Here is a 111,263-nt window from a genome sequence, read left to right on the forward strand (position 1 = left end):
AGAGGGTTGCGGTCTATTCCGGTCAGGGTGGGCTTGCCGAGGCCGGGAACTTTCCCGCCGACCGCTGCCTGCCAATCCCGGACGAACTGGGCTTTGCCGAGGCGGCAGCACTGCAGATCGCCTATGGCACCTCGCATATGGCACTGGACTATAAAGCGCGCTTGCAGCCCGGAGAGCGGCTTGTCGTCACCGGGGCTGCGGGGGGCGTCGGCCTCACGGCGGTGGAACTTGGCAAACTGATGGGCGCAGAGGTCATCGCAATTGCGCGCGGCGCAGACAAGCTCACCACCGCGCGCGCCGCCGGGGCGGATCATCTGATCGACGCCGACAGCCCGGATATTCGCGAACAAATCAAGGCGTTAGGCGGCGCTGATGTGGTCTATGAAGCGGTGGGAGAACCGCTTTACGAGGCTTGTTTCCGCGCCACAAACCCGGATGGGCGCATCCTGTTGATCGGATTTGCCGGAGGCGAACTCCCAAAAATGAAACCCAACCACATGCTGGTGAAGAACATCACCGCCATCGGGTTCTATTGGGGCGCTTATCTCAATTTCAATCCGACCCCGCTGCGCAGCTCGCTGGCAACGCTTTTTGACTGGGCCGCAGAAGGTCTGATCAAACCGCATATTTCCCATCGTCTGCCACTCGATCAGTTCGCAACAGCCCTCGATCTGATCCGCACACGACAGGCCACCGGCAAGGTCATTCTGGAGCCCTGAGCATCCCGAAAAGCACTGTCGGCAAAGCGTCGGCTTTGTGTCGGACTTTTGTCGGGCACTTGGCTGCGACTGACATCAGGCAAACCTCGCCTCAAAGCATATCGGACAGCCCGTCCTTCAGCGCCTCGCCCATGCCGTGTTTTTCCATATGCAGCCGGAGCCGCTGATTGTATCCGCCCGGCGTGTTCAGCGCTTCGATCAAGGGGGCACATTCAGAGGCCGAGAGGCTGGACGCGACAAGCGCGCGTAGAAACCTTTCGCCCTGCGCCTTGTCCGCCACATGTTCACCGAGCCAATCGGCAGCATCCGCGACCATCCGCGCGACCGGGGACAGCACCGCTTGCGCGCTCAGATAGGCTGCCATCTCAGCCGCGTTCTGCACCGGGAAGACACTGTTTCGTGCGCCGAAGATCTCGGTCACAAGTTCGATGTCCCCATACATCATGATCGGCGTTCCGCCCTGCATGATCGGCGTTCCGCCCTGCGCGATGCCGGGAAACGGCATCATGATCGCCACAGCTTGGGCCGGACGCACCAAAGCATCCACCTCCTCAAGCGAGAGACCGGCGATGAAGGTGATCACCCTCTGCCCCTCGCGAAAGCTCAGCGTGCCCAGCACATCGCGAGCCACTTCGGCCATGAGGCCGAGGAACAGGACGTCGCTGCGGTCCACAACGGTCTGATTGTCGGTCACGCGCACATTGTCATAGGCTTTCGCCAGCACATCGGTATAGCGGGCGCTTCGCTTGGAGACGGTGATCTCGTGCCCGTCGCCCGCGATGCCATGCACCGCCGCGCTGGCAATTGTCCCACACCCAATGACCCCGATACGCATGCGCTGCCCTCCGTTTTCCGTCTTGTCGCCGCATCTTATCACGTCTCACGCATCAGGCGAGGCGCGATGAATGTCTCACTGCGCCGCCAGACGCGCGCTGCCGTGGTTGCGATAGGCCTGACGGATCAGCTCACGAAGACGGTCCGTCGCTTCGCTGCGCTTTTGCTCTGACATGTAGAGGTTGATCTTCTTCCTCGCGAGTTCCGGCAGGGCTCCGCCATGCTGGATCGGCTCGGAATAGGGCGGCGCGGTATTCTCAAGCATCACATGCACAGCCAAATCCGCCGAGACCGAGGCCTCGATGGTGCGGGACTGATCGCTTTCGATTGAGACTTCCCAAGGAATGCCCGCGCGGTCGAGCGCCTCCTGCACGCCTTTGCGGAAGATACAGCGATGCTCGAACGCCAGCCGCAACGGGCGTTGTCGCCAAGCCGTCCCGTTCGGCGCGCCGATCCAGACCAGCGGCAGCTCAACCAGCGTCTCACCGCCCGCATCGAGATCATCCTCTGTCGTCAAAATCATATCGCATTCACCGCGGGAGAATTTCTCTTTGAGCTGCGTGGTGAAGGAAGACTCCAGATTGACGCGCATCCGCGGGTAATCGGCGTGGAAATGTTGCAGCACCAGAGGGATCGACGGGTAGACGATGTCATGCGGCACGCCGAGCACAATCTCGCCTTCGAACTCGGTGGCGGTCAGACGGCTGTAGACCTCGTCATTGAGCTCCAACATCCGCCGCGCGTAGGACAAAAGCTGCTCGCCCGGCGCGGTGAGCGCAATTTTACGGGCGCTGCGATCCAGAAGCTTGACGTCGAGGCTTTCTTCCAGACGTTTGAGCTGCATCGAAACGGCGGATTGCGTCAGGTTGAGCGCGCCCGCCGCGCGGGTCACCCCACCGCAATCGGCAACGGTCACGAAAGACCGCAGGGCGGTCAGATCAAGATTGCGCGGCATATCATGCTCCGTGATGCTTTAATCAACAATCATTCATTTCACTTATTGAACACGATCAGCAATACACATCAAGGGAAATGATTGACTCCCGCCAACCATTCAACTTTTGTTAAGGACGACACGATGCCTACCCTGAGCCTCCTCCGCTACTTTAGCGCGCGTCGCGCGCCCTCCTTCTTCTCCGGCTTTATGAAAGCCCGCGAGATCGCGCGCCAGCGCCGCCAGCTTGCCGCGCTCGATGATGCACGTCTCGAAGACATCGGCCTGACCCGCACTGAGGCGCTTATCGAAGGCCAGCGCGCCGTTTGGGATGCCCCGTCTCACTGGATGAAATGACCCCATGCGACAGCTTGTCTCGGTCGCCGCCCTCAAGTCCCCCAAGGCAACCCTTTAACCGCGATGTTCCCTGGCATCGCGGTTTTTCATGCCTTTTCGGCCACATGAGCGGATTTTCCCGCCTCACATCATCACGATAAAAACACATCGTTCCCGCATCTTCACGGGTTGAAATCCGCCCCCGGACTGCCAATATCGGACAGGACACCTTCGCATGTCGCGGAGGGACAGGGATTTCGACGCACAGGAGAATACAATCAATGGCTGACTACAGAACGATCCACGCGGGTGTGGGCGCACGCTCGGCTGAGATCGACGCTGGCCTTCGCGCCCATATGAATAAGGTCTACGGCACCATGTCCGTGGGTCTGTTGGTGACTGCGCTCGCCGCATGGGCGCTCTCCAACCTCGCCGTAACCTCGACCCCGACCGAATATCAGGTCGGCATCGGTGAATATCTGTCAAGCTTCGGCTACGCGCTTTACGTGTCCCCGCTCAAATGGGTGATCATGTTCGCACCGCTGGCGATGGTCTTCGGCTTTGGTGCCGTGATCGGCCGCCTCTCCGCAGCTGCCGCCCAGACCTACTTCTACGCCTATGCGGCGCTGATGGGCCTGTCGCTCAGCTCGATCTTCCTGGTGTTCACCGGGGTCTCCATCACGCAGACCTTCTTCGTGACCGCAGGTGCCTTCGCTGGCCTGTCGCTCTGGGGCTACACCACGAAGAAAGACATCTCCGGCTGGGGCTCTTTCCTGATCATGGGGGTGATTGGCATCCTGATCGCCTCCGTCGTCAACATCTTCCTCAAGTCCACCGGTCTTGAGTTTGCGATCTCCGCCATCGGCGTGCTGCTCTTCGCGGGCCTGACCGCCTATGACACGCAGCGCATCAAAACCGACTACATTGCCCACGCACATGCGATGGACGGTGAATGGCTGGCGAAATCGGCGATCATGGGGGCCCTGAACCTCTACCTCGATTTCATCAACCTCTTCATGTTCCTGCTGCAGTTCCTCGGCAATCGTGATTGATCCCACAGGATCTGACTGACAGAATGACAAAGGGCCGGTTTCGACCGGCCCTTTTTTCATGCTTTCGCGGGAGATACGTATGACCGACAACTGGCAATTCTGGGCCCTGCTCTCCGCCCTCTTCGCCGCTCTGACGGCAATCACCGCCAAGATCGGCGTATCCGAGATCAACTCCAACTTCGCGACCTTCCTGCGCACCGGCGTCGTGTTCCTCGCCTCCGGGCTGTTCGCATGGTCTCTCGGGGACATTGAGCCGCTGTCGAAACTCAGCCCGAAAGGCGCAGGCTTTCTGGCAATCTCCGGACTGATGACCGGCGCCTCATGGGTGTGCTATTTCCGCGCCCTGCAGATCGGCAAGGCGTCACAGGTCGCCCCGGTCGACAAGCTCTCCGTGGTCTTCGTGGCGGTCCTCGCTGCGCTTGTGCTGGGCGAGGAGCTGAGCTTTCTGGGATGGGTCGGCGTCGGTCTGATCTCGACCGGCGCCGTGCTTATGGCGATTGCCTGAGACCTCAGATCACAGGACCAGATCGCGGGCCATCTGGATCGCAGGCAGGTAGACACCGGGTTTCAGCGCCAGATCGACATCGCCGGAGGCCTCGAACCCGTGCGCCTCGTAGAACTCCCGTGCAGAGAGCGTCGAGAGGCAACACATGCGCTCAACGCCCGTCAGACGCGCGTTGTCGAGGATATGATCGAGCAGAACCGAGCCGATACCACGCCGGACGTGATCTGGATGCACCGCAACACGGCGCATGTGGCCGATCTCACGCGGACCGACACCGCCGAAAGGCGTGGCCTGCGTCCAGCCACCTGCCGCGATGACCTCGCCTCCGCCCGTCTCGGCCACGAAAAACGTGCCGGAGTTCAACAGGCGCGGTGCCGTATGCAAAAGCGCGGGCAGCGCGGCGTCCAGAATCGCGGCGGAATAATGCTGTTTCAGGAGCTGACCGTAGGAGGCACGAAAAAGCGTGTCGATCTCCGCGGTATCGGCCGGCATGGCGGCTCGCACGGTGAAGGGCACGCTTTTGCGAATCTCCTGCGCGCCTACCGCCAAAGCCTCACTCAGGCTGGATGGCATCGAGCAGGAGCAATCAGGCCGCTCCGGCTCCCTGAAATCATCATCATAACATCCCAACATCTCTTCTCTCCTTTGTTGGCGGGTTTGGAAACTTGTGGACCGCTGGCTTGGGAGGGAGAGCTGGCAAAGAAAAACCGCGCTTCCCTCTCGGGTCGCGCGGCTTTGTCTATCTTGGTATTTAAGAAGGTCTTACTTGATCTTGCCTTCTTTATACTCGACGTGCTTGCGCGCAACCGGGTCGTATTTTTTTACGACCATCTTTTCGGTCATGGTGCGGGCGTTCTTTTTGGTCACGTAGAAGTGGCCCGTGTCCGCGGTCGAGTTGAGACGGATTTTGATCGTCGTCGGCTTCGCCATTTTTCGTTACTCCAGTTATCTCGTGCGACGGGTGGTCGGGCCAACCCGTGGAATCCTTGAAACCCGGCTTTTAAGCCTTTGGGCCTCCGAGTCAATGGGCTTTTCTCAGAAATTGACGGAAGACGCCAGTCAAAAGCCTGCACAGTCACCCTGCAAGACTGAGTGATTGCGTCCGGGGCGTTCACTTTCTAAATAGGTCATGCGGCCAATCAGGCCGTGAAACCTCTCAGGGCGGGGCGAAATTCCCCACCGGCGGTGTTTCGGGGCGACTTTTCAAAGCCTCCCCGATCAGCCCGCGAGCGCCATGCGCGTCTTATCAGACACGCTGGGACAGCAGATCCGGTGCGACCCCGGAGCCGACGGTCATAGTCCGGATGAAAGAGAAAAGGCGAACGAGACACTCCCCTTGGGGAGATGTCCCTTCACCCTCGATGCCTTGAGTTATGTGTGAAGAAAGGACGACACATGACTCTGACACCCAATTTGGCCAAACTCGGCCCGGCCCGCTCCGGCGCGCTTTTGATGATCGCGGCGGGTGTGCTTTTCGCCGTCATCAACCTTCTGACCCAATATGCCACGATGATGCTCAACGTGCCCTCGGCGCGCATGGCCTTCTGGCAATATTTCATTGCCCTCTTGTTTTCCCTGCCTTGGGTGATCCGCCACGGCCTTTCAGCGATGAAAACCGGACAGGTGATATTGCACCTCACCCGTGTCGCCTCCGCCGTCGTCGGGGTTCAGCTCTGGGTCGCAGGTCTCGCGCATGTGCCGATCTGGCAGGCAATCGCCCTCATCATGCTCTCGCCATTCTTTGTGACCTTCGGCGCAGGGCTATTTCTGGGTGAAGAGACCGGCCCGGCCCGCTGGCTCGCCGTCACCGCAGGATTCGTCGGCGGGATGATCATTCTCGCACCGTGGTCTGATGCCTTCTCGCTTTACGCGCTCTATCCGGTCGGTGCGGCCTTCTTCTGGGGGCTGACCTCACTGCTGACCAAGCGCCTGACTCGCAGCGAAAGCCCGGAGAGCCTCACGGTCTACCTCCTGCTGCTTCTGAGCCCCGTGAACTTCGCACTGACGCTTGGTGACGGCGTGGCCTTCAGCGGCGGTCTGACCGCCCTCATCCTGATCGCAGCAGGGCTTCTGACGGCGCTGGCACAATATGCCATCGCCAAGGCCTACACGGTCGCGGATGCCGCCTATTTGCAGCCGTTCGACCACCTCAAACTGCCGCTCAACGTCGGTTTCGGTGTGCTCGCCTTCGGTTTCGTGCCGCCCGGATCGATGTGGCTCGGCGCCGCCCTGATTCTCGCCGCGTCTTTCTACCTGCTCCAACAGGAACGCCGCTCAGAACAGCCCGCATAATGAAAAGGGCGGCCCAGTGGATATACTGGGCCGCCCTTCTCTATTCCTGTGCCGGTCGGATCAAATCACCGGTTTGCCCATCGACATGTGAATCTCCGCCTGTTTCGCGGGATCAAGCATCAGAGATTGCGCGAGACCGGTGAGGAAGGTTTTCTCCGCCTCTGTGTCAACGGAGATCGCCATCAACGCCGCCGCATAGACCTGCGCCGCCGTGGTCGTCCCGGCATCTTTGGCCAGCGCCATCGGATCGACCGCCGCGTCCAGCTCGGCCTGCACAAAGGCGATCTCTTCAGGCGACGCATCGCCCAGCGTGTCGAGGATTTTCGTGCGCTCTTCTGCGTCGATCTCGCCATCGGCCTTCGCGGCCATGATCATCGCACGGATCATAAGCTTCGCATGTTCCTCGGAAGCCGCACCGACAGCCGTGCCTTTGGTCACGGATTCGAACATGTCGGACATCGACGTCATCCCGGTCGCTGCCGCGCCGGACATGGCGGAGAACAGAGAGCCGAGACCGGCTTCGGTCGCCTCAGACATGTCGGCGGCCTGATTGCCCATCTTGCCCATCATGTCGCGCACGGCATCCGCACCGCCGGGGAAGCCGAACTTTTCGGCCATCTGGCCCATCTGATCGGCGACGCTTCCCGGATTGCCGGATTGGCGCATCGCCTCGCGCACGCCCTCCATGCCGCCCATCTTTTTGACTTTCTCAACACCTTTCGCCGCGGCGAAGCCAATGGCGAGCGTGGTCAGGGTCTTCACGAAACTCATGGGAAACTCCCTCTCCTGATAAATTCTCAGGACCATACTGCGATGAAAGCCGCAATCTGCCAACAGGGCAAACCCGCCCAAAGCTCCCCGCGTCTTTTGTCTGAAAATATCCTGGGTGAATTGGACGCGCAGCGGCCAAGAGGGCAAAGCCCTGCCTTCAACCTTTGTGAAATATGACGCGGACGGCCTGTAAGCCGGATTCTGTTCCGGGGCATGCGCCCCTTCGATAACCATTCCTCTAGGCCGGCTGTTACCAGACGGCTCAAGCTGCCAACCCGGGTTCTCAGGCTTGAGCGACCTTGCGGGCGGTATGCTTGCGCACAACAGACCCCGCGTAGAACCCCTATTTGGCATTGCTCCCGGTGGGGCTTGCCGTGCCGCTTCTGTTGCCAGTCGCGCGGTGGGCTCTTACCCCACCGTTTCACCATGACCTCCGTATAGAAGGCCGTCTGTTCTCTGTGGCGCTATCCCTGGGGTTGCCCCCGCCGGGCGTTACCCGGCACCGTTGCTCAAGGGAGTCCGGACTTTCCTCCCCTCCTCATCAAAGAGAAGCGGCGATTATCCGGCCATCCGCGTCGGAGAGCGACTTAGGCGAGCGGCGCGGTCCGGTCAATCGGAAAGCGCGCGGCAAGATCGCAGGCCAGCGCCATATCGCGCCCGTCGAGCGGCCCCTGATGATGGGGGCGAAACCGACTCCGGAAGGCCGGGAGCAGAGCTTCGAGCGGGGTAGCCGGGTAGCCAATGCATTCTAGATCTTGCACAAATCGAACCTCATCGGGCTCGATATTCTCAATCACATCAGAAAAGACAGACAAACCCTGCAAAGCAAGCCGTTTCCAGTCAAAGCGCGGGCCGGGGTCGATTTTGCGCAGGGGGGCCATGTCGGAATGGCCGATCACACGTTCCGGCGGGATCGCGTGGCGTGTCAGAATATCTGCAAGAAGTCCCTCAAACGCGTCCATCTGCGCCGCAGAGAAAGGCGTGGTGCCGGGGTTTGCCAGTTCGATGCCGATGGAGCGCGAATTGACATCCGTCACGTCGCCCCATTGCCCGGCCCCGGCGTGCCATGCGCGCATCTCTTCCTCGACGAGGCGAAACACCTGCCCCTGTTCAGAAATAAGATAATGCGCGGAGACCTCGAACTCAGGATCGCAGAGCCGCGCCAAAGCCTCCTCGGCCGAGGCCATCGCCGTGTAATGGATCACCACGAGATCCGGCCGCGCGCCGTCCCGCCGTTCGCCAAAGTTGGGCGACGGATGCTCATGGATCAGAGGTTTTGACGACATGTCAGCGGTTGGCGGCCAGACGGAAGGGCGCGGGATCCCAGCTACAGGCGAAGCCATCCCCATCGGGATCAAGCCCCTGCGGGTTTTTCTCCGGACCACCGTGCTTGAGGAAATAGTCCTGCGCCAGATCAGGCGAAGCGTATTTCGCACAGTTGCGTGCCGCACGGGATTCGGCTCCGGGGATCAAACGGGAATAAAGCGCCTGACCGACGGTGTTGGTCGTATTGAGCGCAAACTCAACGATCGTCCCGGCGTCAGAGGTGGGGCGCGACGGCAAGGCCGTCGGCTGGATCGTGACATAGGCTTCTTTGTTGGCTTCAACAAAAGCCTTGTCCTGCTCGATGGAACGCTCCGAGGAGACAGCGTCAAAGCTGTTCTCAGCAGAAATCCCCATCGCGTTGGAGACGGCAGAGGGTGTCGCCCCGGTTGCTTGGGTCGTCGCTTGGGTCGTTGCGGCGGTCGTCGTCGAACCGGCTTCCGCTTCGGCAATGCCTTCAAGCGCCTCGTCGGAGATCGCTTGCGTGTCGAGACCGGAAGTCGCGACAGACGCGCTCCCCGCGCCTTCACCATTGGCGATCAACTCGGCCTCGCGATGAGCCTGATAGTCCGAATAGGAGCTGAAGCCGACGCCCGCCCCGCTGTCGGGAACAGCGGTTTGGCAGGCGGCAAGCGCAGCAAAAGAGATCAAAGCGAGTGAGGCACGACGCATTGCGAGGCTCCGTAAGGGTCAGTCAAACTGTCCCTTACCACCATTTTTCAGGCTTGGAAACAAAGCCCGCTGCACCTTCCAGTGAATGCGCGATATTCAGCAGATCGCCCTCTTCCCAAGGTTTACCAATGAGCTGAAGCCCAAGTGGCAGGCCTGTGGAGGAGACGCCGGTCGGTACGGAGATGCCCGGCAGACCCGCGAGATTCACGGTCACGGTGAAGACGTCGTTCAGATACATCTGGATCGGGTCAGAGTCGGACACCTCGCCCAGACCGAAGGCCGGAGACGGGGTGGCGGGCGTAAGGATCGCATCGACGCCAGCGGCAAACGCATCCTCGAAGTCTTTCTTGATCAGCGTCCGAACCTTGCGCGCCTTGTTGTAATAGGCGTCGTAGAACCCGGCGGAGAGCACATAGGTGCCGACCATCACGCGGCGCTGCACCTCTTTGCCGAAGCCTTCTGCACGGGTTTTCTCGTACATGTCATCGATGCCGTCTCCCTCAGAGAGCGCGGCACGGTGGCCGTAGCGCACGCCGTCATACCGCGCGAGGTTGGAGGAGGCCTCAGCGGGCGCGATGACGTAATAGGTCGGCAGCGCGTATTTGGTGTGCGGCAGGGAGATGTCGACGATCTCGGCCCCTGCATCTTTGAGCATGGCGGCACCATCGTCCCAAAGCTTGACGATCTCTTCCGGCGTGCCTTCAAGACGGTATTCTTTCGGGATGCCGATTTTCTTGCCGCGAATGTCGCCGGTGAGCAGGGCTTCGAAATTCGGCACGGGCAGATCGGCGGAGGTGCTGTCTTTCATGTCATGACCGCACATGGTCTCCAGCATGATCGCCGCATCGCGCACGGATTTGGTCATCGGGCCAGCCTGATCGAGAGACGATGCAAAGGCCACGATGCCCCAGCGGGAGCAACGGCCGTAGGTCGGCTTGATGCCAACGATGCCGGTGAAAGCGGCAGGCTGACGGATCGAGCCGCCCGTGTCGGTGCCGGTCGCAGCAAGGCAGAGATCGGCGGAAACGGCGGCGGCGGAGCCACCGGAAGAGCCACCGGGCGTGAGCGCAGCATCGTCATTGCCACGGCGCCACGGGCTGATCGCGTTGCCATAGGTCGAAGTTTCGTTCGAGGAGCCCATGGCGAATTCGTCCATGTTGAGCTTGCCCAGCATGACGGAGCCCGCGTCGAACAGCTTGGTCGTCACGGTCGACTCGTATTCGGGTTTGAACCCTTCGAGGATCGCGGACGCCGCTTGGGTCGGGACGTGTTTGGTCGCGAAGAGATCCTTGATCCCGATCGGCAGACCGCACATCGCGGGAGCGTCGCCAGCGGCAATGCGCGCATCGGCGGCTTTCGCCTGCTCGCGGGCGATCTCCGGCGTGTTGTGGACGAAAGCGTTCAGAGCGCCCGCGCCTTCGATGGCGGAGAGGCAGGCCTCGGTCAGTTCAGCAGAGGTGTAATCGCCATTGCGCAGCCCGTCGCGAGCGGCAGAAAGGGTCAGTTTGTTCAGATCGGTCATGTCACTCACCCTTATTCGACGACTTTCGGCACAGCGAAGAAGCCTTCGCGCGCGTCCGGAGCATTTGCGAGGATTTTGTCCTGCATCTCGCCATCGGTGACACCGTCCTTGCGGCGCTTGAGGCGCTGCGGCGTGACGGAGGTCATCGGCTCGACGCCCTCCACGTCCACTTCGGACAGTTGTTCGATAAAGCCGAGAACGGCGTTGAACTCATCAGCGAGGGCGGGAAGCGCGTCTTCCTCGACCCGGATGCGGGCGAGCTTGGCAACCCGGCGCGCGGTATCGATGTCGATGGACATGTGGCAATGCTCCGTATTCTTGGTCAGTTGAGGCTTTAGCGCCCCTGCGCACGGCCTTCAAGCATATGCGTGATATAAACATGGATCATCCAGCCCAGCATGGCGGCATTCAACACATGCCAGAGGAAATGTGTCCCCATCGGAAAGCTCCCGCAGATCGGCATATCCAGCCAGCGCATCGCGATGGAAAGACAGAGGATCGAAGCTCCAATGGCGAGACCACGGGCGGTTCGGGGCGCGCGCTTCCGCAGTAGGAAAGCGTAGATGAAGATCAGCAGCGGCACGGAAGAATAGGCCGCGCTGGAGCCAAGCCCGAAATGCGAGAATACCAGCGAGCAGACGAAGGCGAAGGGAAAGAACGCAAGACAGGCGAGGATCGCGCGCCCGGTCGCCAAACCGAGAAAATCGCGGGAGGCGGCAAAGAGATAGAACAGGACAAAGATCAGGATCGGGATTGTGTCCGTCATCGCGGCCCAGCGCGTTGCCGTGGTGTGGAAGGCGAAAGAGCCAAGACCAATGACGAAAAGCACCACCGCCAGAGCGCGGGCCATCGGCAAGCCCTTGGTGCGCGGCCAGATGATAATCGCGGCGATCAAAAAGGCGGCATTGGTGAATGCGTTCACCGGCTCCGACCAAAATGTGAAATCCGTGCGCTCACAATAGGCGTCGATCTGGTCTCGATACATGGACGTGCTACGCTCCCGTGCTAGGTTTCTGTCAAAGAAAGATAGGGAGTCTTCTCATGAAAATCACCTGGCTTGGCCATTCCGGCTTTCGGATCGAAATATCGGATCAGGTTCTTCTGATCGACCCTTGGCTTCAGGGCAACCCGGCCTTCCCGGAGGGCCGCGACAACGAGGCCACCAAGGGGGCGACGGCGATTTTCCTCACCCACGGTCACGGCGACCACGCTTCCACCACTTTACCTGTGGCGCAAAGCACGGATGCGATGATCTACTGCATTCACGAGTTGTCCCTGATCCTCGGCGCCGAAGGGGCGCAGGTCACGGGGTTCGGCAAGGGCGGTACGATCACGCTTGGCGAGGGCGACGCGACGGTCACCATCACGATGGTCAATGCCGTGCACAGCTCCTCCATCGATTTCAAAAACGGCGCACCGCAATACGCAGGCGATCCGGCGGGGTTCATGATTTCCGGCGAGGGTCATACGATCTATGTCTCCGGCGACACGGACATCATGGCCGATATGGAATGGTTCGCCGATCTGCACCAACCCGATATCGGGCTGCTTTGTGCGGGCGGGCATTACACGATGGGCATGAAACGGGCCGCTTACGTCTGCCAGAAATTCTTTGATTTCAAGACAGTGATCCCGTGTCACTGGGGCACCTTCCCGCTTTTGGCGCAAAATTGCGATGAGCTGGTCTATGCGCTCAAAGACGGTGTGGTGAAGGTGCCCGAGGTTCTGGTGCCGATTGAGATCTGATCCCTAACCCGATCTCAATCCTGCTCGGCCTGCTCTTCGAGGACGCCGAGCACCATCGACTGCATCTCGTCGAAGGCGGCGATGAACTGAGTGCGGAACTCGGCCATCGCCGCTTCCGTCGCGGCTTTGTCAAAGGCCTCGCCGGTGCTCACAGCAACGACATCGCGCCGGGCCTTGATCGCATCACGCAGGCTGGCTTGCAGCTCTTCATCCTCCTTGAAGCTCTCGCGCAGCGCCTTGCGAATCTCGCTCGGGAAAGTCGGCACGCGCGCCGCGTCCGGCCCTTCATCGCCCATCACGCTCACCCGAACCTGCTGGAACCTCCAGATCACACCAAAGGTGACTGCATTCCCCAACAGGGACAGGCCCAGCACGACGACAAGCGCGATCCGGCCCCAAGAGCGGTGGGGGGCATGTGTGGTTTGAGCAGACATCAGAACCCTCCCAACAGGCCGAAGAAATCGCCGAGCGCGAGCAAGGCGAAGAAGCTGTCGCCGAGAACGCCCGACGACAACAGATAGCCCAGCGCGACACCGATCCCCATCAGCCCGGCAAAGCCCATGGCCCACGGCAAGGGTTCGGACAACACTTCGGCGAGCGGATGGTTCCCCCCGGTCGATGTTTCGGCCAGTTGATTAAGTACGGACCGCGACAGGACGGCGACATCCTCATCGCCGGGCGTTTTCATCAACGCCGCAAGATCGCAGTCGAAAGCCTCATCCTCAGACAGGCTCGGTTGTGTTTTCTGATCCGGCATTGATCAGTCCTCCTTTTCAAGCCGGGCCCGGAGCGCATTGCGCGCCCGCACCAGCAATTGTTCAACCGCCCCCTCACTCGCCCCCATGGCCACAGCGATCTCCGCCCCCGAGAGCTCACCCGCCGCCTTCAACATAAGCGCCTGACGTTGACGTTCCGGCAAAGTGCGGATCACCGCCTGCGTCTGGGCCAGCCGCTGGCGAGCGGCCAATTCGGCCTCCGCCCCCGGCGTGTCGTCTTCCGGCTCCGGCAGGCTGTCGAGCCCCACGAACCGCCGAAATCCCCCTCGCCTGTTGTGGTCGATACAAAGATTGACCGCGATCCGGTAGAGCCAACTCGACACCGCCCCCTTCTGCGGATCGTAACTCGCCGCCTTCGACCATGCCCGGAGGAAAACCTCCTGAGCCACGTCTTCGGCCTCGGACGACACGGTCAGCACCTGTGCCGCATAGCGCCGGATTCCCGGACCATAGAGTGCAATCAGACGGGCCAACGCAGCGCGTTCGCCTTGCACCATCGCGGCCATCGCGGCGGCGGCTTCGGTCTGACGTGACTCCATACCCGTTGTTCCGGTTTCTTTTCGACGGGGACGTTTGCCCTGTCTTATATCAACAAACACACATTTTACCGTTTAAAAGCGGCCCGGATCGTCGAGGGGGGGGGGGAATGGGAACGATCCGGGCCTGACCGCGGTCAGCGGGTTACGATAATGCCACGGTTCCGGGTCTGGCTGCTGCCATCGGGGGCGATCAGGGTCGTTTCGACATCGGTGCCGCTCCCGTCATTGGTGCGCACGACACCGCGCGAAACGCTCTCGCCTGCGGCATTGGTGCCGGTGGTCACAGATTCGCAGGTCACCATGTCATTGCCCTGAATACAGGTGTGTTCCTTGGAAACGCTGCCGCCGTTGTCGGTGGTCACGGTCAGGCCGCGCGCATAAGCCGGCGCGGTGGCCGCAAGCGGTACGATTAGAGCGAGGGCATAGAGAGGTTTGATCACAGTTTTCATCGTTACAGTCCTTGTTACAGGGGTGTTATTGGGGCCTTTGGTCGAAGGCGGGAAGGATGATCCGGCTTTCGGGGGGATCACAGGGAAGGAAGGCAGGAGACGCGGGCCTTAAAAACTGGCCTTCGTCAGAAATTTGTTGATGCGGGCAAGCTCATTTCCAGCCAGCACACCATCTTTGTTGCGATCAGCGCGCTCGAACCCGGGTGCCTGTGTCAGGAATTCCGCTTCGGTCACGGCGCCATCGCCGTTGCCATCACGCGCCATGATCCGTTCGCCGGAGACATTGCGCCCCTGAGCGGCAGGCATGGCTTGCAGTTCAGCCACCGTGACGGAGCCGTTGCCATCGGTGTCGAGGTTTTTGAAGCTGTCTTTTTGCAGCCCTTGGAATTCGGCCAGGGTGATGACCCCGTCGCCGTTGCTGTCATAGCTCAAAACATTCGTTGCCGCGAAAGCTGGCGCGGCCAGCCCGAGTGCGCAGAACGTGACTAGATATCGGATACGCATGTGGTTCCTCCTTTGCGTCGTCGATACCCTTAAATACGGGGGCTCTCGGTCCTCCCTACGCGGCGGTCCAATTTTTTAGAGATTATTTCGGAGGTCAGATGCAGTGCCTGCTGACAGCATGTCACGCCCGGATCAACGCCGGGCCGCGAAGAAATCCTTGAGCAGCGTCTCAGCTTCGACGCCCGCGATGCCGTCATAGACCTCCGGTGCGTGATGGCACTGCGCGTGGCTGAACACTTTCGCCCCATGCGCCACCCCGCCGGATTTGGGATCGCCTGCCCCGTAATAAAGCCTGCGGATACGGGCGTTCGACATGGCGGCGGCGCACATCGGACAGGGCTCCAAGGTCACATAGAGATCATAGCCCATCAGACGTTCAAGCCCGAGCTTTGCGCAGGCCTGCCGCAAAGCGACGATCTCCGCATGTGCGGTGGGATCATTGTCCTCGCGCGTGCGGTTGCCGCCCCGGCCCACAATCTCACCCGAAGGCGAGACCACAACGGCACCAACCGGCACCTCGCCGCGATCGGCGGCGGCGCGGGCCTCTTCGAGGGCGATATCCATATAAGAGCGAAACGACATGCCCTTTCCTGCCGCAATTTTCCGACGGAAAGCAAGCCGCTTCCGCCAAGCGCTCTGCGGCACTTCATGACGCCCCGATGACACAATGACGCAGCCAGACGCGAATTGACCCACATCAAAGTTTTCTTAAAGCCGCGGCGGCAACTGTGCCGCCACGCGCATCAAGGACATGCGCAGACTAAGATATAGGACTTAAACTATGAAAAAGACTTCCGTTTTCGCCGCGACCGTGGCTCTTGCCCTCGCATTGCCGTCTCTTGCCTCGGCACAGGATGCAGGGACGATGTCCCTCGGTTTCGGCCTTGGCGGCGTGATGCCGAAGTCCGACAACGGCAGCATCAACAGCGGCACAACCGGCCTTGATGTCGGTGACAATGTTCGCCCGACCATTACTTTTGAATATTTCATCCGCGACAATCTCGGCATTGAAGTGCTTGGTGCATGGCCGTTCGAACATGACATCAAAGCCGATGGCATGGGCAAAATCGGCACCACGAAGCACCTGCCGCCGGTGATCTCGCTGCAATATCACTTCGACACCAAGTCGGCCTTCGCACCTTTCGTGGGCGCAGGTATCAACTACACCGCGTTCTTTGATGAAACCGCGAAAGGCGACATCGCAGGCAACGATCTCAACCTGACCGACTCCTGGGGCGTCGCGCTGCACGCTGGCTTTGACTACAAGCTGAGCGAACGCGCCGCACTGCGGACCGATGTGCGTTGGATCGATATCAACAGCGACGTCTACCTCAATGGATCCAAAATCGGCGAAGCCGAAATTGATCCTTGGGTCTTCGGCGTCTCCTACGTGATGTCCTTCTGAAATATCGCGCGAATCGCGTAAAAGACCTGTGTTTGCCGGCCCGCAGCCCTGTGGGCCGGTTTTCTTTACTCTTTCCATACGCCTCGGCTCAGAGTATGAGCGCGCCAACGAAAGGCCATTCTCATGACTGACACGCCCAAGACACCGACCCCGTCCGCACCGAAAAAATCGCCTCCGGGCGAACGCATCGCCAAAGTGATGGCGCGCGTGGGCGTTGCTTCGCGCCGCGATGCAGAGGCTATGATCGAAGAGGGACGCGTCACGGTCAACGGGCGCAAGGTCACTTCGCCCGCGTTCAATGTCATGCCGAAAGACAAGATTTTTCTCGACGGCAAAGAGATTGGCGAACCGGAACCGCCGCGCCTTTGGCTCTATCACAAGCCCGCTGGTCTGGTGACCACGGCGAAGGATGAAAAAGGCCGCGAGACGGTGTTTGACAAGCTCCCGAAAGAGCTGCCGCGCGTGATGTCTGTCGGACGTCTCGATTTGAACTCCGAAGGTCTTCTGCTTTTGACCAATGACGGCGAGATCAAGCGGCGTCTGGAACTTCCGGACACCGGCTGGATGCGCAAATACCGCGTTCGCGTCAAAGGCACTGCCACGGAAGCGATGCTGGAGCCGCTGCGCAAGGGCGTGACCATTGACGGCGAGGATTTCCAACCGATGGAAGTCGTATTCGACCGTCAGCAAGGTGCGAACGCATGGCTCACCGTTGGCCTGCGTGAAGGCAAAAACCGCGAAATTCGCCGTGCGATGGAGCATATCGGCCTCACCGTGAACCGGCTGATCCGCATTTCCTATGGCCCTTTCCGCCTGAACACGCTGCAACCGGGTCAGGTCGAAGAAGTCCGTGCCCGCGTGCTGCGCGACCAGCTTGGCATGGAAAGCGAAACCGACAGCAAAGGCTTCCCAAAGCGCACCGTTTCTCGGGACGGCAAACCGGGCGGTCCGCGCAAAGAGGCAATGGCACGCGATGGACGTCCGGATCGCCCCTTCAAAGGCGGCAAGCCCGGGTTCAAAGGCAAATCCGGCGGTTTCAAACGTCATGACGATGCCGAAGGCGGTCGCGGCGGCGAAGGTTTCAAACCGCGCGGCGAGGGCTTCAAAGGCAAGCGCGACGGTGATTTCAAACCGCGTGGCGAAGGCTTCAAGGGCAAACCCGGCGGCAAGCCCGCTGGTCGGCCCTTTGGCGCCAAGCGTGACGACCGTGATGGCGAGCAGCGCGGCGGCAAGCCGGGGAGCTTCAAATCCCAAGGCTTCAAATCTCACGGCGGTGGCAAGGGCGGCAAACCGCGCTCTGCCGGGTTCAAATCCCATGGCGGCAACGCGGGAGCCAAACCGGGCGGACGTCCGAGCGGCAAACCGGGGGCTGGGCGTCCGGGTGGCGGCAAACCGCCCAAATCCCAGTCCTAAATCGGAAACGAGGGGGAAAGCGCGACCAGCGCTCCCCTTAACCCTTTCAAGCGGTGCGATTCCTTTCTATATCTGAAAGCAAGAAAGCGCTTTGGGCTGAAAGGGTGATCATGAGTAACAGTGTGTTTTCCAAGCTCGCCTATTACCTTCTGGTGGCGCTGATCTTTTACGTCACGATCAAGGCGCAGGGGATGTAATGGCCAAACGCTTCGGCTCCACCTACTCCCCGAAAGGGAACCAGTCTCAGGCACATCGCTCTGACCCGTCGTCTTCCGCACCTTCTCCCCGCCCCTTCGACGGCAAGAAACCTTCGCGCGTTGGCGCGCGCTCGAACCTTCTGTTTCTGGCCGCTTTGCCTCTGGCGTGGAAAGCGTTTCAGGCCGAGCCAGTCACGATGGCGGGCTATATCGTCGCGCTCGGTTGCCTTGTCGGTGCCGCCTTTCTCACCCGTGAGGGTCTGAAGGCCGAAGAAGCCTATGAGGCCCGCAAGGTCGCCAGACGCCCCGCCATTCCGCGCAAGATTTTCGGCTCCGTGCTCACCGGCCTCGGTCTCGGCATCGTTGGCTGGTTCGGCTGGGGCCCGGTCGAAACCGTGATTTTCACGGTTCTGGGGATCGTCCTCCATAGCCTCGCCTTCGGTCTCGATCCGCTCAAAAGCAAGGGCTTTGACGAGCTTGACCTGTTCCAGCAGGACCGTGTCGCCAAGGCCGTGGATGAGGCCGAGGCCCATCTCAAGTCCATGCGTGAGGCACTGGATAAAACCGGCGACCGTCAGGCCGAGGATCGGTTGGAAAAATTCATCGCCACGGCGCGCGCCATGTTCCGCACGGTCGAGGACGACCCGCGCGATCTGACGGCGGCGCGCAAGTATCTGGGCGTCTATCTGCTCGGCGCGCGTGATGCGACGGTGAAATTTGCCGATCTGTGGATCAAGACCCGCAACACGCAGGCGCGTGAGGACTGGTTCGCGCTTCTCGATGATCTGGAGGCGAATTTCGACGCCCGTCATAAAGCGTTGCTATTGGATGATAAGACCGATCTCGACATCGAGATCGAAGTGCTCCGCGACCGACTGTCCCGCGAAGGTGTCGCCGCGAAGCTGAAAGATTAAAAAATTAAAGATCAGGGGAAGTACCATGTCAGACACCGTTCGCCAAAAAGCCGAAGCCGCCTTGAAGGACGTCGAAGAGGTCACCTCCGTGATCCTCGCCGAGCCCAAGGGCGAGCTGATTGACCCGACCGCCGCCGCTGAGGTGCCGGAAGCTGCAGAAATCGCCAAGGCCAAAGCCGAGATCGATATGGACGACACCAATTCCATCGTCCGCTTCGGCTCCGCCGCGCAGGCTGAGCTGCAGGTCATCTCGCAGGCGATGTTGCAGGACGTCAAAAACAAGGACGTCGGCCCGGCAGGCGACAGCCTGCGGTCCATCGTGACGACGATCCGCGGCTTCTCCGTCTCGGAACTGGACGTGCGCCGCGAGCGCAGCTGGTGGGAAAAACTTCTGGGCAAAGCCGCACCGATGGCGAAGTTCGTTGCCCGCTACGAAGATGTGCAAAGCCAGATCGACAAGATCACCGACAACCTTCTGGAGCATGAACACAAGCTCATGAAGGACATCAAATCGCTCGATCACCTCTATGAGAAAACCCTGACCTTCTACGACGAGCTGGCGATCTACATCGCTGCCGGGGAATCGAAGCTCAAGGATCTCGACGAGAACGACATCCCGGCGCTGGCCGCCGCAGTCGATGCCGCGCCGGAGGCCGATCAGGTGATCAAGGCGCAAGAGCTGCGCGATCTGCGCGCCGCCCGCGACGACCTTGAGCGCCGTGTGCATGACCTGAAACTCACCCGTCAGGTGACCATGCAGTCCCTGCCCTCGATCCGCTTGGTGCAGGAAAACGACAAATCTCTGGTGACCAAGATCAACTCGACGCTGGTCAACACCGTGCCGCTCTGGGAAACGCAGCTGGCGCAGGCCGTGACCATCCAGCGTTCTGCTGATGCCGCCAAGGACATCAAGGCCGCAACCGATCTCACCAACGAGCTGTTGACCGCCAACGCCAAGAACCTGCGCGAGGCCAACAAGGTCGTGCGTCAGGAAATGGAACGCGGCGTGTTCGACATCGAGGCGGTCAAAACCGCCAACGAGGAACTGGTCGCGACCATCGAAGAGAGCCTCCAAATCGCCGACGAAGGCAAGCGCAAGCGTGCCGAGGCCGAGGTCGAACTCAAGTCGATGGAATCCAAGCTGCGCGACACGCTTGCGGCCGCCAAAGCGACCTCCAACGCAGCCGGCCCGGCGGTTCCCTCCTGATGCAAGGCTCGGGACGGCATATCGCAGGTTGGAGCGCGGGGATTTTCCTCGCGCTCTCTGCCTGCGCGCCCGTCCCGGCAATCAAACCTCAGGCGCGGCCCTATTCATCGGTCCAACCGACCGTTGCCACCCCGCCTGAGCGCAGCGATGTGAGCTATACGCTCGAAAAATACTACGCGCGGATGCAGAATGACTTGTTGGCCAACGATCTGCTGCGCTCGGATGGTGGCGGTCCTGACACGCCGTTCAACGCCCGGCAACTGGCCAAGAATTTCGACGCCATCGCGCTCAATGACGAATACACCTCCCTGAATGGTCAATACGTGGCGCAAATGACGCCCTCGAACCTGCACCGTTGGGAGGTGCCGGTGCGCGTCAGCTTGGAGTTCGGTCCGACCGTCTCCGAGAGCCTCCGCGCCACCGACCGCGCCACATTGGACAGTCTCGTCTCCCGCCTTGCCCGCGCCTCCGGTCATTCGATTTCCGTCACCTCGTCGCGCCCGAACTTCCATGTGCTCGTGCTCAACGAAGGCGAGCGGCGCAAGATCGGCCCACGCCTCGCGGAAATGATCCCGGGCATCGGTCAGGACGCGATCCGCTCGGTCGTCAATATGCCGCGCTCGTCCTATTGTCTGGTCCTCGCCTCAGACCCGAACAATGACGGGGCCTACCGTTCTGCCGTAGCCATCATCCGGGCCGAACACCCGGACCTGCTCCGCAAATCCTGTTTCCACGAAGAGGTCACACAGGGCCTCGGGCTTGCCAATGACAGCCCCTATGCCCGCCCTTCGATTTTCAACGACGACGAGGAATTCGCGCTGCTGACAAAGCATGACGAATTGTTGCTGCGCATCCTCTATGATCCGCGCCTTGCCCCCGGCATGACGCCCGAAATCGCCCGCCCGATCGCGACCAAAATCGCGTATGAGCTGATGGGCGAGGACATTTAAGAAGGAGGCCCCCATGGGTATTTTCGATTTTCTCTCCGGCGAATTCATCGACGTCATCCATTGGGTGGACGACAGCCGTGACACGATGGTCTGGCGGTTCGAGCGCGAGGGGCATGAGATCAAATACGGCGCCAAGCTGACCGTCCGCGAAGGGCAAGCCGCCGTGTTCATCCACGAAGGCCAACTCGCCGATGTCTTCACCCCCGGTCTCTACATGCTTGAGACCAACAACATGCCGATCCTGACGACGCTTCAGCACTGGGATCACGGCTTCAAGTCCCCGTTCAAATCCGAAGTGTATTTCGTCAACACCACGCGGTTCTCCGACCTAAAATGGGGGACGAAGAACCCGATCATCTGTCGCGACCCGGAATTCGGCCCGGTGCGCCTGCGCGCCTATGGCACCTACACGGTGAAGGTCGCCGATCCCTCGCTCTTTCTGACCGAGATCGTCGGGACGGACGGCGAGTTCACCATGGACGAAATCTCCTTCCAGATCCGCAACATCATCGTGCAGGCCTTCTCGCGCATCGTCGCAGGCTCCGGCATTCCGGTTCTGGACATGGCCGCGAACACCGCCGATCTCGGCAAGATGGTCGCGACCGAGATTTCCAAAGTGGTCGCCGAATACGGCCTCACCATCCCGGAATTCTACATCGAGAACATCAGCCTGCCCGAAGCCGTTGAGAAGGCAATGGACAAGCGCACCTCGATGGGCATCGTCGGCAATCTCGACAATTACATGAAATTCAACGCTGCCGAGGCGATGTCTGCGGAAAACTCCGCCATGGCGGCCTCGATGGGGGCGGGTATGGGCGCAGGCATGGGCATGGCGATGGCCACCCAGACACAGGCCGGTCCCTGGGGCGCACGTCCCGCCGCGACCACCGCAGCCGCACAAACCCCGCCGCCCCCGCCGCAGGTCGAACATGTCTGGCATATCGCCGAGAATGGCGAGACCAAAGGCCCCTATTCCAAGGCGGAGATGGGCCAAATGGCCGCAAAAGGCGCATTGAAGCGCGAAAGCTTTGTCTGGACACCGGGTCAGGACGGCTGGCTCAAGGCCGAAGAGGTCACGGAACTGGCGCAGCTTTTCACCATCGCCCCGCCGCCCCCGCCGCCGGGCGCGTGAGCTTATGGGGAGACCCATGAGCGCTGCGCCACGACAAACGGATTGGCTGGACCAAGTTGCGGAAGAGGACGGCGAACCGCCTGCCCCTTCTGCGCAGCCTGCGCGCATCAGAACGGACATCCGCTTTGCGACGGAAACACCCGTCACGGAAACCGAGCGCGAGATCACCACAGTGGCCCTGAGCTTTCAGGGCCTTGGCGCGCTGTCTCCAAACCAACTCTCTGAGACAGCAAGCTGGGAGCGCACCGGCGCCGCGCCCCTCGTCGGACGCGCGCCGATCCTGAACGCGCAATCGACCCTGACGCCCCCGATCAGCCTCGCCGTCACTCAGGTTGTGCTCCAAGGCAAGGCGGCCACAGTCTCCGGGCGGCTGACGACCCTGTCGAAAGAAAGCGGCCAGACGCAGATGATGTTCTGCCACGTCCTGCGCTTCACAAGCCCCGCACGAGATCAGATCGCGCAGGTGGTCAGCTTTCAGCAGGAGGAACGCCTGTGAACGGACCTGTCACCGCCATAAGCCAAAACTCCTATCCAATGCCGCAGGCCCTCGCGCCCGATGCGGCAGGATCATTTCACGCCGGATAAAGTCCTATACGCATGGAACAGCAAACCACCCCCCCGTCCCAAGACCACCGCTTCCCCTGTCACACCTGCGGGGCGGATATGCGGTTCGATCCAGATGCGAAAATGCTGGTCTGCGACCATTGCGGGGCGCGCGAAGAGATCGAAAGCGGCCTCGCGCCAATGCCGCGGGAGCTGGATTTCCATTCTGCAGTTTCCGGCGGCCTGTCCTCGCATGGCGACCTTACGGACGCGGATCAGACCGAAGAGATTCGCACCTCCACCTGCCCGAACTGCGGCGCGGTCCTGCAATTCGACGACACGGTGCATGCCACCGAATGCCCCTATTGCGCGACGCCCGTTGTCACGGACACCGGCGCGCGTCGCCAGATCAAACCCCAAGGCGTCCTGCCCTTCTCGATCCCGGAACCCGATGCGCAAAAGGCGATGAAAGACTGGCTCGGCTCGCTCTGGTTTGCCCCCAACGCCTTGAAAAAATACGCCCGCAAAGGTCGTAAACTCAACGGCGTCTACATGCCCTACTGGACCTTTGATGCCCAAACACAGAGCAGCTATGCAGGCGAGCGCGGCACGGATTATCGCGTGACCGTCACGGTGAACGGCAAGCCGCAGACCCGCCGCCGCACCCGTTGGCGTCGCGTCAGCGGGCAAGTTCGGCGATTCTTCGATGACGTGCTGGTCGTCGCCTCCACCGCCCTGCCGCTGCAATATGTTCGGGGCCTTGCCCCGTGGGACTTGTCCGGGCTGGAACCCTACCTGCCCGACTATCTCGCGGGCTACACGTCGGAGGCCTACACCTTCACGCTGGAAGAGGGGTTTCAGGACGCGCAGGACCAAATGGCCCGCGTCATCACCCGCGACATCAAGTTCGACATCGGCGGTGATCGCCAACGCATTCACAACGTCGACACGCGCTATTCCGATGTGACTTACAAGCATATCCTGCTCCCCGTCTGGTTCGCCGCCTACAAGTTCCGCGGGAAGACTTACCGTTTCGTCGTCAACGGGCGCACCGGTCAGGTTCAGGGCGAGCGACCCTATTCCGCGTGGAAAATCGCCTTCGCCGTGATCCTCGCATTGATTCTTGCCGGTGTCGTCGGCTATTTCGTCGCCATGAACCAACAAGGCAATGGGGGTTACGTCGGCTATTGACCCGACCGACCCCAAAGGAGCGCCCAATGATCCTATGTGCAGGTGAAGCCCTAATCGACATGCTGCCGCGTCAGTCCACTCTGGGTGAAGATGCTTACGCCCCCTACGCGGGCGGGGCCGTATTCAACACCGCCATCGCTTTGGGCCGGTTAGGCGCGGACGTGAGTTTCTTTTCTGGCTTCTCCGGTGATTTTTTCGGGGATCTCCTGAAGGACAAACTCGCTGAGAGCCATGTGGATGCAAGCCTGGCCATCACCGCTGAGCGCCCCTGCACCGTGGCCTTCGTCAAGCTGATCGACGGTCACGCAACCTATGCTTTCTACGATGAGAATACCGCCGGGCGCATGCTGACCGAAGCCGATTTGCCTGCCCTGCCTGAGACGATCGAGGCGGTATTCTGCGGCGGCATTTGCCTGCCCGTCGAGCCCTGCGGCGGGGCCTATGAAACGCTGTTCGTTGAGGCCTCCGAGCGCTGTGTCACTATGATCGATCCGAACATTCGACCCGGATTTATCTCTGATGAACCCACTTATCGTGCACGGATCGAACATATGCTCGCCCATGCCGATATCGTCAAACTTTCCGACGAAGACCTGCTCTGGCTGATGGGCGATGGCGAGATTGATGCCCATGTGCAGACGCTCCTGAGCAAAGGCGTCAAGCTTGTCTGTCTCACCCTCGGCTCCGAAGGGGTTAAAGGCATCACCGCGCGCGGCACCACAATGGTTCCCGCGCAAAAGGTCACCGTCGTCGACACGGTCGGCGCGGGGGACACGTTCAATGCCGGGCTTCTCGCCGGGCTGCAAAAGGCGGGTAAACTGACCAAAGCGGATGTGGCCGATCTCGATGAGGCGACGCTTACGGCGGCCCTCACCCACGGCGCGCAAGCCGCCGCCGTGACGGTCAGCCGTGCGGGGGCGAATCCACCTTGGGCGCATGAATTGAACGCCTCCGCATGAGAGCACTGGTGCAACGCATTTCCGAGGCCGCCGTGCGCGTCGATGGCGAAGTTGTCGGACAAAGCGGCCCCGGCCTTCTGGTCCTCATCTGCGCAATGCGCGGGGATACGGAGGCACAGGCCGCAAAACTCGCCGCAAAAATCGCCAAGCTGCGCATCTTTCAGGACGAGGTCGGCAAGATGAACCTGTCCGTGCGCGACATTGGCGGCACGGCGCTTGTCGTGAGCCAATTCACCCTCGCCGCCGACACCAAGGGCAATCGCCCCGGCTTTTCCACCGCCGCGACCCCGGATTTAGGCAAAGCACTATACGAAAAATTCACCCAGCGGCTGATCGCAGAGGGCGTTCCCTCGGAAACCGGCGTATTCGGCGCGGATATGAAGGTCTCTTTGCTCAATGACGGGCCGGTGACGATCTGGCTCGACACGGAAACGTAAACCTTTCCCGAGCACGCCCCCATGGACCTTTCGCGCGCTTTGTCCTAAAGCGCTCTCAACATGTGAGAGGTCAAAGTGACTGAAAAACGCATTGTCATTTATGATGAAACCGGCACGGCGCGGATCGCTTCCGCGTTGGCGGCACAGCTGCGCCCGGGAGATGTCGTTCTGCTCGACGGCGCGCTGGCGGCGGGCAAGACGTTTTTCACCCGCGCCTTGGTGCGTGCGCTCGGCTCTGAGGAGGCCGTGACCAGCCCGACCTACACCATCGCAAATATCTACGAGACGCCCAAAGGGCCGGTGCTGCATGTCGATGCTTACCGGCTGAAAGGCACGCAGGATTTCTATCACCTCGGCCTCGAAGAATATTGTGACAGCGGGATCTCCGTGATCGAATGGGGCGAGCGGATCGCGGGCTATTTTAATACCCCGCTGGCCATCCACATCGGGTTTGGCGACACAGACACCACGCGCCTGCTCACGCTCACGGCGGACAGCCCGCGTTGGACCCCGGTTCTGGAGGCGCTTTCATGACGCTTACGCTTTTGATTCAGGCCTCGAACGGCGTTCCTGCTTTGGCGCTCGGACGCGGCGCGGAGATCGTGTTCGACAGTTCGACACATGAGGCGCTGGTTGGCTCTCGCGACTATCGCATGCTTTTGGAAACCGGCCTTGCCGAGATCGACGCAGAGCTGTCCGAGTTGACGCTCATCGCCTGTGACATCGGCCCCGGCGGTTTGGGCGTGACGCGCACCGCCGCCGCCTTTGCCAACGGGATTGGCTTTGCCCGCGCCGTTCCGGTGCTGGCACTTCCGGCCTTCGAGATGCTCGGTGCCGAAGTCGCAAAGGATAAACCCGTCGCAATCCTACGCCGCGCGGCGCGGCCCCATGTGCATTTCGGCATTTACGCCACCGAAGATGGCCGTGGAAAACTTGTACTTTACGAACACTGCACTGAGGCAAACGCGCTTGATCAGCTCTCTGACTTGGAAGATTACGATCTCGCCGGGAATATCGAGGTCGACGGCCACGTCGCCCCCGCGACCAATATGGCCTCGATGCAAACCATGCTGCGGCTCGCCTTGGCCGCGCCCAAGCCCGGTCCTGACGCCCGAGCCTGGCCGATTGTGGAGGTTCTCGAATGATCCCATCTGCAGAAGATATTGCCGAAGTTCTGGGTCAGGGTGGCGTGGTGCTTTTGCCCACGGACACCGTCCTGGGCCTTGCCGCCTCCCCTGCCTTTCCCGAGGCGGTCGATCGCATCTATGAGCTGAAACAGCGGCCCCGACAAAAGAACCTGCCGATCATGGTCGCCGATACCGACCAGATTTTCGATCTTGGCGGAGACGTGTCTTTTGAGGCGGCAAAACTTCTGGCGAGCCGGTTTGTCCCCGGCGCTCTGACACTGGTGCTCCCGGTCGATCCGCAGCGCGCCCCGGCTTGGCTCGAAGGCCGTAGCGAGATCGCAGTGCGCATTCCCGACAACGCGCTATTGCTCGATGTGCTGCGTCTGGCCGGGCCATTGATGGTCACCTCCGCCAACCGCTCCGGCGCGGACACGCCTGCGACGACGGATGACGCCTTGGCCCAGTTGAACGGCGCCCCGGCCCTCACGGTCAAAGGCAAAGGCGCGGCGCCTGCCCCTTCGACCATCGTGAATTGCACCGTCGAACCCATCGTCATCGAGCGGCACGGTGTCGTCACCGATGACGAAATCGCGGAGGTTCTGGCATGAGCGAACTGATCCTCGGCATTGAAACCTCTTGCGACGACACCTCTGTCGCGCTTGTCGACCGCAGCGGTCATGTGGCGGCGATCAAGACCGTGTCGCAATTCGAGATTCATGAGGCCTTCGGCGGCGTCTATCCAGAACTGGCCTCTCGCGCGCACTTAGAGGCGATTCTACCGACCATTGAAGGCGTGATGAAAGAGGCCGATGTGCGCCCTGCGGACCTCACCGCAATCGGCGTCACGCGCGGTCCGGGGCTTATCGGCTCCCTGCTGGTGGGTCTTTCGACGGCAGAGGCCCTGTCGATGGGTTGGGGCGTTCCGGCTTACGGCGTCAACCACCTGCGGGGACATATTCGCTCTGTCGAGCTTGAAAGCGGCAAGACCGAATTTCCGGCTGTCATCATGCTGGTCTCTGGCGGCCACACCCTGATCGCGGAACTCAAAGACGCATGGTCCTACCGCCTCCTCGGCACAACTCGCGACGACTCGGTTGGCGAAAGCTATGACAAGGTGGCCCGGATGCTCAATCTTGGCATGCCCGGCGGTCCGGCGATCGACCGAGCGGCCAAACTTGGCACCCCGGTCCTGCGCCTACCCCGCCCGATGAAGAACGAGGGTTACGAGTTTTCTTTCTCCGGGCTGAAATCCTCTGTCGCGCGCCATATCGAACAGCATCCGGACGTCTCCATCGAAGATATGTCCGCTTCCTTCGTCGCCGCCTGTGTCGATGTTCTGACCGCCAAGGCCGACCGCGCTTTGGACGAATGCAAACCGCGCTCTCTGGTGATCGTCGGCGGTGTCGCCGCCTCGCCGCAAATCCGGGAGGCGATGGGACAGGTCGCGGAGAAACATGGCGTGGAGTTGTGCCTGCCGCCGATGAAATGGGCGACAGACAACGCGGCGATGATCGCCATGGCAACATGGGATTATATCGAGCGCGGCTTGCAGCCGGGGCTGATGCCCAAGCCGAACCTCAGCCTTGAGACACCGTAAGCGGTTTTAGAACTTAAAGCTCGGCAGGCTGTCCATCGCGGATTTGAGCGCCTCGCCCCATCCCGCTGATATCTCATGATAATAGGGATCATCGGCCTCGATGCGGCGCTGATGCGCGATCTGGAAGCTGTCCTTCTCAATCACCTGCAAATCAAACGGCAGACCGACCGAGAGGTTTGCCTTCACCGTACTGTCGAAAGAGACGAGCATAAGTTTCACGGCATCTTCGAAGGACATCTCCGGATCATAGGCCCGGATCAGGATCGGCTTGCCGTATTTCGTCTCGCCAATCTGGAAGAATGGCGTTTCGTTGCCTGCCTCGATAAAGTTGCCTTCCGGGTAGATCAGGAACAAGCGCGGCGGCGAGCCTTTGATCTGACCACCCAAGAGAACGGTGGCGTTGAAAGCGCTGTCGGCACGTTGGCCTTCGTCAGCATTGGCGGCGATCACATCCTTGAGCGTGCCAGCCACCATGCGCGCGACCTGAAACATCGAAGGCGCGGTGAGCACATCGGGTTCACGCTCTCCCGGCGCTTTGGTGCGTTCATCAAGGATGGACACCAGTGCCTGCGTCGTGGCGAGGTTCCCGGCCGTCATGACCGTCAGAATACGCTCGCCCGGCACTTCCCAGGTGAACATCTTCTTGAATGTGGAAATATTGTCGACACCGGCGTTGGTGCGGGTATCGGACATCATCACGAGGCCCTTATCGAGCATCATTCCCACGCAATAGGTCATCTGGCTGGTCTGCCTTTATTGTTGCTCTTGTTGCTGCGACACTTCGATCTCGACGGAGAGTGTCTCTCCCGCGCCGCCGTATCGCGTGCCTGTTACAGGAGCAGCCTCCTTATAGTCCAGCCCTGTTGCGACGCGGACATAGCGTTGATCGGGACAAATCTCGTTGGAGACGTCGAATCCGATCCAGCCGAGCCCCGGCACATGGGCTTCAGCCCAAGCATGGGTGGCGTCTTGCAAGGTGCGGTCATCCATCATCAGATAGCCGGAGACATAGCGTGCCGGATAGCCCATCTCACGGGCGCAGGAGATAAAGACATGGGCGTGGTCCTGACAGACGCCTTTGCTTTCCGTCAAAGCCTCTTCGGCACTCCAGCCGGAATGCGAGGCGCCGATCTCATATTTGACGGCCTCCCCGACCAGACGCGACAGCGCATGAAGGCGGTCGAGATCGCTCTCGCCCTCAACCTGTTTCACCAAAGCGCGCACACTTGCACCCGCTTTGGTCAGCGGGGTGACGGAATTGAACAGCCAGAGCGGCGACGGGCCGGTGTGCGGTCCGACAACGCCATGGGTCTCCGCGATTTCGACCTCCCCCTCGCAGGCGACGGTCAATTCGCGCGTCTCGCGGTCAAAGGAGATCAGCTCGACCAGATTGTTCATGTGGTCGTGGTAGCTCAATTCCTTGACGCCACCCTGAACCGAAGTGGTCCAGTGGATCACATCCTGACCGTGTCCGGTTTTCGGCGTCTTGCGCAGCTGTTGCAGCCCGTAGGTGACGGGATTTTCAAACGAATAGCGGGTGGTGTGACGAATAATCAGGCGCATCAGGACTTACTCATAGAACCGGTAATCTTTTTCGATCTGACAGCCGAGACGGTTGAAAGTGGTCAGGATCGTCTGGATGTACTCATGCAGCCCGGAGTCGAAGACTGCGTCGATATCGTGATGAGAAAACCGCTCCACCAAGGCCTGAGCCATATGGAAGGACGGCGTTTCCACACCGTAATCCGACACCAGATACCGCAGGTTGTCGTGGATTTTCGACGCACAGAAAATCAGGGACCGCGGCATGCGTTTGTCGAGGATCAGGAATTGCGCAATGTCATGTGCGTTGACCTGAGAGCCATAGGCCATACGAAAGCCCCCGCGCGCGGAGACAGAGCGCAGGATGGTTTCCCAATGCACATTGTCGATGGAGGAGCCAACGGACAGCGCGGAGGGCAGCAAAACGTAATATTTCACATCGAGGATACGGGCGGTGTTGTCGCCGCGTTCAAGGAACGTGCCAATCCGCGCGAAATCGTAGATGTCATTGCGGAGCATGGTGCCGTGGGTCGCGCCCCGCACCAGAGCCGTGCGTTGCCGGATCAGGCCAAGCACCGTGGGCAGATCGCGTTCGGAGACCTTGCGGGCGAGAATTTCCTTGGCCGCCATGTAACAACCGTTCATCGCCTCCCAAACCTCGCCGGTCAGCGCCGTCCGGACGAGACGCGCATTCTGGCGAGCTTCCGAGATGGTCGAGAGCACGGAAGACGGGTTGTCTTTCGAGCGCAGCATCCAGTCGATTGCCGCCTCTTTCGTCACTTCATCATGGCTCGCGTTAAAGCCATCGAGCACGGAGGCGGAATGCATCACCGAGCTCCATTCATCATCGTCCTGACCAAGGCGGGTCAGGCCGATCCTCTGGCCGGTTTCCACGAGGCGCGAGGTGTTTTCGGCCCGTTCCAGATAGCGGAACATCCAGTAGAGGCCATTTGCGGTTTTGCCGAGCATCGCCATCGCGTCAGTCCTCCAATACCCATGTGTCCTTGGTGCCGCCGCCCTGAGACGAGTTCACCACAAGAGAGCCCTTTTGAAGCGCCACACGGGTCAGACCGCCCGGCGTGATATTGATCCCTTCAGGGCTGCACAGGACAAAGGGCCGAAGATCGACGTGACGCGGCGCGAGCCCCGCCTTGGTGAAGATCGGCACAGTGGAGAGCGCCAGTGTCGGCTGAGCGATGTAGTTGTTCGGACGCGCTTTGAGTTTCTTGCGGAACTCTTCGATCTCTTTCTTCGAAGACGTCGGGCCGATCAACATGCCGTAGCCGCCGGAGCCGTGCACCTCTTTGACAACCAGATCCGACAGGTTGTCGAGCACGTAGGCGAGGCTGTCCGGGTCCGAGCAACGCCATGTCGGCACGTTTTCCAAGATCGCCTTTTCGCCGGTATAGAACTCGACGATATCGGGCATGTAGCTGTAGATCGCCTTGTCGTCGGCGATCCCGGTGCCGGGCGCGTTGGCGATGGTGATCCCGCCGGAACGGTAGACATCCATGATGCCCGGAATGCCCAGAGCACTTTCCGGATTGAAATTCAGCGGATCGAGGAAGTCGTCGTCAATGCGGCGATACAAGACGTCGATCGCCTTGTAGCCCTCCGTTGTGCGCATCGCGACCTTGCCGTCCACCACGCGCAGATCGTGACCTTCGACAAGTTCGACGCCCATCTGATCGGCGAGGAACGCGTGTTCGAAATAGGCCGAGTTGTAGATCCCCGGCGTCAGCACGCCCACGGTCGGCGTCCCTTCGCAACGGGCCGGCGCACAAGCGGCCAGAGAGCGACGCAGGTTCGCCGGGTAGTTCTGCACGGGCTGGACCCGGTTACGGGAGAACAGTTCCGGGAACATCTGCAGCATCGTCTCGCGGTTCTCCAGCATATAGGAGACCCCCGACGGCGTGCGCGCATTGTCTTCGAGGACATAGAACTGATCGGGCCCGGTGCGGACCAGATCGATCCCGACAATATGGGTGTAAATCCCGCCCGGCGGCATCATACCGATCATCTGCGGCAAGAAGGCTTCGTTCCGCGAAATCATCTCTTGGGGGATGCGCCCCGCCTTGATGATCTCCTGCCGGTTATAAATATCGTAGAGGAACGCGTTGATCGCCCGCACACGCTGCTCGATGCCCTTGCAGAGCTTCTGCCATTCGCGGCCTGCGATGATCCTCGGAATAATGTCGAAAGGAATGAGACGTTCTTCGGCTTCGGCTCTGCCGTATACGTTGAACGTGATGCCCGTGAGCCGGAAAACCTCTTCCGCCTCGCGCTGTTTTGCTCTCAACCGTTTCAGGTCTTCATCCTGAAACCAGTTCTGAAATTCAGCGTAGGGCGTGCGCAGAATCTCGTCGCGCCCCCACATTTCATCGAAAATTTTATCCTCGCTCATGGGTCGAATTTAGAACCTCCCGGAAAGGCTTCACAATCGGATTCGCGCAATCCTCAACAGGTTAGCGGTGATCTTCTACGCAGTCGCCCATTTTTTAATCACAGCACTTTCGCTGGCATTTCTTCGCCATCCTCACACTCCCTCTGCCATGTGTTTCGATCCGGACCAAAGCGCTGTGAGACAGACTCACTGTCGCAGCCTACCTCGGTATACATTCGCACACATTGACTTGCCCTCCCGAACTCGCTACGCGATTGCCCAAGCGCAGACAGGCCCTACGCCGACTGCACATCAGAGACAGTGGAGGATCACATGACCGACAAGACCGCCCAAAACATGCCCGACATTATTTACACCATCGTGGACGAAGCCCCCGAACTGGCACGCGGCTCGCTCCTGCCGATCATCTCGTCTTTCTCCAAGGCCGCAGGCGTCAGCGTCGCGACCAAAGACATTTCTCTGGCCGGCCGTATCCTCGCCCTCTTCCCGGAGCTGCTCTCGGACGAACAGAAAGTTTCCGACGATCTCGCCGAGCTTGGCCGTCTGGTGAAAACCCCCGAAGCCAACGTCATCAAACTGCCGAACATCTCGGCCTCTGTGCCGCAGCTCGAAGCCGCCATCAAAGAGTTGCAAAGCCAAGGTTACCCGATCCCGGCCTACCCGGCTGATCCACAAACCGACGAAGAGAAAGCCACCCGCGCCAAATACGACACCGTCAAAGGGTCCGCCGTGAACCCGGTGCTGCGCGAAGGCAACTCCGACCGTCGCTCCGCCAAGGCTGTCAAAGAATACGCCAAAGCCAACCCGCACCGCATGGGCGAGTGGAAATCCACCTCGAAAACCACCGTCGCCGCGATGCCGGGCAACGACTTCTTCGCCAATGAAAAAGCAGCGACCATCACCGCCACACAAGCCGGTGGCGCGAAGATCGTCTTCACCGCAAAAGACGGCTCTGAGACGGTTCTCAAAGACGGTCTGAAATATCTTGAAGGCGAGATCGTCGACGCGACCTTCCTCTCCGCGAAAGCACTGCGCGCTTACATCAAGCAAGAAGTCGAGACCATGGAGCCGGGTGTGCTGTTCTCCGTGCACCTCAAAGCCACGATGATGAAGGTTTCTGACCCGATCCTCTTCGGCCATTTCGTGTCTGTGTACCTCGAAGACTTCCTCGCGAAACACGGTGACAAGCTCGACTTCAACCCGAACTCCGGCATCGGCGCGCTCGAAAAACTCATCGCAGGCAATGCCGAGATGGAAGCCGACCTGAAAGCCGCGCTGGCCGCCAAGCCGCCGCTCTACATGGTCGACTCTGACAAAGGCATCACCAACCTGCACGTGCCGTCTGATGTGATCATCGACGCCTCCATGCCTGCCGTGATCAAAGCCGGTGGCATCGGCTGGGGCCCGGATGGCAAGGCTGCCGACACCAAATGCTGCATCCCGGACAACTCCTATGCGGGCGTCTATGACGAAACCGTGGAGTATTTCAAAGAAACCGGCACTCTGGATGTGACCACCTGTGGCGCCGTGTCCAACGTCGGCCTGATGGCGCAGAAAGCCGAGGAATACGGCTCCCACCCGACCACCTTTGAGATGGACGCCGACGGCACCGTCTCCATCGTGCTCGACAGCGGCGAAGTGCTCCTCTCGAACGAAGTCGAAGCGGGCGACATCTGGCGCTCCTGCACCGCCAAAAAAGCCCCGATCCTCGACTGGATCAAAACCGGCATCGAGCGGTTCGACGTCGAAGGCACCGGCGCGTTCTGGCTCGACGCCAACCGCGCGCATGACGCCGAACTGATCAAATATGTCACCCCGGCTCTGAAAGAAGCTGGCAAAGACATCCCGATCATGGCCCCGCGCGAAGCCACCCGCTTCAGCTGGGAAGAGATGCGCAAGGGCAAGAACGTCGTGACCATCACCGGCAACGTGCTGCGTGACTATCTCACCGACCTGTTCCCGATCCTTGAGCTTGGCACCTCCGCCAAAATGCTCTCCATCGTGAAACTGATGCAGGGTGGCGGCCTCTTCGAGACCGGCGCTGGCGGCTCCGCCCCGAAACACGTGCAGCAGGTTCAGGAAGAGAACCACCTGCGTTGGGACAGCCTTGGCGAGTTCTGTGCGCTCGGCGAAAGCTACAACTTCCTCGCCTCCTCTCAGGACAAGCCGAAAGCCGCTGTGCTGGGCGCCGCCGTCGAAGTGGCCACCCAGAAACTGCTGCTCAAAGGCAAATCCCCGGAGCGCAAAGTTGGCCAGAATGACAACCGTTCCTCGCACTACTGGTTCGCCCGCTACTGGGCCGAAGCTCTTGCGGCTCAGGACGATGACGCTGAGCTGAAGGCGCATTTCACCCCGATCGCGACAGCACTGGTTGAAAAAGAAGCAACCATCCTCGACGAGTTGAAAGCGGCGGAAGGCAAACCGGCCGATATGGGCGGTTACTACCACGCCGATCCGGCCAAAGTGGCGGCCATCATGCGCCCCTCGGCCACGCTCAACGCGATCATCGGCTGATCATCCACTGATCATCTCTTTGAAAAGACATCGAAAGGGCGCTCTTCGGGGCGCCCTTTTTCGTGCTGCCTCGAAACTTTTTCCGCTTAAACCATTCGGTAAGACGCATGGCGTATAGTCCCGACAACCTTCATTGTCAGGACCGCTGGTATGCTCGCCATTTTCAACACAAAACAGGACGCCAAAGCGAAACGGAACCCGCCCTCCCCGCTCGAACAGGCGCTCGACGACACCCATATCGTCGTGACCTGCGCCCCGGACGGCACCATTCTCGCGGTGAACGCCTTGTTCTGCGAGACCACCGGCTACGGTGCGGAGGAAGCAATTGGCAAAGATTACACGTTTTTCGTGCGCACCAAGGACAAACAAGAAGCCTCCGAGCTTTGGGCCGGCATCCGCGCCGGGAAAACCCACAAGGGCATCGTCCCGCGCCTCAACAAAGCTGGCGAAGAAATCTGGTTCAGCGCCACCTACAGCCCGCATCGGGATAAGGACGGCAAGATTGACGCGATCTATGTGATCGGTCGGGAAATCTCTTCGATGCATCTCAAACGGCGCGACAACCGCTCCAAAGAAGACGCGATCAAACGGTCGATGGCCTATATCGAATTCGACCTGAAAGGCGATATTCTCTGGGCCAACCCGCTGTTTTTGCAGGCCACCGGCTACAGTCTCGACGACATTCGCGGCAAGCATCATAGCATGTTCATGCCAAAGGGAGAGGCGGACACCCCCGCCTATCGCGACCTCTGGGATCGGCTCTCTAAAGGGGGGTCCGAGAAAGGTCAGGTCAAGAGGATCGGCAAGGGCGGAGAGGTTCTTTGGCTTCAGGCCACCTATGAGACCCTGATCGACCCGGAAGGCCGTCCGTTCAAGGTGGTGAAATACGCTTTCGACATCACCAAGGCCAAGAATATGGAGGCCGACGCGCGCGGTCAGATCGACGCGATCCAAAAAGTTCAGGCCGTCATCGAATTTGCGCCGGATGGCACCATCACCACGGCCAACCAGATTTTCTGCGACGTACTCGGCTACAGTCTTGAGGAAATCCGCGGCAAGCATCACAGCATGTTCGTGGAACCATCCTTCGCCGCGTCTTCCGAATACACTCAATTCTGGACACGCCTGCGCAGCGGCGAGGCGCTTAGCGATGAATATGTCCGGATCGGCAAAGGTGGGCGAAAGGTGACCATCCGCGCCAGTTACAACCCGATCCGCAACGCCGCCGGAGAGGTGGTAAAAGTCGTCAAATTCGCCGTAGACACGACCATTTACCGCCGCACGGCTGAAACGCTTATGTCCGGCCTAGACCACCTGTCCAAGGGCGATCTCTCCGTACAACTTGAAGAAAATCTCGGCGAATTCGACGACATTCGGATGAATTTCAACGCCACGATTTCAAGGCTTCGCGAGATCGTTGGCGGCATCGCCGAGGGCGCGCAACTGGTCAAGTCCGAGGCCGATTCCATCGGTCAGGCCACCGACGATCTCGCCCGCCGCACGGAGCATCAGGCCGCCACTCTCGAAGAAAGCGCCGCCGCGCTCGATCAACTTGTGGCCTCTGTGAAAGGTGTCGCGGATACTGCATCACAGGTCCAAACCCGCTCCGGTGAGGCGCGCAATCATACGGTTCAGGCTGGCGAAGTGGTGGATCGGGCCATCACCGCCATGGATGAGATCGAGACCTCGTCAAAACAGGTCGCGTCCATCACCTCCGTCATCGACGACATCGCCTTCCAGACCAACCTTCTGGCCCTCAACGCCGGGGTCGAGGCCGCCCGCGCCGGGGAGGCGGGCCGCGGCTTTGCCGTCGTCGCTTCCGAAGTCCGCGCGCTGGCGCAGCGCTCCTCAGAGGCCGCCCGCGAAATCGCCACGCTGATCTCCACCGCAACGGCGCAGGTCACCGGCGGCGTCGAGCTTGTGCGGGAGGCGGGGACGGCCCTGTCTCGCATCCGTGGGGTCACGGGACAGATTCACGAAGGCATTGCTCAGGTCGCCACCTCCACCACGGAACAGGCCACGGGGCTCGGGGAACTCAGTTCGGCCATCAATCAGCTCGACCAAACCACGCAGCAAAATGCCGCCATGTCGGAGGAAACCAACGCCGCCACCGTCAACTTGCGCAACAATGTTGGCACGATGGAGGAAGACCTCTCTTTCTTCTCCGTCGTCGGCAATGCCACAGGTGCGGCACAATCCCATCCGCCCCTCGCGCGAAGCGCCTAGCGGGCACGACATTGAACAAAGACATGAAAAAGGGGAGCACAACGCGCTCCCCTATCATTTTCTAAGCTCTTTCGGCTCTTACATTTTGAAGATGCGATAGATCGCCGGGATCACAAGAACCGTCAGAGCGGTCGAAGTCAAAAGCCCGAAGAACAGCGAGAGTGCCAGACCTTGGAAGATCGGGTCCGCAAGGATCACCGCCGCGCCGATCATGGCCGCAACAGCAGTCAAAAGGATCGGCTTAAAGCGCGTGGCCCCGGCTTCGATCAAGATCTCGGTCGTTACCTTGCCTTCGTCATCGGCATTGCGGATGAAATCGACCAGTAGGATCGAGTTCCGCACGATAATCCCCGCCAAAGCGATGAAACCAATCATCGACGGCGCAGAGAACGGTGCATGGAACAACCAGTGGCCAAAAATGATACCGAGGAAGGTCAACGGAACCGGCGTCAGGATCACCAGCGGCAGACGGAAGGAGCCGAACTGCGCCACCACGAGGATGTAAATCCCGAGAAGCGCCACCCCAAAGGCTGCCCCCATATCGCGGAAGGTCACCCATGTGACTTCCCATTCGCCGTCCCAGAGCACAACCGGTTTCGCGGTATCCTCTGGCTGACCGTGAAGCGAGATTTCCGGCTTCATGCCTTCGGGCCAGTCCATCTGATCCAGTTTATCGGCGACAGCGAGCATACCGTATAGCGGGGCTTCGAACTGACCAGCCAATTCGGCCTGAACCATTTCCGCGTCATAGCCGTTGTGGCGGAAGATCGGATAAGAGGTCTTCTCTTCCGTCAGCTTCACCACATCGCCCAGCTCGACGACACCTCGCCCACCGGGCAGAGCATCGGCCGGAACCGGTGTCGACAGGGCCGCCGCATCCATCACGCGATCGGATTTGTCCCGCCCGACCACAATCGGAATCGGGCGACGCCCTTCGCCGCGATGCGAATAGCCCACCGTGGTGTAGCTGTTCAGATATTGCACGGTATCGGCAGCGTCCGACTCGGCGACCTGATAGAAGTTCAGATCGGAAGGTTTCATCTCCGCACGGATTCGACGCGCCTGTTCGCCATAGCTGTCATCGGTGTCGACGATAAAATCGACGCTGTCGAAAGCTTCACGCACCTTGTCGGCAACATCGCGGCGGGTCTGCGGATCGGGGCCATAGACCTCAGCCAGCAGTGTCGCGATCACCGGCGGTCCGGGCGGCGGTTCGACCACTTTCATGGCCGTGCCCGGCGGCACCGTGATGCCCTCAAGCAGCATTTTCCGCAATTCGAGCGCGATGTCATGAGACGTCCGGTCGCGGTCGTGCTTCGGCAGCAGTTGCAACTGCACCTCAGCCTGCTGCGGATATTCGCGCAGATAGTAGTGCCGCACGAGCCCGTTGAAGTTGAACGCCCCCGGCGTGCCCGCATGGGTCTGCGCCGAGATCACCTCAGGCAGCGTCATCGCAAGGCGCGCAGCCTCTTGCGCAACAGCATCGGAGGCTTCGACCGAGGAGCCTTCCGGCAGATCGATCAACACGGAGAGTTCCGATTTGTTGTCGAACGGCAGCAGCTTGACGGTCACGTGCTTGGTGTAAAGCGCACCGAGCGAGCCAAAGGACAGCACGATCACGACGATCAGGAAGATCCAGGCGTGCCCCTTGCTGTGCAGGATCGGGGTTGCGACTTTTGCGTAAAAACGCCCAAGCCGCCCCCCCGGAATTTCACCCTCCACATGTTCACCGTCGTGATGCAGCTCCGCCTTGCCCGCGATTTTCAGCATGAGCCAAGGCGTGATGATCACTGCAACGAAGAAGGAGAAGATCATCGCCGCAGAAGCGTTCGCCGGGATCGGCGACATGTAGGGGCCCATCATGCCGGATACAAAGAGCATCGGCAGAAGCGCGACCACAACGGTCAGCGTGGCGACGATGGTCGGGTTGCCGACCTCTGCCACGGCGGCAATCGCCGCACCGAACCGGTTTTGCCCCGGACGTTTCAGCCCCCAATGTCGCGCGATATTTTCGATCACGACAATGGCGTCATCGACGAGAATACCGATGGCAAAAATCAACGCGAACAAGGACACCCGGTTGAGCGTGTAGCCCATGATATAGGAGGCAAACAGCGTCAGAAGGATGGTCACCGGAATGACAATCGCAACCACGATGGCCTCGCGCCAACCAATGGCGATCAGCACCAGACCGACGATGGAGAGCGTTGCAAGGCCGAGGTGGAACAGAAGCTCGTTGGCTTTTTCATTGGCGGTTTCGCCATAATCACGGGTTACCTCGACAGAGACGCTGTCGGGGATGATCTCGCCCTTCATGGTTTCGACACGCTCAAGAATATGATCGGCCACGACCACGGCGTTCGCCCCGGCGCGTTTGGCGATGGCCAGTGTCACCGCAGGACGGCGAATGACCGGAGCGTTGGCATCAAACTCCATGTGCATGCCATCTTCCGACAGGCTCGCACCCGCATGGGTGAGGGTCGAAACATAGTGCTCATCGAGATCGGACACGAAGGCCACATCGGCGACATCGCGGACGTAGACGGTCCGACCATCACGCGCGGTAAGCTCAAGATTTCCGATTTCCTCGGGCGTCGTCAGAGTTTTGCCAACGATCAGACCGATTTGCTGGCCCCCGTCGCGGATCGTATCGGTCGGCGCGGCGGAGTTGGCCCCTTGCACCTTTTCAACGAGCTGTTGAACGGTGATCCCGTAAAGCGCCAGTTTCTCCGGATTGGGCGCCACACGCAGCGCCTCTTCGGCCTCGCCGATCACATAGGTCAGGCCAACATCGTCGATCTGAGAAATGCGGCTTTCGACCTCTTTAACGACCCGCGTCAGGTCGGCAGCGTTCATGTTCGGATTGTTCTCGCTGGGCGAGAACGTCAGCGCCACAATGGCGACATCATTGATCCCGCGCCCGACCACCAGAGGTTCGTCGATCCCAACGGGAAGACGGTCGAGATTGGCCATGATCCGGTCGCGCACACGCACGATCGCGGTTTCAGAGGGCACGCCCACTTCAAACCGGGCGGTGACCATGACGCTGTCGTCATTGCTCTGGGAATAGACGTGCTCGACCTCATCAATGCCTTTGACGATGGTTTCAAGCGGTTCGGTCACAAGTTTCAGCCCGTCCTGCGCTTTCAGGCCGGGGGTGCTGACGTGGATGTCCACGAGCGGCACAGAGATTTGCGGCTCTTCTTCGCGCGGCAGAGAGATCAGCGCGATCAGGCCGACCGCGAGCGCGGCCAGAAGAAACAGCGGGGTGAGTGGCGAAAGGATGAAGGAACGGGTCAGACGCCCGGCGATGCCGAGTGTCCCCGTCGGTCCGTGCGGATTACTCATGAGACGTCACCACCACATCGCCGGCGGACAGGCCGCTCAGAATTTCGACGAGTTCTTTGCCATCGATATGCACGGTGTTGCCCGGCACGACAACGCGCTCAGAAGCATGACCATGAGTTTCAACCGTGACGAAATCCAGACCGCCTTCTTGCCGTAGGGCCGAGGGCGGCACCAGCAGCCCCTCGTGGCTACCCACGGGAAGGCGCACCTGCACCCGGCGACCGATAAAGCTGGCATCGAGCCCTTCGACTTCGACATCGGCCTCGACCCGACCATCTTCGATCAGCGGGTAAATCTTGGCAAGTTTGCCTTCGCGCGTGCCGCCGGATTCGTAAATTTCGATCCCGTCGCCTTCATGCAAATTGTCGGCATAGCGCTCCGACACGCCAAGACGCAGGTAAGCCGTCCCGGCTGCCACGGCCGCGACTGTCTCGCCGGAGACGATCACACCGCCCTTGGACACCGGCACGTCAATCACGACGCCGTCTGCGGGGGCGAGCACTTCGCCCTCCTCGATCTGACGCGAAATCACTTGCCGGTCGGCTTTCAGGGAGGTGATCGAGCCTTCGAGCACATTCACGTTGGTCTGCAAGGATTGCAGGCTGGAGGTTGAAATCACGCCGCGCTCGGACAGGGATTGCCCCCGCTCCAAGTCATCTTGCGCCTTTTCCAACTGAGAGGCGTAGGACGTCAGCTGTGCGTCGATCCCTTCGATCTGGAATTGCAATTTGGTGTCTTCAATCAAAGCCACGCGCTGACCGGCGGTGACGATATCCCCTTCAGTCACGTCCAGCGTGGTGATCGTTCCCCCGATCCGCGCCCGCGCATCCACCTGATCGCGGGTTTCCACTTCGGCGTAGACAGGTTTCCACTCCGTCACCACCTGCGGTGACAATGTGAGAGTTTCCGACAGGGCTGGGCTTCCGACCAGGATCGTTCCCGGCAGAAGCGTCATCGTAAGCAAAAGGGCGCGGCGCATTTGGACCTCTGTTCTGAGAAACGGTCTTCGCCCCCTCAGGCGCAGACCTAACATTCACGTTTTTGCATATGTAACAAATTCTTTGCCGAACGCAAGTATACTATTCATATGCAAATATGACAGAGTATTCGCCCTGTTAACCCGTTTTGCGCGCATATGTCCCACATAGGACGCAGTCTATTCGGCGCTCTGTTTGACTGACCTGGCCAAAAGCCACTGGCGCGGTCCGCACAGGTCACAAGCCGTGCAAAAACAGAAGCATCTCAAGTGCTTCATTCAATCAAGACACAGACATCAGTCAGAGAAATGGAAGAACGCCCAACGCCCTCCCCGGCTCATCTCCCCCAGTGAAAGACACCGTCTCATACGACACTCCTCAAAGGGGCTTCTGAGTGTTTGAACCAAATTTTAACGACTTCTTAACCACTTAAAACTTACTGAATTGTAAATTCGGCAACAGTTTGAAGTTCATCGTCATGACCTACGCGCCCAAAACACGACAGGATTTTACGACGACATCTCGGTTTGTCGCCCCGGCGGCACTTCCGACCATCACCTATCGCTCCATCGGGAAACGCGTCTTCGATCTGCTGTTTCTCCTATTCATTGCCCCCGCAGCACTCCCCCTCATTCTCCTCTTGGCGCTGATCGTCAAACTGGACGGCGGCCCGGCCTTTTACAAACACCGCAGAGTGGGGCTTCATGGCCGGGAATTCGATTGCCTGAAAATCCGGACGATGGTGCCGAATGCAGACGCACGCTTGCAGGACTATTTGCGCGCGCATCCGGCGCAGCAGGAGGTATGGGAGGCGCATTTCAAACTGGAGAACGATCCGCGCATCACCGTGATCGGAGCTTTCCTGCGCAAAACCAGCCTCGACGAATTGCCCCAGTTCCTCAACGTCCTAAGAGGCGAGCTGTCCCTCGTCGGGCCGCGCCCTGTCACCCGCCCGGAAATCCGCAAATACGGACATGCCGCGCAGATCGTGCTTCGCATTCATCCCGGCATGACGGGCCTCTGGCAGGTCAAGGGCCGCAATGGCACGTCCTATGAAGACCGCGTGAAGATCGACCTCGAATATTGCAGCAGCGTGTCAGTCCTGACCGATCTTCGCATCATTATGAAAACCGTGTTCGTGGTGCTTTGTCTGACCGGCAAATAAACGCGGCGAAATTCCGGTCTTTATTTCAGAAGACAGGCCGCATCGACACGACCAATCAAGAGCGGGCGCCGCTCATAAGCACCAGTCAAAACCAAGTCTCCAGAAGGCGCCGCACCGCAGGGCAGATCTTTCGACGCCACCACCAGCACATCGCCCACAAAAGTCTCCGGCAGTGCGCGGGTCTGGGCATAATAGCTCGACGCACGTCCCGTTTCCGGCATGGCGTAAAGGGCGACGCCCGAGTCGCGACCGATATAGAACAAATCGGCCAACACATCCCGATCCCCCGAAACGACAGGCAGGTCATCGGCTTTCGCCAGCGCCAGAATGCTATCTGAGAGGGCGTGCCGACCGAGATAGCGCTCCAGCAAAGGCTTGCCGCCAACGGTCGGCCAAGGGGCCAGCACGAGCAAAATCGGCAAGCTCACCGCGAGGATCAGATTGATCCCAAGCGCGATGATGCGCCCCAGTCGCGGAAGCACCAGCACCGCGAGGACAATCCCCGTGAAATAGGTTGCAACGGCCCAGTTGGCATAGGCCTTGTCCAAGAGCGCCTGAATGGTCACGACGACCAAAGCCGGAATGGAAAACAGCACCAGCGCCGGGCGCATCCCGCCACGCGGACGCAGATAAGCCGCGATCAGCGCGCCCATCGTCACAGGGCCGAACACGCCGAACTGGCTGACAAAAAACTCAACCATCGAGCCAATATCCAAGGCCGCGCCATGACGGACCCAACCTGCGTTGTCCATCGTATGGGCCACCGTGGTCAGGTCGTGCGACAGGTTCCAAAGGATGTTCGGCGCGATGACGACAGCGAAGGCAACGAGCATCAAAAGCAGATTGCGCCAGCCCGGACGCAAGGCGGGCTGTGTCAGCATGACAAGCCCTGCCCCGATCAGGAAATAAACCGCAGCGTATTTCGCCATGAAGGCCAGCCCGGCGAACAATCCGACAGCCAGCGCATCGACGGCACGGCGTTTCTCGGCGGTGCGAAAGAAGAAGAGCAAAGCCGCCGCATAGGACGGTGCCATGACCGTGTCGGTGGAGATCATCACCGACCCCAGTGCCACGAAGGGCAGGCTCAGGTAGAGAGCGACGGTCCAAAGCGCGGCGCTTCGATCCGCAATCCGCGCCGCCAGAGCGCCGAGCAGCAGCGCCGTGATAGCGTGTAAAATCGTCCCCGGCATACGCACCCAGAACGCGGCATCCGATCCCGCGAGATCGGTCACCAGACGGATCACCCAGCCAATCAGAGGCGGCTTGGAATAATAACCGAAGTCGAGGTTCTGCCCCCAGAACCAGTATTGCACCTCATCGACGAAGAGATCTGTACGGTCAAAAGCCAGAGCCAAAAGCCGCAGCGCAACCGCTACGGCCACAAACCCGAGCGCCAGCGGCAGCCAGTCTTTAAGCGGTGTCTTTAGTGGCACGTCGGTTTGCATAGATCAGCCAGAGATTGCGGGAATAGATGACCACGCCGAGCGACTGGCCAAGCACGAACACCGGGTCTTTGCGGTAGAGCGCATAGGCAAACAACATCAACCCGCCCGCCAGCGAGAAATACCAGAACGCCACCGGCACAACGGAATTCTTCGCCCGCTCAGAGGCGATCCATTGGAGCAGAAACCGCGCGGTGAACATCAGCTGCGCGGACAGACCAAAGATAACCCACCAGAGTTCCCCGATCGTATCCACATGCAGGATCGTCATCAGCCATTGCATCGGCTCAATCCTCGCCGCCTGCCGGGGTCACTTCGGTCGGGCGCGATTTTTTGCGGCGTTTCAAGAGCCAGGCCACGCCCATCAGATCGACAATCCCCACGAGCCCACGTTGCAGGTTCGAATAATGCGAGCGACCGCCCCCACGGGCGCGGTGCGACACATCCACATGGGCAATCTCCCAACCATCGCGCGCAAACAGCGCCGGTAGATAGCGGTGCATGTGATCGAAGTAAGGCAGCGCCAGAAAATCGTCTCGGCGGAAAGCCTTCAGCCCGCAACCGGTGTCGCGTGTGCCATCCTTGAGGATTTTGGAGCGCAGAGCGTTGGCGAATTTCGAGGCGTAGCGCTTGGAGAACGTGTCCTGCCGCCCGACGCGCTGACCGGCCACGAGGCCGATCGTGTCGCCATTCGGCCCGGCAAAGGGCGCGATCATGTTTGGAATTTCCGTGCCCGGGTTTTGCCCGTCACCATCCAGCGTGCAACAGATCGTGCCGCGCGCCGCGCGTGCGCCCGTGTGGACGCCTGCCGATTGCCCGCCAGAACGGTCGTGCCGGATCACCCGAAGCTGCGGCATGCTCTGCATCCGCTGGCTGAGAATGTCCGCCATACCGTCGTCAGACGCATCGTCGATCACGATGATCTCATAGGCGCCAATCGGCGCACAGGCCGTGGCGATCTCGTCGAGCAAAGCCCCGATATTCTCCGCCTCGTTGCGGCAAGGAATAATTATGGAGGTGTCACACATGCGCTGTACCGCCTTAAACAAAAGTCGCCCCGCGCTTACCGGAGCCGCCTCTTGATGTAAAGCGAAACGCCCTTTCCCCGTCCGTCACAGGCTTAATCCAGCCCGCGCTCCGGATCGCTGAGCGAGGGCACTTGCCGCGCCCAAAAGGCGTATTCGCCCGAGGTCGCCCGTTCAAACAGCGCCTCAAGCGTCGCCAGAGGATCTCTTTCGTCATAATCCACCCGAAGCGTCAAAGGCGCGCGATCCTCATGTAGAATCAACAGCGCCGCAGACAAAAGCCCCCGGCTGTCCCCGCCCTGCGCTTTCCCGGCTTTCAGACCCGCGAGCAGACGTTTTCCCAAAGCCCCTTCTGCCCCGAGATACCCATCGCGAATGGCCTCAAGCACTTTGAGATCGCTCAACAGATTGCCTGCGACAATCCCATTTTCAAAAGCCAAAGCGCCTTTCGCGTCCGTATTGTTGCCCCCGGTAAAGGCCGCCCCGGCCCCGCTCAGACCAAGCGCGGACAATTGCCGGTCGGCCCGGTTGCGATCCGCCCCGGTGATCTCCGCGACAGCCTGCTCTGCTGTCATTCCCGCGCGCATCCGTGCAAGCACATCTTCGCCCCAGAAGGTCGAAGGGGACGCGCCTTGCGAGGCGGACATGCCCGAGCGCAGCTCACCGCGCAGCACCCAACCACCGACGCAGAGGCTCCCTGTCGCCGCAGCCCCGGCGATTGCGCCGGTCTCAGGGTCTCTGACGAGAAGGGAAAAGGTCATATCGCGGTCCTTGGCTGTGTTTCGCCTCCTATTTCGGCACAAACTCGGCGCGGCTTCAATAATTATCATGATAAATTGACTGAAAAAATTATCGTGATAAATTTGATTCTAATAAATACCCATCCGATAAGCAGGGAGTGCAAACGATGGACCTTCTGAACTGGACGCGCCGCGGCCTGATGACCACGGCTGCCGCCACCTTGATGACCAGCGCCGTAACCGGCCTTCTGACCCTTGGCGCAACCGCCCCCGCTCTTGCCGAAACGCCGCCCGGCGTGCTGATCGTCGGCCAGATCGCTGAGCCGAAATCACTCGATCCGGCAGCTGTGACGGCAGTGAACGATTTCCGCATTCTCGTGAACCTCTATGAAGGCCTCGTGAAATACGCCCCCGGCACGCTCGAAGTCGCACCGGGTCTGGCCGAAAGCTGGGAGATTTCCGAGGACGGCACGGAATATACCTTCCACCTGCGCGAGGGTGTGATGTTCCATGATGGCACACCGTTCAACGCCGAGGCCGTGAAGTTCAACTTCGATCGGATGCTGAACGAGGATCACCCCTATCACGACACCGGCCCCTTCCCGCTCGCGTTCTTCTTTTCCGCCATTGAGGAAACCGTGGTGGTGGACGACTATACCGTGACGTTCAAACTGAACGGCCCCTACGCGCCCTTCTTGTCGAACCTCGCCTACCCGACAGGCCTGATGGTCTCCCCCGCCGCCGTTGAACAATATGGCGCGGATTTCGGACGTCATCCGTCCGGCACAGGCCCGTTCAAATTCGCCGAATGGCGCTCGAACGAAGCCGTCGTGATCGAGAAGAACCCGGACTATTGGGGCGAAGCTGCTGGCACTGAGGCGGTTGTCTTCCGCCCGATCACTGACGCCAACACCCGCGTCGCCGAAATGCTGGCGGGCGGCATCGATATGATGGTCGAGGTTCCGCCGACTGCGTTGTCGCAATTCCAAGGCGATGAATTCAACGTGGTCGAACAGGCCGGGCCGCACCTTTGGTTCCTGATCCTGAACGCCAAGGAAGGCCCCTTTGCCGATGTGCGCGTCCGTCAGGCCGCCAACTACGCAATCAATAAAGAGGCTCTGGTGAACGACGTGCTCGAAGGCACCGCCGATGTCGCCGCGGGTCCGACCCCGCCCGCTTTCGCATGGGCCTATAACGACGATCTGTCGCCCTATCCTTATGATCCTGAAAAAGCCAAAGCGCTTCTGGCGGAGGCCGGTGTCGAGAAACCCGAGATCACCTTCTTTGTCACAGAAGGCGGCTCCGGCATGCTCGATCCGATCCCGATGGGCACCGCCATTCAGGCCGATCTCAATGCCGTCGGGTTCGACGTGAAGATCGAGACCTATGAATGGAACACCTTCCTTGGCGAAGTGAACCCGGGGCTTGAGGGCAAGGCGGACATGGCCGAGATGGCATGGATGACCAACGATCCGGACACGCTGCCGTTCCTCGCGCTGCGCACCGAGGCATGGCCAGACAAAGGCGGCTTCAACTCCGGCTATTACTCCAACCCGAAAGTTGACGAGCTGTTGGACAAAGCCCGCGTCGCCACAGATCAGGACGAACGCGCCGCGCTTTACAAAGAGATGCAGGCCATCGTTCAGGAGGACGCTCCGTGGGTCTTTGTCGCCAACTGGAAACAGAATGCTGTGACCACCGATCGGGTCGGCAACTTCTCTCTTGAGCCCTCCTTCCTTCTGCAACTGCAAAGCGTGACCAAGAACTGATTTCTTATCCTTTTTCGGGGCGGTCCTTTGTTCCCTTGAGGATCGCCCCGAGATTTTGGCGTGCCGTTCCGTCACCCAGCCCTCGTCAAAGGGTCCGACAAAAGTCCGACAGAACGCCGACACTTTTCCGACACTCATTTTCGCCAGCCACAGGGAGAGCACACCCATGGGCAGCTACATCCTGAAACGCCTGATTTCCGCCATTCCGGTACTCTTCGGCATCACCGTGATCGTGTTTCTGATCATGTCGATGATCCCCGGCGACCCGGCCACCGCCATCCTCGGCAGCTACGCCACGCCCGAGAATGTCGAAAAGCTCAATCGCGATCTGGGGCTCGATAAACCTTTGGTTCAGCGCTATTTTATCTGGCTCGGCAATATGCTGACCGGCGATTTCGGGCGATCCTTTTCACTCAATCGGCCCGTACTCGATGAAATTCTGGAGCGCTTCAGCGCCACGCTCGTTCTGGCTGGCACCTCCTTTATCCTCTGCGCCGTGCTTGGCATCCTCGCAGGCGCGGTGTCCGCTGCCCGCCAATACGGCCTCGCTGACAAGCTCATCACCTTCATCGTCCTCATCGGCATCTCCATCCCCAGCTTCTTTCTGGGCATGATGATGATCCTGATTTTTGCTGTTCGTCTCAAATGGTTGCCCGTCTCCGGCATGTACGCAATCTACGGCGGCGGTGATCTCCCGGATCTGATCAACCACCTGATCATGCCCGCTTCCGCCTTGGCCGCAGTCGCCACGGGCGTCGTCGCCCGCATGTCCCGCTCCGCCATGCTCGAAGTGCTACGCCAAGACTACATCCGAACCGCCCGCGCCAAGGGCGTGAAAGAGCGCCGCGTGCTTTTGGGCCACGCCTTGCGCGCCGCGATGGTGTCGATCATCCCCGTTCTGGGCATTCAGGCGGGCTTCGTGCTGTCGGGTGCCGTCTATATCGAGATGGTGTTCCAATGGCCCGGCGTCGGTCGGATGCTGGTCGATGCAATCCTTAAGCGCGACATCCTTTTGGTGCAGGGCGGGGTCGTGTTTGTCGCCGCCTGTTACGTTCTCTTCAACATCGCCGTCGATGTGGCCCAGAGCCTGCTCGACCCGCGCATCAAAACGTAAGGGGCTGATCTTATGACTTTTCTCCGGCTCCTCTTCCGCAACCGTCTGGCCGGCCTCGGCGCTGTTGTCCTTGGGCTGATCCTGCTGCTCGTGCTGATCTCGCCGCTACTTCCGCTGCCTGATCCGAATGCCACCGCGACGGCCGACCGTTTCCTGCGGCCTTTCTCCGCAGGCCACCTTCTCGGCACCGACCATCTTGGCCGCGATATCCTCGCACGCCTGATGTACGGCACCCGCGTCTCGCTCGCCATTGGTCTCGTCTCCGCCTTTCTCGCGGCCTTCTTCGGCTCCTCCATCGGCATCATCGCGGGCTATTTCGGAGGGCGCACCGACAACCTGATCATGCGCGCGATCGACATGCTCATGGCCTTCCCCTACATCCTTCTCGCTCTCGCCATCGTCGCCGCGCTTGGGCCGGGCCTGATGAACGCACTCATCGCTGTCGCAGCCGTCAATGTCCCGTTTTTCGCGCGTAATATCAGGGGGATCACCGTTTCCCTCGCCGGACGCGAATTCATCGACGCCGCGCGCCTTGCGGGGCTGGGACATACCCGGATCATCGTCTCCGAGCTGCTGCCCAACGTCCTCCCGGTCATCGTCATCGGCATCTCGACCACCGTCGGCTGGATGATCCTTGAAACCGCAGGCCTCAGCTTCCTCGGCCTCGGCAGCCAACCGCCCAATGCCGATCTTGGCTCCATGTTGGGCGAGGCGCGCGCAGCTTTGATCACCGCGCCGCACACCTCCATCGTGCCCGGCATCATGATTTTCCTGATTGTCATGTCGATCAACCTTCTTGGCGACGGTGTGCGTGATGCGCTTGACCCGCGCCTCAAATCCGGTGCTCTGTCGCGCCCCCGTGCGATGACGCTTGTGGACCGCAAAGCTGCGATCCCGGAGGCTGATCAAAAGGGTCTTCTGAACATCCAGTCGCTCGAAACCCAGTTCCATGTCGGCCCCCGCATTTACCGTGCGGTCAATCAGGTGTCTCTGCATGTCAATCCGGGTGAATGCCTTGGGATCATTGGTGAATCTGGCTCCGGGAAATCCGTGACTGCGCTCTCTGTCATGGGCCTCGTCGCCTCCCCTCCCGGCGTTATCACGGGTGGCGCGGTGCGCTATGGCGGCGAGGACTTGCTCGACGCGTCCTACGAAAGCCTGCGCTCGAAACGCGGCGAGAATGTCGCCTATATTTTCCAAGACCCGCTCGCCACCCTGCACCCGCTCTACAAGATCGGCGATCAGTTGGTGGAAGCGATCCAGTCGCACCACAGCACCTCGATCAAAGAGGCCCGTGCCAAGGCGCTTGAGCTGTTGAAGTCGGTACGCATCCCCAATGCAGAACAGCGCCTCGACAATTATCCGCATGAAATGTCCGGTGGGATGCGCCAACGCGTCGGCATCGCCATGGCTCTCGCCAATGACCCGGATGTCATTATCGCGGATGAGCCGACCACCGCGCTCGATGTGACGGTTCAAGCACAAATTCTTGCTTTGCTTGACGAATTGCGGCGCGAACGCGGGTTGGCGATCATCTTCATCACTCACGATTTTGGCGTCGTCGCTCAGCTTTGCGACCGCGTGGCGGTGATGTATGCGGGACGGATCGTCGAGGAAGGGCCGACCATGGCCGTACTCGATGCCCCCGCGCACCCCTACACCAAACGCCTGATCGCCTGTGTCCCCGAATTGGGCGGAGGGCGGCGCGAGCTGGCCGCGATCCCCGGATTGCCGCCCGTGGTCGATAAATTACCCGAAGGCTGCGCCTTTGCGGCGCGCTGTGACAAGGCAAAGGAGGCATGTCGACGTGGCGAGATCACGCTCGATGGCCAAGCCCCCCGCGCCGTGCGCTGCCTGTTTCCTGAGGAGGTCATCTGATGGTTGCTCTGAAAGTCTCTGATCTCTCGAAAACCTTCCCGCTTGCCAAGCCGCTCTTTGGCAAAGCCCCGCCGGGCGTGCGCGCCGTGCGGCCTATGTCGTTCGATGTTGAAGACGGAGAAACTCTTGGTATCGTTGGGGAATCCGGCTGCGGCAAGTCCACACTGGCACGCATGCTTGTCGGGCTTCTGGAGCCGACGGAGGGCCAGATCGAGATTGCGGGCAAGGCGCTCGACACGGCCGATCCGGCGGCGTTCGGGCGGCTCATTCAATATGTATTTCAGGATCCGATCTCCTCGCTCAATCCGCGCAAGACCATTCAGCAAATCATGGAAACCCCGCTCAAGCGCCTCCACGGCATGGATAAGGCGGAACGCGCGGCGCGGCTTAAGGAGATTTTCGCCTCAGTAAACCTGCGCGAAGAGTTTCTTGAGCGTTACCCCCATGAATTCTCCGGCGGTCAGGCGCAGCGGATCGGGATTGCGCGGGCGCTCGCCGCACATCCGCAGATCATGGTTCTGGACGAGCCGGTCTCCGCGCTCGACGTCTCCATTCAGGCGCAAGTTTTGAACCTTCTCGCCGATCTGAAGGCCGAATTTGGTCTGACCTACCTCTTTATTTCCCATGACTTAGCCGTCGTAGAGGCCGTGTCTGACCGGGTTGTCGTACTGTACTTCGGTTCAGTCGTGGAGATCGGGAAGGCGGAGGATATTTTCAAATCGCCGAAACACCCGTATACGAAGCTACTTGCCGACAGTGCACCTGTGGTTGGGCGGGCGCTGACTGCGCCCGAGCAGAAGGACAGCGAGCTGCCCGACCCGCTCAACCCGCCCACGGGATGCGCCTTTGCCGGGCGCTGTGTCCATGCAACGGAGCTGTGTCGGAGCAAAGAACCGGAATTGCGGACCATGGGGGAGAACCAGTTTGCCGCCTGTCACCACCCGATCGGAGGCTGAAACGCCCAAGGAATCAAAGCTTTCCCGTCCGGTCCGTGTGGCCGAGGCGATCAAGGCGCTGGTCGTCGAAGAAGAGATGAAACCGGGGGATCGGCTCCCGTCGGAACCCGACATGATGGTCCGGTTCGGCATGGCGAAGGGCACGATCCGGGAGGCGATGCGCATCCTTGAAGCGCAGGGGTTGATCAAAACACGAACCGGTCCGGGCGGAGGAGCGTTCGTCCATGAGGTGAGCCGGGAGCGGGCCAAGGCTTTGCTTGGAAATTACTTTTATTTCAATAGCTTGACGATTGGCGACATCTATCAAATGCGCCGATCGCTTGAGCCTGAAAACGCCGCATCACTGGCCGGAACTCTGTCAGATGATGTGCTCGACAAGCTCCAAGGCATCATCGCACTTTACACCTCACCGGCCCAAACGCCCGAGGAGGAGCGCGAACAACATCTGGCCTCACTCCGGTTTCACGCGCTTCTGGCGGATCAGTCACGCAACCCGCTTTTGGGCTTCATCATTGATTTCATGGTGAAACTTCTGTCCGACATCACGGTCTACCGACAGCTTTACACACCGGTGAACCCGGCTCTACGGGCCCGCGGCGTGGATTATCAGACCCGGCTTTTGGCAGCGCTCCGAGAGGGCGACGCGGGCGCGGCGCGCGCGATTATGAAGGCGCATATGGAGAACGCATGGACGCTGATGGGCGATCAGGAAGCGATTGCGCTGAGCCGCTTCCTGCCTGAATAACCCATAAATTCAACTGTCGGCAAAGCGTCGGACTTTTGTCGGACTTTCGTCGGACCCCGGCGCTCTGCTTGCCACGGTGTTTTAAGCCGATTGCTGATAGCCGCCGTTGTAATCTTCGCTCTTCCGGCGAATTTGCGAATGCTCGACGATCCGCTCACGGGCAATGCCACGGAAGTCTTCGAGAGACGAGAAGCCTTTGCGCTCCAGATAATCGCTCAGGTCGTCGATCAACTCCTGAATGAGTTTGACGCCAACGCCGCCACTGCCTTTTTCCTCCATCGCGGCGGTGCAGACCTGCAGGTTCCCCGCCCCTTGCACGATGAAGTTGAACGCCTCGTGGAAGCCTTTGATCCCGCCGATGCCGGAAATGGCTTTGTCCGGATAGGCGCGCGAGATATCGGAGACGCGCAGCAGCGCTTGGTTCAAAATGGCCAGCCCGCCTTGACCGCCGGAGGTGACGAGACCATCGACCTCGGCTTCGAACTTCATGGTCTCAGGGTCCATCAGCGGCAGAGAGGGGAAGGTATTGCACAGAGAGATCGCCGAAGCGCCCGCAGCATAAGCTGCTCCGGCCCCCGCGACGAGCGACGAGGTGGCGGGCGTCAGTTTCACCCAGATCGGAACGCTGACCACCTCGGTCACGGCCTTGAGAACCGAGCGGATGATGTCTTCGTCATTGGCGATATGCGCGCCCATGTCTTTGCGGTCCATGTGCGGACAGGACATATTCAGCTCCAGCGCATCACAACCGGCATCGACGCAGGCGGTGGCGAGCTTGCGCCAATTGTTCATTTCCTCTTCAGAGCCCGCGCCCGCCATGATCGAGGCGATGAGCATCCGGTCGGGATAGGTGGCTTTGATTTCTTCGAGATCCGGCAGCCATTGTTCGAGGGGCTGGTCCGAGATCAGTTCCCAGTTCCACGAGGAATGAGACACCGTGTCCGGGCGCTTCATGCGGGACACATAGGGTTTCGTTTCGCTGGTGCGTTGGTAGATCGTTTTCGGCCCAGCGACATTTTCCACCGGGTGCAGCCCGATGGTTTTGGTGACGACACCACCCCAGCCTGCCTCGAAGGCCTTAAGAATTTTACGTTTGCTTTCCGTCGGCGGCGCGGAGGCCAGAACGAATGGATTAACGAACTCAAGGCCTGTGAAAGTCGTAGCAAGTTTGGTCAACGTGGCATCCCCCATATTTGACTATCTGGTCAAAATCCTCAGTTTGCTGAAAAAGAAAGTCAACAACGATCCCGACGGTCCTATCGCGGAGAGGTCAAACACGGCCCATTTGAAGCGAGATGCGGTGCGTTTTGCTTAAAAAACAGCAAACGATCAAAAACTGCGGGAAAATTGGGCGCTCGGCGTATCTCAGACACGGCAAAAAACAAACGCCCCCGGTCCGCACACCGGGGGCGTTTGCCCTTCAGGTCGAACGGAACGAACCGACCGTCAGGATTCTGTGACCTTCTTCGGCTTCACGAGGGACTCGATCGTGTAGACCAGAATGGCCATGCCAATCGCGCCCATCACGGCGACGCCGAGGAAGACGATCAGATCCACCGCACCGCCGATGTCGGAGGGGGCGGAATGGGTCATCGCCATGACGAACCACACGGCCAAAACCGCGCCGACCGGCATGGACAATTGCGCCCAAAGGAATTTGCGCCAGCTCACCGCACGGTCGCGGATCAGCACATAGAGATAGGCCAGCGTCACCACAGCGGCGACGACGACCATGGCCCAGAACACACCCCGTCCGAAGATTTCCTCGAACACGGCAATCAGGGTCTGAAACGTAAGATCTTTCATGTCGCTCTCTCCTTATGCCTTGCCGCGCAGCATGGCGTTGTAGGTGGCTTTGAGGGCCACTTCTTTCATCAGCCAGGAAATCCACAGCTCTTCGAGCGGCGGGATGATCCCCGGGAAAGACGGCGTGAGGTTATTGTTGTAATCGAACTCCACCAGCATGGCGCGACCGATCTTGGTGATCATCGGACAGGAGGTGTAGCCGTTGTAGGTCTCGGACGGATCGCTGTCCGCGATGACGGAAACGATCTGGTCTTCGACCACCGGCACCTGCCATTTGACAGAGGCGGCGGTTTTGCCCTTCGGCACACCGGCGACATCGCCGAGCGCCCAGATTTCCGGGTAGCGCAGGTGACGCAGCGTGGCCTTGTCGCATTCGACCCAGCCCTGATCGGTCCATTTATCGGCCCAAGAGAGGCCGGACTGACGGATCACCTCGGGAGCGCGCTGCGGCGGGATGAGGTGGATGTAATCGTAATCCATCTCTTCGGTGCCGTCGGCGGTGTTGAAGGTGACACGCTTGGCCCCTGCATCGATGGATTTCACCGTGTGCTGGTAAACCGGCGCGATATCGCGGTCGCCGAAGAGCATCCGGACTTTTTCCGACACGATCGGCACACCGAAGAGCGCACCGTCATGAGCGGCATAAGTGATCTCGGCCTTACCGCGATTGTCCGCGCGGCGCAGGCGGTCGTCGATCAGGAAGGTGTGCTTGAGCGGCGCACCGGCACATTTCATCTCGGTGCCCGGACGGGTGAAAATCCCGTGACCGCCCTCTTCGATGAATTTGGACGCAGCTTTCCATGTGGCGGCGGCATATTGCGGCCCTGCATAGAGCGCGCCGATGCCGTTTTCACCGACCATATCGAGGGAGAAGCCCTCAATGGCGTCATGATCAAGGATAAGACCGGGGGCCACGACGAGGAAATCGTAAGAGAGGGTCTGACCGCCCTCTGTGGACACGGTTTTCGCGACGGGGTCTATGGCGGCGGCTTTTTCCTGAATGAGGGTCACGCCTTTGGGCAACCAATCGGTGGTCTCTGAGACCACGTAATCGGCAGGCTTGAGGCCGGCGGCCACGAGGGTGAGGCCCGGTTGGTAGAGGTGCTGTTTGCGGGGGTCGATCAGGGTGATCTGTGCGCCTTCGAGACGACCGACAAGGCGATTGGCCAGAGCGGTGCCGCCTGCGCCTGCGCCGATGATGACGATCTTGGCGTTGGTTTTCACTGAGGCCGCACGGGCTTCACCGGAGGTTGCTGCAAGCGCGGTGGCCCCGGCGGCGAGCCCGAGAAACCCTCGCCGATTGACCGCGGGGGAGTTGGGTGAGTGCATGTCTTTCTCCATATAAATTTATGCATATTATTGCATGTTTATTTTGGAAAATTCCGCCCGTTATGGAGGGCGGGCGGAATTTTGGCTTTGGGCGCTCCGGGGATGGTGGAACGACAGCCCCGGAGCATTGCCACCTGAATGAAGGGACGTATCAGGCGGTGTCGTCGTGCTCGTTGGACAGACGCGCGTCTTCGCGCATCTCAAGCCACATCGCGTTCAGAACCGCGAAGAGAGCAGCGAGCGGGAGGCCAAGGATCCAGGCGAAATACCACATAGTTCGCTCCTTTCTCAGTAGCTTTGAGCGTTGGATTCGATCTCTTCCTCGGTGACCTTGCCCCAGAGCACTTTGTAGACCCAGGAGGTGTAGGCGAGGATGATCGGAACGAAGATGACCGCACAGATCAGCATAATGAACAGAGTCAGATGCGAGCTGGAGCTGTCCCAAACGGTGAGGGAGCTGTTCGGGTCAACGGTCGACGGCAGGATGAACGGGAACATCGTGAGGCCCACCGAAGAGATGATGCCGAAGATACCCAGTTTCGACCAGAGAAGGGTCGAAACTTCTTTGCCTTTGCGCAGCCCCATCACAGCCATGGCGATACCGAAGAAGGCAAGCACAGGCGCGATGATGATCCACGGACGGTCCGAATAAGCCTGCATCCAGGAGCCATCATGGGCAACCTCGGACAGAAGCGGGTTGGACGGGCCGTCTTTCACCACGTCACCGACAATGTGGTAACCTTTGATGCCAAAGGCGAGCCACAGACCAGCGAGCGCATAGGTCACGGCTGCGACAATACCTGCCACGGTGCCGATTTTCTGCGCACGCTGTTGCACAGCGCCTTCGGTTTTCAGGCCGAGCCAAGCAGCCCCGTGCATCAGAAGCATGGAGAGCGAGACCACACCGGCGAGAAGCGCGTAGGGGTTCAGCAGACGCAGCAGCTTCATGATGGCATTGCCGTCATACATCGGCATCAGCATGTCCGGGGTGAGGTGGAACGGAACGCCCTGAAGCACGTTGCCGACCGCGACACCGAAGACCAGAGCCGGAACCGCACCGCCCACGAAGAGCGCCCAGTCCCAGTTCCGACGCCATTTGGCACCGTCACGTTTGGAGCGGTATTTGAAGCCCACCGGACGCAGGATGAGGGCTGCGAGGATCAGGAACATCGCGAGGTAGAACCCGGAGAAGGACACCGCGTAGAGCGGCGGCCAAGCGGCGAAGATCGCGCCACCACCGAGGATGAACCACACTTGGTTGCCTTCCCACACGGGGCCGACGGTGTTGATCACGATGCGACGTTCGACGTCGGTTTTGCCGACGAAGGGCAGCAGAGCGCCAACCCCCATGTCGAACCCGTCCGTGAGCGCGAAGCCGATCAGCAGAACCCCGAGGAGCAACCACCAGATCACGCGAAGGACTTCGAAGGAAATCAAATCATGCAAGATCATTGTTTCTTACTCCGCAGGATTGAGGAGCGCGTCATCGGCGCTGAGGCGTTTTTCGTGGCGTTTCATCCACTCATCCGTTTCAGCAACGTCGATATACGGTCCTTTTTTGATGTATTTGATCATCAGGCCCATCTCGATGATGAACAGCACCGTGTAGAAAATCACGAAGCCAGCCAGAGTGATCAGCAAGTCAGTCACCGACAGGTGCGAGGCCGACAGAGCCGTCGGAAGCACACCGTCCACGGTCCAGGGCTGACGTCCGAATTCGGCGGTAAACCAACCAAGTTCAGCAGCAATCCACGGGGCCGGGATGATGACAACGGCCAGACGCAGAGCCCAACGCGGGTAGTTCATACCTTTGAAGGACGTCCGGTAGAAGAAGTAGAGCATCACAGCGATGAAGCTGAAGCCGAGCGCCACCATGATCCGGAAGGACCAGAACAGCGGCGCAACACCCGGAACTGTGTCATCAGCGGCCTGAGCGATTTGCTCATCTGTTGCCTGACGAGGATCATCCACATAGCGTTTGAGCAACATGGCAAATCCAAGATCGGCAGAGTGTTCCTCGAAGGTGGCACGCACCTCGACAGGGGTTGCATCACGCTGTTCGCGGATCGTCATCAGCGCGTCATAGGCGATGATGCCGGAACGGATTTTTTCACCTGCCTCCTCAACCAGTTGTTCGATCCCCGGAATCTGCGTGTTGAGAGATCGCGTGCCGATCAGGCCCATCACGTAAGGCACGTGAATGGCGTAGTGGGTTTCGCGCGCTTCACGATCCGGAAGACCGACCAGCGTGAAGGAGGCAGGCGCTTCCTGAGTTTCCCACATGCCTTCGATGGCTGCGAGTTTCATACGCTGGGTGTGCGTTGCGTTATAACCGGATTCATCACCGAGGATGACCACGGAGAAGGCCGACGCCAGACCGAAGGCCGCAGCAACGGCGATGGAACGACGGGCAAGCTCGGTGTGGCGGCCTTTGAGCATGTACCAGGCCGAAACGCCCAGAACGAACACGGAAGCGGTCACGTAGCCAGCGGAAACGGTGTGCACGAATTTGGCCTGAGCCACTTCGTTGAAGACCACTTCGAAGAAGTTGGTCATTTCCATCCGCATGGAGTCGGGGTTGAATTCGGCACCGACCGGGTTTTGCATCCAGCCGTTGGCGATCAGAATCCAGAGCGCGGAGAAGTTGGAGCCGATAGCGACAAGCCAAGTGACGATGGCGTGAGCCACTTTCGACATCTTGTCCCAGCCGAAGAACATCAGGCCGACGAAGGTCGCTTCCATGAAGAAGGCCATAAGCCCTTCGATGGCGAGCGGCGCGCCGAAGATGTCACCCACATAGTGGCTGTAGTAAGACCAGTTCATACCGAACTGAAATTCCATCGTGATCCCGGTGGCCACACCGAGCACGAAGTTGATCCCGAACAGTGTTGCCCAGAATTTCGTCATCTGCCGCCAGATAGGCCGGCCGGTCATGACGTAGACCGTCTCCATGATCGCCACGATGATCGACAGACCAAGCGTGAGCGGCACGAAGAGGAAATGGTACATGGCTGTCATCGCAAATTGCAGACGGGACAGCTCAACGAGTCCGAACTCCATTTTCCCTTGCTCCTTTCCTGCGAAAACATGTTTCGCAGATACATATTTGTGACGCCGGATTAAAACGCCACACGCTGGGGTACTTTGACCCAAATCAAGAATGCCATATTACAGATGTATTTTAATGTGACCGCGACATGGCGGCGCGCTCTCCCGTTTTGCGATCACTTGCCTGTGATCGGTTCAAAAACCTTCCTGCTCAGGAGCCTTTATTGCTCCCTGTGAGACGCAGAATGCGATCTGCAGCCCCTCGCTCTTCGACACGGTGAGCGGCCATGAGCACAGCGGTCTGCGGCAAGGAAGCACGAATTGCGCGCAACACCCGCTCCGCCGTGGCGTGGTCGAGCCCCTCGGTCGGTTCATCCAGCAAAAGCACCTCCGGCTGACGCAGGATCGCGCGCGCCAGAACCAAGCGCCGCGTTTCGCCGCCGGACAATCCGGAGCCACGCGGACCCAGCCGGGCGTCGAGCCCGCCTTTTGCTGAAATGACCTCTGTGAGAGCCACCGTGTCCAATGCCGTCCAAAGCGCGGCCTCGTCGGCCTCTGGTGCGGCCAGTCTTAAATTCTCTGCAACTGTGCCCTGTATAAGGGCCGAGCGCTGCCCCACAAGGGTCACAAGCCCCGGCAAACAACCTGTAACATCTTGATCACAAAACATAACCCGCCCCGAAACTGGTCGGATCGCCCCGGCAGCCAGCAAAAGAACCGTGCTTTTGCCAACGCCGGACGGCCCTTGCAAAGCGACCCAATCGCCGGGGGACAGCGTCAGATTGAAATCTTCGATAACCGAATGCGCATCGCCTCGGGCAAAGCTCACATGGTCAAAGCTCAGTACCATCGGCCCCGTTGGAATCGTTGTCGGAGCGGGCTCAGACGGGGCGTCGAGCTGCTCGGTCACGCGGCGCGCGGCACCGACCATGCGCCCGATCTCCGCCACCGCACGGCGCAGCGGCGCGACGGTTTCCATCAGCGCGAGAGCGGTGAAAAATCCGATGGCCGCGCGGGCCGGGGTGATCTCTCCGGCCTCCGCCAAAGTCCCACCAATCCAAAGCGCCGCCGCCCCGGCCAAAGCACTGACCACCATCAGCGCGGCACCGGCTTGGCGTTCGTGATGATCCGTGAGCGTGGCAGCCTCTTGACGCCTTTTTTCGGCGATTTGGCTGTCCTCCACTTGACGCGGCAACTGGCCGTACACGGCAAGATCTTCGCGGGTCGTCAGCAGATCGATAAAACGTGTCCGGAAGGCCTGCGCGGCCGCTTCCGCGCGGCGCGAAGGGGCACGGGCCCGACGCATGCCCCAGAGCAACACCCCGAATCCGCCCACCACATAGATCGCGAAAATCGTGAGAGCGACGGAGGGCGCCACCAGCCACGACAGGATCGCAAGGGCCAGAAGCTGAGACGCAGCACCCGCGATCAGCGGCACGAACAGACGCAGAGGCACACCGTCGAGCGCATCAACATCGGCGAGAATGCGGTTCAGCGCCTGCGCACCGCGCAGACGGATCAACCGCTCATGCGCGCGCAGCGAGAGCGCAGACAGCAGTGCCACCCGAAGTCGGGTCAGCGCGCGGAGGGTCGCGTCATGGGTCAGAACCCGCTCGCCGTAGCGCGTCGCAGTGCGGGTGATGGCGAGAAAGCGCACCATGGCGGAGGGGCGGAACACATCGAACACCGCGCCCGTGCCCGCAAGCCCCGCCGCAGAGGCGGCAACGATGAACCAGCCAGACAGCCCAAGCAGCGCGCCACCCATCATCAGCACCAGCGCCGCGAGCAGCAGACCGCGACCAAGCGCCTTGGTCTCGCCGCGCATCATGACGCGGAAAATATACCAGAGCCTACGCATCGGAGCTGTCCTCCTGCTGGGCCGGTAAATGGGCCGGGGTGATCTCGATCACCATATCCATCTTGGCGATGAGCCGGGGATCATGGGTGGCAACGATCAGGGTCGCGCCTCGGCCCTGAAGCGCCAGAAGGGCTTCGGTCACCCGATCGGCGGTCTCTTGGTCGAGATCGGCGGTGGGTTCGTCGGCGAGCACCAAATCGGGCGCAGGCGCAAGCGCACGGGCCAGCATGACACGACGGGCTTCCCCGCCTGACAAACCGCCCCCGGTTTCGCCCAAAACGGTCAGGTCGCCTTTCGGCAAAGCCTTGAGCACGCCGTCGAGCGCCGTGGTCGAGATCAAATCGGGAGACAGGACCCCGCCGAAAGAGATGTTGTGGCGCAGGGAGCGCCCGAGGAACATCGGGGCCTGCGGCATCCAGCCGAGACGTGCGCGCCATGCGTCCGCCGTCTCTTCATCCAAAGCTTCCCCCGCGACGGTGATCTCGCCGGAGGCCGGACGGTCCAGCCCGGCGATCAGACGCAGAAGCGTGGTCTTGCCCGACCCCGAAGGTCCGGACAGCGCAACCCGCGCGCCGGGGGCAATGCCGGTGTCCGGATAGGAAATCACCCGCGCCCCGCGTTGCGCGGTCACGCCCCGCAAAATGACGGAAGCCGATCCCGGAAGCGGAGCCACTTTGGCCCCCTGCCCCAACAAGGTTTCCGGCTCATAGTCGTCCCATTCCGCCAGCTCCCCGGTCACCGCGAGGGCGGCGGCCTTGTCATGCCATGCGGCAGACAGATCACGTAGCGGCTGGAAATAGTCGGGGGCGAGCAGCAAAAGGAAAATGCCGCCCCAAGGGGTGATGCCACTGCCATAAGCGCCCCAAGAAATCTCGCCCAGCAGAGAGAAACCGACCCAGACCGCGACCATCGCCACACCAAGCGCGGCGAAGAGTTCGAGCACGGTGGAGGACAGGAACGCGATGCGCAGCACCGCCATGGTGCGGGAACGCAAATCGTCGGCGGCCTTATCAAACCGCTCGATCAGGCGCGGCGCGGCGCCGAGAAGGCGGATGTCCGCAAGGGCCGCGAGACGGTCCACGAGCAGATCGCCGAGCGTGCCGATTTCCTGCATCTGCTGCTCAGAAGCGTCTTTCGCGGCATAACCGACAAGCGCCATGAACAGCGGGATCAGTGGCCCGGCGACAACAAAGACCAGCCCGACGGCCCAGCTTTGCCAGAAGGCAAGCGCGAGGATCGCGAAAGGCACGGTCATCACCCGCATCTGCGCGGGTGCATAACGCGTGATATAGGGCAAAAGGGCGTCGAGCTTTTCACCCGCCAAAGCCGCCATCGCGCCCGGCCCGCCCAACGGCGAATGTGCCGTGCTTTGTGCCTCGCGGGCGAGGATTTTGCGGCGCGTCGTGGTGACGATGGATTGCCCAGCGCGGAACAACACCCCTTCGGCCAGATAGTTGAGCAGCAACCGCAGAGCCGCAAAACCGAGAAATGCGAGCGTGCCGGTCTGGATCGAAACCCCGCCCTCGCCAAGCAGAAGCCGGGAGAATAGCGCCGCGACAAACGCCGCTTGCGGCAGCCACAAGAGAGAAGACAGCGCCGTGAGACGGGACGCCAAAGCGATCGAACGTGCTTCGGACGCCAAAAGCACCTTGAGCATCCGCTTATCGGCGGAGGGCTGCTTTTTTGTCTCTGTTGTCATGCGCGCGTGATCCGGCGGTGTTTCTGTTCTGTTGCGGCGTTGTAGGCACGTCCCGCCACAGGATGCAATCGCGTGCCCGGTCCGCGACGGCTGACTGCGTCGGGGTGTCTCACCTCACTTAGACCATGACAGGGAGATTCAAATGTATTTTTGCCCGCTTGCCTTTACGTCATGAAACTTTCACTTGGCGCGGAAAATTAATTCGATTATTCGCGAATTATGGAAAAGACTAACTTCGACTCACCCTCGGCCACCAAGGCCTTTGCCGCGCTCGGCCATGCCGGGCGGCTCTCGGTGTTCCGCATGATCATGCGTTTCGCCCCCCGCCCTGTGCGTCCCACGGAAATCGCGGAGGCGCTCGATCTGAAAGCCAACACGCTGTCGGGCTATCTCTCTGACCTCACGCAGGCCGGGTTGATCGAGGCCGAGCGCGAAGGGCGTTCACTCTATTACAAGGCCGCTCTGGAGCACTGTGACGCACTGGTGTCCTATCTGGTGAACGACTGCTGCCGCGGGCGTCCGGAAACCTGTCTGAACAGCTTCCCAATGACCGGAGAACGCCCCTACCGTGCGCTGTTTCTCTGCTCCGGCAATTCGGCCCGCTCAATCATGGCCGAAGCCCTCTTGCGTGATCTCGGCGCGGGCCGATTTGACGTCACCTCTGCCGGGACCATGCCCAGCGGTGAGATCAATGCGCAGACCCGCGCACTTTTGGAGCGCGAAGGTCATGACACGTTGGGACTTTGGTCCAAAAGCCTGTCGCAGGCGCAAGGCAACGACCAAGGTTTCGATTTCGTCTTCACCGTCTGCGACACCGCCGCGAGCGAAGACTGCACCCCGTTGCCCGGCCAACCGCTGTCGGCCCATTGGGGCCTGCCCGATCCGGTGAAAGCCGAAGGCACGGAGGCGGAGCGTGCCTTGGCCTTTGCGAAAACCTATGACGCGCTGCGCCGCCGGATCGAAGTGTTCACTTCCCTTCCCATAGATAAGCTCGACCGCCTGTCGCTTCAGGCGCGGATCGACGACCTCTCTGATCTATAAAGGACATCTCACATGCCCGAATTTGCCCCTAAAATTGCGCTCAACGGCCTTGGCCGGATCGGCAAACTCGCCCTGCGCGACCTGTTCGACCGGGGGCTTGGCGAGAATATCGTCCTGCTCAACGATCTGGCCGGAGATGCGGAGCAACATGCGCTCCTGTTAGAATTCGACTCGGTACACGGGCGCTGGAATGCGGACATTTCCCATGACGCCGACAGCCTCACCGTGAACGGCACGCATATGATGCTGACCCGCAAGGCGAAGATCGAAGACCTGCCGCTCGAAGCGATGGGCATCGACATGGTGATCGACTGCACCGGCTATTTCAAAACCGCCGAGCGCATCGCGCCCTATTACGCCGCAGGTGTCAAAAAGGTCGTCGTCTCCGCCCCGGTGAAAGACGGCGGCGCGCTGAACCTCGTTTACGGGGTGAACAGCGATCTCTACGTGCCGGAGGAGCATGATCTGGTGACGGCAGCCTCCTGCACCACGAACTGCCTCGCGCCGGTGGTGAAGGTGATCCACGAAAAGCTCGGGATCAAACACGGCTCGATCACCACGATCCATGACGTGACCAACACGCAGACCATCGTGGACTGCCCCGCAAAAGACATGCGTCGGGCGCGCTCCGCACTCAGCAACCTCATTCCGACGACGACCGGTTCGGCGACGGCAATCACGCTGATCTACCCGGAACTCAAAGGTCGGTTGAACGGTCATGCCGTGCGCGTGCCGCTTTTGAACGCCTCGCTGACCGATTGCGTGTTCGAGGTCGAACGCGAGACCACGGCGGAAGAGGTGAACACGCTATTCAAAGCCGCCTCCGAAGGCGAGTTGGCGGGCATTCTCGGGTTCGAGACACGGCCTCTGGTGTCCTGCGACTATATCAACGACTCGCGCAGTTCCATCGTGGATGCCGGTTCGACCATGGTGATCAATGGCACGCAGGTGAAAATCTACGCCTGGTATGACAACGAATGGGGCTATTCCTGCCGTCTGGCCGATATCGCCCGGATGGTCGCGGGGGCGATGTGATGACGGCGATCCCGGCGGAGACCCCGCCATCCAACCCGATGCGCGCCTATATGGCGGTGACGGCAGCCTATTGGGCGTTCATGCTCTCGGACGGCGCGCTGCGCATGCTGGTGCTCTTGCATTTCAACGGGCTCGGGTTCTCGCCGCTGCAACTGGCGTGGCTGTTCCTGCTCTATGAGATTGCCGGGATCGTCACCAATCTCTCGGCGGGCTGGCTGGCGGCGCGTTTCGGGCTGGCCTCGACGCTGTTCGGCGGGCTGGGATTGCAGATCGCGGCGCTTGTCGCCTTGGCGCAGCTTGATCCGGCGTGGTCGGTCGGGGCCTCCGTCGTCTATGTCATGGCCGTGCAAGGCGCATCCGGCGTGGCGAAAGACCTGGCCAAGATGTCCTCCAAATCGGCGGTCAAGCTTTTGGCCCCCTCGGCAGATGGCGCCCTGTTCAAGTGGGTCGCGGTTCTGACCGGCTCGAAGAACGCCATCAAGGGGCTTGGCTTTTTCCTCGGCGCAGCCCTCTTGGCCGTCGCGGGCTTTGGCGCGGCAGTCTGGGGCATGGCGGCGGTGCTTGCCGTGATCCTCATCGCCATCGTGATCTTCCTGCCGAAAGGCCTGCCGACCGGCAAAAAAGGCACGAAATTCTCCGCCGTCTTCTCGAAAGACCCACGGATCAACCGGCTGAGCCTTGCGCGCATGTTCCTCTTCGGGGCGCGCGATGTGTGGTTCGTCGTCGGCCTGCCGATCTATTTCGAACATGTGCTCTCCGATGGAACGCCGGAAGGCGGACGCGCGGCGTTCTTTCTGGTCGGCGGCTTCATGGCGCTCTGGATCATGGCCTATGGGCTGGTGCAGGGCACGGCCCCGAAGCTTCTCAAATCGGTGACGACGGACGAGCGCGCCACCACGCGCACGGCGGCCCGTTGGGCGGGATACCTGACACCGATCCCCTTCGCACTTGCCGCTCTCGCTTTGATCGCAGGCGATCCGGCGCTTTGGCTCACGCTGTCGCTGGTGGCGGGGCTATTGCTCTTTGGCTTCGTCTTCGCGGTGAACTCCTCCGTGCATTCCTATCTCATCCTCGCCTTCTCCGGCGCGGAGCGGGTGACGATGGATGTGGGCTTCTACTACATGGCCAATGCGGCGGGGCGTCTTCTCGGTACGCTTTTGTCGGGTCTGTCCTATCAGGCCGGGGGCCTGCCCCTATGTCTGGCGACCGCAGGGATCATGGCGGGGCTGAGTTTTCTCTCTGTCCGCCGCCTTGAAACCTGACCGGATGATCTGAAATTACAGGATTATTCCTGAAAAAACTTTGCATCCCCGCGCGAACGCGCGGGGTTTGCATCAATTGTCCGCAATTTTGCAAAGCAAACTTCATCCTGTCGAAAAAAGGGCTTTACCACAAGTCAGTGCGGTGCTTATCACTCAGCGCCAAAGAAGCAGGCCGGCGCAAAACCGGCATCTCTGGAGGAAAGACCATGACCACGCGCGACATCACACTCATCGCCCTGTTCACCGCATTGACCGCCGTTATGGCGGTGTTTCCGCCGGTGACCTTGCCACTCCTGCCCGTACCAATCACCGCACAATCTCTCGGGGTGATGCTCGCAGGCGGCATTTTGGGCGCAAAACGTGGCGGGCTTTCGATCCTTTTGCTTTTGGTGCTCGTCGCCATCGGCCTGCCGCTTCTGTCCGGTGGCCGCGGCGGTCTCTCCGTCTTCTTCGGCCCGACGGCAGGCTTTTTGTTCGGCTGGCTCGTGGCCGCTTTCGTCATCGGTTGGCTGACCGAGAAATACTGGGACGGGCTGTCCTTCATCTCTGCCACGCTGATCTGCGTTCTGGGCGGCATTGTCGTACTTTACGGCATCGGAATTCCGGGCATCACGATCATGGCGGGCGTACCGCTCTCCAAAGCTTTCATGGGCTCCGTGGCCTTCATCCCCGGCGACATCGTGAAAGCCCTGATCGCCGCCGCCGTAATGGTGACAGTCAAAAAATCCTACCCGATCATTGGTCAGGCTGCGTAAATCATGACGATGCACTTCGACAGGGTCTGTGTCAGCAAAGGCCCACGCGAGATCCTGTCGGAGATCACATTGGAGCTGTCCGAGCACCGCGTCGGCGTGATCGGCAACAACGGCTCTGGCAAAAGCACGTTTCTCCGACTTTTCAATGGGCTGGAGAAACCCTCAACCGGCACGGTCCGGTTTGATGACACCACGGACGATCTGCGCCGCCATGTCGGCTTTATGTTTCAGAACCCGGACAATCAGATCGTCTATCCGATGGTCGAGGAAGACCTCGCCTTCGGTTTGAAATCCCGAAAACTGCCGAAATTCGACGTCGCCGAGCGGATCGAGCGGGTGCTTTCCGATCTGTCCCTCACCCATCTGCGCGAGCGCCTGACCCATCAACTGTCGGGCGGCGAGAAACAGATGGTGGCGTTGGCGGGCGTCTTGGTCACCGCCCCCGAAATGATCGTGTTCGACGAGCCGACAACGCTTTTGGACCTGCGCAATAAGATGCAGTTCATGCGGGTGCTCAAGACCCTGCCCCAGCCCGCCGTGGTGGTCTCGCATGATCTCGATCTTCTGTCCGGCTTTGACCGTATCCTGCATATCGCGGACGGGCGCATCCATGCGGATGGGAAACCCGAGGACGTGATCCCCGCGTACAAAAAGCGCTGCGAAAATTTGGGCGAATGCTGAGCGATCTCTACATCCCCGGCGACAGCCTTCTGCACCGAGCGCGACCCGCGTGGAAACTGGCGTTTCTGTTTCTCTATTGCACGACAGTTTTCGTGATCGCCCAGCCGCTGATGCTCACGGCCGGGCTTGTGCTTGTGGCATTCGCATATGGGCTCGCCGGTCTGTCCGCCCGCGACGCCTTCACCGCGATCCGACCCGCACTGTTCGTCTTAGCGATCATCTTTGCCGCGCAGCTCTGGCTCGAAGATCTGGCCTTCGCGATCTATGTCACCTTGCGTCTGGTCGCGCTTTTGATGGCCGCAGCTTTGGTCACTTACACCACGCGCGCCAGCGAGTTCACCGAAGGCATTCTCGCCCTTCTGTCGCGCGCGCCCGCTTGGGTGCCGAAGGACAAGATCGCGCTGGCCATGTCGCTCGTCTGGCGGTTCATCCCGATGATCCGCGCGCAGTTCGACGAGGTCCGCGAGGCCCAACGCGCGCGCGGGCTGGAACGGAATATGCTGGCGCTGGTGGTGCCTTTGGTGGTGCGCACATTGAAGACCGCCGACGAGGTCGCCGAGGCGATCACCGCACGGTCGCTCGATTAAAGCACGCGTTTCAATCCCGACTGCACCTTCAAAAGTTTCGGCAGATAGGTCGGCACCAGAGCATGCGCCTTGTCCTGCGTCGCGGCCATGCCAGTGTTGAGCGCGGCCACGACATGACCATGCCCATCCACCAGCGGCACGGCGATGGAACGCAGGCCGATCTCCACCTCCTGATCAATGACCGCATAGCCCTGTTTGCGGGCGTCCTCGATGCGTTTCATGATCTCGTCCGGGTCAGTGACGCTGAACTTCGTGCGTGGCGACAGGTCGGAGGCTTCGACAATGGTGCGCGCTTCGTCTTCCGGCAGAGCGCCCAAAAGAATACGCCCCATGGACGTGCAATGCGCTGGCAGACGCGAGCCGGGCATGAGACCGATGGACATCACCCGTTTCTGCGCGGCGCGGGCGAGATAGACGATCTCGGTACCGTCCAGGATCGACACGGAACAGCTTTGCCCGATCTGCTCGGTCAGCTGATCAAGCCAGGGCTGGACGATTTGCGGCAGAGGCAGGGCGGAAATCGCCCCCATGCCCAGTCGCAACGTGCGCGGGGTGAGGGTAAAAAACTTGCCGTCATAATCGGCATAGCCCTCCGCATGCAGCGTCAAAAGACAGCGCCGCGAGGTGGCGCGGTCGAGGCCCGTCGCCTTGGACACATCGGTGATCGACAGCTTCGGCGTTTTCGCCCCGAAACATTCGAGAACCCGCAGCCCTTTCGCCAAAGATGAGATGGTATCGGAAGATTTGTTCGCCATACGCACGACTTTTCGCGTGATACGAACAAATGTCAATATGCGCACAAAAGGACTCGTCGCCACAGCAGCGCAGCGTTACATCACCATCATAATCTGGAGGATATCATGGATAAAACCATTTCAACCGTGGCCGAGGCGGTCGCGGAGATCCCCGACGGTGCTGTCGTCATGATCGGCGGCTTCGGCGGGTCCGGCGCACCGATCGAACTCATTCACGCCCTGATCGACCGCTTCCGCGCCACCGGCAGCCCGAAGAACATCACCGTGATCAACAACAACGCGGGCAACGGCTTCATCGGCATCGCCGCGATGATCAAAGCGGGCATGGTCAAGAAGATGATCTGTTCCTTTCCGCGCTCGTCTAACGCCGAGGCGTTCAACGAGAAATACCTCGCCGGAGAGATCGAGCTTGAGCTGGTGCCCCAAGGCACGCTCGCCGAACGTATCCGTGCGGCTGGCGCAGGCATCCCGGCCTTCTACACGCCGACATCGTTTGGCACGGAACTGGCCGAGGGCAAGCCGACCGAAGAATTCGACGGCAAGATGTATGTGCGCGAGAACTGGCTGAAGGCCGATTTCGCTCTCATCAAAGGTCAGGACGGCGACACGGTCGGCAACATGACCTACCGCATGGCGGGCCGGAACTTTAACCCGCTGATGGCGATGGCCGCCGCGAAAACCATCGCACAGGTCTCTGTGCTTGGCGAACCCGGCTCGATTGATCCGCAGCAGGTGATCACCCCCGGCATTTTCGTCGACGCAATCGTCGAAGTGTCTGAACCGCAACAAGAAGAAGTGCTCGTGCGCACGGGAGTGGTCTACTGATGTCCGGTTTCAACATTATGGAAGACAAGCTCTCCAACGCTCAAATCGCATGGCGCGCGGCGCAGGATATCGAGGACGGCTCCTATGTGAACCTCGGCATCGGCTTCCCGGAAATGATCGCCAAATTCCAACCGGAAGGCCGCGACATCACCTATCACACCGAAAATGGTGTGCTTGGCTTCGGCAAAGCCCCGGCCGAGGGTGAGGAAGACTGGGATCTGATCAACGCTGGTAAAAAAGCGATCACGCTGAACCCGGGCGCGTCCTTCTTCCACCATGCCGACAGCTTCTCGATGGTCCGTGGCGGCCACTTGGACCTCGCTGTGCTCGGCGCCTATCAGGTTGCGCAAAACGGCGATCTGGCCAACTGGCGCGTCGGCTCCAAAGGCGTTCCGGCCGTTGGCGGCGCGATGGACCTTGTCCACGGCGCGAAACGCGTGGCCGTGGTCACCGATCACGTCACCAAAGACGGCGGCCCGAAACTGGTCGAGACCTGTACCTTCCCGCTGACTGGCGTGGGGTGTGTGACCCGCGTCTATACCTCTCTGGCGGTGATCGACATCGAAGGCGGCAAGTTCGTCCTGCGCGAAAAGCTTCCGGGGATTTCCTTGGAAGAATTGCAAGCGGTGACGGGCGCGACGCTCCACACCGAAGGCGATGTGGCTGATCTTATCGTTCCGGAGGACCTGTGATGACCGACGTTTATATCTGCGACTACATCCGCACCCCGGTGGGCCGTTACGGCGGCGCACTGTCGTCTGTGCGGGCCGACGATCTCGGCGCGATCCCTCTCAAGGCGCTGGCCGAGCGCAACCCGTCGATGGACCTCTCCGCGATTGACGATGTGATCTTTGGCTGTGCCAACCAAGCGGGCGAAGACAACCGCAACGTCGCGCGCATGTCGCTGCTGCTCGCGGGCTACCCCGACACGGTGTCCGGCACGACGATGAACCGTCTGTGCGGCTCCGGCATGGATGCGATCATCACCGCAGCGCGCGCGATCAAAGCAGGCGAAGCCGATCTGATCATCGCGGGCGGCGTCGAAAGCATGTCCCGTGCGCCCTTCGTGATGCCGAAAGCCACCACCGCCTTTTCGCGCTCGAATGAGGTCTATGACACCACCATCGGCTGGCGTTTCGTCAACAAGCTGATGAAGGCGCAATACGGTGTGGATTCCATGCCGGAAACCGCCGAGAACGTGGCTGAAGATTTCAACATCTCCCGCGAGGACCAAGACCTCTTCGCCCTGCGCTCCCAGCAAAAAGCTGGCGCTGCGATGGCGAACGGTCGTCTTGCAAAAGAGATCGTTCCGGTGACGATTCCTCAGCGCAAAGGCGATCCGATCGTGGTCTCCGAAGACGAGCACCCGCGCCCGTCCACGACGTTGGAAGCGCTGCAAAAGCTGAAAACCTTCGTGAAAGCCGACGGCACCGTGACCGCAGGCAACGCCTCTGGTGTGAACGATGGGGCTGCGGCTCTGATCCTCGCATCCAAGGAAGCGGCTGAAAAACACGGGTTGAAACCGATTGCGAAAGTGCTTGGCGGTGCCGCCGCCGGTGTCGCGCCGCGGATCATGGGCTTTGGCCCGGCGCCCGCGTCCAAGAAACTGATGGCGCGTCTGGGTCTTAAGCAAGAAGACTTCGCGGTGATCGAACTTAATGAGGCCTTCGCCTCGCAAGGCCTCGCGACGCTCCGTGATCTGGGCATTGCGGACGATGACCCGCGTGTGAACCCGAACGGCGGTGCGATCTCCATCGGCCACCCGCTCGGCATGTCCGGCGCGCGGATCACCGGCACGGCGATGCTTGAGCTGAAACCGGGAGAGAAATCGCTCTCGACCATGTGTATCGGCGTCGGTCAGGGCATCGCGATTGCTCTGGAAGCCGTCTGACAAGACAGACCCTATGCCCCCGCCGATAGCAAGATCGGACGGGGGCAGCAGGTCTCATCTCCCGACGGAACAGTCGAGCGCCGAAACCTCACTCTTCGAGCAGATGCTCATAGCGCGCGTCGGTCAGCGTTTTCATAAACGCCACCAGCGCATCGATATCACGATCCTCAAAGGCCGGCCCCGTGGTCAGTTCTTCCATCGAAATGTTTTGATCGACTTCCGGCGGTCCAAAGCGTTCGCCCGTTTCAGGATTGATCATCCGCTTTTCAGATTTCGTGTTGTAGGTGTTGTAGAACAGCACGACCGTGCGCAGGTCTTGGAACACGCCGTTGTGCATGTAGGGCGCGGTCACCGCGACGTTTCTCAGCGTCGGCACCTTGATCTTCCCTTCAAGCCCCGCCGTCTCCGTCAGCATGCCGTTCTGCGCCAGCCCGAGATCGGGATGCCCTGGCCCAACGCCGTTCATTTCACGCAGATCAACATTCTCCGGCACGCCGATGTTGTGATATTCGTAATTGGTGAAAGTCTCCCCCTGCGCGCCGGCCTGCGGCTTGAGCTGGTGGCACAGGTTGCAATTGGTGAACTGCTGCGAAAAGAACAGCGTTTCGCCGAGCAACTCCTCACGGGTCAGGTCCGCTTCGCCACGCAGGTAGCGGTCGTATTTGGAATCAAACGGCGAGAACAGGTCGGTTTCTTCAAAGGCTCCGATGGCCTTGGTCATCGCCGCATAAGCCTCTTCCTTGTCGGTGAAAACATCATCACCGAAGAGGTCTTTGAACGCCACGACATAGGCCGGGTTTTCCTCCAGCCGCGCCACCACGGAGGCGGCATTTGGCATGCCCATTTCAATCGGGTTCAGAGGCGGGCCGCCCGCCTGATCCGCCAGTGTCGCCGCGCGACCATCATGGAATTGCCCGCCGCGATAGACGCCTTCATCCAGCTTTTCGAACACAGGCGCGAAATGCGCATACATCGCCGTCGGCGCGTTGCGATCCCCTAAGGATTCCCCGTCATCGCCCGGCGAGGCCATTCCACGCGGGTCGGTAAAGGCATAGTTAGGATCGTGACAGGTCGAACAGGATTGCGTCCGGTTTTTCGAAAGATTCGCATCGAAGAACAATGCTTCCCCCAAGCCTTCCAAAGTCGTGAGATCCTCAGCATGAAGACCGGGGGCGCAGACCAGCGTGGAACAGAACAAGGCGGAGACAAGAAGTTTGGCTGTCATGAAGGCGATGCTTTCCGATTGCGGGGCGATTGGCGTGTCTGGGTTGCGGCCCCTGACCATTACCCGAGCTTTTCGCTCGGGAATTTGACCGAAGTCAAGAGAAGGGAAGAAAACGTGATCGACCTGAGGCGATATACCCCAACCATACAGACTTCGGAAGGCCACTTGACGCCTCAGAATCCATGCCCTAAACACGGGTCTCACGAGCGCGGGCGTTGTGTAGTGGTAAGACCTTAGCCTTCCAAGCTAATGACGCGGGTTCGATTCCCGCCGCCCGCTCCAAACCTTTTCCAAACATTGTAAAAATCACGCCAACTGACTTCAGTCAGCGGTGTGTGATGGCGTTTCCTCTACAAAATGTAGCGCGAAAAAATGCTGACATAGAAACGAAAGAAACTTGTCAGCATTTTTGCAGGACATGCGCTTCTGATGAAAGGGGCTGCCAGACTAAAGCGTCCGGCCTTTAACCTGAGACATCAGATACAGGCTGAGCGCGTGCGACATTCATATGTTGCACGGCGTTCGGCCAAAAGCTGTGTTTCAGGTTTTTGGTCGAACGCTTTAATTCGAACTCGTCTCTACCTGGACAGTATAGCTGACCCTTATTCAGCACAGAGACCGCGCCACGCGGCAAGAGCAGCGGCACGCTTCAGTTTGAAATTCAACCTTGAGGTGAGGCTGCGCTCCGCGTTGAATAAAGCGTTTCTACTTAAACCTGAAACAGGGTTTGAGCAGAAACGCGGTGCAACGTCCAAGCGGAGCGGGCGTTTCGACTTTATGTGATAGATCAAGTTAAAGTCGAAACGCTTTAGGTTAGAGATAGAGACGCGGACAGCGGCAAATTTCTGCAAACTTCGCATACAGCGAAAGCGGAGCATTGCCCGCTCTCCTCGTCGGAAAGGCAGATGAGAATTCTCGGCTCGGTCGTTAAGCCATCGTCCGGCCTCCTGCCTATCTACTTCTCCGAGCTGCTTCATTGCGACACCATACGAGCGAAGTTCGTCCGTCACAAATGCATCCGCCCTTCCATGCTTTTCATTGTTTTTCTATGAAATTTGAGCGCAGCCTTCTTATCTCGGGTTTTGGTTACAAAGCTTTCCAGAACCTCGCCCTCATGATCGACGGCCCGCCAAAGGCAATACCGCTCACCGTTCCTTTTTACGAACATTTCGTCTAGATGCCATCGCCAATGGCTCGTTCTCATACCCTCTATCCGTCGTTTTTTAATCTCGAACGCGAAGATCGGAGCAAACCGACGCCACCAATATCGGACAGCTTCATGGCTCACCTCGGCTCCCCGCTCATGAAGAAGATCTTCAACATTCCGAAGCGACAATGGACAGCAAACGTACAACATTGCCGCGAGGCGAATGATCTCAGGGCTGGTCTTGAAATACTTGACAGGGGTGCGTTTGGTCATGGCACGAGGCTACGAGACCACCCTCGCCGCCTCAAGCTAAGTTCTTCTGACAGTGCCATTCGCACGGCATGTCGCAAAAGAACATGTCACAATAGATTGCAGCCAAGCGCAAATTATATGGCGGATTTGTTGGTGGCCATTGCTGAATGAAAAAAATTTATCAAGCAAAATCAAAGCCTAATGGCGGAGACGAAGGGATTCGAACCCTCGAGACGGTTTCCCGCCTACTCCCTTAGCAGGGGAGCGCCTTCGACCACTCGGCCACGTCTCCGCCGACGGGTATATCCGTGCAAGCACTGGAAATACAAGACCAATTTGGCTTTGGGGTGGATTTTCCAAAAAACGCCCTGAACCCTTTGAAATCGCACAGAATCGCGAGGAAGAGACTCCCTTTTGGGCAAGCTTTGATCATTTTTTTCTACGCCCAAGCGCCCCAGAAACGCTGGCACGACATCATTCTCGAGCACAGCTTAGTGCGGAAGAGGCCGGCAACCTCCGCAACCACTCCTTAGCCGAGGTCTTCTCAGCCTCCACACAAAGTCTATTCGTCAAGAAATTGATTGGTGTCATCATGACTTAGGGTCAGCCCCCATTGGTTTACGAACTTGTTCATGAGGACGAACCATTCCCCTGGTAAATTGGCAGCAATCCCGCTCTCCTCCACCGCGTCGTTGAGCTTGACGCATCCGGGGCTATGCAACGGTCTACAAATGAAAAAACACGTTCCCACCGTGTAAAGGCCGTCATCAAATGTCTCGACACTCTGGAATACAAAGTCGGCCGCAGCTGACGCCATGATCAACCTCCGGTCCACCAGATGCTCTGGTGAAACTTCGTGGATTTAGCGCGCAAGCCGTGGGTCGAAACAGATTCGCAACCGCAGTCGCATCGCTGAGCGCTTCCGCAATTCGGCTTCGTCAACCCGTCGAACTCTGCGGCGCAGCATCAGCTTTGCGGGCGCGGCAAGTGGTTGTTGCCCGGTGCAAACCCTGCACGCGATGAAAATTCAACTGCATGAATATCGTTGATGGTGAAATATCTTCTTGCCTGAAATCTAATTACATGCATATATTTTAATCTAAAATATAATAATAAAATCAGTCGGGTGACAAGTAAGCCCGCCGCACGCCAATGGCTGGAGAGCTTTATCCGCCATGTCTTGTTGCTATGTGCTGTCACTTTTCACGCTGAAAACTCTAGCCGGACATCGGAAGGGGTTTGCAATGTACCGGACGAGATATATCGCTGCCGAACTCATCCTATTTTCCGTTTTCGCAACCCCGCTTGCGGCCACAGAAATCGGGAATGCCAAACGTGGTGCGGATGTTTTTATGTCCGAATGCAGCACCTGTCACGAAGTCGGTCTACGCGCGCGAAACCGGATCGGGCCGCAGCTCAACCGATTGTTTGGCCGTCGTGCCGCCGACATAGAGGGGTTTACCTATTCCAATCCGATGAAGCGCATGGGGGCAGATGGGCTGACGTGGACGCTGGAGACTCTGCACGCCTATATCGAGAACCCGCGTGCGCTGGTCTCGGGAACACGGATGAGCTACCGCGGGCTGAAGGACGAGGCCGAGCGCAGCGCTCTGCTCGCATATCTGCGGGACTTTTCCGACGAGCCGCAAAATATCCCGGAGGCCGAGCCCACCGCGATCAGCTCTGCCGCGCATGTCTCCCCCGAGGTGCTCGCCATTGTCGGCGATGTCGCCTTTGGCGAATATCTGGCCTCTGAATGCCTCACATGCCACCGGCACGATGGCTCGGATCAAGGCATCCCCTCGATTGTCGCCTGGCCGGAGGAAGATTTTGTCGCCGCCATGCATGCCTACAGACAGGAACTGCGTCCGCATCCGGTGATGCAGATGATGGCCAAGCGCCTCAACAACGAGGAGATTGCAGCGCTTGCCGCCTATTTTGCAACGCTGGACTAACCAATAGGAGGCGGCGGGGACCACCTCCGGCCTTTACGCGTATCAATGGGAGGAGAAGCGTATGAGACTTAATCGACGGACCTTTATCGGCACCGGAATCGCCAGTGGAATCGCCACAGGTGCCTTACTCAGCGCACCATCTCTGGCACAGACCAAGCCAAAGGTGGTGATCATCGGCGGCGGCGCCGGAGGGGCCACTGCGGCGCGCTACATCGCCAAGGACAGCGAGGGGGCGATTGATGTCACCCTTGTCGAGGCCAATCCGATCTACACAACCTGTTTCTTCTCCAACCTCTATCTCGGTGGGTTCCGGGAGTTCGAGAGCCTGCAGCACGGTTACGAGACACTCGCGCAGTCGGGTGTGATGGTGGTGAATGATCTGGCCACCGGGGTCGATCGGGACGCAAAAACGGTGACGCTGGCCTCGGGAGACACACTCAGCTACGACCGACTGGTTCTATCACCCGGCATCGACTTCGTCGAAGGGTCAGTCGCCGGATGGTCCGAGGCAGAACATGCTGAGATCATGCCACATGCTTATAAAGCGGGGCCGCAGACGACGCTATTGAAGTCGCAACTCGAGGCAATGCCTGAAGGCGGAACCTTCGTCATGATCGCGCCACCCAATCCCTATCGCTGTCCGCCTGGCCCCTATGAGAGGGTGTCGATGATTGGGAATTTGTTCAAGAACATCAACCCGACAGCGAAGATCATCGTACTCGATCCGAAAGACAAGTTCTCCAAGGAGGGTCTGTTCCGCGATGGTTGGACGCGCCACTACGGTGATATGATTGAATGGCTTGGGCCGGACTTTGGCGCTGGAAACATTTCCGTCAATCCGGCGACGATGGAGGTCGATCTCGACGGCGAAATCATCAAAGCCGACGTCGTCAACGTCATCCCCGGCCAGATGGCTGGCAAGATCGCGGGCATTGCTGGGGTAACAGACGGCAACTGGGCGCCGGTGGCGGCAGACAGCATGAAGTCCAAGATCGACGAAAACGTCTACGTCCTTGGCGACAGTTCGGCGCAGGGGGATATGCCGAAATCTGGTTTCTCGGCCAACTCTCAAGCCAAGGTCGCGGCAATGGCGATCCGCGGGGAATTGACTGGCTCCCGGGTGTTCCCGGCAAAGTATTCCAACACTTGCTGGTCGCTGCTCGCGCCTGATGACGGTGTCAAGGTCGGGGCGTCCTACGAGCCCACGCCCGAAAAGATCGCCTCGGTCGGCAGTTTCATCTCTGAAGTCGGCGAAGACGCGGCGCTGCGCAAGGCAACCTACGAGGAATCTCTGGGCTGGTATGCGGGGATCACCGCCGACATCTTTGGCGACTGAATGCCCGGCAGGCCCAAGCAATAATGACGGACCGGTACAGAGCCACCCACTCGGCCACGTCTCCGTTGCCCCGTTGAATGGAACCGTCACAGAGACACATGACAAAATAACGCCAGAACGTCACGCAGATCAGGCGTTGTAATATTGCCTGTACCAACGCACGAAATTTGCCACGCCTTCAGGCACCGTGGTTTTCGGCGCATAGCCCGTCAGGCGCTTCAAAAGAGACGCATCGGCCCAGGTCGCAGGCACGTCACCCGCTTGCATCGGCATGAGATTCCGCTCGGCCTTAGCGCCGGTGGCGTTTTCAATGGCAGCGATGAAATCGGTGAGCTGCACGGCGTTGTTGTTGCCGATGTTCACCACGCGGAAGGGCGCGACGGGCGAGAGGCTATCGCCGTCTTCGACCACGCCATCTTCGGGGCGCACCGGCACTGCGTCGATCAACAGGCGGATCGCATGCACGAGGTCTTCGACATAGGTGAAGTCGCGCTTCATGTCGCCGTAGTTATAGACGTCGATAGGCTTTCCTTCGAGGATCGCCTTGGTGAATTTGAACAGCGCCATGTCCGGCCGCCCCCACGGCCCGTAGACCGTGAAAAAGCGGAACATGGTGATCGGCAAGTCGAAAAGATGCGCGTAGCTGTGCGCCATGCTTTCGGTCGACTTCTTGGTCGCCGCGTAGAAGGACATCTGGTGATCGGCTTTCACCGTCTCCTGATAGGGCATCTCCGTATTCGCGCCGTAGGCCGAAGAGGTGGAGGCCAGAAGCATGTGTTTCGGCGGATAGGCCCGCGCGGCTTCCAGCAATTCAAACGTACCAATGATGTTGCTTTCAAGATAGGAACGCGGGTTCTCGATCGAATACCGCACCCCGGCCTGTGCCGCGAGATGGATCACGACGTCCGGTTTCTCTTCCTCGAAAAGCGACATCAAAAGACCCGGCGTCTCGACCTTGTCATGCACAGATCGGTAGCCCTCATAGACCGTCAGCGTCTCTTCGCGACGCTCTTTGAGGGCGACGTCATAATAATCCGAGAGACAATCGAGACCGATGCCCCGCCAGCCCTCTTCCAGAAGGGTGCGACAGACGAATGAGCCGATGAACCCGGCGGCGCCGGTGACGAGAGCTGTGGGCATGGGCGATCCTCAATCGGCGTGGAACAGGTCGCGGGTGAAGATTTTCTCCGCAACGTCTTTGACTTCGTCGGTCATCCGGTTCGCGATGATCACATCCGCTTCCGCCTTGAAAGCATCGAGATCGCGCACCACGCGAGATCCGAAGAACTCGTCGTCCTGCATCACCGGCTCATAGACGATCACTTCGATCCCTTTGGCCTTCACGCGTTTCATGATGCCCTGAATGGAGGACTGGCGGAAATTGTCCGACCCGGTTTTCATCACAAGACGATAGACGCCGACGACCTTCGGGCGTTTCGCGATGATCTGATCTGAGAGGTAATCCTTGCGCGTACGATTGGTTTCGACGATGGCCGCGATCAGGTTTTGCGGCACTTCGGAATAGTTCGCGAGCAGCTGTTTGGTGTCTTTCGGCAGGCAATAGCCGCCATAGCCAAAGGACGGGTTGTTGTAGTGATTGCCGATGCGCGGGTCGAGCGACACCCCGTCGATGATCTGGCGCGTGTCCATGCCGCGCGACATGGCATAGCTGTCGAGCTCGTTGAAGAAGGCAACGCGCATGGCGAGATATGTGTTGGCAAAAAGCTTAATCGCCTCGGCCTCATCGGCGTCGGTGAAGAGAACTTCGACATCTTTTTCGACCGCACCTTCGAGCAACAGATCGGCAAAGACGCGGGCGCGCTCGGATTGTTCGCCGACGATGATCCGCGACGGGTGCAGGTTGTCATAAAGCGCACGACCCTCGCGCAGGAATTCCGGAGAGAAGATCACCTGATCGGTGTTCATCTCTTCGCGCACGCGGCTCACGAAGCCCACAGGAATGGTGGATTTCACCACAATGGTCGCTTTCGGGTTCACCGCGATCACCTGCGCGATCACCGCTTCGACCGACGAAGTGTCGAAATAGTTCGACTTCTCATCATAATTGGTGGGCGTTGCGACGATGACAAAATCGGCACCTGTGTAGGCCGCGGCCCCATCCGTCGTGGCGCTCAGGTTCAGGTCTTTGTGTGCGAGAAATTCCTCAAGTTCCGCATCCACAATCGGAGACTTGCGCTCATTCACCAGAGCAACGCGGTCCTCCGAAATGTCGACGGCGACAACCTCATGGTTTTGCGACAACAAAACAGCATTGGACATGCCCACATAACCGATCCCGGCAACCGCGATTTTCATCTCAGACCCTCAACATCACTTCTTTGTCGAATGTGTTAGCCGATACCGTTCCCGCTATCCAGTCCGCTTTTCGTCCCCCCTTTGCGCCGAACCGGGTTTCCGCCGATGGCAGTTCGCAGAGCCTTACGGGTCGCACAAACGTCCGCGAACTGTCACGCAGGTGAGACATTTGCCGCCTATCACCGGGCCACCGACCCGGAATCAGGCATATGGGGACCTGAAAATGACCGAGATTCGACCTTTTGCATTCGTTCTGGCCTGTCTGTGGGAGCCGTCGCAAAACGGCGTTCGAACAACGCTGCGTCGCATCCTGAACGCTTAAGGCAGAACTCGGCGAACACGCCTTTCTCTCGCCCTGTTTTTCTGGCTCAATGCCAGAAAAGACGGGAGGCTTGGCATGACATCCGAACTCGAACAGACCTTTGCCCTGCAAAGGAGCGCCCAACGCGCAGCGCCCGTTGTGCCGCCCGACATCCGAATGGATCGCTTGGACCGGCTCGCGACAGCACTTCTGGCTGCTGAGTCTCGCCTCATTACCGCCATGTCCGACGACTTTTCGCATCGCCCCACGATCGAAAGCCGTCTCTATGATATCGATCTGGTGATCGGTGAAATTCGTCATGCCAAACGTCATCTGAAACGCTGGATGAAGGTCCTCCGCGCGCCCGTGCCGCTGATCTACAAACCCGCACGCGCCGAAATCCGGCCGCAGCCTCTGGGCGTGGTGGGCATCATCTCCCCGTGGAACTTCCCGGTGCAACTTGCCCTATCGCCGATGGTGGCGGCTTTGGCGGCGGGCAATCGGGTCATGCTCAAACCCTCCGAATTGACGCCTCGCACGTCTGAAGAACTCGCGAGCCTCATAGAAGACGCCTTCACCCCGGAAGAGATCGCCACCGTGACGGGCGGACCGGAAGTGGCAGCCGCCTTCTCCGCCCTGCCCTTCGATCACCTGTTCTTCACCGGCTCCACCTCTGTGGGCCGCAAAGTGGCGGAGGCCGCCGCCCGCAACCTCACTCCGGTGACCTTGGAACTTGGCGGCAAAAGCCCCGCCGTCGTGATGCCCAGCGCCGATCTCGACAAGGCTGGCCGCCGCATTGCTTGGGGCAAGGCGATGAATGCGGGGCAGGTCTGTGTCGCGCCCGATTACGTTTTGGTGCCGCGCAAGAAGATGCTGCCTATGGCGGATGCCATCATGGGGGCCTTCATGCATTTCTTCCCTGAAGGCCCGGACAGCCCGGATTACGCCGCCATCGTGTCCGATCGTCATCTCGCGCGCCTTGACGCCATGGTGAAAGAAGCCGAGGACCGTGGCGCAAAGACCTTTCGCCTTGAAGGCGACACCGGAAATGCCCGCAAATTCGCACCGACCGTGGTGCTTGACCCGCCCGAAGACATTGCACTGATGCAGGAGGAAATCTTCGGCCCTATCCTCCCGCTCATCCCCTATGACGATCCGCAAGAGGCGCTCGATTTCGTCGCCGCGCGCGATCATCCTTTGGCGCTCTACGTCTTCTCCGAGGACAAGAACGACCAAGAGATGTGGCTCGACCGCTCGATCTCCGGCGGGGTGACGGTGAACGACACGGCAATCCATGTGGGCTTTGGCACCTTGCCTTTCGGCGGCGTTGGTCCCTCCGGTCAGGGCGCTTATCACGGGCATACCGGCTTCGAGACGTTCTCCCATCTCAAACCCGTCGTGCGGCAAGCGAAATGGAACGGCATGGCCATCGCAGAGCCGCCTTTCAAAGGCTGGCGCAACCGTGCTCTGAAAGTGATGCGCAAGCTGATGTGACGCTCTGGCCTTCCCCCGCCCCGCCCCATAGAGTGCGCGGCAACGACAGGAGGCTCAGATGTGGTTGGAACGCAGAGAAAATTGGCCCGGACATTCTGAGGATGCACGCGGCGCGGGCGATATCGATTATGCCCGCGTGATCCATTCCGCCTCGTTCCGCCGTCTGCAGGGCAAGACGCAAATCCTCAATCTCGGCGACAGCGATTTCTACCGCACGCGTCTCACCCATTCGCTCGAAGTGGCGCAGATCGCGGGCGGGCTTGCAAAACAACTGGCCCAGAGTTGCCCCGATCATCCAGCTACGCCGCATCTGCCGGACCGTTCGATGATCCAAGCGATCGGATGTTCTCACGACCTCGGGCATCCGCCTTTTGGTCATGGCGGGGAAGTGGCGCTCAATTACTGCATGCATGGTGCCGGCGGGTTCGAGGGCAACGGCCAAAGCCTGCGCATCCTGTCCCGACTGGAAAGCTTTTCCCAAACCGCGGGTGCCAACCTCACCCGGCGCAGCCTTCTTGGCCTGTTGAAATATCCTGTCGCCTATTCTCGCGCACAGAACTCCGCGCTGCGCCCGAAACTGAGCGACAGCCCGGCTACGCTCAAACTCATCGACACCACCGCCTCGACACCGCCGAAATGCTATCTCGACAGTGAACAAGACGTGGTCGACTGGGTCCTCGCGCCCCTCTCTCCGGAAACCCGCAGCGCATTTTGTGAGGCTGGCCCCATCCAACCCGGAGAGCACCGCAAACCGCTCCACAAATCCTTTGATTGCAGCATTATGGATCTGGCCGATGACATCGCCTACGGGGTGCATGATCTTGAAGACGCCATTGCGCTATCGCTTCTGACCCGCGAGGACTTCATCGCAAATGTCCCCGAAGAAGAGTTCAGCGACTTCCTCGCCATGCTCAAAGCCAAGTATCCCGATCAGTTTGGCAATGACGTCTACGGCCAGATGCTCGACGGTCTTTTCGGCGACCGCAACACCCGCAAGCGTTTCATTTCCCGCTTCGTCAACTACTTCATCACCGCCGTCGCATATGATGAAGAGCCCGCGTTCGAAGAGCCGCTTCTACGTTACCGCGTCGCCCTCCCTGCCGCGCGCCGTCCCGTTCTCAAGGCTTTGAAACGGCTGGTCTTCAAGGTCGTGATCAAAAGCCCGAACGTGCAACAGCTCGAATTCAAAGGCCAGCAAATGGTCGTGTCCGTTTTCGAGGCCCTCTGCTCCGATCCCGACCGCCTCCTGCCCCGCGAACACCAAGAGCGTTTCGCCACCTCAGCAGGCGACCTGCGGGTGATCTGCGACTATGTGGCGAGCATGACAGACGCTGCGCTCCTCAAGACCTACGAACGCCTGTTTGCGCCTCGCATGGGGTCGGTGTTCGACAGGCTGTAAGCCCCTACTGGCTCAGTTCTGGCAACAGCGCCCGGAAATAAGCCACAGTGCGCTCAAGGCCCGCCTCAAGTGCGATCTCCGGCGTCCAATTGAGCGTTTTCTGCGCCAAAGAGATATCGGGCTGGCGCTGTTTCGGATCATCCTCTGGCAGATCGCGGAACACGAGTTCAGAGGCGGAACCGGTCATGGAAATCACAGTCTCCGCCAGTTCGCGGATGGTAAACTCGCCGGGATTGCCAAGATTAACCGGCCCGCTGATCTCCGGCCCGGTGTCCATGAGACGGATAAACCCCTCGACCAGATCATCCACATAACAGAAGGACCGGCTCTGACGACCATCACCATAGAGCGTGATCGGCTCACCCAGCAGCGCCTGCATGATGAAATTCGACACCACGCGCCCATCCGCATGATGCATCCGTGGCCCATAGGTGTTGAAAATCCGCGCCACCTTGATTTCAAGCCCGTGCTGGCGGTGGTAGTCGAAGAACAGCGTCTCCGCGCAGCGCTTGCCCTCGTCGTAACAAGACCTCAGACCGATCGGATTGACATTGCCCCAGTAGTTTTCCGGTTGCGGATGTATTGCCGGATCGCCGTAGACCTCACTGGTCGAGGCCTGAAAGATTTTGCATTTCAGACGCTTCGCAAGCCCGAGCATATTGATCGCCCCATGCACGGAGGTCTTTGTCGTCTGTACCGGGTCATGTTGGTAATGCACCGGGGAGGCAGGACAGGCGAGATTGTAAATCTCATCCACCTCGACATAGAGCGGAAAGGTCACGTCATGGCGCATAAATTCGAAGCGCGGGTGGCTGTGGAGATGGTCGATATTGCGCTTTGTTCCGGTGAACAGGTTATCGGCGCAAATCACTTCGTGCCCCTGCGCCAGAAGACGATCCATCAGGTGAGAGCCGATAAAGCCCGCCCCGCCAGTGACCAAAATCCGTTTGCGGCTGTCATATAGGCGCACCATGCCCCTTCCCCTTATCGTTTTGCCCCGTCAGCCCTGGCTGGTCTCAATGATCTCTGCCGCGCGACGGGCTTCGCTCTCGAATGTCATGGACCGGGCGAAGTTTTGCCCATGCGCCGCAATTTCACGCGCTTCCCGGTCATGGCTTCGGACCCATTCCACCTTCTCGGCAAGGTCCGACATGTCCGCCTTGATCGGGACGAAATGTTCGAACGGGACAAGCGCATCGTAATACCATTGGCGGAACCCGAACTGGCTGTCCACCTTCAGAACACAACAGCCAAGTTTCAGACGTTGCATGAAGTTGCACCACGCGTTTGAGAACCCGTCAATGTCCAGCGCGTATCTATCCCCGGCCCAGTCCTGCCAAGGGCGGCGCGCCCCCATCAGCCCCGCAGCTTCGCATTGCGCCTCCTGCTTGTGGGTTGCCCCCGGCACAAAACGGGCATCGACCCCGTTCAGCTCACGAGCGGCCATGGCGAGACGCAGACGCTGCATCACCCAAGGTTTGTCCATATGTTCGGGGTCCAGAGAAAACAGCCCAACGCTATTGTTCTGTCCGCGCCAGTAAATCGTCTCACCGCGCGCGTTCCAGTCTGGGGCCTCTTCTGCCAGACGGTCCGTCTCCGCATAGCCCCGATCCCGGAAGAAATGCTGATCCGGCAAAAGCACCTTGTCGCGGAAACAACTCGAATAGGTATACGTTGCCTGCCCGACCAATTCGCCATCCGACAGGTCGCAGGACATATGCTTTGCTGCGGGCCCGGCTTGTGTGAACCAGTAGAGATAGGCCGGGGAGATATGCCCGTTGTGTTGTCTGTGGTTCAGGAAATTCTCAGGATTGTAGAGATAGCGAATCCCATCCCCCTCGCGCACAAGGTGGATTTCCAAATCGCTTTTCACCTCTTCAGAAGACGAAAAAGCGAGACGGGGAAATTCAACCCCGACCCGCTCAAAATAACCGCGCATGACCTGCTCGGCTTGCTGCTCGGCCTCAATCAGTTTTCGCTGATTTTTGGCTGTTCTCCGGCGAACCCGATAGGCTTGATACCAAGCCGTATTTTTCATCGCGCGCAGCATTATATACAGCCTCTGCCTTTCGTCAGCCGAGCCCGCCGATCAGGTGTTGAACAGAAAGTGCATCACATCACCGTCCTGAACGATGTAGCTCTTGCCTTCCGCGCGCATCTTGCCCGCTTCTTTGGCGCCAGCCTCACCGTTGCAGGCCACGAAATCGTCAAAGGCGATGGTTTCAGCGCGGATGAAGCCACGTTCAAAGTCACCATGGATCACACCGGCGGCCTGCGGCGCTGCCGTGCCTTTGGTGATGGTCCAAGCACGCGCTTCTTTCGGACCAACAGTGAAATAGGTCTCAAGATGCAAAAGCTCGTAGCCTGCGCGGATCAGACGGTCGAGACCAGCCTCGTGCAGCCCGAGTTCTTCCAGGAACATCTCGGCTTCATCACCTTCGAGCTGGGAGATCTCTTCCTCGATCTTGGCGGAAATCACCACGGTGCCCGCGCCCTGTTCCTCGGCCATTTTCGCAACCGCGTCGGAATGCGCGTTACCTTTGGCGGCGTTCTCTTCTTCGACGTTGCAGACATAGAGGATCGGCTTTTGCGTCAAAAGCTGCAGCATGTTCCACTGCTTGCGCTCATCATCAGAGACTTCGACGGTGCGGGCCGGTTTGTCGGCCTCAAGCGCGGCTTGCGCGCGAGCGAGCAGATCGTCCTGAAGCTTGGCTTCCTTGTCATTGCCCTTGAGCTTGCGCACGAGGTTGGCGCGGCGTTTGCCGATGCTTTCGAGATCGGCGAGCATAAGCTCCATCTCGATCACCTGCGCATCATCCACCGGATCGACACGGCCCTCGACGTGGGTCACGTCGCCATCTTCGAAACAGCGCACCACATGGGCAATCGCGTCACATTCACGGATGTTCGCAAGGAACTGGTTGCCGAGGCCCTCGCCCTTCGAAGCCCCTTTCACAAGGCCCGCAATATCCACGAAAGACATGCGCGTCGGGATGATCTGTTTGGACCCGGCAATTTCCGCCAGCTTATCCAGCCGCGGGTCCGGCACCGCCACGTCGCCCACGTTGGGCTCGATGGTGCAGAAAGGAAAGTTTGCCGCCTGCGCGGCAGCGGTTTTGGTCAGCGCATTGAAAAGCGTCGATTTGCCCACGTTCGGCAGACCGACGATGCCCATTTTGAAGCCCATGCTGGCCTCCTTTGTCCGAAATTCCCCGCGTGTCTAAGGCCCAATGGGGTCTCGCGCAAGGCCGCGCTTTGCGGGAATCGCGCCTCAGGCGTACCATTGAGACAGGAAACGACAGAAGGGAGGCTGTCATGATCACCCCGTATCTTCATTTCGAAGGCCAATGCGAGGCCGCCATGCATTATTACCAACAGGTGCTCGGCGGCGATCTCGATCTCATGCGTTACAAAGAAATGCCCGACGCACCGGAGGGTTATGCCGCCTCGGAGGCGGTGATGCACAGCGCGCTGATGTCGCCCTATGGCGATCTGATGGCCTCGGATTATCCGCCCCATATGACAGCCAAACCGCAATCCGCCGTCTCGATCACCGTCTCCGTCGACACGGTCGCGGACGGACGGCGCATCTTCGGCGCTCTGGTCGAGGGGGGCATGCCCACGATGGAATATGGCGCGACCTTCTTTTCGCCGGGCTTCGGCACCTGTGTCGATCAGTTCGGCACAAGCTGGATCATTATGACAACACCAGCAAAACAACCGGCTTAACGGCCAGAAACACGCTCTCCCCTTGCTCTTGCGGCCCTTTTGTTGCACTCCCTTTTGCGGAACCAAACGGAGTGCCCAACATGACCCGCATCGACGCCAAATTCGCCGCGCTGAAAGCCGAAGGCAAGAAAGCCTTCGTTGCCTATGTCATGGCGGGCGACCCCGATGAGGAAAAATCGCTTGAGATCGTCAAAGCCCTGCCTGCGGCCGGCGTCGACATCATTGAGCTGGGCCTGCCCTTCACCGATCCGATGGCGGACGGCCAGACCATCCAGCTCGCTGGCCAACGCGCACTCGATCAGGGCATGACATTGCAAAAGACCCTCGACATAGCCGCCGCCTTCCGCGAAACCGATGACACCACCCCGATTGTGCTCATGGGCTATTACAACCCGATCTATTCGCGCGGCGTGGACCAGTTCCTCATCGACGCGGTCGAAGCTGGCATCGACGGGTTGATCGTTGTGGACCTGCCGCCCGAAGAAGACGACGAGCTTTGCATCCCTGCACAAAAGGCAGGCATGAACTTCATCCGCCTCGCCACGCCCACGACCGATGACAAACGTCTGCCGACCGTGCTGCAAAACACCTCCGGCTTTGTTTACTACGTGTCGGTGACCGGAACGACCGGGGCCGCAGCCGCCTCCGGCGCAGATGTCGCCCCGGAAGTCGCGCGGATCAAGTCCAAGACCGAGCTGCCGGTGATCGTGGGCTTCGGCGTCCGCACGCCGGAAAAAGCCGAAGAAATCGCCGGTGTCGCCGACGGCACCGTGGTGGGGTCCGCCATCGTCAGCGAAATCGCGTCAGGAAAATCCGTCGAAGAGATCGCGGCCTATGTGAAATCCTTGGCAGATGGTGTGCATCGGGCATAAGCGCGGCAGTTCCCAATTACGCAGCCCCCATCCTCCCTGCACATCGGCTCAGAGTTCGCTTTCAGGGCGGGCCTCGCATTGATCTGCCAGTTCGTAGAGCTGCGACAAAATCGCCTGAACCTCATGGCCGGCCTCTGTCAAAGCATAGCTCACTTCCTTCGGGAAAGAATTCACGCTCTGACGACGCACCAGCCCCCGCTCAGTCAGGGCCAACAGGCGCTCGCTCAGCACTTTCGGTGAGATGCCCGGCAATCGGGTCCGAAGCTCGGAATACCGCCGGGCACCCTCGGTCAGTTGCCAGAGCACAAGCGCGTTCCAGCGATGCCCCAGGAAAGACAGCCATTCCTCGACAGCGCATTGGTCTGGCCGACGGGGCGGCAAAGCACGGACAATATCATCGGATTTTTCGGTCATGACGCTTCCCGTTTGGTAAGCCACGATTCGCTGTGATTTGAGCGTCGCGCACATAGTTCAGGTGCGAGACTAACAGCTACAGGACAGAAAATGGATCGAATACTTATCGTCGGCGGAACCGGCCATGTCGGGCAGAAAATCGCACAGCGCCTCATGCAGGAGGGCGACGTATCCCTCACGCTCGGCGGACGCAGCCCCAAAAGCGGACGCGCCGCCGCAAGGCGTCTCGGATGCCAGTGGACTCATCTGGACATCGGAGCACACGAAAGCTGGAACGCGCTCGACAGCGCAGACACGGTGATCGTCTGTATCGATCTGCCTGATCCGGGCTTCACCGAAGCTGTCTTGTCGCGTGGTCTGAAATACATCGACATCACAGCCACGGACAGCGTTCTGCGCCGCAGTGAAGCGCTGGACGGTCTGGCGCGCGAAAACGATGCTCTTGCCGTACTTTCTGTCGGTCTGGCACCGGGATTGAGCAACCTTATGGCCCTCGCCGCCACACAGGACATGGACGAAATCTCGGACGTCACGATCGGCATATGTCTGGGCATGGGGGACAGCCATGGTGTGGCGGCCATCGACTGGACCCTCGATATGCTGCGCCCCGTGCAACGCGGCGACATCGCACCTTTGCGCTTCAGCCCCACCCGGCCGCCTCTTCTCACCATTCCTTTCGACTTTGCGGATCAGCATGTGATGCGTCGCCAGGGATATGCCAACGTGACGACACGGCTTGGGCTGGACGGTCCCTTTATGAGCCGGACGATGTTCCGTTTTCTTGGCGCGCTTGCCCGGTCACACACCGGTCGCAACGCGCTCCGGCTCATGCTGACCTCCTTTCGCATCGGTTCCGATGTAGCCATGCTGACCGCCATCTCCCACGGCTCCTCGAAAGGCCAAAACATTCAACGCCACCTGACCCTCGAAGGCCGGGGCGAGGCGCAACTCACCGCAGCGGTCGCAGCCGAAGTGGCCAAACGCCTCTCAAAGGCCACCGAGACAGGGGTACATCACATCCACAACCTTTGGTCTCTTGAAGCCTTCTCGGACGTACTAACACAGGAAAGGATCGTATTTTCCCGGCACTGAAAGGGGCAGAAACCTACGAAGGGCAGGATGTTTTTCTTGCCCCACCCCCTGAATCGCCCTAAGTGGCGCGACAACGCCCATCCCTAACGTCAGCCGGGGGACATGTGATGATCCAGACGCCGTATTACCTCATCGACAAGGCACGGCTTTTGCCCAACATGGAAAAAATTGCTTGGCTGCGGGAGAATTCTGGGGCCAAAGCTTTGCTTGCGCTCAAATGTTTCTCCACATGGCCCGTGTTCGATTTCATGCGCGACTATATGGATGGGACGACCTCATCCTCGCTCTTTGAGCTGAAATTGGGCCACGACAAGTTCGGCAAGGAAACCCACGCCTATTCCGTGGGTTGGGCCGATCACGAGATCGACGAGGCGGTGAGTTACGCCGACAAGATCATCTTCAACTCTCTGGGTCAGCTGGATCGCTTTGGCGACAAGGCCAAAGGCATCGCCACCGGCCTGCGCCTCAACCCGCGGTTCTCGACCTCCGGCTTTGATCTTGCCGATCCGGCACGCCCCTTCTCGCGTTTGGGTGAATGGGACATAGCGCGGCTCGAAATGGCCTCGGATCGCATCAATGGCGTAATGATCCACTATAATTGCGAGAATGACGACTTTGTCCTCTTTTCAGAGCAATTGAGCCGGATTGAACGCGATTTTGGTTCGTTTTTGAAAACTTTGGATTGGGTCTCCCTCGGCGGCGGCATTCATTTCACCGGCGATGACTACCCGCTCGACAAGCTGGCGGATCGGCTGAAATCCTTCTCCGACGCGATGGGCGTGCAAGTCTATCTGGAACCCGGCGAGGCCTCGATCACCAAATCGACCACGCTCGAAGTTTCCGTTCTCGACATCATCGACAACGGGAAGAAGGTGGCCATCGTCGACAGCTCCATCGAAGCCCATATGCTCGATCTGCTGATCTACCGCGAGACTGCCAAGCTGCCGCAGAACGGCACGCATGACTATCAGATCGCGGGCAAGACCTGCCTCGCAGGCGACATCTTTGGCGACGCCAAATTCGACAAACCGCTCGAAATCGGCGACCGTATCTCAATTAATGATGCTGCCGGTTACACAATGGTCAAAAAGAACTGGTTTAACGGAGTGCAGATGCCCGGGATCGCGGTGCGAGAACTCGACGGCTCCGTTAAACTGGTGCGTGACTTCGGTTACGCGGATTTCGTCGCAGCCCTTGGATAAGCGCTACAAAACCCACCCACGGACAACGATTAGGGGGTCCCTACAGTTGAAACAGAACGTACTCATCATCGGCGCCGGCGGCGTCGCTCAGGTCGTCGCGCATAAATGCGCCCAAAACAACGATGTGCTCGGAGATATCCATATCGCCAGCCGGACGCTTTCGAAATGCGAAGCGATCCTTGAGTCGGTCCGAGAAAAGGCCGCGATGAAACAGGAGGGCGTTCTTGAGGCCCATCAGGTCGATGCGATGGACAGCAAAGCCGTCGCCGCCCTGATCGAGAAAACTGGCGCTCAGATCGTGATCAACGTCGGTTCCGCTTTCGTTAACATGACCGTTCTGGACGCCTGTATCGAAACCGGCGCCGCCTATATCGACACGGCGATCCACGAAGACCCGACCAAGATCTGCGAAACCCCGCCGTGGTACGGCAACTACGAGTGGAAGAAACGCGATCTCTGCACGGAAAAGGGCGTCACCGCCATCCTCGGCGCGGGCTTCGATCCGGGCGTGGTCAACGCCTATGCGCGGTTTGCCATCGACATGATGGACGAAGTGAAATCGATCGACATCGTCGACATCAACGCGGGCTCGCACGGCAAATATTTCGCTACGAATTTCGATCCGGAGATCAACTTCCGCGAATTCACGGGCGTCGTCTACTACTGGGAAGACCAGCAGTGGAAAGAAAAGAAAATGTTCGAGTCCGGCCGTGACTGGGACCTGCCCGTCGTCGGCCAACAGCGCGCCTATCAGTCGGGTCACGACGAGGTCCACAGCCTCGCCACCAACTACCCGCAAGCGGACGTGCGATTCTGGATGGGCTTTGGCGAACATTACATCAATGTGTTCACCGTACTGCAAAGCCTCGGGCTTCTGTCCGAGCAGCCGGTAAAAACCGCTGAAGGGCAAGAGGTTGTGCCACTGAAAGTAGTCAAAGCCGTGCTGCCTGACCCGTCGTCTCTCGCTCCCGATTACGAGGGCAAAACCTGCATCGGCGATCTGGTGAAAGGCACTAAGGACGGCAAAGACTTTGAGGTCTTCGTCTACAACGTCGCCGATCACAAAGAGGCCTATGAAGAGGTCGGTTCCCAAGGCATTTCCTACACCGCAGGCGTGCCGCCCGTCGCCGCCGCGATGCTCATCGCCTCGGGCGAATGGGACGCCAAGACGATGAAAAACGTCGAGGAAATGGACCCGAAACCGTTCTTCTCCATCCTCGACAAGATCGGCCTTCCGACCCGCGTGCAAATCGGCGGGCTCGGCGGCGAAGACAAGGCCTGGGACGCCTGAGCGACCGACTATCCAATGTGAAAAAGCCCGCGGTCTCGCGGGCTTTTTTGTTCCGTTTAAGCGAATAGAAAGACGAATCGCGCAGCTTGGCCCTGTTCAAAAGCCAGAGACTGTCATGCGCCGATTGCTATCCCTTTGTTTTGCCCTCCTGTTGGGCTTCGCCTTCCTGCCAGCGCTGGCCCGCGCCGACGTGGAGGCCCGGCATGGCGCTGAGAACTTTGACCGCCAACTGCAATTGATCGGACGTCAAAGTAGCCTTGGCTATCGTCTCGTAAGCGGCCTCTGTTTCGCGCAGGCCGGCGTCGATACGGCGCGCAATCTTCGCGTCATCCGGGAAAGCCGCACGGAGATTCAGGCCGCACTCCACACACTACGCGAAGGCGCGCCAGATCGCGGTATTCCTGCGATCCGAAACGGCAACATCCGCACCCAAATCGACACGCTGGAACGGGTCTGGGCGGCGCTAGACACAAAGACCGAGGTTTTTCTGAGCGGCACGCGGATGGAAGACGAAGAGATCGTGAAGCTGACATTCAAGGCGACCTCTCTCGAAAAGCTCTGGCGCAACGTCCACCAGTCACTCGAACTCATGACCTCCGTCAACAGCACCTCCGAACAATTGGACCGCGTCCGCATCATCGGAACGGCCACAGAGCAGAACCGCCTCCTACAGCAGGCGGGCAAAAACGCCTGTCTGATCCATCTGACAGCAAACACCAAACAGGCCGAAACCTATGTACAGGCTCTGAAAGATGCCCTCGCCACCTTCAATCGCAATATATTCGACCTGACCTTCGTGCGCCCCGCCGCACTCGATGCGCCGCCACAGCCCGAGATCATGGAACAGGCCGCTTTCAACACATGGATGACTTGGGTCGGGCTGGAAACGCTCTTTGCGGGCGTCGCGGAACCGCAGACTGGAGACACGCTTGCGAGGCTTCTACCGGAAATTTCCTTCACCGTCGAATTCCTCGACAAGGAACTGCGCGACACGCTCGAACTCTTCCTAAGCCTATGAGCCTCTGCACATTTGTCCGGGATTTCGACCTTGGACTCGCTCCCGATTTGTGCGAATTGGTCTGAGAAGCAAACCAATTCGACCGGAAATCTGCCATGCCCGTCATCACCAATATCGACGATCTCAAACGGCTGCACAAAAAGCGCACGCCGAAGATGTTTTATGACTATTGCGAAAGTGGGTCATGGACGGAGCAAACCTTCCGCGAAAATACCTCTGATTTCGACAAAATCCGCCTGCGCCAGCGCGTGGCCGTCGACATGGAAGGCCGTTCCACCGCCACAAAAATGATCGGGCAGGACGTCGCGATGCCCGTCGCGCTCGCCCCCGTCGGCCTCACCGGCATGCAGCGCGCCGATGGAGAGATCAAAGCGGCAAAAGCGGCCGAAAAATTCGGCGTGCCTTTCACGCTTTCGACCATGTCGATCTGTTCGATCGAGGATGTTGCCGAAAACACGACGAAGCCCTTCTGGTTTCAGCTCTATGTGATGCGCGATCAGGAATTCCTGAAAAACATCATCCAGCGCGCCAAGGATGCCGGATGTTCCGCCCTTGTGCTGACGCTCGATCTGCAAATTCTGGGCCAACGGCACAAAGACCTGAAAAACGGTCTCTCCGCCCCGCCCAAACTGACCCCCGCCGTGATCGCCGATCTGGCGACGAAATGGACTTGGGGGCTTGAGATGCTCGGCACCAAACGCCGTGGCTTTGGCAACATTCTCGGCCATGCCAAGGGCGTCGACGATCCCTCGTCCCTGTTCACATGGACCGCGCAGCAATTCGATCCGCGCCTCGACTGGGCGAAAATCGAAGCCATTAAGGAGATGTGGGGCGGCCCGATCATCCTCAAAGGCGTGATGGAGCCGGAAGATGCCGTGATGGCCGCCAAGGTCGGCTGCGACGCCATCGTCGTGTCGAACCACGGCGGGCGTCAGCTTGACGGCGCACTCTCCTCAATCCGCGCCCTCCCCCCGATCCTCGACGCGGTCGGCGATCAGGTCGAAGTGCATCTCGACAGCGGCATCCGCTCCGGTCAGGACGTGCTCAAAGCCATGGCCATGGGCGCCAAAGGCACCTTCGTCGGTCGCGCTTTCGTGCATGGTCTCGGCGCGATGGGCGAGGAAGGCGTGACCAAGGCGCTTGAGGTGATCCACAAGGAACTGGACATCTCCATGGCGCTTTGCGGACGCAAGCACATTGAGGATGTGGACCGCGACATTCTCCGCGTGCCGGAAGGTTTCGCCGGTCGCTGGGCCTGAATTATCCGAAATCTGATTTTAAAAGGCGCCTCTCAGGGCGCCTTTTGCACATTCAATGGCACCACGCCACGCTGCTTGCGCTCCAGCTGCACCACCGCAGGCGCGATCAGCGCGAGCAAAAGCGCCAGCGCCACGAACGCCCCGCGCAGCCCGATATGCTCCGCCAGCAATCCCATGGCGGACGGCCCCACGAAGAAGCCGCAAAAGCCGATCATCCACGCCCGCGACAGTGCCAGATTGCGGTGCCGTCGATGCACGCGCTTGCCAAGCAAAGAGGTCGCCGTCGGCACGATCACGGCCAGCCCAGCCGCAGCAATCCCGATACCGCTGAGCGCCACGACCTGCCCCGGCGCAACGGATAATAGGAACACCCCGGACATCGCCAAAAGCCCGGACCAGAATAGCACGCGCGGCTCACCGAACCTTTGCGTGGTGACATAGCCCAAGAGCCGAAAACAGCCCATGACCAGACCAAGCATGGCCGGCCCAAAGGCCCCATGCCCCACTGCCGCGCCCAGATCGCGTTCCAGAAAAATCGAGGACCAAGTGTCCACCGCATTCTCCCCCACGAAGGAGGCGAAGAGCATCACCGAGGTCAGCAAAACTGCCACCCAAGGCAATCCCCCGGTCATCGGAACCTCGCCCGGATCGTCGGGCATTTCGGCCCAGCTCCGCTCAAGCGTCAGCAACGAGAGCCCCGCCACCACGAGCCCCATCAGTGGGAAAATCACCTCCATCTCGACGCCCCGCGCCCGCATCGCACCTGTGCAAAAGGCAGACAGGCCAAAGGCCAAAGAGAAAGCACCGTGGTTGAGATTCATCAGATGCAGCCCGGTTTCCCCCTCAAGGGTCGAAATGCGCAGGTTCGCATTGATATCGAAACTGCCGATCGACATGCCCATGGCGGTCATGACGACAAACAACATGGCAGAGGATTGCGCAAAGACCGGCAATTGCAGCGCAAGCACCGAAAACAGGCCGAGCACCGGCAACACCCAGTGCCCCAAAAGCGCGAAAAGCCGTGGAGCGGAGTAAATCGCGAGCATCCCGCCCGCCGCAGAGCCCAAGAGCGCCAATCCGAAGACAGCATCACTCGCCCCGGTCTGCGCCTTGATCACCGGGACCATGGCAGAAAAACAGCCCCAGCTTGTCCCCGTGGCCGAAAGCGCCAACAGTGGCGCACGAGAAACGCCCACGGCGCGAAAGAGAGACTGTGCCATCAGGCCTCCCGGTTAGATGTGTAACAGGTTGCAGGTAAAGGCGCAGGACAGTTTCAAAAGAACAGTCAAAGCGCTTTGAGCCAACACTATGATAGTGCGCCTGCCATCGACAATAGGTATTTCCGCAGGGCAGATACGCAGAAACAGAAAAACCCTTCCCATTTCTCCGATTCCCGTGTATGGCCACGGCTTCACGCGGGACTACAGCCTTGGAGGAGTCCCGCCCTATCTTTATGGAGAATTCAAAATGGCTGGTGAGATTCCTGATCTTATTGCCTTGGAACGTACGGGGACAGGCAAGGGCGCCGCTCGTCAGGCTCGTCGCGACGGTCTGGTTCCGGGGATCGTGTACGGCGATGACAAAGAGCCGCTGCCGATCAACATCAAATTCAACGAACTGCTGAAACGCCTGAAAGCCGGCCGTTTCCTGTCCACCCTTTTCAACCTCAAAGTTGAAGGCCAGGAAGACGTCCGCGTGATCTGCCGTGGCGTGCAGCGTGACGTTGTGAAAGACCTGCCGACTCACGTCGACTTCATGCGTCTGCACCGCAACTCCCGCATCAACCTCTTCATCCCGGTGGAAATCATCGGTGAAGAAGCTGCTCCGGGCATCAAAAAAGGCGGTGTCGTGACCCACGTGCGTTCCGACGTCGAGCTCATCGTGACCGCGTCCGACATTCCGGACCATATCACGCTGGATATCACCGGCGGCAAAATCGGCGATGTGTACCACATCTCCGACATCAAACTGCCGGACGGCGTAAAGCCGGTCATCGAGCGTGACTTCGTGATCGCCAACATCGCAGCCCCGGCCGGTCTCGGTGGTGGTGCTGACGATGAAGAAGAAGAAGCCGCAGCAGCAGAAGAATAATTCTGCCGCAGTCTTCGGACAAATTAGAAACGCGGATCCCTCGGGGTCCGCGTTTTTCGTTTTGGGGCTGCCTCAGTGTTTGTGAAGACGGTGCAGGATCATACCAAGAGCCGACAAAAGTCCGACGCAAACCCGACAGCCGTTTTCAGCGTTCGATCAACACGGTTTCAAAACCTTCGAACTGCGGCGGCCCCACATAAACATCGCGGTGCTGCCCGGCGTTTTTATGGCTTTCGCGGAACGCCTCGGACCGGGTCCAGTTTTCGAAGTCCTCCTGGCTGGCCCAGAGCGTATGACTGGAATAAAGCGTATAGCCCTCTCCTTCCGGTCCTTTGAGCAAACGGAATTCAACAAAGCCCGGAAGGTCCTTGAGACGGCCTTCTCGATTGCGCCAGATGGTCTCGAAATCGTCCTCACGCCCCGGCGCAACTTTGAAGCGGTTCATTGCGATAAAGCTCATCTGTGTCTCCTTTATGAACTGATTTGGCGGGCTTAGAGGCTGGCTTTCCCCCGGCAATAGATTGCATGCATCCCCAAGCGTCAATATGCTGCGCCCGACCCTCAACAACAGGTGAGCCTCCCCATGCGCCTTTTCGTCGGCCTCGGAAATCCGGGCGGAAAATATGAGAAAAACCGTCACAACATCGGCTTTATGGTGCTGGACCAGATCGCCTCGGATCACGGATTTTCGCCATGGCGCGCTAAGTTTCAGGGACAGACCTGCGAAGGTCGTCTCGGGCGCGAAAATGTCGTGCTGCTCAAACCCGGCACCTTCATGAACCTTTCCGGTCAGGCGGTTGGTGAGGCAATGCGGTTTTACAAGCTTGATCCCGCCGATGTGGTCGTCTTCCACGACGAGCTGGATCTCGCCCCCGGCAAGGTGCGCACCAAGACCGGAGGCGGTCATGCGGGACACAACGGGCTGCGCTCCATCCATCAACATATCGGTGCCGATTATGATCGCGTGCGTCTCGGCATCGGCCATCCGGGCCACAAAGACCGCGTGTCCGGCTATGTGCTCGCCGATTTCGCCAAGGCGGAACAGGAGTGGCTCGACAACGTGATCCGCGGCTGCTCGGATGGTGCCCCTGCGCTTGCCGATGGCGAGACTGCGAAATTCTCCAACGCCGTCGCCCTGCGCACCGCCCCTCCGCGCAGTTCCACCGGGACAAAGCCCCAGAAAGCAAAGCCGGAGAAAGCGCCCGAACCGCCCGCAGAGGACAGCCGGTCACCGCTTGAGAAGCTGCGCGATAAGTTTCAGTGAACTGCCCAATGGCACGCAACACGATCTCGGGCGTTTCGATTTTCACGGACGTTGGATAGACTGGTACAGCCGGAGTTTTGACGGAGACAAAGATGGACAAGGCCCCTTCTCTCAACGTGCTGGGCGGCGTGCTCGCCCCTTGTTCGACCGATCCGATGACCGGCTATTTCCGTGACGGCGCCTGCAACACCTGCGCCGAGGATATGGGCAGCCATACGGTCTGCGCCGTGATGACGGCGGAGTTTCTGGCCTATTCGAAATATGTCGGCAACGACCTTTCGACACCGCGCCCGGAATATGGGTTCGCGGGGCTGAAACCGGGCGATCAATGGTGCCTCTGCGCGGGGCGGTTCCTGCAAGCGCATGACGAGGGTTGCGCCCCTAAGGTGGCACTCTCGTCGACACATCTCAGAGCGCTGGAGATCGTCCCTCTGGACGTGCTTAAACGCCACGCCCTCAACACCTGACCCCCAATGAAAAAAGCCGCCCCAAAGGACGGCTTTTCGGCGAAGTCTATGTCTTGCCTTACTCAGCGTCGCGCCCTTCGGCACCCGCGATATCGGCGCCAAGGTGGCGCGCCACTGTGAAGATATCCTTGTCGCCACGCCCCGAAAGGTTCACGACGATGATGTGATCCTTCGGCAGATCGCCCGCGATTTTCATCACATGAGCGACCGCATGGCTCGACTCAAGCGCCGGAATGATGCCCTCGGTACGGCAGCAGAACTGGAAGGCTTCAAGCGCCTCTTTGTCGGTGATCGAGACATATTGCGCCCGGCCCGTATCATGCAGCCAGCTGTGTTCCGGCCCGATCCCCGGATAGTCGAGGCCTGCAGAGATCGAATGGCCTTCAAGGATCTGCCCGTCCTCATCCTGCAAAAGATAGGTGCGGTTGCCGTGCAGCACCCCCGGACGCCCGCCCGTCAGAGACGCGCAATGCTCCATCCGGTCGTCCACTCCATGACCGCCAGCCTCGACACCGATGATGCCGACGCTCTCGTCATCAAGGAACGGGTGGAACAGCCCCATAGCGTTAGAACCACCGCCCACAGCCGCGACCAGCGTATCGGGCAGACGCCCCTCGCCTTCGAGTTCCGCAAGCTGCCAACGGGTTTCCTGACCGATGATGGCTTGGAAATCGCGGACCATCGCCGGATAGGGGTGCGGCCCGGCCACCGTGCCAATGCAGTAGAAAGTGTCGCGCACGTTGGTCACCCAATCGCGCAGCGCATCGTTCATCGCATCCTTGAGCGTGCCGCGGCCGGATTTCACCGGAATAACCTTCGCCCCCAGAAGCTCCATCCGGAACACGTTGGGTTTCTGACGCTCCACATCGGTCGCGCCCATGTAGACGATGCACTCAAGACCGAACTTGGCGCACACCGTTGCCGTTGCAACGCCGTGCTGCCCCGCGCCGGTTTCGGCGATGATCCGGGTCTTGCCCATACGACGCGCCAGAAGGATCTGACCCAGCACATTGTTGATCTTATGTGCGCCCGTATGGTTCAGCTCCTCGCGCTTGAGATAAACCTTCGCGCCGCCAAGCTCTTCGGTCATCTTTTCCGCGAAATAGAGCGGGCTCGGACGGCCGACGTAATATTTCCAGAGATCGCGCATCTCTTGCCAGAACTCGGGATCGTCCTTGGCGTTATTGTATTCCTCTTCGAGGGCGAGGATCAGCGGCATCAGCGTCTCGGACACGAAACGCCCACCAAAAATGCCAAAGCGTCCCTTTTCATCCGGGCCACTCATGAAGCTGTTGTAAAGATCGTTCATCGCGATGCTCCTTTGCGGATCGCCAATGGATGTAGCTCAGAGGCCCCGCACGGTAAAGCGTGCGCGCCTCCTTTGCTGCGAAAACACTCCAAAAAGCCCATCAGGCGGCGCGGATCGCCTCGATGAAAGCCCGAATTTTGGCAGGGTCTTTCACACCAGGGGCGCTTTCAACACCCGAGGAGACATCCACCTGTTTCGCACCCGTCATCTGGATTGCCAGAACCACGTTCTCCGGCGTCAGGCCACCCGCCAGCATCCAAGGCCGGTTCCAGCCGCGTTTGGCAATGAGCCGCCAATCAAAGGCCAACCCGTTGCCACCCGGCAAATCCGCCCCTTTCGGCGCTTTTGCATCGACCAGCACCTGATCACAGACCATGCCATAAGCATCGAGCGCAGGCACATCGGAGGGTTCGGCAACCCCCACGGCCTTCATCACAGGAAGGCCATAACGCGCACGAATTTCCGCCACGCGCTCCGGGCTTTCCTTGCCATGAAGCTGCAGCATATCGAGCGGCACCTCACCGGTGATCCGGTCAAGCTCTTCATCCGTGGCGTTCACCACCAAAGCCACCTTGGCCACGCCCACCGGCACCTCAAGCGCCAGATCGCGGGCCGTTGCGATGTCCACATGCCGCGGTGATTTCGGGAAGAAGACAAACCCGAGATAATGCGCACCGGCGTCCACAGCCGTCGCAACGGCCTCAGGCGTTTTCAGCCCGCAAATTTTAACACGTGTATCCATGAGATTATCGGCTGCTCAGCGCTCCAGAAGCGCAAGCACTTCGTCGCCGTCCTTCTTCGCCTTGTCGACCTTGAGTTTATCGACTTCGCGGGCCAGCTGTTCTTTCTCACGCTTATGCGTGCTGGCGGCTGAGCGATGCTTGTACTCACGCATCCACTCCCAAACGAACCCAATCAGAAGCCCGGCGATGATCGCGCCAAAGATAACGACGAACAGCGGCAGTTTGATCGACAGCGAAATGCCCGACAAGGTCGCCAGCTCACCGGGCAAGAGATACAGCGTCACGACATCCCGATTGGCCAAAGCCACAGTGACAAGCACCACCGCCAGCGCGGCAAGGAAAGCGTAACGGATATATCGCATTTAGGTCGGCCTTATTCTTCGTTCAGACGGTCGCGCAGGAGCTTGCCGGTCTTGAAGAAGGGCACATGCTTTTCCTCGACGGGAACGCTGTCGCCCGTGCGCGGGTTGCGGCCCATTCTGGCATCCCGTTTCTTGACGGAAAAGGCGCCAAATCCGCGCAACTCGACCCGATCGCCACGGGCCATCGCTTCAATGATTTCTTCGAAGATCGTATTCACGATCCGCTCGACGTCTCGTTGGTAGAGATGTGGGTTTTCGTCTGCGATCTTCTGGATCAACTCGGACCGGATCATGAAGTCCCCCCTTGCATATCTGGCGCGTTTCTTTTGACTTTTTCGTATCGCTCAGGCCCTACCAGAAGAGCTAACCCCTCCATAGCACGACCTAAATCCGACTATAGGACGGGAACCGCATTCGGGAAAGCGTCTCTTAGGCTCTCCTTGGCTGTTTTTTGCCGTTAATACGCTGAGTTTTCGCCCAAAAATCCCTCAGGCTGCGTTATTTCGCACAGCAACAGGTCGGGGGAAATGCGCCGCAACGCGGCATCAGCCAAAGCGATTCGGAAGATCGAAGCAGATTGGCCTATCTCAAAAGGCAGGTCTGGCAGGTGGCCAAAAGAAAAGGCCCCGTAGGGCCCTTTCAAAACTTATGCGCAGATCGCGATTACTCGTCGCCCTTGAGGGCTGCACCGAGGATGTCGCCCAGCGACGCACCGGAGTCGGAGGAACCGTACTGTTCGACGGCTTCTTTCTCTTCCGCGATTTCGCGTGCTTTGATCGACAGACCCAGACGACGGGTTTTCTGATCGACGTTGGTCACGCGCACATCGATGTGGTCACCGATCTGGAAACGCTCGGGGCGCTGCTCAGCACGGTCACGGGACAGGTCGGAGCGGCGGATGAAGGATTTCGCACCTTCGTATTCCACTTCGATGCCACCGTCTTCGATTGCGGTCACGGTCACGGTCACGATGGAGCCGCGTTTCACGCCTTCAACCGCACCAGAGAAGCTGTCGTCGAGAGCTTTGATGGAGAGAGAGATACGCTCTTTGTCCACGTCCACTTCGGTGACGACGGCTTTGACCATGTCGTTCTTGTGGTAGTTCTGGATGGCGTCCTCGCCACGCTCTTCCCAAGACAGGTCGGAGAGGTGAACCATACCGTCGATGTCGCCCGGCAGACCAACGAACAGACCGAATTCGGTGATGTTCTTGACTTCGCCTTCGACAACGGTGCCTTCCGGATGGGTCTCTGCGAAGAGTTCCCACGGGTTGCGCATGGTCTGCTTGAGACCAAGAGACACGCGGCGTTTGGACGGATCGATCTCGAGAACCATGACTTCCACTTCTTGCGAGGTGGAGACGATTTTGCCCGGGTGGACGTTTTTCTTGGTCCAGGACATCTCGGAGACGTGAACCAGACCTTCGACGCCCGGCTCCAGCTCAACGAATGCGCCGTAGTCGGTGATGTTGGTCACGCGGCCAGTGTGCACGGTTTCGAGCGGGTACTTGGATTCAACGGAATCCCACGGATCGTCCTGCAGCTGTTTCATGCCGAGGGAGATACGGTGGGTATCTTTGTTGATCTTGATCACCTGCACCTTGATCGTCTCACCGATGGTGAGGATCTCGGACGGGTGGTTCACGCGGCGCCATGCCATGTCGGTAACGTGCAGCAGGCCGTCAACGCCACCGAGGTCCACGAAGGCACCATATTCGGTGATGTTTTTGACGACGCCGTCAACGGTCTGACCTTCGGTGAGGTTGCCGATGACTTCAGCGCGCTGTTCAGCACGGGACTCTTCGAGGATCGCACGACGGGAGACAACGATGTTGCCACGACGACGGTCCATCTTGAGGATTTGGAACGGCTGCTTGAGACCCATGAGCGGGCCAGCGTCGCGCACCGGACGAACGTCCACTTGGGAGCCCGGAAGGAACGCAACTGCGCCGCCCAGATCGACGGTGAAGCCGCCTTTGACGCGGCCAAAGATGGCGCCTTCGACGCGCTCCTCAGAGGCGTAGGCTTTTTCCAGACGATCCCATGCTTCTTCACGACGTGCTTTGTCGCGGGAGATGACGGCTTCGCCACGGGCGTTTTCAACGCGGTCGAGGAACACTTCAACTTCGTCGCCAACGGCCACGGAAGGTGCTTCGCCCGGGTTGGAGAATTCTTTCAGGTCAACGCGGCCTTCCATTTTGTAGCCTACGTCGATGATGGCTTGACCGGCCTCGATGGCGATCACTTTGCCTTTGACAACCGAACCTTCGGCCGGGGTGTCAATTTCGAAGCTTTCATTCAGGAGGGCTTCGAAATCCTCCATAGATACGTTCTGAGCCATGTGGTCTCTAGATTCCTTTTCATACGTTTATGCGGGCCAAGCGGTTGTCTCCGCCGGTCTTAGTTTCACTTAAGCCTTTGAAACCAACGTATTCGCGACCTTACGGGTAAAAACACAAATCAGGGCCGAAGCTGTTCTCCGACCCTGCCCGTACTGTCTTGATGACGTCTGATGGCCTCATAGACTGGCGCGCGTTTAGCGCCGAATCCCCTTAAAAGCAAGGGAAATCGCGGATAACGCGCGATCATCACGTTATGCCAACCCGTCCAACCGCTCCAGATAAGCCGCGTCGTTTTCGCCAGCCAGACGCGCATAGGGGAAGGCGGAACCGTAGGTGGCGACGCTGGTGGCGGCTTTGGTGAAAAGCGTGATCAGCTCGCACGCACGGTCCGGGGAAATGACGGGATAGGCCCCGTCTTCTTGCAGCCCAAGGTTCTGCTCGAACCCCAAAAGCGAGTCATACGACATGGACCAATTGCCAAAGGGCGACACATCCATCGCCTCTTCGCACAACAGGATTTCCATGTTCTGATGGCGCTCGTCCGCTTCGATGCGCGCGAGCAGAGCCTCGACACTCTCTTTCGGACCATGCAATGCCTGAAAGAACTGTTCATCAACACGCAGCAGGATGCCCGTCACGCCATGGGATGCGTTGAACTTCACTGCTGTGCGCAGGATGTCGAGATCGGACGGGTGAAAATCTTCGTGGCGCGCCACTGAACGATACAACAGCTGAATATACGGGGACACGCGCCTCTCCTGTCTCGACTTATTGTGAGCGCGGGGAAAATGGCCCCGAAGACACAGGCAAGACAAGCTCTATTTGCACAGCTTCAACCGAAAAATGTCGAGGAGCATCGAAAACAGCCGACGCTCCTCAAAAATCTATGCTATTTTTGCACAGAGACGCGAGGTCAATCCAGATCCGTCACGATCTCATACGCCGGTTTGCGGACCTTCTTCATCGGGGCGAGCCAATCGCCTTCGGTCTCACGGGTGCCAAGCGGCATGAGCAAAACGGATTTCAGCCCCTTCTCTTCCAGACAAAGGATTTCATCGACCTTATCGGCTTCGAATCCTTCCATCGGCGTGCTGTCCACCTCAAGCTCGGCGGCAGCGGCAAGCGCAAAGCCCAGAGCGATATAGGCCTGACGCGCTGCGTGATCGGCGTTGGTGCGCACCTCTCGCGGCAGGTACATGGATTTAAGACGGTCGTAATAGGTATCAAGCCGTTCCCGCGTACCGGGACGTTCGGAGGCATGCTGGTTCACCACCGCGTCGATCCGTGCGTCATTGTAATTGTCATAGGCTGCAAACACGAGGAGATGCGAACCGTCGGTGATCTGCGATTGGTCAAAAGACACCGCTCTCAGCTTTTCGCGCAGCTCTTTGTTGCGGATGACAAAAATGTGGAAGGGCTGCAGCCCCGAAGAGGTCGGCGCCATACGGGCGGCCTCGACGATTTTCGCGACCTTGTCCTCGGAGACGGGCTTCGAGGGGTCCATTTTCTTGGTGGCATAACGCCAGTTCAGATTATCGAGAAACATGGGGGGGTATCCTTGGGTAAAAGCGATTTTCCCGGATATGGTGTCGCAATCGGGCACCACAACCGTCCGAATTTTAGCACAGCCTGCTAGGCCCTTTACGCAAGGCATTGATTTTAAGCCATTTCAGGCAGCGTTTCCGCAGCAACGCGCACCCCCTTGCGCGCTGATGCACGCGACGCGCCTCAAGAAATATCCAAGCCGAGGCGCGTGGGCGGAAAACCCACCTCCTCGAAGCGCGCCAGAACCTTCGCCTCAAAAGTCGGATCATCGAGCCAGAGACATTGCGAGAAATACCATGTGAGGAACTTCGCATAGTCGCGAGGCCGGCTCAGGGCACGCTCTAACGCCGCCGGGAACTCTTCCGGCGCCGTCACGCGCTCGGCGGCCTGATCGAAATCCGCTCGAGCGAACAGGATCGTCGGCGTCCCGTGCAGCATCCCTTCCAGAGAGGCGGCAGAGTTCGCCGATACACTCACCGCCGCCTGCCGCAAAAGATCATGCACATTGGCATTCGTCTTGATCGGCTGAAATCCTTCCGCCACAAAGCTGCGGATGATCTTGAGTCCCTCCTCTTTGCGGAGCGGATGCGGCTTGATGTAAACCGGGCGGCCCCCTGCGCCTTCGAGGACGGCGCGGATCATCTTGTCGCGCCCCATATAGGCATGGTTCCGGCGGTAGGGCGGCGGGCCTTGCAGAAAGATGACGATACCCTCGGGGGCGATCTCCTCGATGTCTTTCTTTTGGTGATAACGGGATTGGCGCGGTTCTGAAAACCGCGCGCGTAGATCGCTCACATAGGCCTCGGCTTCCGCCGCCTCCACCATCTCAGGCTCAAACACCCGATCCGCGATGGAACTGTCCGCCAAAACACCTTTCGGATCGAGATGCCAACAGCGATCAAGATAGGCAAGCGCCGCGATCAGCGTGTCGGCATGCGGCTGGCGCGCGTTATCGACGATATGGAGATTGCCGTCCCGCTCCTGCGGCGGGAAGCGCGGCGCGATCTCCACGACACCACCGCGCCTCTCGACCATGCGCTTGATCCGGGGATACAGCGTCGACATTTTGCCCGCCTCCAAAAGCGCCCTTTCATGATCGGGCAGATGGAGAACGAGCTTCGCGGTCATGTCCGGCGCGTCTCGATCAGCTTGATGACTTTCGCGACAGCCTCATCAATCGTCATGGTCGTGGTATCGATGAGCGTCGCGTCAGGGGCTGGCTTCAGGGGCGCAGTCGCCCGCGCCGCATCCCGCTCATCGCGCTCGCGCAGATCGGCCAGCACGTCTTCGACGGTCACGGTTTCGCCTTTGGAGGCCAATTCCTTTTGGCGGCGCACCGCGCGCACCTCGTCGGAGGCGGTAATATAGAGCTTCACCTCCGCGTCCGGGCAGATCACCGTACCGATGTCACGCCCGTCCAGAACAGCTCCGCCTTCCCGGCGGGCAAAAGCCTGTTGAAAATCCACAAGGGCGGCGCGCACTTCCGGAATGGCAGCCACGCGCGAAGCCGCCTGCCCCGCATCCCCGGAACGCAGATCATCACGTTCAAGGTCCTCCGCCGTCAGAGCCTCAGCCGCTTCAATCGGGGACAGCCCCTCAAAGGTCTTCGCCCCCGTGGCGCGATACAGCAACCCGGTATCGAGGTGGGCAAATCCGAAATGCGCGGCAACAGCTTTGGAAATCGTGCCTTTACCGGCGGCGGCGGGGCCATCAATGGCGATGCAGAAACTCATGAGATCCTCCAAATCGGGAGATAAGTTCTGACTCAGGCGCGCGGGAGTGTCAATTTCCGCGCGTTCACTTTCGCGATCCCTCGACGCCCCCCAGAGATAGAAGGTGGCGCGGACCAAAGCCCGGAACGCCACCACCCGCATCTCAATTGTTGCGCGTCACATGCGCGCCCAGATCCGTCATCAGCCTCTCGAAGACCGGGAAAGAGGTGGCAATCGGGCCGCCGTCATCGACGCTGACCGGCTGCTGCGCGGCCATGCCGAGGATCAGGAAGGACATGGCGATCCGGTGATCGAGATGGGTGGCACAGGTCGCCCCGCCCCGAACGCCATCCGGGCCAAGCCCGTGCACGATCAAAGTGTCATGATCTTCCTCAATGGACACACCGCAAGCCTCAAGCCCGCGCGCCATGGCGTCGATCCGATCGCTTTCCTTGACCCGCAATTCCTTAACCCCGCGCATCACTGTCGTGCCCTCGGCATAGGCGGCGACCGCCGACAGGATCGGGTATTCGTCAATCATCGATGCGGCGCGTTCCGCCGGCACTTCGATGCCTTTAAGCTTGGAATATTTCACCCGCAGATCGGCCACAGGCTCGCCGCCCTCTTCGCGTTCATTTTCAAAGGCGATGTCCGCGCCCATTTCCTTGAGCGTGATGAACAGCCCGTTCCGCGTCGGGTTCTGACTGACGCCCGGCACGAACACCTCGGACCCCGGCACGATCAGCGCGGCGCAGACCGGAAACGCTGCCGAGCTCGGGTCGCGCGGCACGGCGACATCCTGCGGCTTCAATTCCGGGCGGCCGGTCAGGGTGATCTTGTTATAGCCTTCCGGCGTTTTCTCCGTCGTCAGCTCGGCGCCAAACCCCACAAGCATGCGCTCGGTATGATCGCGCGTCGCTTCTTTCTCGATCACAACCGTTTTGCCCGGAGCGTTCAGCCCGGCCAGAAGCACGGCGGATTTCACCTGTGCCGATGGCACCGGCGTCTGATATTCCACCGGCACCGGATCAGATACCCCGATCAGCGTCAGAGGCAAGCGTCCGCCAGACCTGCCCACCGACGTGGTGCCAAACAGCGCCAAAGGATCGGTCACCCGCGCCATCGGGCGTTTGCGCAGGGAACCGTCGCCCGTAAAGGTCGTGCAGAAATCATAGGTCGCAACGCAGCCCATGATCAGGCGCACGCCCGTGCCGGAGTTGCCGCAGTCGATCACATCCTCAGGCTCGGAAAAGCCTCCAACGCCCACGCCGTGCACGGTCCATTCGCCAGCGCCTTCTCGCACCACCTCGGCCCCGAGCGCCTGCATCGCTTTCGCGGTGTCGAGCACGTCTTCGCCTTCGAGCAGGCCGGTGATTTTCGTCTCCCCCACGGCCATCGCGCCAAAGATCAGCGCCCGGTGGGAAATCGACTTGTCTCCCGGCACGGCTGCGGTGCCTTTCAAAGGCCCGTTTCTGCGCGCACTCATCGGGATCGGGGTGCCGTGACTGGACATGCTGCTCTCCTCACATTTCTTGCCGCTCTGATAACGCAAGCCGCGCGTGCGGTCTATCGACTGTCTTCATTGCAGCCGAAATACTCGGCTGTGCTCAAACCTTGCGAAAGGTCATGTAATGCGGCGTGCGGCCTTCGCGGATGGCTTTTTTCTCGTAGCGGGTCGAGAACCAGTCCGACCACGGCTTACGCCAGTCTTCGGCGCATTCGCCCAGCCATTCAAATCCCGCGCGCGGCACCTCTTCCATGGTTTGGCGCACGTAATCGGGAATATCGGTCGCAACACGGAATTCCGCACCCGGTTTGAGCGCGCGGCAAAGCGGCTCCAGATGCTCAGCGGTGACGAAGCGGCGGCGGTGGTGGCGCGCTTTCGGCCACGGATCGGGGTAGTTCAGAAACGCTTTGTCGAGGCTCTCGTCGGGCAGCACATCGAACAGGTCACGGGCATCGCCCGCATGGATCGCCACATTGTCCAGCCCACCGACACGGCGGATATGCCCAAGGCAAGAGGCCACGCCGTTGACATAGGGCTCACAACCGATGATCGCGACATCCGGATAGGTTTGCGCCATGTGGATCAGGTGCTCGCCAGCACCGAAGCCCACTTCAAGCCAGACCGGCTTACCGCCGAAGCGCGCATTCAGGTCGAGCTTCTCGCGCTCAGGGTTTTCCTCCCAGGACACAGGCCCCGGAGCCAGCATGGGCAGATCCTCTTCGAGGTAATCCTTCTGCGCCTGATTGAGCGTCTTGCCGTGGATACGGCCATAGAAGTTGCGCCAAGGCGCGCCCGATTGGTGCTGTTGATCGTCAGACATGGAAAACCCCGCTTTGGTTCAAGCGGGGCTTTTGCCAAGTTTTCCGCGTCGGGGCAAGGTGCGGATCAACTGCGTTGGATCAGGAAAAGCCCGCCTGCCATCAACAGCATTCCCGTCGCACGCAGACCGGAGAGCGCCATACGTGGTGCGCCGAAGAGGCCGAAATGATCGATGAGGCCCGCCGAAAGGACTTGCCCCAGAAGGACAAAGAACACCGCATTACCGATCCCGAACCGGGGCGCGATGGTCGTGATCGACAGGATGTAGAAGGCAAAGAGCACCCCACCGAGAAACAAATAGGCGGGCTGGCGGATCAGTTCTGACGGCGCGCCGACCGGCCCTGACACCGCGCGATAGATAAAAATCGAACTGAACGCGACCACAACAAACACCAACCCGGCCAAGGCAGGGGAGCCAAGACGCGCGCCGAGCTGGGCATTGAGCGCGGCAAAGATCGGAATGCCGATCCCGGCCAAAAGCATGACAAACGGGTCTCTTAATGTGTCGGACATGAGATCTCCTCCGCGTATCCTCCGGTCAAGCTGCACACAGAGGGAAGAAAATCAACGCGCAAGCATGCGGCATCGCCTTGCAGCTTTGCAAGCCCTCCGGACAGCCCTTTATAGAACTCATCGCCTCTCACCCCCGCCCCCGGTAAGGCGGCACGCCCTGTGCCGGGATCCAGAGGTCTTTCGGCTCCGGCCCGGTGGCCCAGAACACGTCGATCGGAATCCCGCCGCGCGGATACCAATAGGCCCCAATGCGCAGCCATTCCGGGTCGAGCAATTCAACCAGACGCTTGCCGATATAGACCGAACAATCTTCGTGGAACGCGCCGTGATTGCGGAAAGAACCGAGAAAGAGCTTCAGAGATTTGCTCTCCACCAGCCATTTGCGCGGGATGTAGTCGATCATCAGATAGCCGAAATCCGGCTGGCCGGTCATCGGGCAGAGCGAGGTGAACTCGGGCGCAGTAAACCGCGCGACATAGCGTTCACCCTCATGGCTATGCGGCACTTTTTCGAGCACCGCCTCTTCCGGGCTCTTCGGCAGCGCGCTTGCCCCACCGAGTTGCGTGAGGCCGGACGTGTCGGTCTTGGGCATGTCAGTTGTCCTTATTCAAAGCCGCAGTCAGAAAGGCGGCATCCCGATCCGAGAAGGCACAAAGCAGGATGTTCACATCGGAAAGCTCCGCCATAGCACTCCGGATCGTATGCACTGCAATGCCCGCCGCGCGGTCTTTCGGGAAACCATAGACACCCGTCGATATGGATGGAAACGCGACCGAGCGGATCATCCGCGCACGCACGATATTCAGGCTTTCACGATAGCAGGAGGCAAGCGTTTCGTCTTCCCCCTGCCCGCCGCCGTGCCAGATCGGCCCGACGGTGTGGATCACGTAGCGCGCCTTGAGAAGATACCCGCCCGTCAGCTTGGCCTGCCCCGCAGGGCAGCCGTTGAGCGTGCGGCATTCGTCGAGAAGCCCCGGACCGGCCGCGCGATGGATCGCCCCATCGACACCGCCGCCGCCCAAAAGCGTCGAGTTGGCCGCGTTGACCACCGCCTCCACATCGAGATCGGTGATAGAGCCGGTGACAACGCGCAGAGGCATCAGACGGCTTTCGCCAGCGCCTCGGCCAGATCGGTGCGTTCCCAGCTAAACCCGCCATCCGCTTCCGGTGCGCGCCCGAAATGGCCATAGGCCGCGGTGCGCTGATAGATCGGTTTGTTCAGGCTAAGGTGGGTGCGAATTCCGCGCGGGGTCAGATCCATGACCTGCGGGATCGCGGCCTCAATGGCAGCTTCGTCCACTTTGCCCGTGCCATGCAGGTCGGCATAGATCGACAGCGGCGCAGCGACGCCAATCGCGTAAGACAGCTGGATCGTCGCCCGATCCGCCAGTCCCGCCGCCACGACGTTTTTCGCCAGATAGCGCGCCGCATAGGCCGCAGAGCGGTCCACCTTGGTCGGATCTTTCCCGGAGAATGCGCCGCCGCCATGCGGGGCCGCGCCGCCGTAAGTGTCCACGATGATCTTGCGCCCGGTCAAACCCGCATCGCCATCCGGTCCGCCGATCACGAATTTTCCGGTCGGATTGACGTGCCAGATCGTCTCCGGCGTCACCCAGCCCTCCGGCAGGGTCTCAAGAATGTAAGGCTCGACCAAAGCCCGCACGTCATCCGAGTTCATGGACTCATCAAGGTGCTGGGTCGACAGAACGATGGAGCTAACCCCCACCGGCTTGCCGTCGCGGTATTTCACGGAAAGCTGCGATTTCGCATCCGGACCAAGCCGCGGCTCCGTGCCGTTCTTGCGGACTTCGGCCAGACGGCGCAGGATCGCGTGGGCATATTGGACCGGAGCCGGCATCATCGCCTCGGTCTCGTTCGTGGCATACCCGAACATGATGCCCTGATCGCCCGCGCCCTCGTCCTTGTTCTCTGCGGCATCGACGCCCTGCGCGATATGCGCGGATTGCTCGTGAAGGTAGTTTTGCACCTCCAGCGTCTGCCAATGGAACTTGTCCTGCTCATACCCGATGTCTTTGACACATTCGCGCACGATGCGGTCGATGTGATCCATATAGTCGTGGAGCTTGGCCTTGTCCGACAAGCCAACCTCCCCGCCGATGACCACACGGTTCGTGGTGGCGAAGGTTTCACAAGCAACGCGTGCTTCCGGCTCTTCTGCGATCAGCGCATCGAGAACGGCATCGGAAATACGGTCGCAAACCTTGTCAGGGTGGCCCTCGGAAACGGATTCCGAAGTGAAGACGTAATCTTTGCGGGACATGGGGGTCGTGCTCCATTGGGTTATGACACCCGCACGTCAGGAAGCCGTTGTGCGGGCCGTTGATCTAAATGCGATATAACCGCAACCCGGGAGGGTCAATCGGTTTTTCTGGTGCGCATGAGGGTTGTGCCGATCCTGCCACTCAACACCAAAAGGATTAAAAATATCAAAACCGGGGCCTCGGAAAACCGCGTGTAAAGAGGCGGTTGCTGCGCGCCGGGCAATTTGGCCGTGAAGGCCCCGGAGGTGCCCAGAGGGATCGCAGCCCGCACCCCGCCCCGCGCATCAATCAGCGCGGATATGCCGGTATTGGCCGCCCGCACCATCGGCAGCCCCGTCTCAATGGCCCGGAACCGCGCCTGCGCAAGCGCCTGCTGCGGGCCGGAAAAGGTGCCAAACCAAGCATCGTTGGTCATTTGCAACAGCCAGTCCGGGCGCGCCTCCGTGCGCAGATCGCGCGGGAAAATCGCCTCGTAACAGATCAGTGGCAGCGCATGACCAAGCGCGCCCATGTCCATCAGATGCGGTCCCGGCCCTGCGGAATAGCCATAGCCGCTGTTCGCCGTGAAAGAGCGCAGACCGATCCGTTCAAGCAGCCACGGCAAGGGCATGTATTCGCCGAACGGAACGAGGTGATGCTTGTCATAAACATCGGCAACCTCGCCCTGTTCATCGAGCAGGATCGCACTGTTGAAGCCGTGCATGCCGTCCACCCGATTAAGACCAACCACGGCCCGGGCCGGGGCGGCCGTTTGAGCAATTTCTGCCAGCTCCGGTCCTGCCGCATAGAGCGGCACCGCGACGGAGGTCTCCGGCCAGATCACCAGATCGGCCCCTTCCGGCGGCGTCACGGACAAGGCACGCTGATAGAAGATCGGAATGTAATCCGGGTTCCATTTCAGATGCTGCGGCGCGTTGGGTTGCACCACACGAATGGCCTGCTCCCTGTCGGGTGGCAGCGGAGCGGATTGACGTTGAAACCCGATGACAAAGGCCGCAGCAAAGAGAGCAATGGCAACGCCCCCCGTCCACAGCGAGCGTTTGAGGACTGCATGCGCAAGCACCGCAGCCAAAGCGAAACTCAACGCCGTGAGACCATAGGGCCCCACGAAGGCAGAGAGCTGCGCCAAGGGCGTGTCGAGCCAGATATAGCCGGGCATCGCCCAGGGAAACCCGGTAAAGATATGGCCCCGCAGAAGTTCCGCCGCCCCCCAAAACCCGGCAAGCCCCGGCAGACCGGTCTTAAACCGTTTCGCCAAGAAGAAGGCCAAAGCCCAGAATAGTGCCAACCCGCCCGACATGAAGAACAGCGCGAAGGGGATCATCCAGCCGTCCTGCATAGGCTCGACAAGGAAGGGATTCACAATCCAGTTCAGCGAGACAAGGAAGGTTGAGAACCCGACAAGCCAACCACGAAAGGCGGCCTGTCTGGGCGTGAGCGCCATGCGCCATGTGATCGCCGCCATGGTGAGGCCGATCAGAGCCACCGGCCAGACCCCGAGCGGGGCCTGTCCTGCGGCGATGAGAAAGCCCGCACTCAGCGC

Annotated in this window: 111 protein-coding genes, 2 tRNA genes, 1 other RNA gene, 2 pseudogenes and 2 riboswitches (2 of these 118 cut by a window edge); of the genes and pseudogenes, 52 read left to right on the forward strand and 64 right to left on the reverse strand. The window is 59.8% G+C overall.

What is annotated here, in order from left to right:
• On the forward strand, nt 1–719 hold the 3' portion of the coding sequence (locus ACYBHZ_RS00250; protein ID WP_460272181.1) for an NADPH:quinone oxidoreductase family protein. Its footprint begins 265 nt before the window's first position; the window shows 719 of its 984 coding nt (coding positions 266–984); its start codon lies beyond the left edge, outside the window; it ends in the stop codon at nt 717–719.
• Between the two features lie 91 nt (nt 720–810).
• Here the strand turns inward: ACYBHZ_RS00250 and ACYBHZ_RS00255 are convergent, their stop codons facing one another.
• Both ACYBHZ_RS00255 and ACYBHZ_RS00260 read right to left on the reverse strand, forming a co-directional pair.
• Nucleotides 811–1,554: an NAD(P)-binding domain-containing protein gene (locus ACYBHZ_RS00255; protein WP_460272182.1), complete on the reverse strand. Its 744-nt coding sequence runs from the start codon at nt 1,552–1,554 to the stop codon at nt 811–813.
• A 75-nt stretch (nt 1,555–1,629) separates the two neighbouring features.
• Nucleotides 1,630–2,508: a LysR family transcriptional regulator gene (locus ACYBHZ_RS00260; protein ID WP_460272183.1), complete on the reverse strand. Its 879-nt coding sequence runs from the start codon at nt 2,506–2,508 to the stop codon at nt 1,630–1,632.
• Between the two features lie 123 nt (nt 2,509–2,631).
• Between ACYBHZ_RS00260 and ACYBHZ_RS00265 the strand changes: the two genes are divergently transcribed.
• From ACYBHZ_RS00265 to ACYBHZ_RS00275, 3 genes are all read left to right on the forward strand, one after another.
• Nucleotides 2,632–2,844: a DUF1127 domain-containing protein gene (locus ACYBHZ_RS00265; RefSeq protein ID WP_460272184.1), complete on the forward strand. Its 213-nt coding sequence runs from the start codon at nt 2,632–2,634 to the stop codon at nt 2,842–2,844.
• Nucleotides 2,845–3,104: 260 nt separating this feature from the next.
• The gene (locus ACYBHZ_RS00270; RefSeq protein WP_460272185.1) at nt 3,105–3,875 is read left to right on the forward strand and encodes a Bax inhibitor-1/YccA family protein; all 771 of its coding nucleotides are present in this window, start codon (nt 3,105–3,107) and stop codon (nt 3,873–3,875) included.
• Between the two features lie 79 nt (nt 3,876–3,954).
• The gene (locus tag ACYBHZ_RS00275; protein ID WP_460272186.1) at nt 3,955–4,380 is read left to right on the forward strand and encodes an EamA family transporter; all 426 of its coding nucleotides are present in this window, start codon (nt 3,955–3,957) and stop codon (nt 4,378–4,380) included.
• 9 nt (nt 4,381–4,389) lie between these two features.
• Here ACYBHZ_RS00275 and ACYBHZ_RS00280 read toward each other — a convergent pair whose 3' ends face one another.
• Nucleotides 4,390–5,013: a GNAT family N-acetyltransferase gene (locus ACYBHZ_RS00280; protein ID WP_460272187.1), complete on the reverse strand. Its 624-nt coding sequence runs from the start codon at nt 5,011–5,013 to the stop codon at nt 4,390–4,392.
• A 129-nt stretch (nt 5,014–5,142) separates the two neighbouring features.
• On the reverse strand, nt 5,143–5,310 hold the full coding sequence (rpmG, locus tag ACYBHZ_RS00285) for a 50S ribosomal protein L33 (protein ID WP_009572866.1): 168 nt from the start codon (nt 5,308–5,310) through the stop codon (nt 5,143–5,145).
• A 218-nt stretch (nt 5,311–5,528) separates the two neighbouring features.
• Nucleotides 5,529–5,700: riboswitch (FMN riboswitch) on the forward strand.
• A gap of 75 nt (nt 5,701–5,775) precedes the next feature.
• Between rpmG and ACYBHZ_RS00290 the strand changes: the two genes are divergently transcribed.
• Nucleotides 5,776–6,672, forward strand: coding sequence for a DMT family transporter (locus ACYBHZ_RS00290; protein ID WP_460272188.1), 897 nt, complete (start codon nt 5,776–5,778; stop codon nt 6,670–6,672).
• A gap of 60 nt (nt 6,673–6,732) precedes the next feature.
• On the opposite strand, the gene ACYBHZ_RS00295 is transcribed toward ACYBHZ_RS00290, so the two are convergent.
• The 7 genes from ACYBHZ_RS00295 to ACYBHZ_RS00325 all read right to left on the reverse strand — a co-directional run bounded on the left by ACYBHZ_RS00295 (nt 6,733) and on the right by ACYBHZ_RS00325 (nt 11,945).
• Nucleotides 6,733–7,443, reverse strand: coding sequence for a DUF533 domain-containing protein (locus ACYBHZ_RS00295; RefSeq protein WP_460272189.1), 711 nt, complete (start codon nt 7,441–7,443; stop codon nt 6,733–6,735).
• Nucleotides 7,444–7,617: 174 nt separating this feature from the next.
• Nucleotides 7,618–8,017, reverse strand: an RNA gene (rnpB, locus tag ACYBHZ_RS00300) — RNase P RNA component class A.
• A gap of 13 nt (nt 8,018–8,030) precedes the next feature.
• The gene (locus ACYBHZ_RS00305) at nt 8,031–8,729 is read right to left on the reverse strand and encodes an N-acetylmuramoyl-L-alanine amidase (RefSeq protein ID WP_460272190.1); all 699 of its coding nucleotides are present in this window, start codon (nt 8,727–8,729) and stop codon (nt 8,031–8,033) included.
• Nucleotide 8,730: 1 nt separating this feature from the next.
• Entirely contained in the window at nt 8,731–9,438 is a 708-nt protein-coding gene (locus ACYBHZ_RS00310) for a hypothetical protein (protein ID WP_460272191.1), read from the reverse strand.
• 34 nt (nt 9,439–9,472) lie between these two features.
• Nucleotides 9,473–10,960 carry an Asp-tRNA(Asn)/Glu-tRNA(Gln) amidotransferase subunit GatA gene (gene gatA / locus ACYBHZ_RS00315; RefSeq protein WP_460272192.1) on the reverse strand — a complete coding sequence of 496 codons (1,488 nt, stop codon included), beginning with the start codon at nt 10,958–10,960 and terminating at the stop codon, nt 9,473–9,475.
• An 11-nt stretch (nt 10,961–10,971) separates the two neighbouring features.
• The gene (gene gatC, locus ACYBHZ_RS00320; RefSeq protein ID WP_460272193.1) at nt 10,972–11,259 is read right to left on the reverse strand and encodes an Asp-tRNA(Asn)/Glu-tRNA(Gln) amidotransferase subunit GatC; all 288 of its coding nucleotides are present in this window, start codon (nt 11,257–11,259) and stop codon (nt 10,972–10,974) included.
• 35 nt (nt 11,260–11,294) lie between these two features.
• A complete protein-coding gene (locus ACYBHZ_RS00325) occupies nt 11,295–11,945 on the reverse strand; it encodes a ceramidase domain-containing protein (RefSeq protein WP_460272194.1) in 651 nt (216 codons plus the stop codon).
• A 56-nt stretch (nt 11,946–12,001) separates the two neighbouring features.
• Between ACYBHZ_RS00325 and ACYBHZ_RS00330 the strand changes: the two genes are divergently transcribed.
• Nucleotides 12,002–12,706: a metal-dependent hydrolase gene (locus ACYBHZ_RS00330; RefSeq protein WP_460272195.1), complete on the forward strand. Its 705-nt coding sequence runs from the start codon at nt 12,002–12,004 to the stop codon at nt 12,704–12,706.
• Between the two features lie 14 nt (nt 12,707–12,720).
• Here the strand turns inward: ACYBHZ_RS00330 and ACYBHZ_RS00335 are convergent, their stop codons facing one another.
• The 6 genes from ACYBHZ_RS00335 to ACYBHZ_RS00360 form a co-directional block, all read right to left on the reverse strand.
• Nucleotides 12,721–13,140 (reverse strand): hypothetical protein, encoded by a 420-nt coding sequence (locus ACYBHZ_RS00335; protein WP_460272196.1) that lies wholly within the window; start codon nt 13,138–13,140, stop codon nt 12,721–12,723.
• On the reverse strand, nt 13,140–13,463 hold the full coding sequence (locus ACYBHZ_RS00340) for a hypothetical protein (protein WP_460272197.1): 324 nt from the start codon (nt 13,461–13,463) through the stop codon (nt 13,140–13,142). The genes ACYBHZ_RS00335 and ACYBHZ_RS00340 overlap by 1 nt, the downstream gene beginning before the upstream one ends.
• 3 nt (nt 13,464–13,466) lie before the next feature.
• A complete protein-coding gene (locus ACYBHZ_RS00345; RefSeq protein WP_460272198.1) occupies nt 13,467–14,021 on the reverse strand; it encodes an RNA polymerase sigma factor in 555 nt (184 codons plus the stop codon).
• 134 nt (nt 14,022–14,155) lie between these two features.
• Entirely contained in the window at nt 14,156–14,470 is a 315-nt protein-coding gene (locus ACYBHZ_RS00350) for a hypothetical protein (protein ID WP_460272199.1), read from the reverse strand.
• A 108-nt stretch (nt 14,471–14,578) separates the two neighbouring features.
• A complete protein-coding gene (locus ACYBHZ_RS00355; protein ID WP_460272200.1) occupies nt 14,579–14,974 on the reverse strand; it encodes an EF-hand domain-containing protein in 396 nt (131 codons plus the stop codon).
• Between the two features lie 132 nt (nt 14,975–15,106).
• A complete protein-coding gene (locus tag ACYBHZ_RS00360; protein WP_460272201.1) occupies nt 15,107–15,556 on the reverse strand; it encodes a nucleoside deaminase in 450 nt (149 codons plus the stop codon).
• Nucleotides 15,557–15,755: 199 nt separating this feature from the next.
• On the opposite strand from ACYBHZ_RS00360, the gene ACYBHZ_RS00365 reads away from it, so the two are divergent.
• The 14 genes from ACYBHZ_RS00365 to tsaD all read left to right on the forward strand — a co-directional run bounded on the left by ACYBHZ_RS00365 (nt 15,756) and on the right by tsaD (nt 28,046).
• The gene (locus tag ACYBHZ_RS00365) at nt 15,756–16,379 is read left to right on the forward strand and encodes an OmpW/AlkL family protein (protein WP_460272202.1); all 624 of its coding nucleotides are present in this window, start codon (nt 15,756–15,758) and stop codon (nt 16,377–16,379) included.
• A 123-nt stretch (nt 16,380–16,502) separates the two neighbouring features.
• The gene (locus tag ACYBHZ_RS00370; RefSeq protein WP_460272203.1) at nt 16,503–17,792 is read left to right on the forward strand and encodes a pseudouridine synthase; all 1,290 of its coding nucleotides are present in this window, start codon (nt 16,503–16,505) and stop codon (nt 17,790–17,792) included.
• A gap of 196 nt (nt 17,793–17,988) precedes the next feature.
• Nucleotides 17,989–18,903, forward strand: coding sequence for a 5-bromo-4-chloroindolyl phosphate hydrolysis family protein (locus ACYBHZ_RS00375; RefSeq protein ID WP_460272204.1), 915 nt, complete (start codon nt 17,989–17,991; stop codon nt 18,901–18,903).
• 25 nt (nt 18,904–18,928) lie between these two features.
• Nucleotides 18,929–20,110 carry a toxic anion resistance protein gene (locus ACYBHZ_RS00380; RefSeq protein WP_460272205.1) on the forward strand — a complete coding sequence of 394 codons (1,182 nt, stop codon included), beginning with the start codon at nt 18,929–18,931 and terminating at the stop codon, nt 20,108–20,110.
• Nucleotides 20,110–21,060 (forward strand): DUF2927 domain-containing protein, encoded by a 951-nt coding sequence (locus ACYBHZ_RS00385; protein ID WP_460272206.1) that lies wholly within the window; start codon nt 20,110–20,112, stop codon nt 21,058–21,060. The genes ACYBHZ_RS00380 and ACYBHZ_RS00385 overlap by 1 nt, the downstream gene beginning before the upstream one ends.
• 13 nt (nt 21,061–21,073) lie before the next feature.
• Nucleotides 21,074–22,192 carry an SPFH domain-containing protein gene (locus ACYBHZ_RS00390; RefSeq protein WP_460272207.1) on the forward strand — a complete coding sequence of 373 codons (1,119 nt, stop codon included), beginning with the start codon at nt 21,074–21,076 and terminating at the stop codon, nt 22,190–22,192.
• 16 nt (nt 22,193–22,208) lie between these two features.
• Complete coding sequence (locus ACYBHZ_RS00395) at nt 22,209–22,688, forward strand: hypothetical protein (protein ID WP_460272208.1); 480 nt, start codon at nt 22,209–22,211, stop codon at nt 22,686–22,688.
• A gap of 101 nt (nt 22,689–22,789) precedes the next feature.
• Complete coding sequence (locus tag ACYBHZ_RS00400; protein WP_460272209.1) at nt 22,790–23,926, forward strand: TFIIB-type zinc ribbon-containing protein; 1,137 nt, start codon at nt 22,790–22,792, stop codon at nt 23,924–23,926.
• 26 nt (nt 23,927–23,952) lie between these two features.
• Entirely contained in the window at nt 23,953–24,885 is a 933-nt protein-coding gene (locus ACYBHZ_RS00405; RefSeq protein ID WP_460272210.1) for a carbohydrate kinase family protein, read from the forward strand.
• Complete coding sequence (gene dtd, locus ACYBHZ_RS00410) at nt 24,882–25,322, forward strand: D-aminoacyl-tRNA deacylase (protein WP_460272211.1); 441 nt, start codon at nt 24,882–24,884, stop codon at nt 25,320–25,322. The genes ACYBHZ_RS00405 and dtd overlap by 4 nt, the downstream gene beginning before the upstream one ends.
• Nucleotides 25,323–25,397: 75 nt before the next feature.
• Nucleotides 25,398–25,856, forward strand: a complete 459-nt coding sequence (gene tsaE, locus ACYBHZ_RS00415; RefSeq protein ID WP_460272212.1) for a tRNA (adenosine(37)-N6)-threonylcarbamoyltransferase complex ATPase subunit type 1 TsaE — start codon at nt 25,398–25,400, stop codon at nt 25,854–25,856.
• Nucleotides 25,853–26,467: a hypothetical protein gene (locus tag ACYBHZ_RS00420; protein WP_460272213.1), complete on the forward strand. Its 615-nt coding sequence runs from the start codon at nt 25,853–25,855 to the stop codon at nt 26,465–26,467. The genes tsaE and ACYBHZ_RS00420 overlap by 4 nt, the downstream gene beginning before the upstream one ends.
• Nucleotides 26,464–27,057 (forward strand): L-threonylcarbamoyladenylate synthase, encoded by a 594-nt coding sequence (locus ACYBHZ_RS00425; RefSeq protein WP_460272214.1) that lies wholly within the window; start codon nt 26,464–26,466, stop codon nt 27,055–27,057. The genes ACYBHZ_RS00420 and ACYBHZ_RS00425 overlap by 4 nt, the downstream gene beginning before the upstream one ends.
• Complete coding sequence (gene tsaD, locus ACYBHZ_RS00430) at nt 27,054–28,046, forward strand: tRNA (adenosine(37)-N6)-threonylcarbamoyltransferase complex transferase subunit TsaD (protein ID WP_460272215.1); 993 nt, start codon at nt 27,054–27,056, stop codon at nt 28,044–28,046. The genes ACYBHZ_RS00425 and tsaD overlap by 4 nt, the downstream gene beginning before the upstream one ends.
• Before the next feature lie 6 nt (nt 28,047–28,052).
• Here the strand turns inward: tsaD and ACYBHZ_RS00435 are convergent, their stop codons facing one another.
• From ACYBHZ_RS00435 to ACYBHZ_RS00450, 4 genes are read right to left on the reverse strand one after another with little or no spacing between them, the layout of a single operon-like run.
• Nucleotides 28,053–28,784 carry a peptidase gene (locus ACYBHZ_RS00435; protein WP_460272216.1) on the reverse strand — a complete coding sequence of 244 codons (732 nt, stop codon included), beginning with the start codon at nt 28,782–28,784 and terminating at the stop codon, nt 28,053–28,055.
• A gap of 15 nt (nt 28,785–28,799) precedes the next feature.
• The gene (locus ACYBHZ_RS00440) at nt 28,800–29,609 is read right to left on the reverse strand and encodes a transglutaminase family protein (protein ID WP_460272217.1); all 810 of its coding nucleotides are present in this window, start codon (nt 29,607–29,609) and stop codon (nt 28,800–28,802) included.
• A gap of 6 nt (nt 29,610–29,615) precedes the next feature.
• Complete coding sequence (locus ACYBHZ_RS00445) at nt 29,616–30,557, reverse strand: alpha-E domain-containing protein (protein WP_460273166.1); 942 nt, start codon at nt 30,555–30,557, stop codon at nt 29,616–29,618.
• 10 nt (nt 30,558–30,567) lie between these two features.
• Nucleotides 30,568–31,992, reverse strand: coding sequence for a circularly permuted type 2 ATP-grasp protein (locus ACYBHZ_RS00450; protein ID WP_460272218.1), 1,425 nt, complete (start codon nt 31,990–31,992; stop codon nt 30,568–30,570).
• A 312-nt stretch (nt 31,993–32,304) separates the two neighbouring features.
• Between ACYBHZ_RS00450 and ACYBHZ_RS00455 the strand changes: the two genes are divergently transcribed.
• Both ACYBHZ_RS00455 and ACYBHZ_RS00460 read left to right on the forward strand, forming a co-directional pair.
• Complete coding sequence (locus ACYBHZ_RS00455) at nt 32,305–34,506, forward strand: NADP-dependent isocitrate dehydrogenase (protein ID WP_460272219.1); 2,202 nt, start codon at nt 32,305–32,307, stop codon at nt 34,504–34,506.
• 150 nt (nt 34,507–34,656) lie between these two features.
• On the forward strand, nt 34,657–36,732 hold the full coding sequence (locus ACYBHZ_RS00460; RefSeq protein ID WP_460272220.1) for a methyl-accepting chemotaxis protein: 2,076 nt from the start codon (nt 34,657–34,659) through the stop codon (nt 36,730–36,732).
• Nucleotides 36,733–36,810: 78 nt separating this feature from the next.
• Here the strand turns inward: ACYBHZ_RS00460 and ACYBHZ_RS00465 are convergent, their stop codons facing one another.
• Both ACYBHZ_RS00465 and ACYBHZ_RS00470 read right to left on the reverse strand, forming a co-directional pair.
• Nucleotides 36,811–40,080: an efflux RND transporter permease subunit gene (locus tag ACYBHZ_RS00465; RefSeq protein ID WP_460272221.1), complete on the reverse strand. Its 3,270-nt coding sequence runs from the start codon at nt 40,078–40,080 to the stop codon at nt 36,811–36,813.
• Nucleotides 40,073–41,059 carry an efflux RND transporter periplasmic adaptor subunit gene (locus tag ACYBHZ_RS00470; RefSeq protein WP_460272222.1) on the reverse strand — a complete coding sequence of 329 codons (987 nt, stop codon included), beginning with the start codon at nt 41,057–41,059 and terminating at the stop codon, nt 40,073–40,075. Before ACYBHZ_RS00470 ends, ACYBHZ_RS00465 begins: the two co-directional genes overlap by 8 nt.
• Nucleotides 41,060–41,535: 476 nt before the next feature.
• Here ACYBHZ_RS00470 and ACYBHZ_RS00475 point away from each other — a divergent pair, with 476 nt between their 5' ends.
• Nucleotides 41,536–42,222 carry a sugar transferase gene (locus ACYBHZ_RS00475; protein ID WP_460272223.1) on the forward strand — a complete coding sequence of 229 codons (687 nt, stop codon included), beginning with the start codon at nt 41,536–41,538 and terminating at the stop codon, nt 42,220–42,222.
• A 20-nt stretch (nt 42,223–42,242) separates the two neighbouring features.
• Here the strand turns inward: ACYBHZ_RS00475 and ACYBHZ_RS00480 are convergent, their stop codons facing one another.
• From ACYBHZ_RS00480 to ACYBHZ_RS00495, 4 genes are all read right to left on the reverse strand, one after another.
• Nucleotides 42,243–43,655, reverse strand: a complete 1,413-nt coding sequence (locus ACYBHZ_RS00480; RefSeq protein WP_460272224.1) for an ArnT family glycosyltransferase — start codon at nt 43,653–43,655, stop codon at nt 42,243–42,245.
• Nucleotides 43,633–43,947 (reverse strand): lipid-A-disaccharide synthase N-terminal domain-containing protein, encoded by a 315-nt coding sequence (locus tag ACYBHZ_RS00485; protein ID WP_460272225.1) that lies wholly within the window; start codon nt 43,945–43,947, stop codon nt 43,633–43,635. Before ACYBHZ_RS00485 ends, ACYBHZ_RS00480 begins: the two co-directional genes overlap by 23 nt.
• Nucleotides 43,948–43,951: 4 nt before the next feature.
• Nucleotides 43,952–44,692 carry a glycosyltransferase family 2 protein gene (locus tag ACYBHZ_RS00490; protein WP_460272226.1) on the reverse strand — a complete coding sequence of 247 codons (741 nt, stop codon included), beginning with the start codon at nt 44,690–44,692 and terminating at the stop codon, nt 43,952–43,954.
• A gap of 92 nt (nt 44,693–44,784) precedes the next feature.
• Complete coding sequence (locus tag ACYBHZ_RS00495; protein ID WP_460272227.1) at nt 44,785–45,450, reverse strand: DUF1028 domain-containing protein; 666 nt, start codon at nt 45,448–45,450, stop codon at nt 44,785–44,787.
• Between the two features lie 146 nt (nt 45,451–45,596).
• Between ACYBHZ_RS00495 and ACYBHZ_RS00500 the strand changes: the two genes are divergently transcribed.
• The 5 genes from ACYBHZ_RS00500 to ACYBHZ_RS00520 all read left to right on the forward strand — a co-directional run bounded on the left by ACYBHZ_RS00500 (nt 45,597) and on the right by ACYBHZ_RS00520 (nt 51,891).
• Complete coding sequence (locus tag ACYBHZ_RS00500) at nt 45,597–47,198, forward strand: ABC transporter substrate-binding protein (RefSeq protein WP_460272228.1); 1,602 nt, start codon at nt 45,597–45,599, stop codon at nt 47,196–47,198.
• A 166-nt stretch (nt 47,199–47,364) separates the two neighbouring features.
• Entirely contained in the window at nt 47,365–48,312 is a 948-nt protein-coding gene (locus ACYBHZ_RS00505; protein ID WP_460272229.1) for an ABC transporter permease, read from the forward strand.
• 12 nt (nt 48,313–48,324) lie between these two features.
• Complete coding sequence (locus ACYBHZ_RS00510) at nt 48,325–50,190, forward strand: dipeptide/oligopeptide/nickel ABC transporter permease/ATP-binding protein (RefSeq protein ID WP_460272230.1); 1,866 nt, start codon at nt 48,325–48,327, stop codon at nt 50,188–50,190.
• Complete coding sequence (locus tag ACYBHZ_RS00515; protein WP_460273167.1) at nt 50,187–51,146, forward strand: ABC transporter ATP-binding protein; 960 nt, start codon at nt 50,187–50,189, stop codon at nt 51,144–51,146. The genes ACYBHZ_RS00510 and ACYBHZ_RS00515 overlap by 4 nt, the downstream gene beginning before the upstream one ends.
• Complete coding sequence (locus ACYBHZ_RS00520; protein ID WP_460272231.1) at nt 51,115–51,891, forward strand: FadR/GntR family transcriptional regulator; 777 nt, start codon at nt 51,115–51,117, stop codon at nt 51,889–51,891. The genes ACYBHZ_RS00515 and ACYBHZ_RS00520 overlap by 32 nt, the downstream gene beginning before the upstream one ends.
• An 81-nt stretch (nt 51,892–51,972) precedes the next feature.
• Here ACYBHZ_RS00520 and ACYBHZ_RS00525 read toward each other — a convergent pair whose 3' ends face one another.
• From ACYBHZ_RS00525 to cydD, 8 genes are all read right to left on the reverse strand, one after another.
• A complete protein-coding gene (locus ACYBHZ_RS00525; protein ID WP_460272232.1) occupies nt 51,973–53,067 on the reverse strand; it encodes a tRNA-dihydrouridine synthase in 1,095 nt (364 codons plus the stop codon).
• Between the two features lie 270 nt (nt 53,068–53,337).
• A complete protein-coding gene (locus tag ACYBHZ_RS00530; protein ID WP_460272233.1) occupies nt 53,338–53,697 on the reverse strand; it encodes a DUF5368 domain-containing protein in 360 nt (119 codons plus the stop codon).
• A gap of 12 nt (nt 53,698–53,709) precedes the next feature.
• A complete protein-coding gene (locus ACYBHZ_RS00535; protein ID WP_460272234.1) occupies nt 53,710–55,026 on the reverse strand; it encodes an NAD(P)/FAD-dependent oxidoreductase in 1,317 nt (438 codons plus the stop codon).
• Between the two features lie 151 nt (nt 55,027–55,177).
• Entirely contained in the window at nt 55,178–55,300 is a 123-nt protein-coding gene (gene cydX / locus ACYBHZ_RS00540; protein WP_460272235.1) for a cytochrome bd-I oxidase subunit CydX, read from the reverse strand.
• 14 nt (nt 55,301–55,314) lie between these two features.
• Nucleotides 55,315–56,478, reverse strand: coding sequence for a cytochrome d ubiquinol oxidase subunit II (gene cydB / locus ACYBHZ_RS00545; protein WP_460272236.1), 1,164 nt, complete (start codon nt 56,476–56,478; stop codon nt 55,315–55,317).
• A gap of 6 nt (nt 56,479–56,484) precedes the next feature.
• Nucleotides 56,485–58,086, reverse strand: a complete 1,602-nt coding sequence (locus ACYBHZ_RS00550; RefSeq protein ID WP_460272237.1) for a cytochrome ubiquinol oxidase subunit I — start codon at nt 58,084–58,086, stop codon at nt 56,485–56,487.
• 199 nt (nt 58,087–58,285) lie between these two features.
• Entirely contained in the window at nt 58,286–59,932 is a 1,647-nt protein-coding gene (gene cydC / locus ACYBHZ_RS00555; RefSeq protein WP_460272238.1) for a thiol reductant ABC exporter subunit CydC, read from the reverse strand.
• On the reverse strand, nt 59,925–61,631 hold the full coding sequence (gene cydD / locus ACYBHZ_RS00560) for a thiol reductant ABC exporter subunit CydD (protein ID WP_460272239.1): 1,707 nt from the start codon (nt 61,629–61,631) through the stop codon (nt 59,925–59,927). Before cydD ends, cydC begins: the two co-directional genes overlap by 8 nt.
• Nucleotides 61,632–61,850: 219 nt before the next feature.
• Between cydD and ACYBHZ_RS00565 the strand changes: the two genes are divergently transcribed.
• The 6 genes from ACYBHZ_RS00565 to ACYBHZ_RS00590 all read left to right on the forward strand — a co-directional run bounded on the left by ACYBHZ_RS00565 (nt 61,851) and on the right by ACYBHZ_RS00590 (nt 66,992).
• Nucleotides 61,851–62,672 (forward strand): arsenate reductase/protein-tyrosine-phosphatase family protein, encoded by an 822-nt coding sequence (locus ACYBHZ_RS00565; protein ID WP_460272240.1) that lies wholly within the window; start codon nt 61,851–61,853, stop codon nt 62,670–62,672.
• Nucleotides 62,673–62,684: 12 nt separating this feature from the next.
• Nucleotides 62,685–63,707: an ArsJ-associated glyceraldehyde-3-phosphate dehydrogenase gene (locus ACYBHZ_RS00570; RefSeq protein WP_460272241.1), complete on the forward strand. Its 1,023-nt coding sequence runs from the start codon at nt 62,685–62,687 to the stop codon at nt 63,705–63,707.
• Entirely contained in the window at nt 63,707–64,969 is a 1,263-nt protein-coding gene (gene arsJ / locus ACYBHZ_RS00575) for an organoarsenical effux MFS transporter ArsJ (RefSeq protein WP_460272242.1), read from the forward strand. Before ACYBHZ_RS00570 ends, arsJ begins: the two co-directional genes overlap by 1 nt.
• A gap of 206 nt (nt 64,970–65,175) precedes the next feature.
• Nucleotides 65,176–65,724, forward strand: coding sequence for a biotin transporter BioY (locus tag ACYBHZ_RS00580; RefSeq protein WP_460272243.1), 549 nt, complete (start codon nt 65,176–65,178; stop codon nt 65,722–65,724).
• A gap of 3 nt (nt 65,725–65,727) precedes the next feature.
• Nucleotides 65,728–66,405, forward strand: coding sequence for an energy-coupling factor ABC transporter ATP-binding protein (locus tag ACYBHZ_RS00585; RefSeq protein WP_460272244.1), 678 nt, complete (start codon nt 65,728–65,730; stop codon nt 66,403–66,405).
• On the forward strand, nt 66,399–66,992 hold the full coding sequence (locus ACYBHZ_RS00590) for an energy-coupling factor transporter transmembrane component T family protein (RefSeq protein WP_460272245.1): 594 nt from the start codon (nt 66,399–66,401) through the stop codon (nt 66,990–66,992). The genes ACYBHZ_RS00585 and ACYBHZ_RS00590 overlap by 7 nt, the downstream gene beginning before the upstream one ends.
• Here the strand turns inward: ACYBHZ_RS00590 and ACYBHZ_RS00595 are convergent.
• Entirely contained in the window at nt 66,989–67,747 is a 759-nt protein-coding gene (locus tag ACYBHZ_RS00595) for an IclR family transcriptional regulator domain-containing protein (RefSeq protein WP_460272246.1), read from the reverse strand. The two genes, ACYBHZ_RS00590 and ACYBHZ_RS00595, sit on opposite strands and share 4 nt — an antisense overlap.
• A gap of 105 nt (nt 67,748–67,852) precedes the next feature.
• Here ACYBHZ_RS00595 and ACYBHZ_RS00600 point away from each other — a divergent pair, with 105 nt between their 5' ends.
• Genes ACYBHZ_RS00600 through pcaF form a run of 3 tightly spaced genes read left to right on the forward strand, consistent with a single transcriptional unit; the run spans nt 67,853 to nt 70,463 of the window.
• Entirely contained in the window at nt 67,853–68,572 is a 720-nt protein-coding gene (locus tag ACYBHZ_RS00600; protein WP_460272247.1) for a 3-oxoacid CoA-transferase subunit A, read from the forward strand.
• Between the two features lie 17 nt (nt 68,573–68,589).
• Nucleotides 68,590–69,264, forward strand: coding sequence for a 3-oxoacid CoA-transferase subunit B (locus tag ACYBHZ_RS00605; protein WP_460273168.1), 675 nt, complete (start codon nt 68,590–68,592; stop codon nt 69,262–69,264).
• Nucleotides 69,264–70,463, forward strand: a complete 1,200-nt coding sequence (gene pcaF, locus ACYBHZ_RS00610) for a 3-oxoadipyl-CoA thiolase (protein ID WP_460272248.1) — start codon at nt 69,264–69,266, stop codon at nt 70,461–70,463. Before ACYBHZ_RS00605 ends, pcaF begins: the two co-directional genes overlap by 1 nt.
• Before the next feature lie 88 nt (nt 70,464–70,551).
• Here the strand turns inward: pcaF and ACYBHZ_RS00615 are convergent, their stop codons facing one another.
• Nucleotides 70,552–71,688 (reverse strand): cytochrome-c peroxidase, encoded by a 1,137-nt coding sequence (locus tag ACYBHZ_RS00615; RefSeq protein ID WP_460272249.1) that lies wholly within the window; start codon nt 71,686–71,688, stop codon nt 70,552–70,554.
• A gap of 208 nt (nt 71,689–71,896) precedes the next feature.
• On the opposite strand from ACYBHZ_RS00615, the gene ACYBHZ_RS00620 reads away from it, so the two are divergent.
• A tRNA-Gly gene (locus ACYBHZ_RS00620) sits at nt 71,897–71,970 on the forward strand.
• Between the two features lie 320 nt (nt 71,971–72,290).
• On the opposite strand, the pseudogene ACYBHZ_RS00625 reads toward ACYBHZ_RS00620, so the two are convergent.
• The 3 genes and pseudogenes from ACYBHZ_RS00625 to ACYBHZ_RS00635 all read right to left on the reverse strand — a co-directional run.
• A pseudogene (locus ACYBHZ_RS00625) lies at nt 72,291–72,386 on the reverse strand (IS6 family transposase); the annotation flags it as partial.
• Nucleotides 72,387–72,500: 114 nt separating this feature from the next.
• A pseudogene (locus ACYBHZ_RS00630) lies at nt 72,501–73,108 on the reverse strand (IS6 family transposase); the annotation flags it as partial.
• A 181-nt stretch (nt 73,109–73,289) separates the two neighbouring features.
• A tRNA-Ser gene (locus tag ACYBHZ_RS00635) sits at nt 73,290–73,379 on the reverse strand.
• 952 nt (nt 73,380–74,331) lie between these two features.
• On the opposite strand from ACYBHZ_RS00635, the gene ACYBHZ_RS00640 reads away from it, so the two are divergent.
• A complete protein-coding gene (locus ACYBHZ_RS00640; protein WP_460272250.1) occupies nt 74,332–75,042 on the forward strand; it encodes a c-type cytochrome in 711 nt (236 codons plus the stop codon).
• A 61-nt stretch (nt 75,043–75,103) separates the two neighbouring features.
• On the forward strand, nt 75,104–76,378 hold the full coding sequence (locus tag ACYBHZ_RS00645) for an FCSD flavin-binding domain-containing protein (protein ID WP_460272251.1): 1,275 nt from the start codon (nt 75,104–75,106) through the stop codon (nt 76,376–76,378).
• 129 nt (nt 76,379–76,507) lie between these two features.
• Here ACYBHZ_RS00645 and ACYBHZ_RS00650 read toward each other — a convergent pair whose 3' ends face one another.
• Both ACYBHZ_RS00650 and ACYBHZ_RS00655 read right to left on the reverse strand, forming a co-directional pair.
• A complete protein-coding gene (locus ACYBHZ_RS00650) occupies nt 76,508–77,518 on the reverse strand; it encodes an NAD-dependent epimerase/dehydratase family protein (protein ID WP_460272252.1) in 1,011 nt (336 codons plus the stop codon).
• Between the two features lie 9 nt (nt 77,519–77,527).
• Nucleotides 77,528–78,694 carry a nucleotide sugar dehydrogenase gene (locus tag ACYBHZ_RS00655; RefSeq protein ID WP_460272253.1) on the reverse strand — a complete coding sequence of 389 codons (1,167 nt, stop codon included), beginning with the start codon at nt 78,692–78,694 and terminating at the stop codon, nt 77,528–77,530.
• 397 nt (nt 78,695–79,091) lie between these two features.
• Between ACYBHZ_RS00655 and ACYBHZ_RS00660 the strand changes: the two genes are divergently transcribed.
• Entirely contained in the window at nt 79,092–80,489 is a 1,398-nt protein-coding gene (locus ACYBHZ_RS00660; protein ID WP_460272254.1) for a coniferyl aldehyde dehydrogenase, read from the forward strand.
• Nucleotides 80,490–80,547: 58 nt separating this feature from the next.
• On the forward strand, nt 80,548–81,888 hold the full coding sequence (locus ACYBHZ_RS00665) for an anti-phage deoxyguanosine triphosphatase (protein WP_460272255.1): 1,341 nt from the start codon (nt 80,548–80,550) through the stop codon (nt 81,886–81,888).
• A 4-nt stretch (nt 81,889–81,892) separates the two neighbouring features.
• Here the strand turns inward: ACYBHZ_RS00665 and ACYBHZ_RS00670 are convergent, their stop codons facing one another.
• From ACYBHZ_RS00670 to ychF, 3 genes are all read right to left on the reverse strand, one after another.
• Nucleotides 81,893–82,861 (reverse strand): UDP-glucuronic acid decarboxylase family protein, encoded by a 969-nt coding sequence (locus ACYBHZ_RS00670; RefSeq protein ID WP_460272256.1) that lies wholly within the window; start codon nt 82,859–82,861, stop codon nt 81,893–81,895.
• 27 nt (nt 82,862–82,888) lie between these two features.
• On the reverse strand, nt 82,889–83,827 hold the full coding sequence (locus ACYBHZ_RS00675; RefSeq protein ID WP_460272257.1) for a glycosyl transferase family 90: 939 nt from the start codon (nt 83,825–83,827) through the stop codon (nt 82,889–82,891).
• 150 nt (nt 83,828–83,977) lie between these two features.
• Entirely contained in the window at nt 83,978–85,075 is a 1,098-nt protein-coding gene (ychF, locus tag ACYBHZ_RS00680; protein WP_460272258.1) for a redox-regulated ATPase YchF, read from the reverse strand.
• A 128-nt stretch (nt 85,076–85,203) separates the two neighbouring features.
• Between ychF and ACYBHZ_RS00685 the strand changes: the two genes are divergently transcribed.
• Both ACYBHZ_RS00685 and trpA read left to right on the forward strand, forming a co-directional pair.
• Nucleotides 85,204–85,617: a VOC family protein gene (locus ACYBHZ_RS00685; RefSeq protein WP_460272259.1), complete on the forward strand. Its 414-nt coding sequence runs from the start codon at nt 85,204–85,206 to the stop codon at nt 85,615–85,617.
• Between the two features lie 80 nt (nt 85,618–85,697).
• The gene (trpA, locus tag ACYBHZ_RS00690) at nt 85,698–86,489 is read left to right on the forward strand and encodes a tryptophan synthase subunit alpha (RefSeq protein ID WP_460272260.1); all 792 of its coding nucleotides are present in this window, start codon (nt 85,698–85,700) and stop codon (nt 86,487–86,489) included.
• Nucleotides 86,490–86,537: 48 nt separating this feature from the next.
• Here trpA and ACYBHZ_RS00695 read toward each other — a convergent pair whose 3' ends face one another.
• On the reverse strand, nt 86,538–86,903 hold the full coding sequence (locus tag ACYBHZ_RS00695; RefSeq protein ID WP_460272261.1) for a winged helix-turn-helix transcriptional regulator: 366 nt from the start codon (nt 86,901–86,903) through the stop codon (nt 86,538–86,540).
• Between the two features lie 90 nt (nt 86,904–86,993).
• Here ACYBHZ_RS00695 and ACYBHZ_RS00700 point away from each other — a divergent pair, with 90 nt between their 5' ends.
• The 5 genes from ACYBHZ_RS00700 to ACYBHZ_RS00720 all read left to right on the forward strand — a co-directional run bounded on the left by ACYBHZ_RS00700 (nt 86,994) and on the right by ACYBHZ_RS00720 (nt 92,765).
• Nucleotides 86,994–87,995: a saccharopine dehydrogenase NADP-binding domain-containing protein gene (locus ACYBHZ_RS00700; protein WP_460272262.1), complete on the forward strand. Its 1,002-nt coding sequence runs from the start codon at nt 86,994–86,996 to the stop codon at nt 87,993–87,995.
• Nucleotides 87,996–88,102: 107 nt separating this feature from the next.
• The gene (locus ACYBHZ_RS00705) at nt 88,103–89,197 is read left to right on the forward strand and encodes a carboxynorspermidine decarboxylase (RefSeq protein ID WP_460272263.1); all 1,095 of its coding nucleotides are present in this window, start codon (nt 88,103–88,105) and stop codon (nt 89,195–89,197) included.
• Between the two features lie 46 nt (nt 89,198–89,243).
• Nucleotides 89,244–90,488, forward strand: coding sequence for a saccharopine dehydrogenase family protein (locus ACYBHZ_RS00710; protein ID WP_460272264.1), 1,245 nt, complete (start codon nt 89,244–89,246; stop codon nt 90,486–90,488).
• Between the two features lie 115 nt (nt 90,489–90,603).
• Complete coding sequence (locus tag ACYBHZ_RS00715; RefSeq protein WP_460272265.1) at nt 90,604–91,506, forward strand: hypothetical protein; 903 nt, start codon at nt 90,604–90,606, stop codon at nt 91,504–91,506.
• Nucleotides 91,507–91,601: 95 nt separating this feature from the next.
• Nucleotides 91,602–92,765, forward strand: a complete 1,164-nt coding sequence (locus tag ACYBHZ_RS00720) for an alpha-hydroxy acid oxidase (protein WP_460272266.1) — start codon at nt 91,602–91,604, stop codon at nt 92,763–92,765.
• A gap of 32 nt (nt 92,766–92,797) precedes the next feature.
• Here ACYBHZ_RS00720 and ACYBHZ_RS00725 read toward each other — a convergent pair whose 3' ends face one another.
• Entirely contained in the window at nt 92,798–93,985 is a 1,188-nt protein-coding gene (locus ACYBHZ_RS00725; protein ID WP_460272267.1) for an MFS transporter, read from the reverse strand.
• Nucleotides 93,986–94,232: 247 nt separating this feature from the next.
• On the opposite strand from ACYBHZ_RS00725, the gene ACYBHZ_RS00730 reads away from it, so the two are divergent.
• A complete protein-coding gene (locus ACYBHZ_RS00730; protein WP_460272268.1) occupies nt 94,233–94,856 on the forward strand; it encodes a 50S ribosomal protein L25/general stress protein Ctc in 624 nt (207 codons plus the stop codon).
• Nucleotides 94,857–95,001: 145 nt separating this feature from the next.
• Here ACYBHZ_RS00730 and ACYBHZ_RS00735 read toward each other — a convergent pair whose 3' ends face one another.
• The gene (locus ACYBHZ_RS00735) at nt 95,002–95,316 is read right to left on the reverse strand and encodes an antibiotic biosynthesis monooxygenase family protein (RefSeq protein WP_460272269.1); all 315 of its coding nucleotides are present in this window, start codon (nt 95,314–95,316) and stop codon (nt 95,002–95,004) included.
• 123 nt (nt 95,317–95,439) lie between these two features.
• Between ACYBHZ_RS00735 and pth the strand changes: the two genes are divergently transcribed.
• Both pth and ACYBHZ_RS00745 read left to right on the forward strand, forming a co-directional pair.
• Nucleotides 95,440–96,120 (forward strand): aminoacyl-tRNA hydrolase, encoded by a 681-nt coding sequence (gene pth / locus ACYBHZ_RS00740; RefSeq protein WP_460272270.1) that lies wholly within the window; start codon nt 95,440–95,442, stop codon nt 96,118–96,120.
• Nucleotides 96,121–96,212: 92 nt separating this feature from the next.
• On the forward strand, nt 96,213–96,587 hold the full coding sequence (locus ACYBHZ_RS00745) for a DUF2237 family protein (protein WP_460272271.1): 375 nt from the start codon (nt 96,213–96,215) through the stop codon (nt 96,585–96,587).
• Between the two features lie 58 nt (nt 96,588–96,645).
• Here the strand turns inward: ACYBHZ_RS00745 and trpB are convergent, their stop codons facing one another.
• The 16 genes from trpB to lnt all read right to left on the reverse strand — a co-directional run.
• On the reverse strand, nt 96,646–97,896 hold the full coding sequence (gene trpB, locus ACYBHZ_RS00750) for a tryptophan synthase subunit beta (protein ID WP_460272272.1): 1,251 nt from the start codon (nt 97,894–97,896) through the stop codon (nt 96,646–96,648).
• 100 nt (nt 97,897–97,996) lie between these two features.
• Nucleotides 97,997–98,638 carry a phosphoribosylanthranilate isomerase gene (locus ACYBHZ_RS00755; RefSeq protein ID WP_460272273.1) on the reverse strand — a complete coding sequence of 214 codons (642 nt, stop codon included), beginning with the start codon at nt 98,636–98,638 and terminating at the stop codon, nt 97,997–97,999.
• Between the two features lie 15 nt (nt 98,639–98,653).
• A complete protein-coding gene (locus tag ACYBHZ_RS00760) occupies nt 98,654–99,001 on the reverse strand; it encodes a LapA family protein (protein WP_460272274.1) in 348 nt (115 codons plus the stop codon).
• Between the two features lie 11 nt (nt 99,002–99,012).
• Nucleotides 99,013–99,294, reverse strand: coding sequence for an integration host factor subunit beta (gene ihfB / locus ACYBHZ_RS00765; RefSeq protein WP_066706248.1), 282 nt, complete (start codon nt 99,292–99,294; stop codon nt 99,013–99,015).
• Between the two features lie 370 nt (nt 99,295–99,664).
• Entirely contained in the window at nt 99,665–101,341 is a 1,677-nt protein-coding gene (gene rpsA / locus ACYBHZ_RS00770) for a 30S ribosomal protein S1 (RefSeq protein ID WP_460272275.1), read from the reverse strand.
• A gap of 252 nt (nt 101,342–101,593) precedes the next feature.
• Nucleotides 101,594–102,091 (reverse strand): BLUF domain-containing protein, encoded by a 498-nt coding sequence (locus tag ACYBHZ_RS00775; protein ID WP_460272276.1) that lies wholly within the window; start codon nt 102,089–102,091, stop codon nt 101,594–101,596.
• A 164-nt stretch (nt 102,092–102,255) separates the two neighbouring features.
• Nucleotides 102,256–102,888, reverse strand: coding sequence for an NAD(P)H-dependent oxidoreductase (locus ACYBHZ_RS00780; RefSeq protein WP_460272277.1), 633 nt, complete (start codon nt 102,886–102,888; stop codon nt 102,256–102,258).
• Nucleotides 102,889–103,070: 182 nt separating this feature from the next.
• Nucleotides 103,071–104,015 carry a hypothetical protein gene (locus ACYBHZ_RS00785; protein ID WP_460272278.1) on the reverse strand — a complete coding sequence of 315 codons (945 nt, stop codon included), beginning with the start codon at nt 104,013–104,015 and terminating at the stop codon, nt 103,071–103,073.
• On the reverse strand, nt 104,012–104,620 hold the full coding sequence (locus tag ACYBHZ_RS00790; protein WP_460272279.1) for a (d)CMP kinase: 609 nt from the start codon (nt 104,618–104,620) through the stop codon (nt 104,012–104,014). The genes ACYBHZ_RS00785 and ACYBHZ_RS00790 overlap by 4 nt, the downstream gene beginning before the upstream one ends.
• A 142-nt stretch (nt 104,621–104,762) precedes the next feature.
• Nucleotides 104,763–106,112 carry a 3-phosphoshikimate 1-carboxyvinyltransferase gene (gene aroA / locus ACYBHZ_RS00795; RefSeq protein ID WP_460272280.1) on the reverse strand — a complete coding sequence of 450 codons (1,350 nt, stop codon included), beginning with the start codon at nt 106,110–106,112 and terminating at the stop codon, nt 104,763–104,765.
• Nucleotides 106,113–106,206: 94 nt separating this feature from the next.
• Nucleotides 106,207–106,926 carry a tRNA (guanine(46)-N(7))-methyltransferase TrmB gene (gene trmB, locus ACYBHZ_RS00800; protein ID WP_460272281.1) on the reverse strand — a complete coding sequence of 240 codons (720 nt, stop codon included), beginning with the start codon at nt 106,924–106,926 and terminating at the stop codon, nt 106,207–106,209.
• A gap of 65 nt (nt 106,927–106,991) precedes the next feature.
• Nucleotides 106,992–107,438 carry a DMT family transporter gene (locus ACYBHZ_RS00805; protein ID WP_460272282.1) on the reverse strand — a complete coding sequence of 149 codons (447 nt, stop codon included), beginning with the start codon at nt 107,436–107,438 and terminating at the stop codon, nt 106,992–106,994.
• A gap of 127 nt (nt 107,439–107,565) precedes the next feature.
• Complete coding sequence (queF, locus tag ACYBHZ_RS00810; RefSeq protein ID WP_460272283.1) at nt 107,566–108,030, reverse strand: preQ(1) synthase; 465 nt, start codon at nt 108,028–108,030, stop codon at nt 107,566–107,568.
• Nucleotide 108,031: 1 nt separating this feature from the next.
• Nucleotides 108,032–108,538 (reverse strand): O-acetyl-ADP-ribose deacetylase, encoded by a 507-nt coding sequence (locus tag ACYBHZ_RS00815; RefSeq protein WP_460272284.1) that lies wholly within the window; start codon nt 108,536–108,538, stop codon nt 108,032–108,034.
• Nucleotides 108,538–109,719 carry a methionine adenosyltransferase gene (gene metK / locus ACYBHZ_RS00820; protein WP_460272285.1) on the reverse strand — a complete coding sequence of 394 codons (1,182 nt, stop codon included), beginning with the start codon at nt 109,717–109,719 and terminating at the stop codon, nt 108,538–108,540. Before metK ends, ACYBHZ_RS00815 begins: the two co-directional genes overlap by 1 nt.
• 8 nt (nt 109,720–109,727) lie before the next feature.
• Nucleotides 109,728–109,778: riboswitch (SAM-SAH riboswitch) on the reverse strand.
• Nucleotides 109,779–109,814: 36 nt separating this feature from the next.
• A protein-coding gene (gene lnt / locus ACYBHZ_RS00825) for an apolipoprotein N-acyltransferase (RefSeq protein ID WP_460272286.1) crosses the window boundary here: on the reverse strand, nt 109,815–111,263 show its 3' portion. The gene runs 54 nt beyond the window's last position; the window shows 1,449 of its 1,503 coding nt (coding positions 55–1,503); its start codon lies beyond the right edge, outside the window; it ends in the stop codon at nt 109,815–109,817.

The organism is Celeribacter sp. ULVN23_4 (assembly GCF_054788345.1).

Coding starts and splice junctions, on each gene's coding strand:
- ACYBHZ_RS00255 (WP_460272182.1), bottom strand. CDS start 1,554: ATGCGTATCGGGGTCATTGGGTGTGGGACAATTGCCAGCGCGGCGGTG.
- ACYBHZ_RS00260 (WP_460272183.1), bottom strand. CDS start 2,508: ATGCCGCGCAATCTTGATCTGACCGCCCTGCGGTCTTTCGTGACCGTT.
- ACYBHZ_RS00265 (WP_460272184.1), top strand. CDS start 2,632: ATGCCTACCCTGAGCCTCCTCCGCTACTTTAGCGCGCGTCGCGCGCCC.
- ACYBHZ_RS00270 (WP_460272185.1), top strand. CDS start 3,105: ATGGCTGACTACAGAACGATCCACGCGGGTGTGGGCGCACGCTCGGCT.
- ACYBHZ_RS00275 (WP_460272186.1), top strand. CDS start 3,955: ATGACCGACAACTGGCAATTCTGGGCCCTGCTCTCCGCCCTCTTCGCC.
- ACYBHZ_RS00280 (WP_460272187.1), bottom strand. CDS start 5,013: ATGTTGGGATGTTATGATGATGATTTCAGGGAGCCGGAGCGGCCTGAT.
- rpmG (WP_009572866.1), bottom strand. CDS start 5,310: ATGGCGAAGCCGACGACGATCAAAATCCGTCTCAACTCGACCGCGGAC.
- ACYBHZ_RS00290 (WP_460272188.1), top strand. CDS start 5,776: ATGACTCTGACACCCAATTTGGCCAAACTCGGCCCGGCCCGCTCCGGC.
- ACYBHZ_RS00295 (WP_460272189.1), bottom strand. CDS start 7,443: ATGAGTTTCGTGAAGACCCTGACCACGCTCGCCATTGGCTTCGCCGCG.
- ACYBHZ_RS00305 (WP_460272190.1), bottom strand. CDS start 8,729: ATGTCGTCAAAACCTCTGATCCATGAGCATCCGTCGCCCAACTTTGGC.
- ACYBHZ_RS00310 (WP_460272191.1), bottom strand. CDS start 9,438: ATGCGTCGTGCCTCACTCGCTTTGATCTCTTTTGCTGCGCTTGCCGCC.
- gatA (WP_460272192.1), bottom strand. CDS start 10,960: ATGACCGATCTGAACAAACTGACCCTTTCTGCCGCTCGCGACGGGCTG.
- gatC (WP_460272193.1), bottom strand. CDS start 11,259: ATGTCCATCGACATCGATACCGCGCGCCGGGTTGCCAAGCTCGCCCGC.
- ACYBHZ_RS00325 (WP_460272194.1), bottom strand. CDS start 11,945: ATGTATCGAGACCAGATCGACGCCTATTGTGAGCGCACGGATTTCACA.
- ACYBHZ_RS00330 (WP_460272195.1), top strand. CDS start 12,002: ATGAAAATCACCTGGCTTGGCCATTCCGGCTTTCGGATCGAAATATCG.
- ACYBHZ_RS00335 (WP_460272196.1), bottom strand. CDS start 13,140: ATGTCTGCTCAAACCACACATGCCCCCCACCGCTCTTGGGGCCGGATC.
- ACYBHZ_RS00340 (WP_460272197.1), bottom strand. CDS start 13,463: ATGCCGGATCAGAAAACACAACCGAGCCTGTCTGAGGATGAGGCTTTC.
- ACYBHZ_RS00345 (WP_460272198.1), bottom strand. CDS start 14,021: ATGGAGTCACGTCAGACCGAAGCCGCCGCCGCGATGGCCGCGATGGTG.
- ACYBHZ_RS00350 (WP_460272199.1), bottom strand. CDS start 14,470: ATGAAAACTGTGATCAAACCTCTCTATGCCCTCGCTCTAATCGTACCG.
- ACYBHZ_RS00355 (WP_460272200.1), bottom strand. CDS start 14,974: ATGCGTATCCGATATCTAGTCACGTTCTGCGCACTCGGGCTGGCCGCG.
- ACYBHZ_RS00360 (WP_460272201.1), bottom strand. CDS start 15,556: ATGTCGTTTCGCTCTTATATGGATATCGCCCTCGAAGAGGCCCGCGCC.
- ACYBHZ_RS00365 (WP_460272202.1), top strand. CDS start 15,756: ATGAAAAAGACTTCCGTTTTCGCCGCGACCGTGGCTCTTGCCCTCGCA.
- ACYBHZ_RS00370 (WP_460272203.1), top strand. CDS start 16,503: ATGACTGACACGCCCAAGACACCGACCCCGTCCGCACCGAAAAAATCG.
- ACYBHZ_RS00375 (WP_460272204.1), top strand. CDS start 17,989: ATGGCCAAACGCTTCGGCTCCACCTACTCCCCGAAAGGGAACCAGTCT.
- ACYBHZ_RS00380 (WP_460272205.1), top strand. CDS start 18,929: ATGTCAGACACCGTTCGCCAAAAAGCCGAAGCCGCCTTGAAGGACGTC.
- ACYBHZ_RS00385 (WP_460272206.1), top strand. CDS start 20,110: ATGCAAGGCTCGGGACGGCATATCGCAGGTTGGAGCGCGGGGATTTTC.
- ACYBHZ_RS00390 (WP_460272207.1), top strand. CDS start 21,074: ATGGGTATTTTCGATTTTCTCTCCGGCGAATTCATCGACGTCATCCAT.
- ACYBHZ_RS00395 (WP_460272208.1), top strand. CDS start 22,209: ATGAGCGCTGCGCCACGACAAACGGATTGGCTGGACCAAGTTGCGGAA.
- ACYBHZ_RS00400 (WP_460272209.1), top strand. CDS start 22,790: ATGGAACAGCAAACCACCCCCCCGTCCCAAGACCACCGCTTCCCCTGT.
- ACYBHZ_RS00405 (WP_460272210.1), top strand. CDS start 23,953: ATGATCCTATGTGCAGGTGAAGCCCTAATCGACATGCTGCCGCGTCAG.
- dtd (WP_460272211.1), top strand. CDS start 24,882: ATGAGAGCACTGGTGCAACGCATTTCCGAGGCCGCCGTGCGCGTCGAT.
- ACYBHZ_RS00420 (WP_460272213.1), top strand. CDS start 25,853: ATGACGCTTACGCTTTTGATTCAGGCCTCGAACGGCGTTCCTGCTTTG.
- ACYBHZ_RS00425 (WP_460272214.1), top strand. CDS start 26,464: ATGATCCCATCTGCAGAAGATATTGCCGAAGTTCTGGGTCAGGGTGGC.
- tsaD (WP_460272215.1), top strand. CDS start 27,054: ATGAGCGAACTGATCCTCGGCATTGAAACCTCTTGCGACGACACCTCT.
- ACYBHZ_RS00435 (WP_460272216.1), bottom strand. CDS start 28,784: ATGACCTATTGCGTGGGAATGATGCTCGATAAGGGCCTCGTGATGATG.
- ACYBHZ_RS00440 (WP_460272217.1), bottom strand. CDS start 29,609: ATGCGCCTGATTATTCGTCACACCACCCGCTATTCGTTTGAAAATCCC.
- ACYBHZ_RS00445 (WP_460273166.1), bottom strand. CDS start 30,557: ATGCTCGGCAAAACCGCAAATGGCCTCTACTGGATGTTCCGCTATCTG.
- ACYBHZ_RS00450 (WP_460272218.1), bottom strand. CDS start 31,992: ATGAGCGAGGATAAAATTTTCGATGAAATGTGGGGGCGCGACGAGATT.
- ACYBHZ_RS00455 (WP_460272219.1), top strand. CDS start 32,305: ATGACCGACAAGACCGCCCAAAACATGCCCGACATTATTTACACCATC.
- ACYBHZ_RS00460 (WP_460272220.1), top strand. CDS start 34,657: ATGCTCGCCATTTTCAACACAAAACAGGACGCCAAAGCGAAACGGAAC.
- ACYBHZ_RS00465 (WP_460272221.1), bottom strand. CDS start 40,080: ATGAGTAATCCGCACGGACCGACGGGGACACTCGGCATCGCCGGGCGT.
- ACYBHZ_RS00470 (WP_460272222.1), bottom strand. CDS start 41,059: ATGCGCCGCGCCCTTTTGCTTACGATGACGCTTCTGCCGGGAACGATC.
- ACYBHZ_RS00475 (WP_460272223.1), top strand. CDS start 41,536: ATGACCTACGCGCCCAAAACACGACAGGATTTTACGACGACATCTCGG.
- ACYBHZ_RS00485 (WP_460272225.1), bottom strand. CDS start 43,947: ATGCAATGGCTGATGACGATCCTGCATGTGGATACGATCGGGGAACTC.
- ACYBHZ_RS00490 (WP_460272226.1), bottom strand. CDS start 44,692: ATGTGTGACACCTCCATAATTATTCCTTGCCGCAACGAGGCGGAGAAT.
- ACYBHZ_RS00495 (WP_460272227.1), bottom strand. CDS start 45,450: ATGACCTTTTCCCTTCTCGTCAGAGACCCTGAGACCGGCGCAATCGCC.
- ACYBHZ_RS00500 (WP_460272228.1), top strand. CDS start 45,597: ATGGACCTTCTGAACTGGACGCGCCGCGGCCTGATGACCACGGCTGCC.
- ACYBHZ_RS00505 (WP_460272229.1), top strand. CDS start 47,365: ATGGGCAGCTACATCCTGAAACGCCTGATTTCCGCCATTCCGGTACTC.
- ACYBHZ_RS00510 (WP_460272230.1), top strand. CDS start 48,325: ATGACTTTTCTCCGGCTCCTCTTCCGCAACCGTCTGGCCGGCCTCGGC.
- ACYBHZ_RS00530 (WP_460272233.1), bottom strand. CDS start 53,697: ATGAAAGATCTTACGTTTCAGACCCTGATTGCCGTGTTCGAGGAAATC.
- ACYBHZ_RS00535 (WP_460272234.1), bottom strand. CDS start 55,026: ATGCACTCACCCAACTCCCCCGCGGTCAATCGGCGAGGGTTTCTCGGG.
- cydX (WP_460272235.1), bottom strand. CDS start 55,300: ATGTGGTATTTCGCCTGGATCCTTGGCCTCCCGCTCGCTGCTCTCTTC.
- cydB (WP_460272236.1), bottom strand. CDS start 56,478: ATGATCTTGCATGATTTGATTTCCTTCGAAGTCCTTCGCGTGATCTGG.
- ACYBHZ_RS00550 (WP_460272237.1), bottom strand. CDS start 58,086: ATGGAGTTCGGACTCGTTGAGCTGTCCCGTCTGCAATTTGCGATGACA.
- cydC (WP_460272238.1), bottom strand. CDS start 59,932: ATGCGTAGGCTCTGGTATATTTTCCGCGTCATGATGCGCGGCGAGACC.
- cydD (WP_460272239.1), bottom strand. CDS start 61,631: ATGACAACAGAGACAAAAAAGCAGCCCTCCGCCGATAAGCGGATGCTC.
- ACYBHZ_RS00565 (WP_460272240.1), top strand. CDS start 61,851: ATGGAAAAGACTAACTTCGACTCACCCTCGGCCACCAAGGCCTTTGCC.
- ACYBHZ_RS00570 (WP_460272241.1), top strand. CDS start 62,685: ATGCCCGAATTTGCCCCTAAAATTGCGCTCAACGGCCTTGGCCGGATC.
- arsJ (WP_460272242.1), top strand. CDS start 63,707: ATGACGGCGATCCCGGCGGAGACCCCGCCATCCAACCCGATGCGCGCC.
- ACYBHZ_RS00580 (WP_460272243.1), top strand. CDS start 65,176: ATGACCACGCGCGACATCACACTCATCGCCCTGTTCACCGCATTGACC.
- ACYBHZ_RS00585 (WP_460272244.1), top strand. CDS start 65,728: ATGACGATGCACTTCGACAGGGTCTGTGTCAGCAAAGGCCCACGCGAG.
- ACYBHZ_RS00590 (WP_460272245.1), top strand. CDS start 66,399: ATGCTGAGCGATCTCTACATCCCCGGCGACAGCCTTCTGCACCGAGCG.
- ACYBHZ_RS00595 (WP_460272246.1), bottom strand. CDS start 67,747: ATGGCGAACAAATCTTCCGATACCATCTCATCTTTGGCGAAAGGGCTG.
- ACYBHZ_RS00600 (WP_460272247.1), top strand. CDS start 67,853: ATGGATAAAACCATTTCAACCGTGGCCGAGGCGGTCGCGGAGATCCCC.
- ACYBHZ_RS00605 (WP_460273168.1), top strand. CDS start 68,590: ATGGAAGACAAGCTCTCCAACGCTCAAATCGCATGGCGCGCGGCGCAG.
- pcaF (WP_460272248.1), top strand. CDS start 69,264: ATGACCGACGTTTATATCTGCGACTACATCCGCACCCCGGTGGGCCGT.
- ACYBHZ_RS00615 (WP_460272249.1), bottom strand. CDS start 71,688: ATGACAGCCAAACTTCTTGTCTCCGCCTTGTTCTGTTCCACGCTGGTC.
- ACYBHZ_RS00640 (WP_460272250.1), top strand. CDS start 74,332: ATGTACCGGACGAGATATATCGCTGCCGAACTCATCCTATTTTCCGTT.
- ACYBHZ_RS00645 (WP_460272251.1), top strand. CDS start 75,104: ATGAGACTTAATCGACGGACCTTTATCGGCACCGGAATCGCCAGTGGA.
- ACYBHZ_RS00650 (WP_460272252.1), bottom strand. CDS start 77,518: ATGCCCACAGCTCTCGTCACCGGCGCCGCCGGGTTCATCGGCTCATTC.
- ACYBHZ_RS00655 (WP_460272253.1), bottom strand. CDS start 78,694: ATGAAAATCGCGGTTGCCGGGATCGGTTATGTGGGCATGTCCAATGCT.
- ACYBHZ_RS00660 (WP_460272254.1), top strand. CDS start 79,092: ATGACATCCGAACTCGAACAGACCTTTGCCCTGCAAAGGAGCGCCCAA.
- ACYBHZ_RS00665 (WP_460272255.1), top strand. CDS start 80,548: ATGTGGTTGGAACGCAGAGAAAATTGGCCCGGACATTCTGAGGATGCA.
- ACYBHZ_RS00670 (WP_460272256.1), bottom strand. CDS start 82,861: ATGGTGCGCCTATATGACAGCCGCAAACGGATTTTGGTCACTGGCGGG.
- ACYBHZ_RS00675 (WP_460272257.1), bottom strand. CDS start 83,827: ATGCGCGGTTATTTTGAGCGGGTCGGGGTTGAATTTCCCCGTCTCGCT.
- ychF (WP_460272258.1), bottom strand. CDS start 85,075: ATGGGCTTCAAAATGGGCATCGTCGGTCTGCCGAACGTGGGCAAATCG.
- ACYBHZ_RS00685 (WP_460272259.1), top strand. CDS start 85,204: ATGATCACCCCGTATCTTCATTTCGAAGGCCAATGCGAGGCCGCCATG.
- trpA (WP_460272260.1), top strand. CDS start 85,698: ATGACCCGCATCGACGCCAAATTCGCCGCGCTGAAAGCCGAAGGCAAG.
- ACYBHZ_RS00695 (WP_460272261.1), bottom strand. CDS start 86,903: ATGACCGAAAAATCCGATGATATTGTCCGTGCTTTGCCGCCCCGTCGG.
- ACYBHZ_RS00700 (WP_460272262.1), top strand. CDS start 86,994: ATGGATCGAATACTTATCGTCGGCGGAACCGGCCATGTCGGGCAGAAA.
- ACYBHZ_RS00705 (WP_460272263.1), top strand. CDS start 88,103: ATGATCCAGACGCCGTATTACCTCATCGACAAGGCACGGCTTTTGCCC.
- ACYBHZ_RS00715 (WP_460272265.1), top strand. CDS start 90,604: ATGCGCCGATTGCTATCCCTTTGTTTTGCCCTCCTGTTGGGCTTCGCC.
- ACYBHZ_RS00720 (WP_460272266.1), top strand. CDS start 91,602: ATGCCCGTCATCACCAATATCGACGATCTCAAACGGCTGCACAAAAAG.
- ACYBHZ_RS00725 (WP_460272267.1), bottom strand. CDS start 93,985: ATGGCACAGTCTCTCTTTCGCGCCGTGGGCGTTTCTCGTGCGCCACTG.
- ACYBHZ_RS00730 (WP_460272268.1), top strand. CDS start 94,233: ATGGCTGGTGAGATTCCTGATCTTATTGCCTTGGAACGTACGGGGACA.
- ACYBHZ_RS00735 (WP_460272269.1), bottom strand. CDS start 95,316: ATGAGCTTTATCGCAATGAACCGCTTCAAAGTTGCGCCGGGGCGTGAG.
- pth (WP_460272270.1), top strand. CDS start 95,440: ATGCGCCTTTTCGTCGGCCTCGGAAATCCGGGCGGAAAATATGAGAAA.
- ACYBHZ_RS00745 (WP_460272271.1), top strand. CDS start 96,213: ATGGACAAGGCCCCTTCTCTCAACGTGCTGGGCGGCGTGCTCGCCCCT.
- trpB (WP_460272272.1), bottom strand. CDS start 97,896: ATGAACGATCTTTACAACAGCTTCATGAGTGGCCCGGATGAAAAGGGA.
- ACYBHZ_RS00755 (WP_460272273.1), bottom strand. CDS start 98,638: ATGGATACACGTGTTAAAATTTGCGGGCTGAAAACGCCTGAGGCCGTT.
- ACYBHZ_RS00760 (WP_460272274.1), bottom strand. CDS start 99,001: ATGCGATATATCCGTTACGCTTTCCTTGCCGCGCTGGCGGTGGTGCTT.
- ihfB (WP_066706248.1), bottom strand. CDS start 99,294: ATGATCCGGTCCGAGTTGATCCAGAAGATCGCAGACGAAAACCCACAT.
- rpsA (WP_460272275.1), bottom strand. CDS start 101,341: ATGGCTCAGAACGTATCTATGGAGGATTTCGAAGCCCTCCTGAATGAA.
- ACYBHZ_RS00780 (WP_460272277.1), bottom strand. CDS start 102,888: ATGTTTCTCGATAATCTGAACTGGCGTTATGCCACCAAGAAAATGGAC.
- ACYBHZ_RS00785 (WP_460272278.1), bottom strand. CDS start 104,015: ATGACCGCGAAGCTCGTTCTCCATCTGCCCGATCATGAAAGGGCGCTT.
- ACYBHZ_RS00790 (WP_460272279.1), bottom strand. CDS start 104,620: ATGAGTTTCTGCATCGCCATTGATGGCCCCGCCGCCGCCGGTAAAGGC.
- aroA (WP_460272280.1), bottom strand. CDS start 106,112: ATGTCCAGTCACGGCACCCCGATCCCGATGAGTGCGCGCAGAAACGGG.
- trmB (WP_460272281.1), bottom strand. CDS start 106,926: ATGTCTGACGATCAACAGCACCAATCGGGCGCGCCTTGGCGCAACTTC.
- ACYBHZ_RS00805 (WP_460272282.1), bottom strand. CDS start 107,438: ATGTCCGACACATTAAGAGACCCGTTTGTCATGCTTTTGGCCGGGATC.
- queF (WP_460272283.1), bottom strand. CDS start 108,030: ATGCCCAAGACCGACACGTCCGGCCTCACGCAACTCGGTGGGGCAAGC.
- ACYBHZ_RS00815 (WP_460272284.1), bottom strand. CDS start 108,538: ATGCCTCTGCGCGTTGTCACCGGCTCTATCACCGATCTCGATGTGGAG.
- metK (WP_460272285.1), bottom strand. CDS start 109,719: ATGTCCCGCAAAGATTACGTCTTCACTTCGGAATCCGTTTCCGAGGGC.